At 63.0% G+C, this 115343-nt stretch carries 100 protein-coding genes and 1 tRNA gene (2 of these 101 cut by a window edge); 57 read left to right on the top strand and 44 right to left on the bottom strand.

Annotation, left to right across the window (positions count from 1 at the left end):
* Together aceB and ACNAOT_RS19110 are read right to left on the bottom strand one after the other, a co-directional pair.
* Positions 1-860, bottom strand: the 5' portion of a protein-coding gene (gene aceB / locus ACNAOT_RS19115; protein ID WP_420178988.1) for a malate synthase A. Its footprint begins 739 nt before the window's first position; only the first 860 of its 1599 coding nucleotides appear in the window; it begins with the start codon at positions 858-860; the stop codon falls past the left edge of the window.
* Between the two features lie 16 nt (positions 861-876).
* Complete coding sequence (locus ACNAOT_RS19110) at positions 877-2277, bottom strand: NAD-dependent malic enzyme (RefSeq protein WP_364305707.1); 1401 nt, start codon at positions 2275-2277, stop codon at positions 877-879.
* Positions 2278-2498: 221 nt separating this feature from the next.
* Here ACNAOT_RS19110 and ACNAOT_RS19105 point away from each other — a divergent pair, with 221 nt between their 5' ends.
* Positions 2499-3254 (top strand): IclR family transcriptional regulator, encoded by a 756-nt coding sequence (locus ACNAOT_RS19105; RefSeq protein ID WP_011776026.1) that lies wholly within the window; start codon positions 2499-2501, stop codon positions 3252-3254.
* Between the two features lie 60 nt (positions 3255-3314).
* Here the strand turns inward: ACNAOT_RS19105 and ACNAOT_RS19100 are convergent, their stop codons facing one another.
* From ACNAOT_RS19100 to pucL, 3 genes are all read right to left on the bottom strand, one after another.
* Positions 3315-3593, bottom strand: a complete 279-nt coding sequence (locus ACNAOT_RS19100; protein WP_420178987.1) for a hypothetical protein — start codon at positions 3591-3593, stop codon at positions 3315-3317.
* 137 nt (positions 3594-3730) lie between these two features.
* The gene (locus ACNAOT_RS19095; protein WP_420178986.1) at positions 3731-5239 is read right to left on the bottom strand and encodes a nucleobase:cation symporter-2 family protein; all 1509 of its coding nucleotides are present in this window, start codon (positions 5237-5239) and stop codon (positions 3731-3733) included.
* 173 nt (positions 5240-5412) lie between these two features.
* Entirely contained in the window at positions 5413-6327 is a 915-nt protein-coding gene (gene pucL / locus ACNAOT_RS19090; protein ID WP_420178985.1) for a factor-independent urate hydroxylase, read from the bottom strand.
* 370 nt (positions 6328-6697) lie between these two features.
* On the opposite strand from pucL, the gene ACNAOT_RS19085 reads away from it, so the two are divergent.
* Complete coding sequence (locus tag ACNAOT_RS19085; protein ID WP_420178984.1) at positions 6698-6874, top strand: hypothetical protein; 177 nt, start codon at positions 6698-6700, stop codon at positions 6872-6874.
* A gap of 251 nt (positions 6875-7125) precedes the next feature.
* On the opposite strand, the gene ACNAOT_RS19080 is transcribed toward ACNAOT_RS19085, so the two are convergent.
* A complete protein-coding gene (locus ACNAOT_RS19080) occupies positions 7126-8061 on the bottom strand; it encodes a hypothetical protein (RefSeq protein WP_420178983.1) in 936 nt (311 codons plus the stop codon).
* A 175-nt stretch (positions 8062-8236) separates the two neighbouring features.
* A complete protein-coding gene (locus tag ACNAOT_RS19075) occupies positions 8237-8875 on the bottom strand; it encodes a hypothetical protein (RefSeq protein ID WP_420178982.1) in 639 nt (212 codons plus the stop codon).
* 16 nt (positions 8876-8891) lie between these two features.
* Here ACNAOT_RS19075 and ACNAOT_RS19070 point away from each other — a divergent pair, with 16 nt between their 5' ends.
* On the top strand, positions 8892-10031 hold the full coding sequence (locus tag ACNAOT_RS19070; protein ID WP_420178981.1) for a hypothetical protein: 1140 nt from the start codon (positions 8892-8894) through the stop codon (positions 10029-10031).
* A gap of 100 nt (positions 10032-10131) precedes the next feature.
* On the opposite strand, the gene ACNAOT_RS19065 is transcribed toward ACNAOT_RS19070, so the two are convergent.
* Positions 10132-11475 carry an 8-oxoguanine deaminase gene (locus tag ACNAOT_RS19065; RefSeq protein WP_420178980.1) on the bottom strand — a complete coding sequence of 448 codons (1344 nt, stop codon included), beginning with the start codon at positions 11473-11475 and terminating at the stop codon, positions 10132-10134.
* Between the two features lie 448 nt (positions 11476-11923).
* Here ACNAOT_RS19065 and ACNAOT_RS19060 point away from each other — a divergent pair, with 448 nt between their 5' ends.
* The 5 genes from ACNAOT_RS19060 (at position 11924) to ACNAOT_RS19040 (ending at position 19321) form a co-directional block, all read left to right on the top strand.
* Entirely contained in the window at positions 11924-12418 is a 495-nt protein-coding gene (locus tag ACNAOT_RS19060) for a nucleoside deaminase (protein ID WP_420178979.1), read from the top strand.
* Positions 12419-12433: 15 nt separating this feature from the next.
* Complete coding sequence (locus ACNAOT_RS19055; RefSeq protein WP_218649238.1) at positions 12434-14008, top strand: NCS2 family permease; 1575 nt, start codon at positions 12434-12436, stop codon at positions 14006-14008.
* A gap of 330 nt (positions 14009-14338) precedes the next feature.
* Positions 14339-15583 (top strand): XdhC family protein, encoded by a 1245-nt coding sequence (locus tag ACNAOT_RS19050; RefSeq protein ID WP_420178978.1) that lies wholly within the window; start codon positions 14339-14341, stop codon positions 15581-15583.
* On the top strand, positions 15574-16512 hold the full coding sequence (locus ACNAOT_RS19045) for an FAD binding domain-containing protein (protein WP_420178977.1): 939 nt from the start codon (positions 15574-15576) through the stop codon (positions 16510-16512). The genes ACNAOT_RS19050 and ACNAOT_RS19045 overlap by 10 nt, the downstream gene beginning before the upstream one ends.
* Positions 16502-19321 (top strand): molybdopterin-dependent oxidoreductase, encoded by a 2820-nt coding sequence (locus tag ACNAOT_RS19040; protein WP_420178976.1) that lies wholly within the window; start codon positions 16502-16504, stop codon positions 19319-19321. Before ACNAOT_RS19045 ends, ACNAOT_RS19040 begins: the two co-directional genes overlap by 11 nt.
* Positions 19322-19408: 87 nt before the next feature.
* Here the strand turns inward: ACNAOT_RS19040 and ACNAOT_RS19035 are convergent, their stop codons facing one another.
* A complete protein-coding gene (locus tag ACNAOT_RS19035; RefSeq protein ID WP_420178975.1) occupies positions 19409-19876 on the bottom strand; it encodes a GNAT family N-acetyltransferase in 468 nt (155 codons plus the stop codon).
* A 39-nt stretch (positions 19877-19915) separates the two neighbouring features.
* A complete protein-coding gene (gene nboR, locus ACNAOT_RS19030; protein ID WP_420178974.1) occupies positions 19916-20554 on the bottom strand; it encodes a nicotine blue oxidoreductase in 639 nt (212 codons plus the stop codon).
* A gap of 162 nt (positions 20555-20716) precedes the next feature.
* Here nboR and ACNAOT_RS19025 point away from each other — a divergent pair, with 162 nt between their 5' ends.
* Positions 20717-20908 carry a YegP family protein gene (locus ACNAOT_RS19025; RefSeq protein WP_044569301.1) on the top strand — a complete coding sequence of 64 codons (192 nt, stop codon included), beginning with the start codon at positions 20717-20719 and terminating at the stop codon, positions 20906-20908.
* Between the two features lie 83 nt (positions 20909-20991).
* Here the strand turns inward: ACNAOT_RS19025 and aceE are convergent, their stop codons facing one another.
* A complete protein-coding gene (gene aceE / locus ACNAOT_RS19020; RefSeq protein ID WP_420178973.1) occupies positions 20992-23766 on the bottom strand; it encodes a pyruvate dehydrogenase (acetyl-transferring), homodimeric type in 2775 nt (924 codons plus the stop codon).
* Between the two features lie 290 nt (positions 23767-24056).
* On the opposite strand from aceE, the gene ACNAOT_RS19015 reads away from it, so the two are divergent.
* From ACNAOT_RS19015 to ACNAOT_RS19000, 4 genes are all read left to right on the top strand, one after another.
* The gene (locus ACNAOT_RS19015; protein WP_364306267.1) at positions 24057-25622 is read left to right on the top strand and encodes an NCS1 family nucleobase:cation symporter-1; all 1566 of its coding nucleotides are present in this window, start codon (positions 24057-24059) and stop codon (positions 25620-25622) included.
* Between the two features lie 14 nt (positions 25623-25636).
* Positions 25637-26383 carry an aspartate/glutamate racemase family protein gene (locus tag ACNAOT_RS19010; RefSeq protein WP_420178972.1) on the top strand — a complete coding sequence of 249 codons (747 nt, stop codon included), beginning with the start codon at positions 25637-25639 and terminating at the stop codon, positions 26381-26383.
* Positions 26384-26417: 34 nt separating this feature from the next.
* Entirely contained in the window at positions 26418-27185 is a 768-nt protein-coding gene (locus ACNAOT_RS19005; protein ID WP_420178971.1) for an SDR family oxidoreductase, read from the top strand.
* 267 nt (positions 27186-27452) lie between these two features.
* Complete coding sequence (locus ACNAOT_RS19000; protein ID WP_420178970.1) at positions 27453-28940, top strand: cation:dicarboxylate symporter family transporter; 1488 nt, start codon at positions 27453-27455, stop codon at positions 28938-28940.
* A 64-nt stretch (positions 28941-29004) separates the two neighbouring features.
* Here the strand turns inward: ACNAOT_RS19000 and ACNAOT_RS18995 are convergent, their stop codons facing one another.
* Both ACNAOT_RS18995 and ACNAOT_RS18990 read right to left on the bottom strand, forming a co-directional pair.
* Complete coding sequence (locus ACNAOT_RS18995) at positions 29005-29409, bottom strand: sterol carrier family protein (RefSeq protein ID WP_178995295.1); 405 nt, start codon at positions 29407-29409, stop codon at positions 29005-29007.
* Between the two features lie 21 nt (positions 29410-29430).
* Entirely contained in the window at positions 29431-30447 is a 1017-nt protein-coding gene (locus ACNAOT_RS18990) for an asparaginase (RefSeq protein WP_420178969.1), read from the bottom strand.
* 121 nt (positions 30448-30568) lie between these two features.
* On the opposite strand from ACNAOT_RS18990, the gene purD reads away from it, so the two are divergent.
* Entirely contained in the window at positions 30569-31927 is a 1359-nt protein-coding gene (gene purD / locus ACNAOT_RS18985; RefSeq protein WP_420178968.1) for a phosphoribosylamine--glycine ligase, read from the top strand.
* A 2-nt stretch (positions 31928-31929) separates the two neighbouring features.
* On the top strand, positions 31930-32868 hold the full coding sequence (locus ACNAOT_RS18980) for a phosphoribosylaminoimidazolesuccinocarboxamide synthase (RefSeq protein ID WP_420178967.1): 939 nt from the start codon (positions 31930-31932) through the stop codon (positions 32866-32868).
* A gap of 75 nt (positions 32869-32943) precedes the next feature.
* Here ACNAOT_RS18980 and ACNAOT_RS18975 read toward each other — a convergent pair whose 3' ends face one another.
* Positions 32944-34209 (bottom strand): helix-turn-helix domain-containing protein, encoded by a 1266-nt coding sequence (locus ACNAOT_RS18975; protein WP_011776003.1) that lies wholly within the window; start codon positions 34207-34209, stop codon positions 32944-32946.
* Between the two features lie 127 nt (positions 34210-34336).
* Between ACNAOT_RS18975 and ACNAOT_RS18970 the strand changes: the two genes are divergently transcribed.
* Positions 34337-34561 carry a hypothetical protein gene (locus ACNAOT_RS18970; RefSeq protein WP_091470382.1) on the top strand — a complete coding sequence of 75 codons (225 nt, stop codon included), beginning with the start codon at positions 34337-34339 and terminating at the stop codon, positions 34559-34561.
* 283 nt (positions 34562-34844) lie between these two features.
* Here the strand turns inward: ACNAOT_RS18970 and ACNAOT_RS18965 are convergent.
* From ACNAOT_RS18965 to ACNAOT_RS18945, 5 genes are all read right to left on the bottom strand, one after another.
* A tRNA-Pro gene (locus ACNAOT_RS18965) sits at positions 34845-34921 on the bottom strand.
* A 110-nt stretch (positions 34922-35031) separates the two neighbouring features.
* A complete protein-coding gene (locus ACNAOT_RS18960; RefSeq protein WP_420178966.1) occupies positions 35032-36864 on the bottom strand; it encodes an ABC transporter ATP-binding protein in 1833 nt (610 codons plus the stop codon).
* A complete protein-coding gene (locus tag ACNAOT_RS18955; RefSeq protein ID WP_420178965.1) occupies positions 36861-38660 on the bottom strand; it encodes an ABC transporter ATP-binding protein in 1800 nt (599 codons plus the stop codon). The genes ACNAOT_RS18960 and ACNAOT_RS18955 overlap by 4 nt, the downstream gene beginning before the upstream one ends.
* A 170-nt stretch (positions 38661-38830) precedes the next feature.
* Positions 38831-39778, bottom strand: a complete 948-nt coding sequence (locus ACNAOT_RS18950) for a metallophosphoesterase (protein ID WP_420178964.1) — start codon at positions 39776-39778, stop codon at positions 38831-38833.
* A 2-nt stretch (positions 39779-39780) separates the two neighbouring features.
* Positions 39781-42114, bottom strand: a complete 2334-nt coding sequence (locus ACNAOT_RS18945; protein WP_017199029.1) for a transglycosylase domain-containing protein — start codon at positions 42112-42114, stop codon at positions 39781-39783.
* Between ACNAOT_RS18945 and ACNAOT_RS18940 the strand changes: the two genes are divergently transcribed.
* From ACNAOT_RS18940 to ACNAOT_RS18930, 3 genes are read left to right on the top strand one after another with little or no spacing between them, the layout of a single operon-like run.
* Positions 42113-42268 (top strand): DUF4177 domain-containing protein, encoded by a 156-nt coding sequence (locus ACNAOT_RS18940; RefSeq protein ID WP_011775990.1) that lies wholly within the window; start codon positions 42113-42115, stop codon positions 42266-42268. The genes ACNAOT_RS18945 and ACNAOT_RS18940 overlap by 2 nt on opposite strands.
* 2 nt (positions 42269-42270) lie before the next feature.
* Positions 42271-42807, top strand: coding sequence for a RidA family protein (locus ACNAOT_RS18935; RefSeq protein ID WP_091470391.1), 537 nt, complete (start codon positions 42271-42273; stop codon positions 42805-42807).
* Positions 42808-42824: 17 nt separating this feature from the next.
* On the top strand, positions 42825-43736 hold the full coding sequence (locus tag ACNAOT_RS18930; protein WP_091470392.1) for an NUDIX hydrolase: 912 nt from the start codon (positions 42825-42827) through the stop codon (positions 43734-43736).
* A 162-nt stretch (positions 43737-43898) separates the two neighbouring features.
* Here the strand turns inward: ACNAOT_RS18930 and aroQ are convergent, their stop codons facing one another.
* Both aroQ and ACNAOT_RS18920 read right to left on the bottom strand, forming a co-directional pair.
* A complete protein-coding gene (aroQ, locus tag ACNAOT_RS18925; RefSeq protein ID WP_420178963.1) occupies positions 43899-44363 on the bottom strand; it encodes a type II 3-dehydroquinate dehydratase in 465 nt (154 codons plus the stop codon).
* 40 nt (positions 44364-44403) lie between these two features.
* Complete coding sequence (locus ACNAOT_RS18920) at positions 44404-45588, bottom strand: MarP family serine protease (RefSeq protein WP_420178962.1); 1185 nt, start codon at positions 45586-45588, stop codon at positions 44404-44406.
* A gap of 234 nt (positions 45589-45822) precedes the next feature.
* Between ACNAOT_RS18920 and ACNAOT_RS18915 the strand changes: the two genes are divergently transcribed.
* Positions 45823-46500, top strand: a complete 678-nt coding sequence (locus ACNAOT_RS18915; RefSeq protein ID WP_011775987.1) for a Crp/Fnr family transcriptional regulator — start codon at positions 45823-45825, stop codon at positions 46498-46500.
* 99 nt (positions 46501-46599) lie between these two features.
* Here the strand turns inward: ACNAOT_RS18915 and ACNAOT_RS18910 are convergent, their stop codons facing one another.
* From ACNAOT_RS18910 to ACNAOT_RS18895, 4 genes are all read right to left on the bottom strand, one after another.
* Positions 46600-48789: an alpha-galactosidase gene (locus tag ACNAOT_RS18910; protein ID WP_420181196.1), complete on the bottom strand. Its 2190-nt coding sequence runs from the start codon at positions 48787-48789 to the stop codon at positions 46600-46602.
* 125 nt (positions 48790-48914) lie between these two features.
* Positions 48915-50279 (bottom strand): ABC transporter substrate-binding protein, encoded by a 1365-nt coding sequence (locus ACNAOT_RS18905; protein ID WP_420178961.1) that lies wholly within the window; start codon positions 50277-50279, stop codon positions 48915-48917.
* Between the two features lie 73 nt (positions 50280-50352).
* Entirely contained in the window at positions 50353-51279 is a 927-nt protein-coding gene (locus ACNAOT_RS18900; RefSeq protein ID WP_091470403.1) for a carbohydrate ABC transporter permease, read from the bottom strand.
* Between the two features lie 11 nt (positions 51280-51290).
* Positions 51291-52250: a carbohydrate ABC transporter permease gene (locus tag ACNAOT_RS18895; protein ID WP_420178960.1), complete on the bottom strand. Its 960-nt coding sequence runs from the start codon at positions 52248-52250 to the stop codon at positions 51291-51293.
* A gap of 214 nt (positions 52251-52464) precedes the next feature.
* On the opposite strand from ACNAOT_RS18895, the gene ACNAOT_RS18890 reads away from it, so the two are divergent.
* Together ACNAOT_RS18890 and ACNAOT_RS18885 are read left to right on the top strand one after the other, a co-directional pair.
* Positions 52465-53664 (top strand): Gfo/Idh/MocA family protein, encoded by a 1200-nt coding sequence (locus tag ACNAOT_RS18890; protein ID WP_420178959.1) that lies wholly within the window; start codon positions 52465-52467, stop codon positions 53662-53664.
* A 14-nt stretch (positions 53665-53678) separates the two neighbouring features.
* Positions 53679-54698 carry a LacI family DNA-binding transcriptional regulator gene (locus tag ACNAOT_RS18885; RefSeq protein ID WP_091470407.1) on the top strand — a complete coding sequence of 340 codons (1020 nt, stop codon included), beginning with the start codon at positions 53679-53681 and terminating at the stop codon, positions 54696-54698.
* A gap of 91 nt (positions 54699-54789) precedes the next feature.
* Here ACNAOT_RS18885 and ACNAOT_RS18880 read toward each other — a convergent pair whose 3' ends face one another.
* The 4 genes from ACNAOT_RS18880 to acs all read right to left on the bottom strand — a co-directional run bounded on the left by ACNAOT_RS18880 (position 54790) and on the right by acs (position 60058).
* A complete protein-coding gene (locus tag ACNAOT_RS18880) occupies positions 54790-56145 on the bottom strand; it encodes an FtsX-like permease family protein (protein WP_420181195.1) in 1356 nt (451 codons plus the stop codon).
* A 7-nt stretch (positions 56146-56152) separates the two neighbouring features.
* Entirely contained in the window at positions 56153-56896 is a 744-nt protein-coding gene (locus tag ACNAOT_RS18875) for an ABC transporter ATP-binding protein (protein ID WP_420178958.1), read from the bottom strand.
* Between the two features lie 151 nt (positions 56897-57047).
* A complete protein-coding gene (locus ACNAOT_RS18870; protein ID WP_178995230.1) occupies positions 57048-57836 on the bottom strand; it encodes a DeoR/GlpR family DNA-binding transcription regulator in 789 nt (262 codons plus the stop codon).
* A 176-nt stretch (positions 57837-58012) separates the two neighbouring features.
* Positions 58013-60058, bottom strand: a complete 2046-nt coding sequence (gene acs, locus ACNAOT_RS18865; RefSeq protein WP_420181194.1) for an acetate--CoA ligase — start codon at positions 60056-60058, stop codon at positions 58013-58015.
* A gap of 470 nt (positions 60059-60528) precedes the next feature.
* Here acs and ACNAOT_RS18860 point away from each other — a divergent pair, with 470 nt between their 5' ends.
* Genes ACNAOT_RS18860 through ACNAOT_RS18850 form a run of 3 tightly spaced genes read left to right on the top strand, consistent with a single transcriptional unit; the run spans position 60529 to position 63423 of the window.
* Entirely contained in the window at positions 60529-61944 is a 1416-nt protein-coding gene (locus ACNAOT_RS18860; RefSeq protein WP_420178957.1) for a hypothetical protein, read from the top strand.
* A 10-nt stretch (positions 61945-61954) separates the two neighbouring features.
* Positions 61955-62749, top strand: coding sequence for an endonuclease III (gene nth, locus ACNAOT_RS18855; RefSeq protein WP_420178956.1), 795 nt, complete (start codon positions 61955-61957; stop codon positions 62747-62749).
* A complete protein-coding gene (locus ACNAOT_RS18850; protein WP_178995224.1) occupies positions 62746-63423 on the top strand; it encodes an NUDIX hydrolase in 678 nt (225 codons plus the stop codon). The genes nth and ACNAOT_RS18850 overlap by 4 nt, the downstream gene beginning before the upstream one ends.
* 39 nt (positions 63424-63462) lie before the next feature.
* On the opposite strand, the gene ACNAOT_RS18845 is transcribed toward ACNAOT_RS18850, so the two are convergent.
* Together ACNAOT_RS18845 and ACNAOT_RS18840 are read right to left on the bottom strand one after the other, a co-directional pair.
* Positions 63463-63663, bottom strand: coding sequence for a YegP family protein (locus ACNAOT_RS18845; RefSeq protein WP_054808913.1), 201 nt, complete (start codon positions 63661-63663; stop codon positions 63463-63465).
* Between the two features lie 188 nt (positions 63664-63851).
* Complete coding sequence (locus ACNAOT_RS18840) at positions 63852-65543, bottom strand: bifunctional 3'-5' exonuclease/DNA polymerase (RefSeq protein WP_420178955.1); 1692 nt, start codon at positions 65541-65543, stop codon at positions 63852-63854.
* Positions 65544-65697: 154 nt separating this feature from the next.
* On the opposite strand from ACNAOT_RS18840, the gene ssd reads away from it, so the two are divergent.
* The 7 genes from ssd to ACNAOT_RS18805 all read left to right on the top strand — a co-directional run bounded on the left by ssd (position 65698) and on the right by ACNAOT_RS18805 (position 70805).
* Entirely contained in the window at positions 65698-66852 is a 1155-nt protein-coding gene (gene ssd / locus ACNAOT_RS18835; RefSeq protein WP_420178954.1) for a septum site-determining protein Ssd, read from the top strand.
* Entirely contained in the window at positions 66849-68096 is a 1248-nt protein-coding gene (locus ACNAOT_RS18830) for a TadA family conjugal transfer-associated ATPase (RefSeq protein WP_420178953.1), read from the top strand. The genes ssd and ACNAOT_RS18830 overlap by 4 nt, the downstream gene beginning before the upstream one ends.
* A gap of 182 nt (positions 68097-68278) precedes the next feature.
* Positions 68279-68887 carry a type II secretion system F family protein gene (locus tag ACNAOT_RS18825; RefSeq protein WP_420181193.1) on the top strand — a complete coding sequence of 203 codons (609 nt, stop codon included), beginning with the start codon at positions 68279-68281 and terminating at the stop codon, positions 68885-68887.
* Positions 68887-69483 (top strand): type II secretion system F family protein, encoded by a 597-nt coding sequence (locus tag ACNAOT_RS18820; protein WP_420181192.1) that lies wholly within the window; start codon positions 68887-68889, stop codon positions 69481-69483. The genes ACNAOT_RS18825 and ACNAOT_RS18820 overlap by 1 nt, the downstream gene beginning before the upstream one ends.
* A 169-nt stretch (positions 69484-69652) precedes the next feature.
* The gene (locus ACNAOT_RS18815; protein WP_178995215.1) at positions 69653-70063 is read left to right on the top strand and encodes a DUF4244 domain-containing protein; all 411 of its coding nucleotides are present in this window, start codon (positions 69653-69655) and stop codon (positions 70061-70063) included.
* Positions 70060-70446: a TadE family type IV pilus minor pilin gene (locus tag ACNAOT_RS18810; protein WP_091470423.1), complete on the top strand. Its 387-nt coding sequence runs from the start codon at positions 70060-70062 to the stop codon at positions 70444-70446. Before ACNAOT_RS18815 ends, ACNAOT_RS18810 begins: the two co-directional genes overlap by 4 nt.
* 11 nt (positions 70447-70457) lie before the next feature.
* Positions 70458-70805: an Rv3654c family TadE-like protein gene (locus ACNAOT_RS18805; RefSeq protein WP_420178952.1), complete on the top strand. Its 348-nt coding sequence runs from the start codon at positions 70458-70460 to the stop codon at positions 70803-70805.
* Positions 70806-70809: 4 nt separating this feature from the next.
* On the opposite strand, the gene ACNAOT_RS18800 is transcribed toward ACNAOT_RS18805, so the two are convergent.
* Both ACNAOT_RS18800 and ACNAOT_RS18795 read right to left on the bottom strand, forming a co-directional pair.
* Positions 70810-73152, bottom strand: a complete 2343-nt coding sequence (locus ACNAOT_RS18800; RefSeq protein ID WP_420178951.1) for a DEAD/DEAH box helicase — start codon at positions 73150-73152, stop codon at positions 70810-70812.
* A gap of 84 nt (positions 73153-73236) precedes the next feature.
* Positions 73237-73929, bottom strand: a complete 693-nt coding sequence (locus tag ACNAOT_RS18795; RefSeq protein ID WP_420178950.1) for a GNAT family N-acetyltransferase — start codon at positions 73927-73929, stop codon at positions 73237-73239.
* Positions 73930-74066: 137 nt separating this feature from the next.
* Here ACNAOT_RS18795 and ACNAOT_RS18790 point away from each other — a divergent pair, with 137 nt between their 5' ends.
* The gene (locus ACNAOT_RS18790) at positions 74067-74963 is read left to right on the top strand and encodes a rhodanese-related sulfurtransferase (RefSeq protein WP_420178949.1); all 897 of its coding nucleotides are present in this window, start codon (positions 74067-74069) and stop codon (positions 74961-74963) included.
* 8 nt (positions 74964-74971) lie between these two features.
* Here ACNAOT_RS18790 and ACNAOT_RS18785 read toward each other — a convergent pair whose 3' ends face one another.
* Complete coding sequence (locus ACNAOT_RS18785; RefSeq protein ID WP_420178948.1) at positions 74972-75502, bottom strand: hypothetical protein; 531 nt, start codon at positions 75500-75502, stop codon at positions 74972-74974.
* Positions 75503-75566: 64 nt separating this feature from the next.
* Positions 75567-76010, bottom strand: coding sequence for a hypothetical protein (locus ACNAOT_RS18780; RefSeq protein ID WP_420178947.1), 444 nt, complete (start codon positions 76008-76010; stop codon positions 75567-75569).
* Positions 76011-76104: 94 nt separating this feature from the next.
* Here ACNAOT_RS18780 and ACNAOT_RS18775 point away from each other — a divergent pair, with 94 nt between their 5' ends.
* From ACNAOT_RS18775 to proC, 7 genes are all read left to right on the top strand, one after another.
* Positions 76105-77754, top strand: coding sequence for a DUF7059 domain-containing protein (locus tag ACNAOT_RS18775; protein ID WP_420178946.1), 1650 nt, complete (start codon positions 76105-76107; stop codon positions 77752-77754).
* Positions 77751-78461 (top strand): helix-turn-helix domain-containing protein, encoded by a 711-nt coding sequence (locus ACNAOT_RS18770; RefSeq protein WP_091470434.1) that lies wholly within the window; start codon positions 77751-77753, stop codon positions 78459-78461. Before ACNAOT_RS18775 ends, ACNAOT_RS18770 begins: the two co-directional genes overlap by 4 nt.
* A 124-nt stretch (positions 78462-78585) precedes the next feature.
* A complete protein-coding gene (gene topA, locus ACNAOT_RS18765) occupies positions 78586-81309 on the top strand; it encodes a type I DNA topoisomerase (RefSeq protein ID WP_091470435.1) in 2724 nt (907 codons plus the stop codon).
* 66 nt (positions 81310-81375) lie between these two features.
* Positions 81376-81810, top strand: coding sequence for an SseB family protein (locus ACNAOT_RS18760; protein WP_017199191.1), 435 nt, complete (start codon positions 81376-81378; stop codon positions 81808-81810).
* Between the two features lie 89 nt (positions 81811-81899).
* Positions 81900-83021, top strand: a complete 1122-nt coding sequence (locus ACNAOT_RS18755) for a Ppx/GppA phosphatase family protein (RefSeq protein ID WP_420178945.1) — start codon at positions 81900-81902, stop codon at positions 83019-83021.
* A gap of 1 nt (position 83022) precedes the next feature.
* Positions 83023-83856, top strand: coding sequence for a sugar phosphate isomerase/epimerase family protein (locus tag ACNAOT_RS18750; RefSeq protein WP_017199189.1), 834 nt, complete (start codon positions 83023-83025; stop codon positions 83854-83856).
* A gap of 330 nt (positions 83857-84186) precedes the next feature.
* Positions 84187-85017, top strand: coding sequence for a pyrroline-5-carboxylate reductase (proC, locus tag ACNAOT_RS18745; protein ID WP_179017058.1), 831 nt, complete (start codon positions 84187-84189; stop codon positions 85015-85017).
* Positions 85018-85051: 34 nt separating this feature from the next.
* Here the strand turns inward: proC and ACNAOT_RS18740 are convergent, their stop codons facing one another.
* From ACNAOT_RS18740 to ACNAOT_RS18730, 3 genes are read right to left on the bottom strand one after another with little or no spacing between them, the layout of a single operon-like run.
* The gene (locus ACNAOT_RS18740) at positions 85052-85690 is read right to left on the bottom strand and encodes a potassium channel family protein (protein WP_178995321.1); all 639 of its coding nucleotides are present in this window, start codon (positions 85688-85690) and stop codon (positions 85052-85054) included.
* A gap of 40 nt (positions 85691-85730) precedes the next feature.
* Complete coding sequence (locus ACNAOT_RS18735; RefSeq protein ID WP_420178944.1) at positions 85731-87164, bottom strand: TrkH family potassium uptake protein; 1434 nt, start codon at positions 87162-87164, stop codon at positions 85731-85733.
* Between the two features lie 44 nt (positions 87165-87208).
* Positions 87209-87346, bottom strand: a complete 138-nt coding sequence (locus ACNAOT_RS18730; RefSeq protein WP_420178943.1) for a hypothetical protein — start codon at positions 87344-87346, stop codon at positions 87209-87211.
* Between ACNAOT_RS18730 and ACNAOT_RS18725 the strand changes: the two genes are divergently transcribed.
* The 3 genes from ACNAOT_RS18725 to gdhA all read left to right on the top strand — a co-directional run bounded on the left by ACNAOT_RS18725 (position 87345) and on the right by gdhA (position 90649).
* Entirely contained in the window at positions 87345-88493 is a 1149-nt protein-coding gene (locus ACNAOT_RS18725) for an acetoin utilization protein AcuC (protein WP_420178942.1), read from the top strand. The two genes, ACNAOT_RS18730 and ACNAOT_RS18725, sit on opposite strands and share 2 nt — an antisense overlap.
* Positions 88494-88552: 59 nt before the next feature.
* The gene (locus ACNAOT_RS18720) at positions 88553-89104 is read left to right on the top strand and encodes an ArsR/SmtB family transcription factor (RefSeq protein ID WP_420178941.1); all 552 of its coding nucleotides are present in this window, start codon (positions 88553-88555) and stop codon (positions 89102-89104) included.
* A gap of 207 nt (positions 89105-89311) precedes the next feature.
* Positions 89312-90649: an NADP-specific glutamate dehydrogenase gene (gene gdhA / locus ACNAOT_RS18715; RefSeq protein ID WP_091470447.1), complete on the top strand. Its 1338-nt coding sequence runs from the start codon at positions 89312-89314 to the stop codon at positions 90647-90649.
* A 79-nt stretch (positions 90650-90728) separates the two neighbouring features.
* Here gdhA and ACNAOT_RS18710 read toward each other — a convergent pair whose 3' ends face one another.
* Entirely contained in the window at positions 90729-92075 is a 1347-nt protein-coding gene (locus ACNAOT_RS18710) for an alpha-hydroxy acid oxidase (RefSeq protein ID WP_420178940.1), read from the bottom strand.
* 76 nt (positions 92076-92151) lie between these two features.
* Between ACNAOT_RS18710 and ACNAOT_RS18705 the strand changes: the two genes are divergently transcribed.
* Positions 92152-92850: a FadR/GntR family transcriptional regulator gene (locus tag ACNAOT_RS18705; RefSeq protein WP_364306335.1), complete on the top strand. Its 699-nt coding sequence runs from the start codon at positions 92152-92154 to the stop codon at positions 92848-92850.
* 41 nt (positions 92851-92891) lie between these two features.
* On the opposite strand, the gene ACNAOT_RS18700 is transcribed toward ACNAOT_RS18705, so the two are convergent.
* A complete protein-coding gene (locus tag ACNAOT_RS18700) occupies positions 92892-93923 on the bottom strand; it encodes a LacI family DNA-binding transcriptional regulator (protein ID WP_420178939.1) in 1032 nt (343 codons plus the stop codon).
* A gap of 180 nt (positions 93924-94103) precedes the next feature.
* On the opposite strand from ACNAOT_RS18700, the gene ACNAOT_RS18695 reads away from it, so the two are divergent.
* The 5 genes from ACNAOT_RS18695 to ACNAOT_RS18675 are packed head-to-tail and all read left to right on the top strand — an operon-like array spanning position 94104 to position 100014.
* Positions 94104-95510, top strand: a complete 1407-nt coding sequence (locus tag ACNAOT_RS18695) for a Gfo/Idh/MocA family protein (RefSeq protein ID WP_420178938.1) — start codon at positions 94104-94106, stop codon at positions 95508-95510.
* Between the two features lie 29 nt (positions 95511-95539).
* Positions 95540-96538 carry an NAD-dependent epimerase/dehydratase family protein gene (locus ACNAOT_RS18690; protein ID WP_420178937.1) on the top strand — a complete coding sequence of 333 codons (999 nt, stop codon included), beginning with the start codon at positions 95540-95542 and terminating at the stop codon, positions 96536-96538.
* Positions 96535-97440, top strand: a complete 906-nt coding sequence (locus ACNAOT_RS18685) for a 5-dehydro-4-deoxyglucarate dehydratase (RefSeq protein WP_420178936.1) — start codon at positions 96535-96537, stop codon at positions 97438-97440. Before ACNAOT_RS18690 ends, ACNAOT_RS18685 begins: the two co-directional genes overlap by 4 nt.
* Positions 97440-98582, top strand: a complete 1143-nt coding sequence (locus tag ACNAOT_RS18680) for a mandelate racemase/muconate lactonizing enzyme family protein (RefSeq protein ID WP_420178935.1) — start codon at positions 97440-97442, stop codon at positions 98580-98582. Before ACNAOT_RS18685 ends, ACNAOT_RS18680 begins: the two co-directional genes overlap by 1 nt.
* Positions 98563-100014: an aldehyde dehydrogenase (NADP(+)) gene (locus ACNAOT_RS18675; RefSeq protein ID WP_420178934.1), complete on the top strand. Its 1452-nt coding sequence runs from the start codon at positions 98563-98565 to the stop codon at positions 100012-100014. The genes ACNAOT_RS18680 and ACNAOT_RS18675 overlap by 20 nt, the downstream gene beginning before the upstream one ends.
* Positions 100015-100163: 149 nt before the next feature.
* On the opposite strand, the gene ACNAOT_RS18670 is transcribed toward ACNAOT_RS18675, so the two are convergent.
* The 3 genes from ACNAOT_RS18670 to ACNAOT_RS18660 are packed head-to-tail and all read right to left on the bottom strand — an operon-like array spanning position 100164 to position 104595.
* Complete coding sequence (locus ACNAOT_RS18670; protein ID WP_420178933.1) at positions 100164-101273, bottom strand: M24 family metallopeptidase; 1110 nt, start codon at positions 101271-101273, stop codon at positions 100164-100166.
* The gene (locus tag ACNAOT_RS18665) at positions 101270-103318 is read right to left on the bottom strand and encodes a DUF6807 family protein (protein WP_420178932.1); all 2049 of its coding nucleotides are present in this window, start codon (positions 103316-103318) and stop codon (positions 101270-101272) included. Before ACNAOT_RS18665 ends, ACNAOT_RS18670 begins: the two co-directional genes overlap by 4 nt.
* Complete coding sequence (locus tag ACNAOT_RS18660; protein ID WP_420178931.1) at positions 103315-104595, bottom strand: acetylesterase; 1281 nt, start codon at positions 104593-104595, stop codon at positions 103315-103317. The genes ACNAOT_RS18665 and ACNAOT_RS18660 overlap by 4 nt, the downstream gene beginning before the upstream one ends.
* A gap of 373 nt (positions 104596-104968) precedes the next feature.
* Here ACNAOT_RS18660 and ACNAOT_RS18655 point away from each other — a divergent pair, with 373 nt between their 5' ends.
* The 3 genes from ACNAOT_RS18655 (at position 104969) to ACNAOT_RS18645 (ending at position 108322) form a co-directional block, all read left to right on the top strand.
* Entirely contained in the window at positions 104969-105913 is a 945-nt protein-coding gene (locus ACNAOT_RS18655) for a carbohydrate ABC transporter permease (RefSeq protein ID WP_091470463.1), read from the top strand.
* Positions 105906-106838 carry a carbohydrate ABC transporter permease gene (locus ACNAOT_RS18650; RefSeq protein WP_420178930.1) on the top strand — a complete coding sequence of 311 codons (933 nt, stop codon included), beginning with the start codon at positions 105906-105908 and terminating at the stop codon, positions 106836-106838. Before ACNAOT_RS18655 ends, ACNAOT_RS18650 begins: the two co-directional genes overlap by 8 nt.
* 113 nt (positions 106839-106951) lie before the next feature.
* Positions 106952-108322: an ABC transporter substrate-binding protein gene (locus ACNAOT_RS18645; protein ID WP_420178929.1), complete on the top strand. Its 1371-nt coding sequence runs from the start codon at positions 106952-106954 to the stop codon at positions 108320-108322.
* Between the two features lie 131 nt (positions 108323-108453).
* On the opposite strand, the gene ACNAOT_RS18640 is transcribed toward ACNAOT_RS18645, so the two are convergent.
* Complete coding sequence (locus ACNAOT_RS18640) at positions 108454-110499, bottom strand: beta-galactosidase (protein WP_420178928.1); 2046 nt, start codon at positions 110497-110499, stop codon at positions 108454-108456.
* Positions 110500-110705: 206 nt separating this feature from the next.
* Between ACNAOT_RS18640 and ACNAOT_RS18635 the strand changes: the two genes are divergently transcribed.
* The 5 genes in view from ACNAOT_RS18635 to ACNAOT_RS18615 are tightly spaced (at most 49 nt apart) and all read left to right on the top strand, a layout consistent with a single transcriptional unit that may run on beyond the window.
* Positions 110706-111992, top strand: coding sequence for an ABC transporter substrate-binding protein (locus ACNAOT_RS18635; protein WP_420178927.1), 1287 nt, complete (start codon positions 110706-110708; stop codon positions 111990-111992).
* 49 nt (positions 111993-112041) lie between these two features.
* The gene (locus tag ACNAOT_RS18630) at positions 112042-112995 is read left to right on the top strand and encodes a carbohydrate ABC transporter permease (RefSeq protein ID WP_091470469.1); all 954 of its coding nucleotides are present in this window, start codon (positions 112042-112044) and stop codon (positions 112993-112995) included.
* Positions 112992-113915, top strand: a complete 924-nt coding sequence (locus ACNAOT_RS18625) for a carbohydrate ABC transporter permease (RefSeq protein WP_091470471.1) — start codon at positions 112992-112994, stop codon at positions 113913-113915. The genes ACNAOT_RS18630 and ACNAOT_RS18625 overlap by 4 nt, the downstream gene beginning before the upstream one ends.
* 21 nt (positions 113916-113936) lie before the next feature.
* Positions 113937-114578, top strand: a complete 642-nt coding sequence (locus tag ACNAOT_RS18620; protein WP_420181191.1) for a Poxvirus protein I5 — start codon at positions 113937-113939, stop codon at positions 114576-114578.
* A gap of 37 nt (positions 114579-114615) precedes the next feature.
* Positions 114616-115343: the 5' portion of an MFS transporter gene (locus ACNAOT_RS18615; protein WP_420178926.1), read on the top strand. The gene runs 547 nt beyond the window's last position; only the first 728 of its 1275 coding nucleotides appear in the window; the start codon lies at positions 114616-114618; its stop codon lies beyond the right edge, outside the window.

The following is a 115343-nucleotide window of genomic DNA, read 5'->3' as shown; positions in this document are numbered from 1 at the left end:
CCGGCATCACGGAAGTACTTGATGATGCTGAAGAGGTAGTCCCAGCGGCCGGCGTTCAGGCCTGAGGCGTGGTCGCGGAGTTCGTAGAGGATCTCGTCCATTTCGAACGCTGCCGGGATGGTCTCGATGAGGACCGTGGCGCGGACGCTGCCCTGCGGAATGCCGAGGAAGTCCTGTGCGAACACGAAGACGTCGTTCCAGAGGCGGGCCTCAAGGTGGCTCTCCATCTTGGGCAGGTAGTAGTACGGGCCCTGGCCGTTGAGGAGCAGCTGCTTGGCGATGTGGAAGAAGTGCAGGCCGAAGTCCACCAGCGCACCCACGGCGGGTTCGCCGTCGATCAGCAGGTGGTTCTCTTCCATGTGCCAGCCGCGGGGACGGGCAACAACAACAGCCAGGGGCGCGTCGGTCCGCAGGCGGTATTCCTTGCCCTCGGGCGAGGTGTAGCTCAGGGTGCCCTGGGCGGCGTCGCGGAGGTTGAGGATCGCGTCGATGACGTTGGGCCATGTGGGAGTGCTGGCGTCCTCGAGATCCGCGAGCCATACCTTGGCGCCGGAGTTGAGGGCGTTGATGGCCATCTTTGCGGGTGTTGCCGGGCCGGTCATCTCGACCCGGCGGTCCTGCAAAGCTGCCGGTGCCTCGGCGACCTTCCAGTCGCCGTCGCGGATTTCCTGCGTCTCAGGGAGGAAGTCGAGGCGGCTGGTGTCAGCAACTTTCTGGCGCTTGACGCCGCGTGCTTCCAAGAGCTCATTGCGGGTGCCGGCGAAGCGCTTGTGCAGCTCCTCGATGAAGGCCAGTGCCTTGGGGGTGAGGATTTCCTCGGCGCGATCGATCGGCCGGGGATCAGTGACTGTGATAGCCATGTGGCGGTGTCCTTTTCTAGAGTGCGCTGGCGGCGTTGGCGTGCGCCGCATTGGCCACGGCGGTCGCTACATCGGCGGCAACATGGGGATCGAAGACGCTGGGGATAATGTAACTCGCGTTCAGCTCATCGTCAGCTACCCGGTTGGCAATTGCCTCAGCGGCGGCCACCAGCATGTTCGGCGTAATGTCCGAGGCTCCGGCGTCCAGCAGGCCCCGGAAGAAGCCGGGGAAGGCCAGCACGTTGTTGATTTGGTTCGGGAAGTCGCTGCGGCCGGTGGCAACCACGGCTGCGTGCTTGGACGCGACAACGGGATCGATTTCCGGCGTCGGGTTCGCCATGGCAAACACGATCGCGTCCTCGGCCATCGAAGCAACCTGCTCCTCGCCGATCACGTGCGGAGCGGAGACGCCGATGAAGACGTCCGCTCCCTTGAGGGCGTCGTGCAGGGTTCCGGAGAAACCTTCTTCGTTGGTGTTCGCGGCGATCCAGCTGCGGTGCTCGTCGTCGTACTTTTCACCCGAGTGGATGGCGCCGGAGCGGCCGGCGGCGATGATGTGCTGCGCGCCCTGGGCCTTGAGGAGCTGGATGATGGCCGAGCCGGCAGCGCCGACACCCGAAACCACGATCTTGACCTCGGAGAGCTTCTTGTCCACAACGCGGAGGGCGTTGACCAAAGCAGCGAGCGTGACGATCGCCGTACCGTGCTGGTCATCGTGGAAGACGGGAATGTCGAGTTCTTCGCGGAGACGGTTCTCGATCTCGAAGCAGCGCGGCGCGGCGATGTCTTCGAGGTTGATGCCGCCGTAGACGGGCGCCATGGCCTTGGCGATCATGATGATTTCTTCGGTGTCCTGAGTGTCCAGGCAGACCGGCCAGGCGTCAACGTTGGCGAACTGCTTGAACAGTGCGGCCTTGCCTTCCATGACGGGCAGGGCGGCGGCGGGGCCGATGTTGCCCAGGCCCAGAACGGCGGAACCGTCGGTGAGGACTGCGATGGTGTTGCGCTTGACCGTCAGGTTGCGGGCTGCGGCCGGGTCCTCTGCGATGGCCATGCAAACGCGGGCGACGCCGGGAGTGTAGGCACGCGAGAGATCGTCACGGTTGCGCAGGGCTACTTTGGGGACAACTTCGAGCTTGCCACCGAGGTGCATGAGGAAGGTGCGGTCCGAGACGTGCTGGACGGTGACGCCGTCGAGGGCGTTCAGGGCGTCCTTCACGCGGCCTGCGTGGTCGTCGTCGGTGGTGTTGCAGGTGACGTCAACAACGATCGTCTCGTGGTGGGATTCCGTGACGTCCAGTGCGGTGATTGCTGCACCGGCTGCGCCGACGGCTGCTGCCAGTTCGCTGGTAGCGGTGAAGCTCGACGGTGCGGCGACGCGCAGGGTGATCGAGTTTCCGGGGCTCGGATTCGCCATTGAAATTCCTCCTGTAAGGCCCGTTCCCGGGCCGCCGTTCCAAACTGAATGTTTTCGTATTATGGATATTATTATCTACAAAGTGGAAACACAACCCCTTGCTTGGTCATGTTCGGTGTCATCGCGCAGGTGGGCGCTGTGCTGTATGTTGGGTGTTCTAAGCAATTCTTTTCACGATGCGGATAAGAGTTGTCGGAATCTGAGTCATTGGAGACAAGGGAATGGCTGAAAAAGCCTCCGGAGGCGTGCAGTCCGTTGAGCGCGTCTTTGAACTGCTGGAACTGATCACGGACGCGGGCGGCGACGTCACCTTGAGCGAGCTTTCGTCGTCCACTGACCTCCCCCTGCCCACCATCCACCGCTTGCTGCGCACGCTGGTGTCACTCGGCTACATCCGCCAGCTGCCCAACCGCCGCTACGCCCTGGGGCCCCGGCTCATCCGGCTCGGTGAAGGTGCCAGCAAGCAACTCGGCGCCGTGGCCCGTCCGCAGCTGAAGACCCTTGTGGAACGCCTGGGCGAGACCTCCAACATGGCCGTGCTGGATTCCGACATGGTCATCTACGTTGCCCAGGTCCCCTCCATGCACTCCATGCGCATGTTTACCGAGGTCGGCCGCCGCGCCCACACGCACGACACCGGCGTGGGCAAAGCCATCCTCGCCCAGTTGGACGACGAGGTGGTCCGCGGCATCGTGGCCCGCACCGGCATGCCCACTCCCACGGCCAAGAGCATCGGCGACATCGACTCCTTGCTCGCGGACCTCAAGCTGATCCGCGAACGCGGCTACTCCATTGACGAGGAAGAGCAGGAGCTCGGCGTCCGCTGCTTCGCCATGGCCGTCCCCAACGCTCCCACTCCCACCGCGATCTCCGTGTCCGGCCCGATCACCCGCGTGGACCAGAGCTTCGCCGACCGCGCCGTGCCCATGCTGCGTGAAGCTGCGATGGCGATCTCCGCGGAGCTGAACCAGAACTGATTTTCTTTCGCCGAGTTGCCAGATAATGCCCATGTTTTCCAAAAACATGGGCATTATCTGTCATCTCGGCGAGGGTTTTGAGCGGGCGGACTGATCCGTCACTCTGAACGTGTCCCGTGGGGCCTTGGGAACGCCGATCAAAGGGACCAGGGCCTGTCGCAAACCCATAGCCGCAGCAACCCAGCGGGGCATGGACTCCAGGGGGAACAGCCGCTCCGCCCACTCCGCAGGTTCCGTGCTGGCTCCGTCCGGAAGGACGGCCAGGCAAACGTCCGCGTAGTCCGGGGTCGGGATCTCGCGGAAGGCCAATGAGCGGAAGCAGGGTACCTGTTCGGCCATGATCTTACGGTGCGAAGCGTGCAGGTGAGCTTCCCACGCGGGTGAGTGCCGCCGTCGTACGTTCTGTCCGAGATGACACTTGACGCCCATGTTTTCCGAAAACATGGGCGTCAAGTGTCATTTCGGCGGATCAGAAGTTAGTGCTCCGACGCGCTGGACGTCTTGAGCGGAACTTCCTTGCCGTCGGCGTCGATGAGCTTGCCGTTCTCGAAGCGGTCGCCTTCGCTGAGGCACTTGATGTCCTCTTCGCTGACAATCCGGTCTGTGCCCGCGACGAATACCGACTGGTTGTCCGAGTTGCCGGCTTTGAGGTGGTTGAAGAGGATGTTCAGCAGGATAGCCATGACGGCTGCCGAGCTGATGCCGGAGTGGAAGATCGTGGAGAACCAGGACGGGAACGCGTCGTAGAAGGACGGCGCGGCGATGGGGATCATGCCGAAGCCGATCGACGCCGCCACGATGATCAGGTTCATGTTGTTCTTGTACTCAACCTTGGCCAGGGTACGGATACCGCTGGCTGCCACCGTACCGAAGAGCACGACGCCGGCGCCGCCCAGGACGGGCGTCGGAACCGCTGCGACAACGCGGCCCAGGATCGGCAGGAGGCCCAGGATCACCAGGATGAGGCCGCCGGCGCTAACCACGAAGCGGCTCTTGATGCCCGTGATGGCGACGAGGCCGACGTTCTGGGCGAAGGCGCTCTGCGTGAAGGAGTTGAACAGCGGGGAGATGGCGCTGGAGAGCATGTCGGCGCGGAGGCCGTCGCCGATGCGGCGGGAGTCCACCTTGGTGTCCACGATCTCGCCCACTGCGATGATGTCTGCAGAGGTTTCGGTCAGGGTCACCAGGATGACGATAAGCATGGAGATGATGGCAGCGATTTCGAAGGTCGGAGCACCGAAAGCGAACGGTGTGGGGAATGCGACGATGTCACCCTGGCCAACCTTGGAGAAGTCGGCCATGCCTGCCACGAACGCGATGATGGTGCCGATGACCATGGCCAGCAGGATGGAGAGCCTGGAGATAGCGGCGTTGCCCACCTTGCTCAAGAGCAGTACGACGCCCATGGTTGCTGCTGCGAGGCCGATGTTGGCCATGCTGCCGTAATTGTCCGCCTTGGCGTTGCCGCCCATGGCCCAGTTTGCTGCCACTGGCATCAGTGTGAGGCCGATAGTGGTGATCACGGTTCCAGTAACCACCGGTGGGAAGAACTTGATGATCTTGGAGAACAGGGGAGTGATCGCCAGGCCAATCAGCGAGGCCACAATGACCGAGCCGAACACCGCCTGGATCCCGCCACCGCCTTGGACGATCGCCACCATGGTGGAAACACCGGCGAAGGAAACGCCCTGGACGAGCGGCAACTGCGAACCGAACCACGGAATGCCGACGGTCTGCAGGATGGTGGCCAGGCCGCCAACGAACAAGCAGGCGGCAATGAGGAGGCCGATGTCCTGCGAGGACATGCCGGCGGCCGCGCCGATGATCAACGGCGGGGCAATGATTCCGCCGTACATGGTGAGAACGTGCTGGAAGCCGTAAGCGAAGGTGCTTCCGATGGAGAGTCGCTTATCCTCGGGGCGTTCCGACTGATGCGTCTGCGAACGGGTGGTATTCGCAGGGCGGGATTTCTTCTTGATGTTCATGGCAGACTTTCTGGGTTCATGGCAGACGTCTTCGTCTGGCTAACTGTGTCTGGCTAACAAAATCTTGAGTTGTTGGGGTTGGGGTTGTGTGCAGGCCCGGCCGTAAGGGGCGCCGTGGGGGCCTGCACACAAACCCGTGGTTGGTGCTTTTTTAGTGCTGGTTTGGTGCGGGCTTAGCAGAAGCCGGCGATGCCGCTCCAGGCAACGGGTGCAGCTTCGATGTTCTCGCGCTGGACAGTTGCTTCGATAAGGCCGTACGGGCGATCCGCGGCGAAGAAGACCTCGTTGGGGTTGTCCAGGCCGAACGGGCTCAGGTCAACCAGGAAGTGGTGCTTGTTGGGCATGGAGAACTTGATCTCGTCCACTTCGCTGTGTGCTTCCAGGACCTTCTTGCCCATGTCGAACAGCGTCTGCTGCAGGGCGTGGGAGTAGTTTTCCGTGAAGCCTTCGAGCAGGAGGGCTTTGATGTCCTCGTAGCTCTTGTTGAAGTCCGTGCCGGCGAAGTCCAGATTGGTGTTGTAGCGCCAGCGGGCGGATACATCGGTGGCCAGGATGCGGTCGGTGGTTTCCGGAAGGGTGGTGTACTTATCCCGCGGGTAGCCGACAAAACCGGACTGCGTGGTCTTCAGGACGGTCAGGTCCTTGAGGCCGGAAATAAGGTGGGTGGTTGCCCCATCACGGACGACGACGGCGGTACGCACCTCTTGTCCGTTGCGGACAAAGCTGTGGTCGTGTCCCTCTCCGTGGGCCTGGATACGATCCCAGCTGTAGGCTTCGGCTTCCCAGCGGCCGCCGGTAACCCAGTCGAATCCGCCGGTGAAGTGGTCTGCGAGGCGTAGGAGGAAGGACTCGGGGGAGCCGATGCCTTCACGTGCGAACGCGTAGACCGTGTTCTTCTGGGTATCGGTGGCAACGACGTGGCCGTTGTCGCCTTGGAGGTGTGCGGCCTGGAAATCGCCGCGCAGTTGCGAAGTGACGTTCAGGTCTTCGATGTGGTGGCGGTCTGTATCCCGAGTGACCTTGACGACGCGGACTTCTGCCTTGCCGTACTGGTTTTCGCCGAGGACGATGTTGTTGCTCATGGTCATATCCCAACTTCTGTGAGGTGGAACCTACGTTCCATCAATGAAATTAAGCGCGTGTTTCCACTGCGTTTCTGGTGGAGCCGACCCAACAAAAAAGAGCCAGCATCCATGGATGCCAGCTCATTACGACCCTGCCTGCTGCTCTCAGGTTACGTGACCTACGCCACGAACTGATTCGAGAGTAGCGCACTATTTCGTCTTGTGTATACGGGTATCGAAGGATCGTTATGAACCATCCAAATGTGACCGGGGCAACTCACTTCGCCTCCCAAGGGGTCTTGACGACTGCTTTCTCCGCTGCCTACACTTTCCACATAACAATAAAAGTTTTCCGAAGAGCGGAAACTGTAGGCATGGGAAAGAGGAGGAACAGATGGACCCGAAGGATACGAACAACGTCGTGGAATTCCCGGCGCCGGGTCAGGAGCTGTACCTGCCCTTCGGTGCGACAGATCCCGACTTCTATATTCCGGCCGACTGTGACCGCAAAGCCGGCGGGTTCTCCCGTTGGCTGCGCGCGCTCCCGGTATTCGGCCGGCAGCGCCCCTAGATCCCCGGCGGCCCCCTTTCCTCGCAAGCTCGGACAGGGAACCCTGCCGCCGTGGGCCCTTATGGGGACGGACTCTGCGCAACAGAGCCAACGAGGCGGGCGATACCTGGGGAGGTATCGCCCGCTCTTCCGTTGCTGCCTGACCGTCGCGCCCGCTCGGTCCCCGCCCCTTGCCGCAGCCCGATTCGTGGGTTCCCTGCGCAACGTGCCGTGCGCACCATCGAATGCGCAGCTAATCCCCGAGATGGGCTCTAGCTTGCTCCCCGCAGTACCCTCAGCACTGTTGTTTTGAACTCCTGCTCCCGAAACAACTGCTGCCACTTGATCCGGATGAACTGCCAGCCGAGCTCGGTGAGGGCCTTTTCTCGCTGCCGTTCCTGGTAGATCACCTCGGCGGTGGGTGCGTAGTCGAAGTACTTCACCTTTCCATCGAACTCCAGGGCCACCTTCTTTTCCTTCCATGCAAAGTCCAACCGATGGTGGCCTTCGGCTGACGCCACCTTCACCTGTAGTTCGGGCGGCTCGATCCGCAACCGTTGCAGCAGCTCGCGGGTCAGGGTTTCGCCGGGTGACTCGGATCGGGCATCGGCATTCTCCAAAGCCCGGCGAAGAGTGAGAACTCCGTTGCGTCCGGCCAGCGATGCGCACATCTCTTGCAGTTTCGAGGCATCGGCACCTTTTCGGAGGGCGTGATCCATGAGCACCAGGGCTTGTTTGTAGTTGAGCATGCGGCAGCAGTCCACAACCGTCTGTTCCAACGTAGTGCAAGGCATTCCCTTGACGAAAACAGCCCCTATCTTTGCCAGCGGGCGGGTGTGCGGCACCACATCCTTGCCGTGGGAAGTGGTGGACGCTGTTGTTTGCGTCGTGATGTGGACTTTGTCTCCAACATCCCACAGGAATAAGCCGTGGAGACGCGCCGCTGAGGTGTGGCTGTAGACCAAGCCGCCGGACGACGTCGAAAGCGTCCCGTGTGCGTGTGCAGCAATCAATTGCAAGCTGCGAACCCAGGGCTTTTGGGCTGCCCACGTGCTGCCTCGGATATAGCAACCGCGACGTAGTCGTCTTAAGGCGCCGGAGCGAACCAGCGCGGCAATCCTCCGATGGTTGAAGCCTGCTTCGTGGAGCTCATCGGTCCGCCACAAATCCATCCCCGCGGGAAGCTCGTTGCTGTTGTTTGGTGTCATGAGTCAAGACTTCAATGAGCCGGCGTGCGAGGGCAGGGGTGCGTAGGCCTATGTGGACAAGCCCGCTTCGTGGGCTCGCTGCGGACTGTGCCGTGCGAACGGCATGTTGCGCAGGGAACCATCGAAAGGGCGGCATGGCGAATTTTGGCTTCCCGTATGCTGGGTCGACGACCACCTAAGGGTACCTCAAGGTCGTGGCGGCCCTGACCGGACACGGGCCGCAAAACGCTCGCTCGACGGGCCCGTCTACAGGCGGCGCACGGCACAGATCGAGAATCCGACGCGCATCGTCGCGCCGTGCCGGGCGATGTCCCGACTGAAACCCTGCCATGGCAGGTGGCGAAAGAGCCGGCTGGGGAGACGGCACCGAGGCAGCTTCATTCTGGCTGCTATCCAAAGGAATACAAGTAATGAAACTCAAGGTCTCAATGTTCGTGGCGGTGATGGCGTTGGCTCTTTCCGGATGCACAACGCCTGAACCCCAGCCAACACCGTCGGTGACCACCACCCCTACGCCTAGTGCTTCAACGGCAAGTCCGTCGGTGACACCGATTGTGACGCCTACGGTGACGCCGACGCCGACAGTGACTCCAACGGTGACGCCGACGCCCACTCCGACGGTCACTCCAACGGTGACGCCGACACCGACTCCGACGGTCACTCCAACGGCGACGCCGACGCCCACTCCGACGGTCACTCCGACAGTGACGCCCGCGCCCACTCCGACGGTCACTCCGACAGTGACACCCGCGCCCACTCCGACGGTCACTCCAACGGTGACGCCGACGCCCACGCCGACCTCACCTCCACCCACTGGCAGCCTCGCCAGTTTGTCCAGGGTTCCGTGGGACGGCGGGCCCGCCTACTGGGCCAAGTTCCCAGGCGCGGCGAGGCTCAATAATCCGAACCTTTTCCCCATCGGCGTGTGGTATGGGAAGCCTTCGCACGCGATAGCCCTCAAGGACATCGGCGTCAATGTGTTCCACAACGCCGAACGCGACGGTTCGCCCATGAGCATGGTCACCGACACGGGAATGCTGGTCATCCCCGGTGGAGAATGGAGCCAGTCCGAGGTGGGTACCAACCCTGGCGTCGTGGGTTGGGACACGGACGACGAATGCGAGATGGTGGGCCTCGGCTGCGGCAACGTTTCTGCCGCCCAGAACTTGGAGATCATGAAGAACCTGGTGGCCGAGATCCGGGCTAAGAATGACGGCAGGTTTGCGGCAGCGAACTATTCAAAGGGAATTTTTGGCACGTTCTGGGCGCCTGGACTAATGGATGATTTCATGGCCGCAGTCGATATGTCGTCTAATGACCAGTACTTTTACACGCGCGCGGATTTGCAGTTCGAGGCTGATCGGACTCCGTCGTGGCCTGAGGGTGCTTCGGTGAAGACTGCCGCGGCGTATGGGTGGGTCGCGGACCGCATGCGCTTCTACCAATCAAGCCCTGGGATCCAGCCGAACTGGGTGTTCGTTGAGTCGGCGCGTCCGTTCCTGGAAAACAGCGCTGACCGCACCATCACCCCCGAGCAGATGGAAGGTGCCATGTGGTCGGCCATCATCCACGAGGCGAGGGGCATCAATATTTTCCAGCACAACAACGATTCCCAGTTCGGGACGTACTCGCTGGTGGATATACCTGCTGACCGCAAGGCGAAGATCAAGGCCGCATTGGCAGGGATCCAGGCCCTGGCCCCGGTTCTGAATACGCAGAGCTATGTGTGGGATGCGGGGGCGGCAGGTGTGGACACCATGCTGAAAGCCAAGAACGGCAGTGCTTACCTCTTTGCGGGGATCGGGTTGAACGGGACCACCGGCTCCAAAACCTTCACGTTACCGGCCGGGATTACCGGTTCTCACGTGGAGGTCGTGGGAGAGAACCGGACCATCGCCGTGCAGGGCGGTAAGTTCACGGATTCGTTCGCGAACGAGTACACGCACCACGTTTATAAGCTCGCGATCTAAGGGGCACCAGCCCGATTCGGGGGCTCGCTGCGGACTGTGCCGTGCGAACGGCATGTTGCGCAGGGAACCCCCGAAACGGGCCCAGCCGGGCAACCGAAACCTACCCCGCAACCAGCTTCCGCGCCGCCGCCGAGTGCTCAGCGATCAGCCCGGCGACGTCCAGCCCTGGAATCGCACCGTCCACAACGCGCCAAGAACCCCCGACCATCACCCGGTCGGCACGGTCCGCCCCGCAGAGCAGCAATGCGGCGACGGGGTCGTGGCTGCCCGAGAAGCGCAGCTCGTCGGGCTTGAACAAGGCGAGGTCCGCTTGCAGTCCGGGTGCCAGTTGCCCAATGTCGGAGCGCCCCAAAACGGCAGCAGATCCACGAGTAGCCCATCCCAGTGCCCGCTCCACGGGAACTGAGGCGCCATAGCGGAGCCGCTGCAAGTACAGGGCCTGACGAGCCTCGAGGATCATGTTGGAGGCGTCGTTCGACGCCGATCCGTCCACTCCCAGCCCCACGGGAACGCCCGCAGCCTCAAGTTCCAGGACGCGGGCAGTCCCGGAGGCGAGGCGCATGTTGGAAGTGGGGCAATGGGCGACGGCGGTGCCCGCGGCTCCCAGCCTGGCGATCTCGTCGTCGTTGAAGTGGATGCCGTGCCCAAGCCAGGTGCGGGATCCCAACCAGCCCACAGATTCCAAGTAGTCCACGGTCCGCAGTCCGAACATGGAGCGGCAGAAGTCTTCCTCGTCAATGGTCTCGGCAAGGTGCGTGTGCAGCCGGACATCGAAGCGTTCGGCCATGGCTGCACTCTCGGCCATGATCTCCTTGGTCACCGAGAAGGGCGAGCACGGGGCAAGCGCGATCTGCACAACAGCCCCATCACCGGTCTCGTGGTACTGACGAATCAGCCGTTCGCTGTCCGCAAGGATCGCTTCAGGCGACTGGACCGTGGTCCTGGGCGGCAGCCCGCCGTCGTCCTCTCCCAGGGTCATGGACCCGCGGGTCAAGGTGGCGCGCATTCCCATGGCGCGCACCGTAGCCACTTCGATGTCGATTGCGTCTTCCATGCCGTCGGGGAAGAGGTAGTGGTGGTCGGCGGCAGTGGTGCAGCCGGAGAGCAGCAGCTCGGCCAGTGCCACCTGCACTGCGAGTTCCAGGCTGCGCGGCGTCAATCGTGCCCATACCGGGTACAAGTTTTGCAGCCAGGGGAACAGCGGCGCGTTGGCCACGGGGCCCCAAGCGCGGGTGAGGGTTTGGTAGAAGTGGTGGTGCGTGTTGATGAGCCCCGGGAGGACCACGTGGGCGGAGGCATCAAAGACGGTCGCGGGAGAAGAAGGCTGACCGCCCGTAGGCACCAGCTCCAGGATTTTTCCGTCGGAAACCACCAGGCCGCCGCCGGCGTCGAGGTCGTTTGCGGTGAAGATACCCAGCGGGTTCTTGATCCAAAGAGGGGTCATGACAGGTTCCTTGTCTGGTCGGCGTGTACGCGTTCCAGCTCAGTTAGGCCCTGTCTGCTGATCCAGGTGGCCGGTCCCGCCAGAGGGGTGGCCCGGTCTCCAAAGCGTAAAATGCCCGACGGCGGCAGTCAACGCCCGCGGGCTGCCTGCGGTCACATTCGGGCACCAGCGCCGGCACAAGCGCCGGCACCAGTCCGGCGCCTGCCCGCGGCACAGGTAATTTCGCATCACGAAATTAAGTTTTCAAAAAACTATGGCGCGGCTCACAAACCTGGTGCTACGCTCTAACTGCCAAAGGCGGGCACCCGGACCTCGGGAAGCTATCTACCAGGCGCAACTTAACCTTCATCGCACATGCTGAAGCCTGGTAACCAAGCTAACTGGAGCTCCTCTCTGTAGCGCCCCCAAACAGGTCACCTGGCTTCCTCAGCACTAAGGAAGTCGCAACATGAGTACAACCGTCACGGCCGAGCAATTCCTGGCCACATCCATTGAGCTGGCAACAGCCAATGTCCTTAACAGTGGGGGCCCCTTCGGCGCCGTCATTGTCACCGCGGACGGACGAGCCTTCGAAGGCGTCAACCGCGTCACCGCCACGAACGATCCCACCGCACACGCAGAAGTCACGGCCATCCGTAATGCCTGCCGCGAACTGGGAACCTTCGATCTCAGCGGAGCAACCCTCTACACCAGCTGCGAGCCATGCCCCATGTGCCTGGCCTCCGCACTCTGGGCACACGTTGACCGCGTGTTCTTTGCAGCAGACCGTCACGACGCCGCATCCGTCGGCTTTGACGACGCCGTCTTCTACGAATACTTCGAGAACGACAACCGGGACGCGCTGATGCCGGTAGCCAAGCTGGAACTGGGCGACCCCCAGGCTCCGGCGGCCCTCCAGCCGTTCAACACATGGAACACGCTTGATTCCAGGATTGACTACTAGGGCCCGGTGGCTGACATGACAATCCTGGACAATTCCGCTGAAAAGCAGACAGCAGCTGAAAAGCAGGCTGCGCTCTTTCCCCAAGGAGACGGCGCAGAGCCCACAGCGGCAAAGCACACGGCAACCGGCCTGGCAGATGGAAACAAGAAGCCCCCGGTGTCGAACTCCTTCCTGGATAAGTTCTTCCAGATCTCGAAGCGTGGCTCAACGTTGGCCCGCGAATTCCGCGGCGGCCTGGTCACCTTCTTCACCATGGCGTACATCGTCATCCTGAATCCGCTCATCCTGGGTGGCTTCTCGGCGGAAAACGCCCCTACCGACGTCGCTGGCGGCTGGCTTTCAGCTGCACAGGTTGGTGCCGTCACAGGCCTGACCGCCGGCGTCATGACCATCATCTTCGGTCTCGTCGCCAACCTGCCCTTCGGCCTCGCAGCCGGCTTGGGCATCAACTCCTTCCTCGCCGTCGCGGTCATCCAGGAAGTTACATGGCCAGAAGCCATGGGCCTGGTGGTCATCAACGGCATCCTGATTGTCATCTTCGGTGCTACCGGTGCACGGACGGCGATCTTCAAGGCAGTCCCGAAGGAACTCAAGGCCGCCATCACTGTTGGCATCGGCTTGTTCATCGCCTTCATCGGCTTTGTGGACTCCGGATTCGTTCGCGCAACAACGGGCGGCCCACCGGTCCAGCTCGGCGACAACGGCTCCATCACGTCCATCCCCACCCTTGTCTTCATCATCGGACTGCTGACCATGGGCATCCTCGTGGCACGCAAGATCCAAGGCGGCCTGCTGATCGGCATCGTCGCCACCACTGTCCTCGCCGCCGTTGCCGAGGCCGTGTTCCGCATCGGTCCAGGCAGCGCCGACAACCCCGGCGGCTGGCACCTCAACGTGCCCATCCTGTCGAGCCAACTGGTGTCCGTCCCGGACCTGAGCTTGGTAGGCCAGTTCGATCTCTTCGGCTCCTTCGCCAGGATCGGCGGATTGGCTGCGACGATGTTGGTCTTCACCTTGGTGTTCACCAACTTCTTCGACGCCATGGGCACCATGACGGGCCTGGCCAAGAGCGCAGGCGTGGCACACAAGGACGGCACGTTCCCCAAGCTGAAGTCAGCCTTCATTGTTGAAGGCATGGGTGCAGTGGTGGGCGGCGCAACGTCCGGTTCGTCCAACACCGTGTACATCGACTCGGCTGCGGGCATCGGCGAAGGCGCACGAACCGGCCTGGCCTCGGTGGTCACCGGCTTGCTGTTCCTGGGCTCCATGTTCTTCACGCCGCTCACCTCGGTGGTCCCGCTGGAAGTTGCGGCGTCAGCCTTGGTGGTGGTGGGTGCGATGATGATGGCGCAGATCCGCGAGATCAAGTTCACCAAGTTCTCCATCGCCCTCCCTGCATTCCTGACCATCGTGACCATGCCGCTGACGTACTCCATCGCCAACGGCATCGGCGTCGGCTTCATCTCCTTCGCGGTGATCAGTGCGGCGTCGGGCAAGGCCAGGAAGGTGCACCCGCTCATGTGGGTGGTCACGGCAGGCTTCATCATCTACTTTGCCCGCGGCCCGATCAACGCGCTGATGGGCGTCTAGCCCGGAGCCGCACCCGCGCCGGCGGGCATACATTTCCGGCACTTCGATCGGCGGTCCGCCGGTACCCACCGCACGAATAGGCGTCCGCCGTCGTCGTCCCTGAATAACAGGCACGACGGCGGGCGGCGGCCCTGGTGATTCAGGGACGGGCACCGACGCTCCGTCAGGGAACGGGGGCAGGGAGATGAAGCCCTTGCCCCCGTTCCTATGAACTCCACTTTTACTGAATAACCGCGACTACCTCCTCTGGAAATGAGAATATGAGGCAAGATCGCGCACTGCTCCGGCCGGGCCACCCGGCCGGGACACCTGGAATAAGGATGTGTTGCCATGCTGGATCTGATGCCTTCACTGGGCAGCTGGCGGCCTGCGGTCTCCGGCCAACTGTGTGCTGTGGCCACGATCGTGGGGACCGGAGGCTCCGTGCCGCGGCCCATGGGGACGTCCATGATGGTCTCCGAAAACGGCGAAATACTGGGCAGCTTGTCCGGAGGTTGCGTGGAAAGTGCCGTGGTGGAAGCGGCCTTGGAAGCAATACGCGACGGCGGCCCTCGCCTTGAGTCCTTTGGCTACAGTGCCGAGGACGCGTTCGCCGTCGGGCTCACCTGCGGAGGAGAACTGGAAGTCCACATCCAGCCGCTCCGGGCAGGATCGCCTGAACTGTCTGTTTTTGCTGAGACTCAGCGCCCTGCAGCCCTGATCCGCCGGCTCGATGGTCAAGGTGGAGTCATGGTGGTCAACGATCCTGTGAGGTTCCGGGCCATGGAATCCGAGGAACTGGCCAAATTGCTGGGCGACCACCCCTCCACACTTTTCGCCGCCGCCGCTCAGGTCGAGCCCCTGCTCCAAGGTGGCCGGGCCGGCTTGGTCCGGCTGGCCCCGCCCGAGGGGTGCATCGACGGGTGGGTCACTACCGAGCGGTTGGCCTTGCCCCCACAAGAGGAAACGCAGCCCGAGCCCATAACTTTGTTCGTGGAAAGCCGGTTGCCGGCAGCTCGGATGCTGGTCTTCGGTGCCAACGATTTCGGAGCGGCCCTGCTCCCGGCCGGGCAACTCCTCGGATACAACGTCACGCTGTGCGACGCGCGGCCTGCCTTCGCGACGCAAAGCCGCTTCGCAGGCGCAGACCAAGTGGTCACCGATTGGCCACACCGTTACTTGGAAACCGAGGCGGCCGCCGGGCGCATCGATTCCCGCACAGTGGTGTGCATCCTGACTCACGACCCCAAATTCGACATCCCGTTGCTTGAGGGTGCCCTCCGGTTGAACCTGGCGTACGTCGGTGCGATGGGTTCCCGTCGCAGTCACCGCCAACGGATCGAGGCCTTGCTCGAGGCAGGCACTCCGCCGGAGTCCTTGGAACGGTTGCATTCGCCCATCGGGCTGAACCTCGGCGCCGTGACTCCTGCCGAGGTAGCAGTTTCCATCACGGCAGAAATCATCGCTGAGCGTGGAGCTGGCCAGAAGACTTCCAAGGCACCCGGGTTCCCGTCGCTCAAGGACAGCACCGGCCCGATCCACTCAGCCCCGACTCACGAAGCCCAATACCTCACTCAGGAGGACCCATGGACATGAACACCATCGAGGCCGTGGTCCCCACCACGGACCCGGCACAATGGCGCGACGGCGATGCCTGGCTCGCCGGGGGCACTGTCCTTTTCTCCTACGGCAGCACGGTCCTCAAGCGGCTCCTTGACCTCGGCCAAGCGGAGTGGCCCGCCATCACCGTCACTGACCAAGGCATCGAGCTGGCCGCCACCTGTACCGTCGCCGAGCTCTACGCCCTGCCACAAACCGCGGAATCCGCCAGCCGCGAGTGGCCTGGCTTGGCGTTGATCCGCCCGTGCTGCGATTCGTTCGTGGCCTCGTTCAAGATCTGGAACATGTCCACGGTGGGCGGCAACATTTGCACCGGCCTGCCGGCAGGGCCCATGACATCACTCTGCGCAGGACTCGACGGCGTAGCCACCATCCTCAGCCCCGACGGCACCAGCCGCAGGGCTCCGGTGGCCGACGTCGTCACAGGCGATATGCAGACTGTGCTGGCACCGGGGGAGTTGCTCCGCAGCATCCATCTGCCCGCCGGTGCACTCTCCGCCAGGGTTGCCTTCCGGCGCTTGTCGCTCAGCAACCTGGGCCGCTCCGGCGTGCTGCTGATCGGGCGGCTCGACCCCGACGGCGGTTTGGTCATCACCGTGACTGCTTCCACCAAAAGGCCGGTACAACTGAGGTTCCCCGCCGGTCAGGTTCCCGACGCCGGGACCTTGGCTGACGCCGTCGGCGATTCCATTCCGTGGCCGCTGTACCACGACGATATTCATGGGCTGCCTGCATGGCGGCGCGACATGACGTTCAAGCTGGCCGAGGAAATCCGGGCGGAGCTGCTGGGCGAATCGATGACTGTTTCCGGCGATTTCTGGCCGCCGCACAACACCTCGCCCCAGCCGTCCACCCAACCAGCCGTACCAAGCACGCAGCAGAAGGAGGCCCGCAATGGCAATTGAGATCAACGGTTCTGCCTCGCAGGGCACACCCCGCCCCGGACAATGCCTCCGCACCTTCCTCCGCGAGGAGGGCAACTTCGGAGTCAAGAAGGGCTGCGACGGCGGCGACTGCGGTGCCTGCACCGTGCACGTCGACGGCACACCCGTCCACAGCTGCATCTACCCGGCAGTCCGCGCCGAAGGCAAAGCGGTCACCACCATCGAAGGCCTGTCCAAGGACGGCGAACTACACCCTGTGCAGGAACAGTTTCTGGAGGCCCAGGGCTTCCAATGCGGCTTCTGCACGGCGGGCATGATGATGACGGCCGCGACGTTCGACGACGAGCAACGCGCCAACCTGCCCCGGAACCTCAAGGGCAACCTGTGCCGCTGCACCGGTTACCGCTCCATCGCGGACGCGGTCTGCGGTCACGCCGGCGCCCACAGCGGCGATCACCAGCACGACACCGGAGCGGACGTTTCAGGGGCGCAGTCAGTTGCCGCAGTGCCAGCCACACCTGGCCAGCTCGGGGACAACGTTCCCGCCCCCGCCGGGCAGGCCGTGGTGACAGGAACCGCCCGCTACGCCCTCGATGTCCCGGCGGAACAACTCCCGGGCCTGCTGCACATGAAGCTCCTGCGTTCGCCGCATCCGCATGCCCGGATCGTGTCCATCGACAAAGCTCCCGCCTTGGCTGTTCCCGGCGTCGTGGCGGTCTTCACCCACGAAGACGCACCGCAGCTGCTGTTTTCCAGTGCCCAACACGAGAATTACACCGACGACCCGGACGATACGCGCGTGCTGGACAACGTGGTGCGGTTCATCGGGCAGAGGGTTGCCGCCGTCGTGGCTGAATCCGTGGGCGCAGCTGAGGCGGGTGCCCGGGCGTTGACCGTGCAGTACGAACTCCTGCAGCCCGTGTTCACTCCGCAGGAGGCCATCCTCCCCGGTGCCCCGGCAATTCATGGAGAAAAGGACGGCATCTTCTCCCGCATTTCCCGCCCGCTCCAGAACGTGGTGGCCGAGGTCCATGCCGAACTGGGCAGCGTGGCCGACGGCTTTGCGGCCGCAGACTTCATTCACGAGCACACGTACAAGACGCAGCGCGTGCAGCACGTGGCGATGGAAACCCACGCCTCCATTGCCTGGCTGGATGAAGACGGCCGCTTGATGATCCGTTCCTCCACGCAGGTACCTTTCCTGGTGAAGCGGACGCTGAGCCGGGTGTTCAACCTGCCGCCAGAGAGTATCCGCGTGGTGGCAGGCCGGGTTGGCGGCGGCTTCGGTGGCAAGCAGGAAGTCCTCACCGAGGACCTGGTGGCCCTCGCAGCCCTTGCACTCCGGAAGCCCGTGCAGCTGGAGTTCACCCGGACCGAGCAGTTCACGGCGACTACCACCCGGCACCCCTTCACCATTCACCTCAAGGCCGGGGCCAGCCGCGATGGTTCGCTCACTGCGCTGCAGTTGAACGTCCTCACCAACACCGGTGCCTACGGAAACCACGCACCCGGCGTCATGTTCCACGGGTGTGGAGAGTCCTTGGCCGTCTACAAGTGCGTGAACAAGAAAGTGGACGCACACGCCGTTTACACCAACACGGTCCCCGCGGGTGCTTTCCGTGGGTATGGTCTGAGCCAGATGATCTTCGCGATCGAGTCTGCCATTGACGAACTCGCCATCGGCATCGGGATGGATCCGCTTGAGTTCCGGCTCAAGAACATGGTCCGGCCCGGCGATCACATGCTCTCCACAACACCCGAACCCGAGGAAGACGTTCACTACGGAAGCTACGGCCTGGATCAGTGCGTTTCCTTGGTGCGGGACGCTCTGGACCGCGGCAAGGAACGCTACCGGGCCGCTGGGCTGGACGATCTCGGACCGGATTGGGTGGTAGGAGAGGGTTCGGCCCTGTCCATGATCGACACTGTCCCGCCCCGCGGCCACTTCGCCCACACCAGGGTGAGCCTGGAGGCGAACGGAAGGTTCGCCGTCGACGTCGGTACTGCGGAATTCGGGAACGGCACCACAACCGTCCATGCGCAATTGGCTGCCACAGCCTTGGCTACGACGGCGTCCAAAGTGACGGTGCGGCAGTCCGATACCGACCTCCTAGAGCATGACACCGGCGCGTTCGGTTCGGCCGGAACTGTGGTTGCAGGTAAGGCGACGTTGGGTGCGGCACTGGAACTCGCCACCCGGATCCAGACGGTCGCGGCTTCACTGACCGGAGCCGCCTTGACTGATTGCCGCTTGGTGGACGGCGCCGCCCAGTGCGGCGATCGCACGTTGCCGCTGACGGAAATCGTCGACGCCGCCCGGCTGCAAGGCGTTCGACTCGCCACGGACGGCAACTGGGGAGGGACTCCGCGGTCGGTCGCGTTCAACGTTCACGGCTTCCGGGTTGCTGTTAATACAGGAACCGGTGAGCTGCGGATCCTGCAGAGTGTCCAGGCCGCCGACGCCGGTGTGGTGGTGAATCCGCGGCAGTGTCGGGGGCAGATCGAGGGCGGCATTGCGCAGGCTCTGGGCGCGGTGCTTTACGAGGAAGTGAAAGTGGACGACGCCGGACGCGTCACCACGGACATCTTGCGGCAGTACCATATTCCGTCGTTCGCGGACGTTCCCCGCAGTGAGGTCTATTTTGCCACCACCAACGACTCCACGGGTCCCCTCGGTGCCAAGTCCATGAGCGAGAGCCCGTTCAACCCCGTGGCTCCCGCCCTGGCCAACGCGATCCGCAACGCCACCGGGATCCGCTTCGGCGAGCTGCCCATCGCGCGGGACAAGATTTACCTGGCCCTCCGCGACCGCACCACTGCACCCGTCTAACCCAACTAACCCACCCAACTAGGTCGCAGCAGAGCGCGTTTTGAGCCGTCAAAACGCGCTTAACTGCGACCTACTTGGGTGCGAAACCTACTTGGGGGAGACGGCGAGCTCCATGAACACACTGTTGGGGTCCAGGGTGTAATCCCCGAACGGCGGGCACTCCGTGAATCCGTGCCTGGCGTACAGTCGGCGGGCGGGGGCGAAGTAGTCCTCGGTTCCCGTTTCCAGGCTCACCCGCTCGTAACCCATCCGGGCGGCTTCGGCCACGATGTGTTCCAGCATTTGGGTGGCCACTCCACGTCCGCGGGCAATGGAAGTAGTGCGCATTGATTTGATCTCGGCGTGCCCGGAGGACAAGGCCTTCAAGGCTCCACAACCCAGCAGAACGCCGTCCTCCCGGGCTGTCCAGAACGTCATCGACTCATGCTTCAACGCCGAGTGGTCCAGGGCATGAACGCTTTCGGCCGGGGAAGTGGCGAACATATCGGCCAGGTGCTCGCTGAGGAGCTCGTGGACATCCGGGCGTGCGGGATCATCAGTTGCGATGCGGATCATGTCCCCAAATTTACCTGCCGCTACCCGTCGAACCTGCCGCTACCCGTCCAACAGATGCAGCTGGTCCTTCGTGTCCAGGTCCTCGCCGGAGCAGAGGTCGCTGCAGTCCACCAGATCCACGAGCCCCGGGTGCGCCTTGAGGAACGAACGCGCGCCCGTGTCGCCATTGGCGGCTGCAGCCGCTTCGGAGCGGAGTCCGACGTCGAAAATTACCGGGTGCCGACGCTTCAGGTGGCCGGACTCGTCCGGGTAGGCGGCTGCGGTGACCCGGCCGGGACGGTGGCTGCCCAGCAACCTGCTCACCGCCGTCGGGGTTAACCCGGGCTGGTCCACCAGCGCCACCATGATGCTGTTGCCTACCATGGCCGCATCAATGCCGGCGCGGAAGGAGCCGGCCATTCCCTTGGCCCAATTCTCGTTCTCGACCACCACATGCGTGCCCAAATCGGTGCTTTGGCGGACAAGGTTGGCCTCAGCGCCGAGCACCACAACAACCTCGCGGCATCCGCCGTCGAACAGCGTGTCGGCGAGTACTTCCACCAGGGTCCTGCCCCGGAAAGGGAGCAGCGCCTTGGGGCCGCGACCCAGCCGTGTTCCGGCGCCTGCAGCGAGGAGCACGCCCGTGGTGGGGGCCGTGCCGGTGTCAGTCATATCCTCACGATACGCGCGGGGCTCCATGCGGTCTCTAGCTCCTTGGGTTTCTTTCCAAGAGATCTACCAATATCGGTTGTAAATTACCGATCAGTAGGGCTTTTGGTGGTCTGAATTGGCCGATATGGTCGGTGAGGGAGTTATGAAGTCAGCTCGGATACGCAGTGTCGCGTGAAAGAACAGGGGAAAATGGCTGGCAGTTTTGAAATTCTCAAGGCAGGAACCAACTCATTCCGGTTCCGGCTGACCGCGGAGGATGGAACGGTTGTGGCAGTGTCGCCACAGTTCCCGAACCTGAAAGCGGTAGTGGCTGGTATCAACGCGGTTCGCGAGAATGCGGCAACCGGCTTCGTGGTCGATAGAAGGAACCTGGGCACCTAAGTCCGGTTCAACGAAACCCGCTCAATGACAATTGGCGGCAGCGTTCTTCACGAACGCTGCCGCCAATTTGTCATGCGGGCTGTTTAGGCGTCGCCGCCTGCTCCGCCGGTGGTGCCGGCGTTGACGTCCAGCAGCTTGTAGCGGTCAATGGCGTACGACGGCGCACCCTCCTCAACTTCGCCCCTCGCCGCCAGCAACTGGAGGGTTTTGGCGACGATGGAGTGGGTGTCGTTTTTGAAGTAGCGGCGTGCGGCTTGGCGGGTGTCGGAGAAGCCGAAGCCGTCTGCTCCGAGGGAGGCGAAGTCGTTGGGGATGAATTGGCGGATTTGGTCGGGGACGGCTTTCATGTAGTCGGACACGGCGATGACGGGTCCGGTGGTGCCGGCGAGTTGTTCGGTGATGAACGGGGTGCGGGCGGGTTGGCCGGGGTTGAGGAAGGCGTGTTCTTCGGCGGCGAGTCCGTCGCGTCGGAGTTCGTTCCAGGAGGTTACGGAGTAGATGTCGGCGGCGACGTTCCAGTCTTCGGCGAGGATCCGTTGGGCTTCGAGGGCCCAGGGTACGGACACGCCGGAGGCGAGGATGTTCGCGGTGGGCCGGTTCCCGGTGGTGCCGTCCGCTGCGGGGGCGGGGGCGAGGTGGTAGATGCCTTTGAGGAGCCCGTTGATGTCGAGGTTTTCGGGTTCGGCGGGTTGGGTGATGGGTTCGTTGTAGACGGTGAGGTAGTACATCACGTTACGGTCTTCACCGGTGCCGTCGGTGTTGTTCTCGCCGTACATTTCTTCGAGGCCGTGGCGGATGATGTGGCCGATTTCGTAGCCGTAGGCGGGGTCGTAGGTTTTCACGGCGGGGTTGGTGGAGGCCAGGATGGGGGAGTGTCCGTCGGCGTGTTGGAGTCCTTCGCCGGTGAGGGTGGTTCGTCCTGCGGTGGCGCCGATGATGAAGCCGCGGGTCATTTGGTCCGCGGCGGCCCAGAAGGAATCGCCGGTGCGTTGGAAGCCGAACATGGAGTAGAACACGTAGATCGGGACCAGGGGTTCGCCGTGGGTGGCGTACGCGGTGCCGGCGGCGGTGAACGCTGCGACGGCGCCGGCTTCGTTGATGCCGGGGTGGATCAGTTGGCCTGCGGGTGATTCTTTGTAGGCCAGGACGAGGTCGCGGTCCACGGAGAGGTAATTCTGGCCTTTGGGGTTGTAGATTTTCGCGGTCGGGAAGAACGCGTCCATGCCGAAGGTCCGGGATTCGTCGGGGACGACGGGCACGAACCGGGCACCGAAGTTCTTGTCCCGCATCAGGTCCTTCAACAAACGGACGAAGGCCATGGTGGTCGCGGCTTGTTGTTTCCCGGACCCGCGTTTGGCCACTTCGTAGGATTTGGCGTCCGGGAGGGTCACGGGGGTGTGGGTGCGGCGTCGTTCGGGCACGAACCCGCCGAGTTCGGCGCGGCGTTCCATCAGGTATTTGATTTCCGGGGCGTCCATGCCGGGGTGGTAGTACGGGGGCCGGTAAAGGTCAGCGTCGAGCTGGTCATCGCTGATGGGGATGCGGAGGTGGTCACGGAAGGCTTTGAGGTCGTCCATGGTCAGCTTCTTCATCTGGTGCGTGGCGTTACGGCCTTCGAAGTGCGGGCCCAGGCCGTAGCCCTTGACCGTTTTGGCCAGGATCACGGTGGGTTTGCCCTTGAACTCGGTCGCTGCCTTGTAGGCGGCGTAGACCTTGCGGTAGTCGTGGCCGCCGCGTTTGAGGCCCCAGATCTGCTCGTCGTCCAGGTCCGCGACCATGTCCTTGGTCTGCGGGGATTTGCCGAAGAAGTGTTCCCGAACGAACCCGCCGGACTCGGCCTTGTAGGTCTGGTAGTCACCATCGGGGGTTTCGTTCATGATCTTCACCAACGCCCCGTCCTTATCGGCTTCCAGGAGGGAGTCCCACTCCCGGCCCCAGACGACCTTGATCACGTTCCAGCCCGCACCGCGGAAGAACGCCTCCAATTCCTGCATGATCTTGCCGTTACCGCGGACCGGTCCGTCCAGGCGCTGGAGGTTGCAGTTGATCACGAAGTTCAGGTTGTCCAGGTTCTCGTTCGCGGCGAGCTGGAGCAGGCCACGGGACTCGGGCTCGTCCATTTCCCCGTCGCCCAGGAACGCCCAGACCTGCTGGTCGGAGGTGTCCTTGATGCCACGGTTCTGCAGGTACCGGTTGGACTGGGCCTGGTAGATCGCGTTCATCGGGCCGATACCCATCGACACGGTCGGGAACTCCCAGAAATCAGGCATCAGGCGCGGGTGCGGGTACGAGGACAGGGCATGACCGGCCTTGGACTTTTCCTGACGGAACCCGTCCAGATCCTCTTCCGTGAGACGGCCTTCCATGAACGCCCGGGCGTACATGCCCGGCGAGGCGTGGCCTTGGAAGAACACCTGATCCCCACCCGAGGGGTGGTCCTTGCCGCGGAAGAAGTGGTTGAAACCCACCTCATACAACGTCGCAGCACCGGCATACGTGGAGATATGCCCGCCGACACCAATATCCGAACGCTGCGCACGATGAACCATCACCGCGGCGTTCCACCGCATGTACGCCCGGTACCGGCGCTCGAACTCCTCGTTCCCCGGGAACGCCGCTTCCTGGTCCACCGGGATCGTGTTCACATAATCCGTGGTCGTCACCATCGGCACACCCACCGACCTGGCACCAGCACGCTGCAACAACGAACGCATAATGTACTGGGCACGCTCGGTACCCTGCTCCGCGATCAACGCATCAAGGGACTCAATCCACTCCGCGGTCTCTTCCGGATCACGATCAGGCAGCTGGGCAGTCAACCCGCTGAGGATGTGTGAGGTCTCTTCTCCTGCAGCCACGTCCAACCTCTCTTCATTGAATGTCTGGGCGCTTGCTCTGTGGGGGCGCTCAAGGAATTTCGTATTGTGAGAATAAAGTTCTGCAATTCGAGATTACGTCTGCTGGTTGGGCAGCGTCAACACGGATTGCGTAACCAAGACAGTCAACTGGGAAAGCTTCGACCAAGCAACCGAATGTGACCCTGCATACACGGAGAACCTTGACGTTACGTGACCTGAGTCATAGAGTGCTTTCACTATTCAATAACTAGATTCCGCATTGTGGAATCAGTACGAAGTGGAGATCCACGATGCAGACGACTTCATCAGTCGGCGTCACTGGGGCTCCGGGAGACGGAAACGCAGGTGGCCCCAACCATCCGGTCGTGGGAAACACCGACCTCTGCGCCATTGCTTCCGAAGCCTCAGGCCGTACCATCAGTCCCGGCCTTTACAACATCGACCTCGCACCCACTAAGGCCAAGGGCCGGAAGTGGACCAGCTACAGCATCTTTACCCTCTGGGCCAACGACGTCCACAGCCTGGGTAACTATGCCTTCGCCATCGGCCTGTTCTCCCTCGGTTTGGGTGGCTGGCAGATCCTGGTGGCCCTCGGTATCGGCGCCATTCTCCTGTTCGCGCTCCTGAACTTTTCCGGGTTCATGGGTGAGAAGACCGGTGTTCCCTTCCCTGTCATGAGCCGCATCAGCTTCGGCATCAGGGGAGCGCAGATCGCCAGCCTGGTCCGCGGCGCTGTTGCCGTTGCTTGGTTCGGCATCCAGACGTATCTGGCATCCGTGGTCCTCCGCGTCATGCTGGTGGCCATGGCGCCGGGTTTGAAAGACCTGGACAGCAACTCCATCCTTGGCCTTTCAACCCTGGGCTGGTTGTCGTTCGTGGCGCTCTGGATGGTTCAGTTGGTCATCGTCAGCTTTGGCATGGAGATGATCCGCAAGTACGAGGCTTTCGCCGGTCCCATCATCCTGGTGACCATGGCAGCGATCGCCGTGTGGGTCTTCATCGAAGCCGGCGGCGCCATCCAGTGGAGCGGCATCAAGGGCCTCGAGGGTACCGAAATGTGGCTCACCATCTTTGCCGGTGGTGCCCTGTGGGTTTCCATCTACGGAACGTTCGTCCTGAACTTCTGCGACTTCACCCGGTCCTCGGCTTCCAAGAAGTCGATCGTCAAGGGCAACTTCTGGGGCATCCCCATCAACATGCTCGTCTTTGGCGCCATCGTGGTGGTCATGGCCGGTGGGCAGTACAAGATCAACGGCACAGTGATCGAGAGCCCCTCAGACATTGTGGAGAGCATCCCCAATACGCTTCTGTTGGTCCTTGCTTGCCTGGCACTGTTGATCCTGACCATCGCCGTGAACCTGATGGCCAACTTCGTGGCTCCCGTCTACGCCCTGACCAACCTCTTCCCGCGGCACCTGAACTTCCGCAAGGCGGCCTGGGTCAGCGGCACCATCGGATTGATCATCCTGCCGTGGAACCTCTACAACAACCCGATCGTGATCGTGTACTTCCTGGGTGGCCTGGGTGCCTTGCTCGGGCCCCTGTTCGGTGTGGTCATGGCCGATTACTGGCTGGTCCGCCGCGGCAGGGTCAATGTCCCGGAGCTCTACACGGAGGATCCCAAGGGCGCCTACTTCTACAAGCGCGGCGTGAACCCGAAGGCCATCATCGCGATGCTCCCGGCCGCAGGCCTGGCCATTGCCATCGCTTTTATCCCAGCACTGGCCGCGGCTGCTCCGTTCGCTTGGTTCATCGGAGCCGGCGTCGCAGCGTTGACGTACTTCGCTGTCGCGGACAAGAAGCAGGTCCACCAGGACGTCTCCGGCGAGCCGATCGCCGTCGCCAGCACCCACTGACACTGAGGAAACCCATGCGCATCCTTGTCGCAAACGTCAACACCACCCAGTCCATGACGGACTCCATCGCAGCGCAGGCTCGTGCCGCAGCGGCTCCCGGCACCGAAATCATCGGCATCACGCCTCGCTTCGGCGCCGACTCCTGCGAAGGCAACTTCGAAAGCTACCTCGCCGCGATCGCCGTCATGGATGCAGTGGTGAACTATCCCGAACCGTTCGACGCCGTCATCCAGGCCGGCTACGGCGAGCACGGCCGCGAAGGCCTTCAGGAACTGCTCGACGTCCCCGTGGTTGATATTACCGAGGCAGCAGCCAGCACTGCGATGTTCCTGGGCCACAAGTATTCAGTGGTCACCACGCTGGACCGGGCCGTTCCGCTCATCGAGGACCGCCTCAAGCTCGCCGGCCTGGACGCACGTTGTGCTTCTGTCAGGGCCAGTGGCATGGCCGTGCTGGAGCTCGAGGAATACCCGGAGCGTGCTGTTGAAGCCATTGTGAGCCAGGCGGAACAAGCTGTTCACAACGACAAAGCGGAAGTTATTGTTCTCGGTTGCGGCGGCATGGCCGGTCTCGACGAACAAATCCGCCAGCGCACCGGAGTCCCCGTGGTGGACGGAGTGGCTGCGGCGGTGACCATCGCCGAGTCCCTGGTCCGCCTTGGGTTGTCTACGTCCAAGGTCAGGACCTACGCCACGCCGCGTCCGAAGACTGTCATAGGCTGGCCGATAACCGCAGCCCAGCCAGCCGAAGCCGCACGCTGACGCTGCCACAGGCAATTCCCCGAAAGGCAACCACATGACTGACTCCAGCCCTCCCGCAAACCCGAGGGTCGCCGTCGTGACCGGGGCCGGTTCCGGAATTGGGCGGGCCGTCGCCAAGCTCATGCTCGCCGAGGGTTACCGTGTTGCGCTTGCCGGCCGCCGGGAGGCGCAACTCCTGGAAACGGCCGGCGACCATCCGGACGCGCTGGCGGTTCCCTGCGATGTAACGGCGCCCGACGACGTCGCGCGCCTTTTCGCGGAGGTCCGCCAACGCTGGGGTCGGGTTGATGTGCTGTTCAACAATGCCGGCATCTTTGGGCCGGCGGGCGACGTGGGCGACATCAGTGTGGATGAGTGGGAAGCAACGCTTCGCGTGAACGTCACGGGCTCCATGTTGTGCGCCGCGGAGGCTGTGCGAACCATGAAATCCCAAGAGCCGCAAGGTGGCCGCATCATCAACAACGGCTCCATTTCGGCGCACTCGCCCAGGCCCAAATCCGTGGCCTATACAGTCACTAAGCACGCGATGACGGGCCTGACAAAGAGCATCGAGCTCGACGGCAGGGAGTTTGGTATTACGTGCGGGCAGATCGACATCGGCAACACCCGTACCGAAATCATGGACACCATTGGCGTGGGCTCCGGGGCGCTGCAGGCTGACGGCAGCCGCAAAGTGGAGCCCATGTTCCCCGTGGACGATGCAGCCCGTGCCGTGCTGATGATGGCCAACATGCCGGCGTCGGCCAGTGTCGGATCCTTGGTGGTGACCGCTGCCGGCATGCCCTTCGTGGGCCGCGGCTAGCCTCACAGCACCGCCCCAAACCGCGGGCCCGTGCCGCCACCACCCACTTTGCTTTTCGAATGCCCGTGACACGCCTGTAGAAGGGTGTGTCGCGGGCATTTCTGCGTCAAAGAAGGTGGTGGACGCACCAACATCCAAGCTCCAAACCGAATGTGACTTTCCACAATATGGAAATGTTATTTCCCCTTGCGGAATTGTGTGAGCAGGCTTACATTTGAAAAACCCCCTCAAAATGTGGGGCCGTTCCCAACTGATTGGTTCAGATCAATGAAGATCCCAGACTCCGCGGCGCTGAAGGCGAGTTCGGCCCCGCAGAAGAAAAAGCGGCTGTATCAGTCGCTCTTTTTTCAAATCCTGATCGCCGTCGTCGCAGGTGTACTCATCGGTCATTTTTGGCCGACAATCGGGTCCGCCCTCCGGCCACTGGGTGATGGATTCATTCAACTCATCAAGATGATCATCGCCCCGCTGATTTTCCTCGTGATCGTCACAGGCATCTCGGCAGTGGGCGACGTCAAAGCGGTCGGAAGGGTCGGGGTCAAAGCGCTCCTGTACTTCACCGGCGCCACTCTCTTCGCCCTGGTCTTCGGGCTCATCGTCGGAAATATCGTTCAGCCTGGTGCTGGCCTTAATATCGACCCCGCTACACTCTCCCAGGATGCGCTCAACGCCAAGACCGGCAATGCGCCTCCCAAGGACGCTGCAGCGTTCATCCTGGATGTCATTCCCGTCAGCGTGATCGGTGCTTTTGCCAACAACAGCCTGCTTCAGGTGCTGTTCTTCTCCGTGTTCTTCGGCGCAGCCATCGTGGTCATCGGCCGCGAACGTTGCCTTCCGGTCATCAGCCTCATGGAAACCGTCCTGGAGCTGATCTTCAAGATCATGTCCTGGATCATGAAAGTGGCTCCCATCGGTGCATTTGGTGCCATGGCCTTCATCATCGGCCAGTACGGACTTGGCACGCTCAGCACTTATGCGCTCCTGATTGCAGCCTGCTACGGAGCGGCGATCATCTTCATCGGCCTGCTGTTCCTGGTGGCTTGGGGGTTCGCCAGGGTTCCCTTGTGGGCGTTCCTGAAGTACACCCGTGAAGAATTCCTGCTGGCACTTGGCACCGCCTCCACTGAAGCAGTCATGCCGCGTATCATGACCAAGCTGACCAACGCCGGCTGCTCCCGTGCAACCACCGGCCTTGTGGTTCCCACGGGTTACTCCTTCAACCTGGACGGCGCCGCGATCTACCTGTCCATTTCACTGCTGTTCCTGGCGCAGGCCTTCGGCCACAACCTTGACCTTGGCCAGCAGTTGGCGGCGTTGGGCGTCCTGCTCCTGACCTCCAAGGGCATGGCCGGCGTGCCGGGTTCGTCCTTCCTGGCACTCTCCGCCACGGCTGCTGCGCTGGGCATCTTCCCGGTGGCCGGCGTCGCACTCCTCCTCGGAGCCGACCGCCTTATGGACTCCATGCGCGTCGTGGTGAACCTGCTGGGCAACTGCGTGGCAACGTTCGTGGTGGCCAAATGGGAAGGCCAATTCGACCGCAACGTCATGCTCCGCGCCTTCAACGGCGAGATCACCAACCACGATTCCGCCATCATGCTCGGCAAGGAAGAAGTCTTCGAGGAGCAGGAACTCGAACGCATCAGTGGCGGCCAGGAGCCTTCGCCCAAGTTCCGTGGCGGTCCCGCCGCGGAGGACATCCCGCAGTTCGAAATGAGCAAACGGGGCCAACCATCCGCCCCGGTCTGCCCGGACTAGTACAGCCCACAGCATGAGGCCCCTCAAGAGGATTCTTGAGGGGCCTCAGCTGTGCGAAAACCCATTAAAGGGGCAGCAACTCCGAGAGATCCGCACGCAAACCGGACGCAGTCACCCTATGGTCCGAGACTGCGTCTGCCCACGAAATCCGGCCCGTCACCAACGAAAGCCAGGTGGCGGCGTCGCACTCGATCACGTTCGGGGGAGTGCCGCGCGTGTGGCGGGGCCCCTCAACGCACTGCGTCACACCGAACGGCGGCACACGGACTTCCACCGAGTTGCCGGGCGCGCGGGCGGTGACTTCCTCCAGGGAGTATCGGACCGCCGTCGCAATCAAAGTGCGCGACGGCGGCGGGCCGGCAACGCTGCCTGGCTCACCTGTACTGCCGGAAGGCTCGACGGCGGCCTGCCAGGCTGCCAGCGCGGCGCGGCCTTCCTCGATGTTGACGCGGCGTCGTGCAACAGCCATTTGTTCCTCTCCTCAGAAGTACTAGTCCAGCAGGGCGGAGACAGCGTGTCCCAGCCGGATCTTGCCCACCTCGTGGCCGCCGCCGAGCACGGGCTCCACCACGCGCTCCAGAACGCTGGAAACTGCCGGGATGTCCACCGCACCGCTCACGGCCAGCAGAGTCAGTCCTACCAAGGATGTGGCGCGAAGGTTGCCGTCCAGCATCTTCACGGCCACGGTTGCGCCGGTGGGAGTCGCCAGGACCAGGACGCCCTCGGCACCGATCTTGGCCAGGACCTCCAGTTCCTCCATCACGATCGTGTTGGACTCACCCTTGCCCTGAACTGCCCAGGGGTAGTCCAGCATGGACGTGGCGATGGTGGCGGCACGTGCGTTGGACGACTTATCGCCCGGGGATTTGGCCAAGCGGGAGTAGGCGCGGGCCAGGCCGGTCAGCGAGATGGCGGCAACGGGTGCTCCGCAGCCGTCGATACCCAGGTGGGAGATCGTCTCGCCGCTGTATTCCTCGATCACCGAGCGAACGCGCTGCTGGAGCGGGTGGTTTGGTTCGAGGTAGCTGCGCAGGTCCCAGCCGTTTTCGGTGCACGCCCACAGGAATGCTGCGTGCTTCCCGGAGCAATTGAAGGCAAGTTTGGATTGTCCGCGTTCGGAGCGGACCAGCCAGTTGCGGGCCGTTTCGTCCTGGGGCCAGGCGGTGGGGCACTGGAGGTTTTCTTCTTTAACACCCGCTGCCTTGAGCATCCCTTCCACAACGTCCATATGATCAAGGGAACCGGTGTGGCTGCCACAAGCCACAGCAACCTGGGCGCCGCGGAGGGGCACGCCGGACTGCATGGACGCCAAGGCCTGGAAGGGTTTGAGGGTGGAGCGGGCGAGGATGGGGGCGTCGATGTCACCAAGACGGGTGACCACCGAGCCGTCACCGGCAAGAACCACGGCCGCGCCGATGTGCCGGGACTCAATAAAGCCACTTCGTTCGATCACTGCCAGTTCCACCGCGGACTCAACGTTGAACGTTTCATGCGAACTCATGGGCATGAATCAAGTCTAGGGCGCGGCGGGTCGGTTTCCCGGTCATCCGCGTGCCCGCGCGCGTGATCCGTGCACGCCGGGCCTCACGCCAGGCCCCACGCCGGGCCCGTGTCCACAGGTCCGGTGAATGACACAGCTTAGGCCCCGCGCCCTTCACAAAGTACCCTTGAGGACTGTGAAGGTACTCGTCATTGGCCCAGGCGGCCGCGAACACGCCATTGTCCGCTCTCTGCTTGAAGATCCCAACGTTTCCGAGGTCCACGCGGCCCCTGGCAACGCGGGCATCAGCAAACTCGTTCCCACCCATGCGATTGACGGGAACAACCCGGAAGCCGTGTCCGCCCTCGCCACCAAGCTGGGCGTGGACCTGGTTGTCGTAGGACCCGAGGCGCCTTTGGCTGCCGGTGTGTCCGACGCCGTCCGAGAAGCCGGCATCCCGGTGTTCGGTCCCAGCAAGGAAGCAGCCCAGCTGGAGGCTTCCAAGGCGTTCGCCAAGCAGATCATGGCTGAAGCCAACGTTCCCACGGCTATGGCTCGCGTTGCCACCAACGCTGACGAAGCTGCCGACGCCTTGGACACCTTTGGTGCCCCGTATGTAGTTAAAGACGACGGCCTGGCCGCTGGTAAGGGCGTGGTGGTCACCAAGGACCGCGCAGAGGCCCTGGCACATGCCCAGGCGTGCTTCGACGCCGGTGGAACAGTGGTCATCGAGGAATTCCTTGACGGCCCCGAGGTTTCCCTGTTCGTCCTCTGCGACGGCCGCAACACCATCCCGTTGTCCCCGGCGCAGGATTTCAAGCGCATCTTCGATAACGACGAAGGTCCCAACACCGGCGGCATGGGCGCGTACACCCCGCTTGAATGGGCTCCTGAGGGCCTGGTCCAGGAAGTCATCGACCGCGTAGCCCAGCCCACCGTGGACGAGATGGCCCGCCGCGGCACGCCCTTCGTTGGTGTGCTGTACTGCGGCCTCGCCCTGACTTCCCGCGGCATGCGCGTCATCGAGTTCAACGTTCGCTTCGGCGACCCCGAGACGCAGGCCGTCCTCGCTCGCCTCAAGACCCCTCTCGGTGCGCTGCTGCTGGCAGCTGCCAAGGGCGAACTGGACACGGCAGAAGAGCTGCGCTGGTCCAAGGACACGGCAGTCGCCGTCGTCGTTGCTGCCGAAAACTACCCGGACGCACCCCGCACGGGCGATCGCATCCGTGGACTGAAGAAGGTGGACGAACTGGACGGTGTCCACGTAGTACACGCCGGCACCAAGCTGGATGACGAAGGCAAAGTGGTCTCTGCCGGCGGCCGTGTCCTTGCTGTTGTCGCGCTCGGTTCGGATCTGGTTGAGGCCCGTGAAAAGGCGTACGACGGCGTTGAGCTGGTTCAGCTTGAAGGCTCACAGTTCCGTACGGATATCGGAGGCAAAGCCGCCCGCGGTGAAATCCGCGTTCCGTACACGGCTACAGGAACCATTCCGAAAGTGCAGGCCTGAGCATGACTGAAGGCATCCCTACGGGCGGCTTCGAAACCGAAACGCTGGAACTTCCGGGCTGGACGCACGTCTACTCCGGCAAGGTCCGCGATCTCTACGTCCCGGCCGACGAAGCCATCACGGAAAAGATCGGCCAGGAATGCGTGCTGGTTGTCGCCAGCGACCGCATCAGCGCCTACGATCACGTGCTGAGCAGCGAAATCCCGGACAAGGGCCGCGTCCTGACGCAGCTGAGCCTGTGGTGGTTCGATCAGTTGGATGTTGAGCACCACGTGTTGGCGTCCACGGTTGAGGGCGGTGTTCCTGCCGCCGTCGAGGGCCGCGCCATGATCTGCAAGAAGCTGGACATGTTCCCGGTGGAATGCATCGCGCGCGGCTACCTCACCGGCTCCGGCCTGGCTGAGTACAAGGAATCCCGCACGGTGTGCGACATTCCGCTGCCCGAGGGCCTGGTTGATGGTTCGCGCTTGGAGAAGGCCCTCTTTACGCCCTCTGCCAAGGCCGAAGTGGGCGAGCACGACGTCAACATCACCTATGACGACGTCGTAGCCATGGTGGGCGACGACATCGCTGCCCGCCTGAGTGAACTGACCCTGAAGATCTACACCCGCGCTGAGGAGATCGCCCGCGAACGCGGCATCATCCTGGCCGACACCAAGGTGGAGTTCGGGATTGACGCTGCCACCGGAGTGATCACCCTGGGTGACGAGGTCCTCACCCCGGACTCTTCACGGTTCTGGGATGCGTCCACGTACGCGCCGGGTCAGTCGCAGCCTTCGTACGACAAGCAGTACGTCCGCGACTGGCTGACCTCCGCCGAGTCCGGCTGGGACAAGTCCTCGGACGCTCCTCCGCCGGCACTGCCCGCCGAGGTGGTGGAGCGCACCCGTGCCCGCTACGTGGAGGCTTACGAGAAGCTCACGGGCCGCACCTTCGCCTAGAAGCACCCAACTGAGTCGCAGTTAAGCGCGTTTTGACCCCTCAAAACGCGCTTAACTGCGACTCAGTTGGGTTAATCAGGCTTCCGAGTGTTCTTTCGCGGCACGACGCTCGGCCAGCCGGATCTCCAGCACTGCGTCCATGGCCTGTTGAACCCGGTCCGACGCTCCTGCCGCACTGAAGTCGTGCTGCGCCTCTTCCAGGAACTGGAGCGCCTCCGCGGCTTCCCCGGCTGCTTTCAAGGACTTTCCCAGCAGCAGCGACACTTCGCCTGCGGTGTGCCGGGCCAGTACCTTACGGTCTGCGTAGATTTCGCGGAGCTTCTCGACGGCGGCAGGGATGTCCCCGGTCAGGTACAGCCAGCGGGCGCGGATGAAGGCGACTTCAAGCTGGTCTGTCTTGTTTCCGCCCACAATGGACAGCGCGAGTTCTGCACGCTCAATGGCGGACAACGTTTCCGGTTCCACAATTCCCGAGGACAGTCGAACCGCTGCGGACGCCTTGTTGAAACGGGCCCACAGCTCAATGTCGTTGGCGGGGGAGAGGAGTTTGGCTGCACGCTCGTGGTGCTTGATGCCCTCCACGTAGTCGTGGCGCATGAAGGCGACGTTGCCGACCACCCAAGCGACTTCGCCGGCCAGTTGCGACATGGAGTGCTCGTCCATGTGCTCGATCATCGCCAGGCAGTACTGCCAGGCTTCGTCCAGCTTGCCGCTCTCGGCCAGGGCACCGATCAGCGCGCGGTGCGCACCGATGATGAGCGTGGACCCCTTGGGCAGCTGCTCGCTGAGCTTTACGGCTTGCTTGGCATGCTCGACGGCGGTGGCCAGTTGACCTTGTCCGTGACACACCGCGGCAAGCATCTGCCAGGCGCGCACCCCGAGGCCAGCGGATTCAGTGGCCATGGGGTGTTCCAGGAGGTGCTCAACGATTTGCTGGCATTCCTTCAGCTGGCCTTGCTTCATCACACACTCGGCCTGCATGTACGTCATGTTCCACCAGGCGCTGTTGTTCTTGGCCTCGAGGGCAATCTGCGCAGCTGTGGCAGCGTGGCTGGCGGCGAGCTGGTAGTCGCGAAGATCCCAGGCCTGTCGGGCGTAAAGACCGGCGAGGACATACTCGGCATCACTAACGGAGACAGGCTGGCTCCACGCTTCCAAGGCCTTCGGTGCAAGTTCGAGCCTGCGGGCCAGCTCCTCGATGACTTCGGCCGTGGGCTCACGCCGGCCTGTCTCAAGCAGCGAAATGTAGCTCGGTGAATACAGGTTTTTGCCGAGCTCTGCCTGCGTTAACCCACGTTCGAGCCGTTCGGCACGTAGCTTCTCGCCGAATCCGTTTCCCACGGGTCCCTCCTACAGGTGTCTTTTGACCAAAACCTTGACAGTCTCTGTGGAAAACATTTTACAATGTATGTCAACAGGGACCGTGCAATTTCCGTAACGAATCCGACTCGCATTGGGGTACTACATCATGTTCAAGAAAATCATCGCTTCAGTGGCCGTGGCGGGCGCACTGACGTTCGCGGTTGCGGCTCCCGGGGTTGTCTCTGCTGCTCCTGCAGCAGGTACCAGCACAGTAAGCGCCATTGGTAACTGGCCGGACCCCATGCGGTCCACCACCACAACACCCAAGAAGGACAAGACCGAAACGACAGTCACCACGATGTCCATTGGTAACTGGCCCGACCCTATGTAAAACAATTGTAGTAAAGAAACCCCCGAGGCGTGACGAGCGATGCTTCGGGGGTTTCTTTTTTGCCTTTCGTGGCTGCATTGGCGACACCCAAATTCGCTGAGGAACCGGAAGTGGGGCAGCGACACTCGGATTTGCGTGTCGCACGCGGGGCAGCGTGGCGCCGTAGGTATGAGGAAGGGCTGGCTGACTCCCAACGGAGTCCACAGGCACAGTGCTGCCGACCATCTTCGATCGGGTTCCGCAAACAAAAATGGCGCCGATTTCTCGACGCCATTTTCGTGTTTGGTCGGGATGACAGGATTTGAACCTGCGACCTCTTCGTCCCGAACGAAGCGCGCTACCAAGCTGCGCTACATCCCGATCCGCTGCGAAAGCAACTGTTCAAGAATAGCCGAAACGTCCCGTGATGCGAAATCGGCGAGTGGGTGTCGCTTCTCACCCTCCAAGGCGTCGCGAGCAGGGACCTGAGCTTAGACCAGCGAGTCCCGCCAGGCCCCATGAAGCTGGGCAAACCGTCCGCCACCGCTGATCAACTCGGCCGGCGTCCCGTCCTCCACAATGCGGCCGTCGTGGACCACCAGAACCCTGTCAGCCGTCTCCACCGTTGAGAGGCGGTGGGCGATGATGATGGCCGTGCGGGCCCCCCTGCCACCAGCCACTCCCTCCAACAAGTTGGACAATCCCTGTTGGACCATACGCTCAGAAGGAATGTCCAAGGAGGACGTTGCCTCATCCAGGATCAGTACGGCCGGCGCGGCCAGGAATGCTCGGGCAAAGCCGATGAGCTGGCGTTGACCGGATGACACCCGCCCACCCCGCTTGTTGACGTCCGTGTCGTATCCGTCGGGGAGGCTCATGATGAACTCGTGAGCACCCACCGCTGCAGCTGCGGCCTCGATTTCAAGCCGAGAAGCTTCGGGACGACCAAGAGCTATGTTGTCCGCCACGGAGCCGCTGAACAGGAACGCTTCCTGGGTCACCATGACCACGGCGCGACGGAGGTCTGTGGTGGACAGGTCACGAAGATCTACGCCATCCAGCGTGATGGCCCCGGACGTGACGTCGTAGAAGCGTGCCACGAGCTTGGCCAACGTCGACTTTCCCGCACCCGTCTGGCCTACCAGGGCAATCGTCTGGCCGGCCGGGATGTGCAGGTCAAGCTTTGGAACCACAACTTTGCCGTCGCTGTAGCCGAACTCCACACCCTTGAAGTCGATCTCACCGCGTGAGCTCTTCAACGGTACCGGGTTCTTTGGTGGACGGACGGTGGGCACTTCTTCGAGGAGCCCGGACACCTTTTCCAAGGCAGCTTGAGCACTTTGGAACGAGTTGTAGAACATTGCCATCTGGTCCACCGGCTGGAAGAAGCGTTTAGTGGACAGGATCAGTGCCAGCAGGACGCCAACAGCCAGGTCACCACCCAGAACCCGGAAACCGCCAAACAGCAGGACCACGGCCACACAAACATTGCCGATCAGCACCAAACCAGGCTGGAAGATGCCGTTCAAGTTGATGGAGCGGACGGTGTTCTTGCGGTAGTCCTCGGCCAGTTCGCCGTACCGGGAGGCATTCTCGCGCTCCTTGCGGAACGCCTTCACGGCACGGATCCCGGTCATCGTTTCCACGAAGTGGACGATCAGCCGGGCAGACACCACGCGCGACTCACGGAACGCGATCTGTGAATGCTTCTGGTACCACCGGGCAAGGAAGAACATGGGCACGCCGGCCGCGAGGACGATCAATCCACTCTGCCAATCCAGGGCAAAAACAGTCACGGCAGTGAACACCATGAACAGCATGCCCGACGCCAAGGAGCTCACCCCGGAGTCCAGGAGTTCGCGCAGGGCTTCGAGGTCTGAGGTCTGCCGGGCGATGATGCGGCCGGAGGTGTATTTCTCGTGGAACTCAAGGCTCAACCGCTGGGTGTGCCGGAAGACCCGAAGGCGCAGATCCAACAGCATGGCCTGGCTCAACCGGGCAGTGGAGGTCACGTACAGCGCCGTCATTCCTGCCGTCGCAATCGCAGCCGCCAAGTACAGGGAACCAGCCAGTACCAAGGGCCCGTTGTCGCCCGACTGCAGTGCAGGAAGGGCGTTGTCGATACCGAACGCGATCAACGCCGGTCCCGCAACACGGGTGAGCTGCGAGACCACCACCATGGCAATCGTCAGCCAGAAACGCAAGCGCACAGGGCGGATGAGGGAGGCAAGCAAGGTGAGCGACCGGCGTCGTACGGCTTTGCTGTCTGCTTTAGTGAGGAGGGTGTTGTCCTCGTTGGCGGTTCCAAACGTTGCGGCAGTCACCGGCGGGCCTCCTCAGCTTCTTCGAGCTCGTCCAGTTCGGTGTCCAGGTCCTTCGGGCCGGCGTCCAGGCTGGCGATGACGTAGCGGTAGTGGTCATTCTCGGCAAGCAGTTCCGTATGGGTCCCGACGGCGGTGATGGTTCCGTTTTCGAGCAGGGCAACCCGGTCCGCCAAGGCCACGGTGGAGGGACGGTGCGCGACGATCAGCGTGGTGGTCTCGCGCAGGACCTCGCGCAAACGGGCCTCCACACGTTCCTCGGTATTCACGTCGAGTGCGGACAGGGGATCGTCCAAGACCAGCACCTTGGGTTTGGCGGCGATGGCACGGGCCAACGCAATGCGCTGCCGTTGGCCGCCGGATAGGCTCAGCCCTTCCTCGCCGATCAATGTGTCCACGCCGTCCGGCAACGAGTAGGCGAACTGGGCCTGTGCCACATCCAGGGCCTCGTCCAAGGCGGCGTCGCTGGGATCGGGGGCTCCGAGGAGCACGTTGTCCCGGACCGAACTGGAGAACAGAGTGGTGTCCTCGAACGCCACGGCAACGATCCTTCGGAGTTCGTTGATGTCGTAGTCGCGAACATCCACGCCGTCGATGGTCACGGCGCCCTCGGTGACGTCGTAGAGGCGGGGGACCAGCTGGAGCAGAGCGCTCTTGCCGCTGCCCGTGATGCCGACGAGGGCCATTGTTTCCCCGGGGCGTATATCCAGGGTGACGTCGTGCAGGAGGGTGCCGCCGTCGTCGAACCCGAAACCTGCGTGCTCAAAGCGCAGGGCGCCCTTCACGGATTCCGGAACCGTGGCCAGATCCGGCGAGGTGATGGTGTTGTCCGTATCCATCACCTCGAAGTGGCGATCCAACGCGGTCTTGGCAGTGAGCGCCATGGCCAGGAGCATGCCGGAAAATTCCACCGGAGTGGCCACCACGGCCGCTGTTGCGAAGAACGCCACCAACGCGCCGATGCTAAGTTCCCCACTCGCGGCGAGCATGATGCCCACCACCAGACCGACGCCCAGCGCCAACTCCGGCAGCAGCGTCACTACCAGCGTGAAGCCAGCCTGCTGTTTCGCCTTGGCGATCTCGGTCTGGCGCAGTTCTTCTGCCTGGCCGTTGAAGTTCTCCAGCGCTTCGCGGCTGCGCCCGAAGGCCTTCAGGACACGGATGCCGTGGACTGATTCCTCCACAGTTGTGGCGAGGTCGCCGGCTTGGTCCTGGCTGAGGCGGGTGACCAAGCTGAAGCGGCGGCGGAAGCGGAACGAATTGATCATGATCGGCACGGCCGCTGCGAGGAAGATCAGTGCCAGCTGCCAACTCATGGAAAACATGACGCCGACGCCGATGATCACAGTAAGCGTGGTGACCACCAGCATGATCGCGCCAAACGCCATCCAGCGACGCAGGAAACTCAGGTCCGTCATGGCGCGTGAGAGCAGCTGGCCCGAACCCCAGCGATCGTGGAAAGCGACGGTCAGCTGTTGCAGGTGGCCGTACAAGGTCACCCGCATCCGGGTCTCAACCGTGGTGGCCGGGTTGATGACGAACTGCCTGCGCAAGGCCACCAGCCCGGCTTCGGCGATGCCTAAAGCAAGAATCACGACGGCGGCAATCCAGACGGGGTCCGTGGAACCACCGGGCTGCAAAGAGTTGTTGACAAGAACCCGCAGGACTTGCGGGATGGTCAGCGCAACGATGCTGGCTAAGAGGGCGCAGATCAAGCCCATGAATAGTCGGGGGAGGATGGGCCGCACATGAGGGTACAGGCGGCCGACGGAGGTGAAGAATGACGTTTGCTTGGACATGCCCGCTTCTCAACAGCTGGATCTTCAGATGGTGCGGAGGTAGTTTCCCGTAGCAACTACCCTATGCCATGGCGTGATTCGTTTCACAGGACCACGCAATGAAGGTGAAATGTTTGACCCAGTTATTGAGGATCGTAATGCTCGCCCGGACTCTCGCTGGTGGACGGGGCTCAGCTGCGTGACGTGAGCGTCAGCAGCACTGCTTCCGGGCGGCACGCGATGCGGACCGGTGCGAAGCGCGAGGTGCCGATGCCGCCGGAGACGTTCACCGGCGTCGTGAAGCTGTCGCTTTCCCAGTCGTGGAGGCCCTTGGCGCGCCAATTGGGGAGATCGCAGTTGGCGACGAGTGCGCCGTAACCAGGGATGCAGATCTGGCCGCCGTGCGTGTGGCCGGCGAGGATCAGGTCCGCTCCGGCTTCGGTGAAGTGGTCCAGCACGCGCTGGTACGGAGCGTGGATGACCGCCACCTTCAGGTGCGGGCGGGCATCCTGGTTGACCGTCCCTCGAGGCCAACCGGCATAGCGTTCGCGGTTCAGGTGGGGGTCATCGACTCCGGAGAAGTCGAAGCGCAGCCCGTTCAGCACCACTGACTGGGCGCGGTTGGTGAGGTCGATCCAACCTCCCATGCCGAAGGCCGAACGAAGCTTCGGCCAGTCCAAGGCAATGGGGTCGGTCCGCATCCGGGAAGGACCACGGAAGTAGCCCACCGGGTTCTTGATCCGCGGGGCGTAGTAATCGTTGGAACCCGGAACGAAGACGCCCGGGAACTCCAGCAGCGGGCGCAGTGCCTGGATCAGGGGATCGACGGCCTTGGTGTGGCTGAGATTGTCGCCCGTGTTGACCACGAGGTCAGGCTTGAGGTCCGCCAGCGATTGCAGCCACTGCGTCTTCTTGTCCTGGCCCGGTACGAAATGGATGTCGCTTAGGTGCAGGACGCGGAGCGGGGCTGAACCGGCAGGGAGAATGGGCAAGGTTTCGTGGCGGACCTCGAACTGGTCCTTTTCCCACCACCCGTATGCGGCGGCCGCTGCGCCTGCTACTGCCCCGACGGCAGCAGTGACGGCGAAACCGCGCCCGATAGTGCGGACGCGGTTTGCCAATGAATCACTAAACGACATGATCAGTTCTTATTGCCGTTGCCGTTGTTACCGTTCCCGTTGTTGCCGTTCCCAGTGGACGGCGGGTTGGGCGCGGTGGACGGGGTGTTTTTGGACGGGGTGTTGTTACGCTGCGGAGCAGGAGCTCCCGTCAGGTTCGACGGCGGAGCCGGGAAGGGATTGGTCCCATAGGCCGGAGCCACAGCAAGCATGTAGTTGGTGAACTGCGGACCAGCAATCATGTAGCCGTCGATAGCATCGTAGGACTTGCCATTAATGGTCAGATTACGGCCGGGACGGGACTGGTCATCCAGAGGATCACCAAACCATGAGGCAGTCGCGAGGCCAGAGGTGTACCCGACTACCCACGTTGAGCCGTTGGTGTCGTTGGTTCCGGTCTTGGCGGCCACCGGGAAGTTCTTGGAGTTCAATGCCGGACGGATCAGGGATCCCGAGCCCTCGTCCAACACCTTGCCCATGGCATAAGCGACGCCGCGGGCTACTTCAGGCTTTACCGCATCCTTGCAACTGGAAGACTGGGCAGGCAAAGAGGCGCCGGACTGGTCTTTCACCGAAGTTATAGCAATTGGTTCGCAGTACTTGCCGTCAGCGGCGAAGGTTGCGAAAGACGATGCCATGGTCAGAGGTGCGGTCTGCGTCGCACCAATGAGGTTGGACAATCGAGTCATCTGAACCTTCGGGTTTGGATCCGTGACTTTACCCGTGTCGTCGCGTGTCGGAAGGCCGCCGTGGATGCCTGTGGCATCAACGATGCCCTGGATGCCGCAGAGGTCAACCTGAGCCGCCGAAGCGAACGTCGCTGTGTTGATGGAGTTCTTGAGGCCCCAGAGGACCGTCATGTTCCGGTAGTACTGTGGTTCGGCATTTTGGAGGTCGAAGCTCCCCTGCACGTTGCCATCATAGAAGCCATCGGTCGGTGTGGGGCACGTATTTTTCCAAGGGAAGTTCTGCGGATACTTGCGAACCGCCGCGTTGACGTTCGTTTCCATCGACTTGCCCTCGTTCAGCCACTGGGCGAACGTAAAGGGCTTCATCGTTGAACCGGGCTGGAATCCGCCGATGCCGTTGAGGTCGTTGCCGTTGGCGTCCAGGACATCCACGTTGAAGTTCTGCGTCTGATCGAACTTGCCCTCTTGAGGCAGCCAAACAGTGTTCTGGGCCATGCTCACGATCTGGCCGGTGCCCGGCTGGACGGAGACGATCGACGCGCCCCACTTGTCCGGGTTAGCGCCAGCCGTTGCGTCGACCTGCTGCTGTGCGACGTTCTGGGCGGTGGGATCGAGGGTGGTCTGGATAGTGAGGCCGCCACGCTGGATGCGCTTGACGCGCTCTTCCGTGGTGTCACCGTACGCCGGGTTGTTGAAGAGCAGGTGGAGCACGTAGTCACAGAAGTACGGAGCCATGGTGGCATACGCGCAGCCCTGGCGAGCCGGGGTGACCTGCGTGGTGACCGGAGTGGCGACAGCTTCTTCGTACTGTGCCTGAGTGATCTTCCCCTGGTTGACCATGGAGGCGAGCACCAGGTCACGGCGAACCTTGGAGCTGTCAGGGTTGGCGATGGGATCGAAGGCCGACGGGCTGTTCACCAGGCCGGCCAGGAGGGCAGCCTGCGGAAGCGTCAGGTCCTTGGCAGAGGTGCTGAAGAAGAACTTCGAGGCAGCCTCAATGCCGTAGGCGTCACGGTTGAAGAAGACGATGTTGAGGTAACCCTCAAGGATCTGCTCCTTGGAGAACTTCTTCTCCAGGGCGATCGCAAGCTTCATTTCGCGAAGCTTGTCGCCCACGCCCTTACCGCCACCGTTGAGCTTGACGTCTTCTTCGCGGTCGGACGCCACCAGGGACTCGTTGATGACGTTGTTCACGTACTGCTGCGTGATGGTGGACGCGCCCTGCTTGTTGCCGCGGGCGGTGCTGACGATGGCTCGCATAATGCCGGTGGTGTCAATGCCGCCGTGCTCATAAAAACGGCTGTCCTCGATAGCGATGACAGCGTCCTTGATGAACGGGCTCATTTGATCCAGCGGAACCTTGGTCCGGTTCTCTGCGTAGATCGAGGCGATCGGCGAACCGTCCTTCGCCAGGATCGTGGTGTTCTGGCTGGGCGGATCCACCTGGAGTTCCGCCGGCAGAGTGTCAAAGAACTGAATTGAACCACTTGCGGCACTGCCCGAAACGGCGGCTGCGGGGACCAAAAGGCCCGCCACCAGGACGCCACAAATCGCGCTCACACCAAGGAAGCCTAGAATCTTTCCGAGGGTGGTGGCAGTGTCGAATAGTGGGTTCTTGCGAGTCACCATGTTTTCCACTTTACCGGCAAGGGCTAGGCTTTCTGTCATGACCAAATGGGAGTACGCCACGATTCCGCTCATTATTCACGCTACGAAGCAGATCCTGGACCAGTGGGGCGAGGACGGCTGGGAGCTCGTCCAGGTCGTCGGTGGACCCGATGGCAAAGGCCTTGTTGCATACCTGAAGAGGGAGAAGCAGTAATCATGACCACCCCCGCAGAAACCACGTCTGCCGCGGAATCCGGCGCCCCCACGTCTGCTGTTGAGCAGCGTCTGGCCGAGCTCGGATTGACCCTCCCCGAGGTCGCCGCGCCCGTCGCCGATTACGTACCTGCCATCGTCTCCGGCAACTACGTTTACACCTCCGGACAGCTGCCGTTTATTAACGGCAAACTCGAAGCTACGGGCAAGGTTTCCCTCGGCGAGTTGGGCGCGTCCGACGAACCCACCGTTGATCCGGAAGACGCCAAGCGTTACGCAGCCCTGTGTGCCATCAACGCCCTCGCTGCAGTCAAGAGCGTCATCGGCGACCTCGACCGTGTTACCCGCATCGTCAAGGTAGTGGGTTTCGTATCCTCCGAACCCACCTTCACCGGTCAGCCCGGCGTGATCAACGGTGCGTCCGAACTCCTCGGACAGGTATTCGGCGACGCCGGCAAGCACGCACGCTCCGCCGTCGGCGTCTCTGTCTTGCCGCTCGACTCTCCCGTTGAAGTCGAGCTCATCGCTGAATTCAGCTAAGGAACCGGTTCACCCAATTGCCGCAGCTTGCCCGCCGTCTGTTCGTACTGCCCCCGGAACTTGAGGGGGCAGCACGAAACTGGCTTGAGCTTGGCGAACGGACCCCCAGGGCCGCCCGCTACGCCTCCTCAGTTGTGCTGTTGCGCGACTCGCCCACCGGTTTGGAAACCTGGCTTGGATACAGGCCAGGTTCCTCGCCGTTGGGCGTTGTCGCGTTCCCGGGCGGCTCCCTGGACCCGTCCGACGACGACCCCGTGGGTTGGTTGGGCCCCTCACCCCAGCATTGGGCTGAGCAGATGGGAACGGACGACGTCGGACTCGCCCGCCGTCACGTTGTGGGCGCCATCCGCGAACTCTTCGAAGAAACCGGTGTCCTGCTCGCAGGCCCTGATGCTTCCTCTACGGTCGAGGCGAACTCCACCGTCGACTGGATGCGCGCCCGCGAAGCCGTGGCCGCCCAAGAGAAGTCCTTCACGGAGATGCTCTCCAAACGCGGACTCTCCCTCCGCACCGACCTCCTGAAGCCACTGGTGAACTGGCTCAGCCCGGACTTCGCCCATGCGCGTTTTAACACCCGATACTTCGCCGCCACCGTCCCCGTGAACCAGCAACCCAGCATCCTGGGCAGTAAGGGGGTTTGGGGCCGCTGGGTCACCGCCGCCGAAGCCATTGCGCTGCGGGATACCTCAGCACTCGGTGACGAAGTCGGCCAGGAAAATACTGTCGGCCTCAAACTCGGTCAGCTCCTGGTGCCAGGCTCCGAGATCATGCTCGAGAAGATGGCCAACGCCAACGGCTGCATCGCCTACCTGAGCTACAAACGCAAGGCCCACGTGTACCAGGCGAAACTGGTGGACGAGGGCGGAATTCTGATGCTCGAGGTCGAAGCCGCCCGCACCGTGGCAGGCGAGCCCCAGCGCGAGCGCTAACCGCCATTTGACGCTCGCTCACGTCCCGCGGGTTTGGGGCTGTCGCTCTTTCACGTCCCGCGGGTTTGGGGCGGTCGCTCTTTCACGTCCCGCGGGTTTGGGGCGGTCGCTCTTTCACGTCCCGCGGGTTTGAGCCGGTCGCTCGCTCACGTCCCGCGTGCGTTAGACCGTGTCTGCCAGATACTCGATGGCCAGCTTGTAGCCCAGCACACCCGCTCCCACGATGACCGCGTTGCACACCCCCGACAGGTAGGAGTGGTGGCGGAACTCTTCACGTTGGTGCACGTTGGTGATGTGGACCTCGACGGCGGGCAGTTGCACAGCCGCCAGGGCGTCACGAAGGGCCACCGAGGTGTGCGTGTATGCGCCGGCGTTGATCACAATTCCGACGGCGGTGCCCCGGGCAGCGTGGATGGCGTCCAGGAGGTCGCCCTCATGGTTCGACTGAACGCAGTCAACGGTGAAGCCATGGGCAGCGGCCGCAGTCATGGCCAGTTGCTCCACATCGGCCAGGGTGGACGTGCCGTACTTCTCCGGTTCGCGGGTTCCCAGAAGGTTCAGGTTGGGGCCGTTGATCACAAGGATGGTGCCGCGACCGGTTTCGGTGGCAGGAGTGGCTTCAGTCATGGCTCCCAATCTATAGCGGTCCGGAGGAGTCCGGGAATCGTTACTTACGGGTGCACTGACCTGCCGAGACGGGGTCGCTGAGGCCGGGAGCCTGCGCGGCCACCGGTTCCAGGTCCTGCATGGTGAGGGCGAAGCCGAGGGCGGCGTCTGTAGTGGTCTTGGCGAAGATCAGCCCGGCCACCTGCCCCTGCATAGTCAGCAGCGGGCCGCCCGAGTTACCCGGCTGGACGTCGCCAGCCAGCCTGTAGACCAGCTCCGGCGAAGGATTGTTGCCGTAAATATCGGGAACCAGGATGGTTGAAATGCCTTGAATTGTGGCCGGCTTGGACTGGAACGGACCGCCGTGCGGGTACCCCGCAAAAGCGGCGGGGCTGCCCGCGGCCAAGTCGGCGCTCAGGGGAAGCGGATTGGACTGAAGACCATCCACGGCCAGGACGGCGATGTCCCGCTGGGAGTCGAAGTACACCACCCGACCCGGCAACGCACCGCCGTCGGGAACTTCCACAACCGGCTGCGACACGCCCGCCACAACATGCGCATTGGTGACGACGCGCCCGGGCGAGACAACGAATCCGGAACCGGTCTGGTTCTGCCCGCATTCGAATGCGGTGCCGGCGATCTTGAGGACGGAATCGGCGGCCTGGTTGAGGGCCGGAGTGTCGGTGGACTCGTTGGGAACGGGCACCGGCGTGACGGGGCCGACGCCCTCAATGAGCTTGGGAATTCCGTCGCCGATCACCGTGGAGCGCAGCTGTGCCATGGTGCTCTTGACGGGCGTGGGAGTCACACTGTCGATGTAACGAATGACGCGTGACTCGGCCAATTGCTGAGAAACGAACGGCACGCCGAGAGAACTGATGCTGAACGCCAGCATGGACATCACCAGCGCCGCCACCACCACGCTCACCACGCCACCGATCAGCCGGTCCACGGCATGCAACGGCTTGATCCGCACGGCGTGGCGGACTTTACGCCCGATCATGGTGCCCAGCCCGTGCCCCAAAGCGATAAGCACGACGGCGGCACCCACCGTGGCGGTCAGCCTCCAACCGCTGTCGGTCACCCAGCCGCTGACGAGTGGAACTGCCATGAAGGCCGCAATGGCGCCGACGACGAATCCTGCGATTCCACCCAGCGTGACCATAAAGCCGTTGCGCAGGCCATAGATCAGGTAGGACAGCAGCATCAAGATCAATGCCAAATCCAATATCGTCAAGCCAAACACCAATGCTCCTCATAGCCGGGGTAGCGCCAATTCTAGGTGGCCACCCTGACAACCAACCGTTAGTCCGGTCACGATATGGGCCGCTTCCACCGCCGTTAAGGGCGTCAGGAGGGGTTGGATGCCCTGAAACCCGCGCCATTTCAGCGTTTCACGTGCCAAGTACGTCACAGAAGCTTAAAAATTCTGAAACAATGGCCTGAGCGCCACGACCGAAACTTATATTCAGGAGATTTCATGGACATCGAGGTATTGCGCCGCGCACCCCTCTTCGCCACCCTTGACGACGACGCATTCCGCTTGCTGACGGACGAACTCACCGAGGTGGACCTTTCACGTGGAGCTTCGGTGTTCCGCGAAGGTGACCAGGGTGACCAGCTCTACTTCATCGTTTCCGGCAAGGTAAAGCTCGGCCGCACGTCCCCCGATGGCCGCGAGTCGCTCCTGGCCATCCTCGGCCCGGGTGAGCTCTTCGGCGAAATGGCGTTGTTCGACCCCAGCCCGCGTACCGCAACGGCCACTGCCGTCTCGGAAACTCGCCTGGCTGGCCTCAAGAATGAGAGCCTCAACGCCCTGCTCCGCACGCGCCCTGAGGTTTCCGCGCAGCTGCTGCAGGCCCTGGCCCGCCGTCTCCGCCGGACCAACGACTCCCTCTCAGACCTCGTCTTCTCCGACGTCCCGGGCCGTGTAGCCAAGGCACTCCTCGATCTGGCAGACCGCTTCGGCCGCCCCGCAACTGACGGCGTCCTGGTAGCGCACGAGCTCACCCAGGAAGAGCTTGCCCAGCTGGTGGGAGCTTCCCGCGAAACCGTGAATAAGGCACTTGCCGAGTTCGTTCAGCGCGGCTGGCTCCGCCTGGAAGCCCGCGCCGTGGTGATCCTGGACATGCAGCGCCTTCGCCAGCGTTCACGCTAGACAGCGACGAAAAAGCCGCCCTGGTTCTGAACCAGGGCGGCTTTTTAGTGTCAACCGTGAGCGAGCGTGCGGCTCAAGCCGGTGGGACGTGAGAGAGCGTCAGAGGGTCGTGAACCGCAGCAGGATGGCGTGCTCCGGATTCAGGACCGGCATGGGAAGGCCCACCTCGCCAAGGAACCGCCCCGAAGCGTCAGCCCCGGACGCCAGCCACGGTGCCGGCTTTGCCTCGGTGAACGTGTGCCCGTAGTCGGCATCCCCGGGTGCAGGGAAAATCGCCTCCACCCGGTAGGTCCGGGACGGTTCCAGCCCCGGGAAGGTCACTCGTCCGGGTAGTTCGCTAAAGCCTGTCCGGGTCTTCACCACGGCGAAAAGAGCAGCCGTGGCACCAACTGGCGTGCCGCCGTCGAGCCCTTCAGTGTCAGCCACCACGCCGTGCACCATCAGCGATTCGTCCGGCACATCGGCCCGCACCATTCGGCCACTGTGGATGAGGCCGCGGTGTTCCTTGTAGAGGCCGATGAAGCGCTTGAGTTCTGCGCGCTCTTCTCCGGCGATGGAGCGGACGTCCCACTCCATGCCGAAGTGTCCAAACAACGCCGTGATGGCACGGAATGAGAGGTCGTGCGTCCGCCCCGTTGTGTGCGACGTGGTGGGTCCAATGTGCCCGCCCACCAGTTCCGGCGGGACCACCATTCCGGTCCATCGTTGGATGGTTTGCCGTTCCAAGGCGTCGTTGCAGTCTGAAGCCCAGATCCGGTCGGTCCGTTCCAGGATCCCAAGGTCCACGCGGGCGCCACCCGAGGAACAGCTTTCGATTTCAACCCCGGGATGGGCCGCATGGAGCGCATCGAACAGCCGGTACGCGGCCAGAGTTTGCTCGTGCACCGAAGCCCGGCCAGCATGCCCGTGTTCCAGAAGATCGCGGTTCTGGTCCCACTTGAGGTAGCTGATGTTGTTCTCGCGCAGCAAGCTGTCCATGCGTTCGTAAATGTACTGCCACGCATCCGGGTTCACGAGGTCGATCACGTGCTGCTGCCGCCACCCAAGGGGGAGTCGGCCGCCGTCCTTATAGGAAACTGCTGAGGGGCCCACGACCCATTCCGGATGAGCCCTGGCGATGTCGGAGTCAAGGTTGACCATTTCCGGCTCAACCCACAGACCAAACTCCATGCCGCGGCTGGTCACGGCATCAATCAACGGCGTCAGGCCGTTGGGCCAGAGGGTCTCGTCGACGTACCAGTCGCCCAGCCCCGCGTGGTCGCCACGTCGCCCGCGGAACCAGCCGTCGTCGAGCACGAAACGCTCAACTCCAAGATCGGCAGCCGACTCCGCCAGTTCGATCAGGGCGTCCAGTTTGTGGTCGAAATACACCGCTTCCCACGTGTTGAGGACTACTGGGCGGGCTTTCCCGGAAGCTGCACCCACATGGTGCGGCCGCGAACGGAACCACGCGTAAAACGCCTCGGAGATCCCGTCCAGCCCACGGTCTGAGTAAGCCGCAAACAGGGCGGGAGTCGTGTAAATTTCGCCGGGCTGCAGGACCACTTCTGCGGGTCCTAACAGCTCGGAGCCGCCCACCATGGTGCGGCCATCGGCAACGCTGTCCGCAAACTGCTCGTGGTTTCCGCTCCATGCCAGGTGGGTGGCCCACACCTTGCCGTGCCGGTTCCCAAAGCCCGCAGTTCCGGCCGCCAGCAGAAGGGAGGAGTCATGCCCGGTGCGGCCATGGCGGCCGGTGCGGACCCAGGTTCCTTGTTGGATGGCCCTGCGCTGTGGGTGCCGCTCACGGCACCAGCGGCCAGTCAGGTCCAAAAGTTCGACGGCGTCAGGCGCCACCGGGAGCATCGTCGCCAACTCATCCACCTGGAAAGGCGACGTGCCGTCGTTCGTCACCGAGTGCCGCAGTTCGAGAAGCCCGCCCGGGTGCAAGGTGAGGTTACTGGTCACGGTGATGCCGGCGTCGGGGTCTGTTTGAACAATCACCGCGGAGTTGCCATCTGCAGTCGCGCTCACCAGCCGAAGGCGGACGGAGAAATCGAAGCCAGGTATGCCGTCTATGATGCGGTGTCCGCGAAGTCCCGGCCGTCCTTGCCACGACGACGACGCCTGGGGGAGGAGCCCCGCTGGGACGTTGGCATCGATGGACGAGGGCGGGATGGGCTCGCTGAGGATGGACAGGTCCGGCAAGGTATCGCCCAGGTCGGCTCCCCAGTGGATGATCTCAGCCTCTCCACGGTGGGTGGCGATCACCAGGCTGGTACCTGCGGAACGGAGATGGAGCGGGTGCATGTGTTGAGTCACTTTCACATCGGGTCGTGTGTGGGGGGTGTTGTGAGGCCCGCTCTGCACGCTATTTCGATACGAAAACGCGCAGAGCGGGCCCCACAACGGGTGGGGGTGCTACGGGTGGGTTGTTACTTCGCGAAGAGGGCGTTGACTTGTTCGTTGGCGGCCGTCAGTGAACTGGCGGGGGACTTGCCCGCGATCACCGCGTCCATTGCCGGCTTCATGATTCCAGAAACCTTGGAAGCGTTGTCAGTGATCGGGAGCATGAAGGTGGTCTTGTCCTTCACGTGCTGGGTGAAGGCAGTGACGTCCACGTTCTTGGCCTTGAAGGCGTCTGCGGCTTTCTCGGAGGAGGTGGTGATGGCCGGGAACACGACGGCCTTGGAAGCCACGACATCCTGGCAGGCGGCGGAGCCGAGGTACTCGACCCACTTAATGGCGGCGTCCTTCTTCTTGGTGCCCGCCCAAACGGAATCGGCCAAGCCATTGAACATGGAGGCGCGCTTGCCTTCGGGGCCCTGAGGTGTGGGGGCGATGCCGACGTCGATGCCCTTGTAGCCGGTGTACTGGCCGATCATCCAGGAACCATTGCTGTTAATGGCGGCCTTGCCTGCGCCGAAGCTGTCGGCAGCGTTGGCGCCAACCGTGGTTTCAAGTTTGGGCATGTAGCCTTTCACTGCGAGCGAGGCCCACCAGTCGATTGTGTCCTGGAGCTTTTTGTCGTCGTAGTTGAAGTGGGTGCCCCAGGGGTTCTTGTCTGTGGTGGTCCAGCCAGTGGTGGCGGACAGGTAGCTCCACTGTGTCTGGCCGGCGTTCTCCGCATCGGAGCCCGGCAGGCCCAATCCGTAGACGGCAACATTGTTCTTGTCGAAGCCTGCCTCGTCGCCGCGTTTGCCGTTCTTGTCCACAGTGAGTCGGGCGATTGCCTTCTCGTAGGTTCCGCCGTCCTCCGGGTTCCAGGTCAGGGAGCCCATTTGTTCAGGGGTGATGCCGGCGTCGGTGGCCATCTTCTGGTTGTAGAACAGTGCGACGGTGTCCCAGTCTTTGGGCAGGCCGTAGCGCTTGCCATCCTGACCCACCCAGAGGTCCGCGAGGCCTTCGTTGTACTGGGAAAGGTCTATCTTGTCCTGCGTGATGCTGTCGTCAAGGGCCACCAACTGCTTGGTCTTGAGGAAGTCGGGGTACTTGGACAGGTGGTCCGTAAAGACGTCCGGTGCGGTGCCGGAGGCCATGCCATTGGTGAGCTTGGACCAGTAGTCGTCCCAACCGGTCTGGGTGATCTTGACGGTGATGTCCGGGTTGGCCTTGGTGAAGTCAGTGGCGCACTGCTGGTAGGCCGGGAGTTGATTGGCGTCCCAGAGCCAGTAGCTGATCTCGCCCTGGGCGGCGTCTCCTCCGGAACTCCCTCCGGAGCTGCCGCCCGAGCAGGCCGACAGTGCGAGGACAGCGGCTGCTGCGACGGCGACGGTGCCTAATGCCTTCTTGTTCATCATGGTTGGTCCTTTCAGGACGGGATGGGGTGCGTTCCGGCACATGCCGGTTTCCGCGTGCGGGAGGTAGAGAAAGCTATTTGGTGCCGTTGAAGCCGATGGAGTTGACGATTCGTTTGCCGAAGATGGCGAAGAGGATCAGCACGGGCGTCGCGGACACGAGCGTTGCGGCCATGAGCCCGGACCAGTCCGGCGCCCCTTGCGGGGACTGGGATTTGAAGACTCCCAGTCCCACGGTGAGCACCCTGGATTCCTCGGAGGTGCCTACGAGCAGGGGCCAGAAGTATTCGTTCCATTGACCCATGAAGGTCAGCAGGGCCAGGGTCGCGATCGGGGCAGCGGCGTTGGGCATGATGATTTGGAAGAAGATCCGCCAGTGCTTGGCGCCGTCGAGCATTGCAGCCTCTTCAACTTCCCTGGACATGTTGAGGAAGAACTGGCGCATGAAGAAGATCGCGAACGGAGTCATGAACAGGTAAGGCAGCACGAGTCCGAGCATGGAATTCAGCAGGCCCAGGTTCTTGATGAGCAGGAAATTGGGCAGGGCGGTGAAGATCGGCGGAACCAGCATGGTGGCAAGGAACAGGGAGAAGACCGCGTCGCGGCCTTTCCACCGCAACCGGGAGAAAGCGTAGGCGGCCATTGAGCTGAAGAACACAGCGCAGGCGGTCGTGATGCCGGAGAAGAGCAGTGAGTTCCAAAGGTATTGCCAGAAGTTGATCGAAGCGCCCGAACCGCCTTCTGCGATGGCTTCGGAGGCACTCTGGAGGCCGAAGACACGCTTGAATGCGCCCAGGTTGAAGTCGGCCGGCAGCAGGTTGGCAGAGTTTGCGGCGAGGGAGCCGTTGGAGGACAGGGCTGTGCGCAGCACCCAGTAGAAGGGCAGGATACTCACGGCGACGGCCAGGGCAAGGAGGGTCAGGGCGATGGCTCGGCGCCAGTTGAAGGGACGGCTGAGCGGGCGACGGCGGCCGCCGTTCTTGGGCGATGCAAGAGTGGTCATGGCGTGTGTCCTTAGTCCAGGTCCGACTGGTTGCCGCGGAGGAATTTCATCTGGATGAAAGCGACGATGGCGAGGATGAGGAAGAGGATGACAGCCAGGGCGGATCCATAGCCGAAATCCTGTTCATTGAAGGCGCGCTGGTAGATGTAGAACTGCAGCACGCGGGTCGCGTTGACGGGCCCACCGGCCGTGGTAACGGCAACGGTGTCAAAGACCTGGAAGGAACCGATCACGGTCACTACGAGGACGAGTACCAGGACTGGTCGCAGCAGCGGCAGGGTGATCCGCCAGAAAGTGCTCACGGCCTTGGAACCGTCGATGCTGGCGGCCTCGTAGACGCTGTTCGGGATGGCTTGGAGCCCGGCGAAGATCAGGAGCGCTGTGTAGCCCATGTGCCGCCAAGTGTTGATGAGCGCCTGGGTGGGGATGGCCCATTGCTCGCTGCCGAAGAAGGCCACCCTGGGCAGTCCGGTCCATTCGATGATCTGGTTGATGACGCCGATCTGGTAGTCAAGCATCCAGAACCACAGCAGGGCCGCAATGACGTTCGCCATCAGATAGGGCATCAGGAGCGCACCGCGGATGAGGGTCGACTTTGCCACCCGGTGCATCAGGATTGCAAGGCCCAGGGCCAACGCCGTCTGAAGGACAATGTTGATCACCACGTATTCCGACGTGACGCCCAAGGCGTTCCAGAACAGCGGATCCTTGGCTATGCGTTCGTAGTTCCGTGCACCAATCCATTCCGGGTCGCCCAGAATGCTGTACTCGGTAAAGCTGAGGTAAATGCCCCGGATGGTCGGGACGAGGTAGAAGAGGATCAATCCGACCATCGCCGGAGCGATGAAGAAGAGTGCGACCTTCAGGTCCCCGATGCCGCGGAACCCGTCGGATGGCTTTCCCCGCTTCCGTGACTTCCGCGGCACTCTGACGGAGAGCCCTGGATCTGGTTGCTTGGTTAGCGTGGTCATCGTCGACCCTTTCCTAACTGTGATGTGAGTAACAACTGGATGAGAATCTACACGAGTAGATTCCGGTCGCGCAAGAGCATCCGCAACATTTTGGTGGGAAATGTGCAAATATGTTGCTTCTGTTGACTCGAGTAGATGGCAGTGCAAGACTCGACGGGAAATCACATGAAGGACGTAGCGGAGGCTGCTTCGGCAGCCCCAGGGAAGGTAAACAATGACGTTTTCGATTGGTGTTGTGGGTGCCGGGCAGTTCGGCAGCCAATTCGCCCACTTGTTCAAGCTCCACCCCGGCGTCAGTGCGGTCTACGCCATCGATGAACTTCCCGAGCGGGCTACTGCTGCGCAGGAACGCTGGGGGCTGGACGGCGTGATGGGCGGCTTCGAGGAGCTGTTGGAGTCCGACGTCGATGCTGTCGCCATCTTCACGCAGCGGTGGACGCACGGGCCACTCGTCGAGCGTGCCCTGCGGGGCGGAAAGCACGTCTATTCAGCGGTACCCATGGCCATCTCCGAAGAGGAAATCGAACGGATCATCGAGGCCGTGCGTGAGACCGGGTTGGTCTATGCGATGGGCGAGACCAGCTACTACAACCCCGCCACCGTCTTCGCCCGGCAGCAACATGCGGCCGGCAAGTTTGGCCGGATTTTCTACACCGAAGGCGACTACGTCCACGACATGGATCTCGGTTTCTATGAGGCATACCAGTACAGCGGCGGAGAGCGTTGGAAGGAAACCGCCAGCTACCCGCCCATGCTCTACCCCACTCACGCAATCGGCGGCGTCCTCGGAGCCGTCCCCGGACATGCGGTCAGCGTCAGCTGCATCGGCGTGAAGGACCAGCGTGGCGATGGGGTCTTCGACAAGGACGTCAGCATGTTCGCCAACGACTTCTCGAACGCCACGGCGCTGTTTGAAATGAACGACGGCGGCGCGATGCGCACCAACGAGATGCGCCGCGTAGGGTACCCGTCGCATATCCGCGAGTCCCGCTTCCGTTTCTTTGGCACCGATGCCAGCTTTGAGCAACTTGCCACCACCACCGTGTGGCAGGACAAGTCCACCGTGGAAGACGTGTCCCAGCAGGTGGAAACCAAGCCAACCATGTCCTTGGATGACCCCTCGCTGGCAGACGTGGCCCCTGAGCTGCGGGACGCCTTCATCTCGGGGCTGGCTCCAGTACATGACCAGTCCAGGCTTCCCCAGGAGTTCCTGGGAGCGCCCAACGGGCACGAAGGAAGCCATCAGTTCCTAGTGGACGACTTCGTCACGGCCGTGAATAACCGCAGTCTTCCTCCGGTAAACGCCTGGGTGGCGGCCCGGTTTACGTTGCCGGGAATCGTAGCCCACGAGTCTGCGCTTCGTGGCGGGGAGCGCCTTCCCATCCGCGACTTCGGTGATGCTCCCGTGGAGTAGCTAGCATTTACCTCATGACAACTTCGGCGGTACAAACCTCGCGCGGCCCGGTTACACGCAAAGACGTGGCCCGGTACGCCGGGGTGAGTACCGCCGTCGTGAGTTATGTGGTGAACGGTGGACCCAAGAACGTTGCCCCGGCGACGGAAGCCAAGGTCCGCGATGCCATCCGCGTTCTGGGTTACCGGCCCAACGCCGCCGCCCGGGCCCTGAAGCTGGGATCCAGCGAGACCATTGGCGTGGTGGTTCCGGATAACACCAACCCGTTTTTCACGCAGCTTGCTCACGCTGTGGAAGACGCCGCAGCGGAACTTGGCTTCGGCATGGTGCTCACCAACTCGGACGGAAGCCTGACGCGCGAACGCAAGAACATCCGCACGTTGGCCGCCCGCCAGGTGGACGGCGTATTTTTGGCCAGCTGTGTGTTCGACCCCGATGTCACCGAACTGGAGGCTTCGGAGATTCCGTCCGTGCTCCTGAACAATGCAGGTTCGCCCCCGGGACTTAGCAGCGTGGGTGTCGATCTCCAAGCAGGAGCGCGTGCTGCCGTGGAACATCTCATTGGTCACGGGCACACGAATATTGGCCTGGCAATCGGAACCAACACCGGCAACCAACTGGATGGGCGCGAGGTGGGCTGGCTGGCCACCTTGCGCGACGCCGGGCTGCCGGACGGGCCTATGCTGCACGGTCCCTTTAGCCGTCCGGGCGGCTACGAGGTAGGCAAACGCTTCCTCGCCATGGCCAATCGCCCTACCGCGATCTTCGCGAGCAACGACATGCAAGCCATCGGCATCCTTCGGGCGCTGCATGAGGCAGGCGTTCGTGTGCCCGAGGACCTTGCGCTGGTGTCCTTCGACGGCTCGCTGGATGCCGAATACTGCTGGCCCGCGCTGACTACTGTTGCGCAGCCCGTCAAAGCGATGGCCGAAGCCGCAGTGCAGGCATTGGTGGGCAAGGGCCGCGGCGATGAACTGCAGCACCAGATCCTGCCCACCGAGTTGATCATCCGACAGTCCTGCGGCTGCAAATAGCCCGCCGAGATGGCATTTAATGCCAATGTTTGTGGGAAACACCGTCATTAACTGCCAACTCGCGGGGGGATTACGACGGCGGCTGGCCGGGTTACGAGTCCATGCTGGCGTAACGCTCGGGGCGGGCCAGCACCTGGTTGATCTGCGCCGTGCCCGCGGCCACGGCCAGCCGGACCAGAAGGAAGCCGGCGGCAAACACCCCGCCGATGGTGAGGATCACCACGGGCTGGGTCAGCAGCGCAGCACCCGTGAGCGGCAGGACCAGGACGGCAGCCGCGGCAGCTGAAATGCCCGCCACCAGGAACAGCGGCGACATCACGGCTTTGACCCGCGCCGCCACCATGAGCTTCCGTGGCATCCCAACCCGGTCCAGTGCCACCAAGGTGGAAGCCCGGTCCAGCACGGCGGCGGCCTGGTTCACACCCGCGGAACACGCAACCATCAGGAACGAGCCCAGCAGGGTGATCATCACCCCGGTGTTGATGTCCCGGACCAGCAGCGTTGCTTCAGCGTCAGCGCCGGCGCCCATGGTGTCGGCCACAGCCATGCCGACACCCACGAATACCCCCACAAAACTGGTCATCGCGACGCCCCCGACTTGTCGCCACGATTCCTTGGGGCTCTCCAACACAGTCCGCGCGGCCAGCAGTTGCTCGGGTCGTTTGGCCCGCTTGAGCTGGGACGACGCCCTCAATCGCAGGATCCACGGTCCCATGAGGTTCAATGCCAGCAGCGCCAGCCCGAAGCAACCGCCCATCACGGCAATGATCACTATGAACGCACCGAAGCTGCTGAGCATCCCCATCGCCATCACTCCAACAACCACCACCACAGCCGCGATGAGTCCGCGAACCCAGTGCGCGCCGTCGGCCGTTTGCCGGGTCCGGACACCCAGCGGTGTCACCACAACTTTCCGGAGCCCCAATGCGGCGCTCGCCGCGGCAAGGACACAGACGGCCAGAACGCAGCCGAGGATGGACGGCACTGACAGCCACGCGTGGCTCCCGATTGCCTGGCCCCGGAACTGGATCAGCCCCAGGAACGGCGCCATGCAGGCATATAGCCCAGCACCTGCCAACGCTCCCACGGCGGCGAGGACGGTGGACTCAATGACTGTCATCCAGACCACCGTCGCGCTGTTGGCGCCAAGTAACCGCAGGGAAGCCAAGCGGTCATCACGACGACGGGCGGCGAGTCGGGCCGCCGAGGCACCGAGCGTCAACAACGGGATGATGAGCAAGACCATGGCGACGACGGCCAATGCCTGGTAGGTGCCTGCGATGTCGTCGGACCAGGACCAGAAGACCTGTGAACCTCCGGCCACGGTGAGCAGCAGGGCTGTGACCGTCCCAAAGGCCAAGATCGGGAGCCCGGCATCGCGGAGACCGGTTTCCCGGAAGCTGCTCCCGTTGCTCCGGGCGAGATATGGCGTGAGGCGCAGGGCCATGGAGAGACTAGACATTGAAGGCACCCTTGAAGTTGGCGGTGGCGGCCTGCGTCGGAGCCGGAACGGGGCTGCCGCTATCTGCCACGATCCTGCCGTCGCGCAACTCCACAACGCGCTGGCAACGGGAAGCAACGTTGGGATCGTGGGTGACCACCAGGAGCGTCCGGCCGTTGGCAGCTACGGAGTGAAGGAGTACGTCCAGGACTTCCTTGGAGGTCGCCGAGTCCAAAGCGCCGGTGGGCTCGTCCGCGAAGACAACCCGGGCGCCCGTGACTTGGGCACGGGCGATAGCTACACGCTGCACCTGTCCACCGGAAAGCTCGCCCAATCGGCGTTGTTCCATCCCGGCCAGCCCCAACGCGCCAAGCCATTCGGCGGCCCTCGCCTCTGAAGTATTGCGGTCCGTGCCGTTGAGCATGAGCGCCAGCGCCACGTTTTCCAAGGCAGTGAGCTCCGGAAGCAGCATGCCTTGTTGGAAGACGAAGCCGAACTCCTCGCGCCTCAGGCGGGACAGCGCTGCATCTCCCAACGTGTCCAGCCGCAAAGGTGAGGACGGTGTGTTCAAGGTGATGGCACCGGCGTCGGGCCTCAAAATCCCGGCGAGGCAGTGCAAAAGGGTGGTCTTACCGGAACCTGAGGGTCCAATAATCGCAATGGACTCGCCGGAGTTTGCTGTGAAGTCGACGTGGTCCAAAGCGATGCTGCCGGGGTAGTGCTTGGTGAGCTGCTGGGCGTGGAGGATGGCGTTCATATATCCAGCATCCCTGCAGCCCCTATCCTGGGGCGTCAGTCCCGCGGCTGAACTCTGCGGGCAGGCCTCCACCCGGGGTATGAGACCCAACTAAGTCGCAGCACAGCGCGTTTTGAGCTCTCAGAACGCGCTCAACTGCGACCTACTTGGGTTAGGCCTCGGCGATCCGAAGTTTTGCAACGTTCTCGGCCAGTACGCGCCGGGCGTCTTCACCCAGCAGTGAGTCCGTGATCAGTTCGTCAGCCTCTTCCAGTTGGGCGATCGAGGCTATGCCCACCACGCCCCATTTACTGTGGTCGGCCAGGACAACGGTGCTCCGGGCAGATGCCATGAAGGCGCGGTTGGTTTCCGCTTCCAGGAGGTTGGGGGTTGTGAAACCTGCGTGGCCATCCATGCCGTGGACACCCAGGAACAGGACGTCCAGGTGGAGCTGCTTAAGCGAGGATGTGGCTATCGGGCCCACCAGGGCGTCGGACGGTGTTCGCTCGCCGCCGATGAGGATCACTGTGGATCCGAAGCGTGCGGGGCCGGATGAGGAGCCGTGGTGGAAGAGGTCGGCGATGCGCACCGAGTTGGTGACCACGGTGATGCGGGGCCCGTTGACGAGTTCCTTCGCCAAGGCCCATGTGGTGGTGCCGGCGCCGAGGCCGATTGCCATGCCTTCCTGGACAAGGGACGCAGCCTCAACGGCGATTGCGTGTTTCTCCGCGGTCAGCTGCGTGGACTTGAGCTCGAATCCGGGTTCGTGGGTGCTTGCATCACCGGGGAGCTTGGCTCCGCCGTGGATGCGCTCAACGCGGCCGGCTTCCTCAAGGGCTTCGATGTCGCGGCGCACGGTCATGGGGGACACGCCCAGTAATTGCGCGAGGTCCGAGACCCGCACCACGCGTTCCCGCTGGACGGCGTCGATGATGGCGGAGTGGCGTGCTGCCTGAAGCATCAGGGCCTTTCTGGGAACCTCGTCAAACATGGGGCGGAATCTGGCTCCAGTCTAGGGCGGGAGGCTTCCGGAGCCCGGCATGCCCAGCGCGGCGACGTCACGCCTGCGTCACGCAAGGCATTAACGCACGACGGCGCCGCTCGCCTCAAGAGGTGAGCGGCGCCGTCGTGAACTACTTACTTGCGGAGGGACTCCGCGATCTGGGTCATGATGCCGGGGTCTGCCAAGGTGGTGGCGTCGCCGGTGTCGCGGCCTTCTGCGATGTCCTTGAGGAGTCGGCGGACGATCTTGCCGGAGCGTGTCTTGGGCAGTTCCGGAACGATGAGCAGCTGCTTGGGCTTGGCGATCGGGCCGATTTCCTTGCCCACATGGTTGCGCAGTTCCAGGACGGTTTCGTCGCCGTTGTTCACGGCGTCACCGCGGAGGATGACGAACGCGACCACTGCCTGGCCGGTGGTCTCGTCTGCGGCGCCAACCACGGCTGCTTCGGCGACGGACGGGTGGCTGACGAGGGCGGACTCGATCTCCGTGGTGGAGAGGCGGTGGCCGGAGACGTTCATGACGTCGTCCACGCGGCCCAGGAGCCACACATCGCCGTCTTCGTCCTTCTTGGCGCCGTCTCCGGCAAAGTACATCGCCTCGAACCGGGACCAGTAAGTGTCCTTGAAACGCTCGGGGTCGCCCCAGATACCACGGAGCATGGAGGGCCACGGTTCGCGGACCACCAGGTAGCCTCCCTCACCGTTCGCCACGGATTGACCGTTTTCGTCCACGACGTCCACGGCGATGCCGGGCAGCGGAACCTGTGCGGAGCCGGGCTTGGTGGCGGTTACGCCGGGCAACGGCGCGATCATCTGCGCACCGGTTTCGGTCTGCCACCAGGTGTCCACGATCGGGGCGGGGTGTTCCTTCTTTTCGCCGTTCTTGCCGGCGTTGGCACCGATGACGTCGCGGTACCACATCCACGCTTCGGGGTTGATGGATTCGCCCACGGATCCCAGGACGCGGATGGAGGAGAGGTCGTACTTGTCCGGGATGTCCCGGCCCCACTTCATGAACGTCCGGATGGCAGTCGGCGCGGTGTAGAGGATGGAGACCTTGTACTTCTCCACGATTTCCCACCAGCGGCCCTGGTGGGGGGAGTCCGGGGTGCCTTCGTACATGACCTGCGTGGCGCCGTTGATCAGCGGAGCGTAGGTGACGTATGAGTGGCCGGTGACCCATCCGACGTCGGCGGTGCACCAGTACACGTCCGTTTCCGGGTGGAGGTCGAACACTGCCTTGTGCGTGTACGCGGCCTGCGTAAGGTAGCCGCCGGTGGTGTGCAGGATGCCCTTGGGCTTGCCCGTGGTGCCGGAGGTGTAGAGGATGAACAGCGGGTGTTCGGAGTCATGCCCGACGGCGGTGTGCTCCTTCTCTGCGAGGTCTACCGTCTCGCTCCACCAGAGGTCGCGTCCTTCTACCCAGCTGACGTCCTCGCCGTTGCGCTTGACCACAACCACGTTCTGGACGGTGTGGCCCTCTTTGCTCAGGGCTTCGTCCACTGCGGGCTTCAGGGCACTGGGCTTGCCGCGGCGGTAGGTGCCATCGGCGGTGACAACGAGCTTGGCTTCGGCGTCCTCGATCCGGGAGCGCAGGGCGTCAGCGGAGAAACCGCCAAAGACCACCGAGTGCACCGCCCCGATCCTGGCGCAGGCAAGCAGCGTAATGACGGCCTCGGGAATCATGGGCAAGTACACAGCCACGCGGTCACCCTTGGCGACGCCGAGGGACTCGAAGGCGTTGGCAGCCTTCTTCACCTCTTCGGTCAGTTCCGCATACGTGTAGGTGCGGGTGTCGCCGGGCTCGCCTTCGAAGTAGATGGCAACGCGGTCACCCAAGCCGTTCTCCACATGGCGATCCAACGCGTTGTACGCGGCGTTGACTTCGCCGCCGACGAACCACTTGGCAAACGGCGGGTTGGACCAGTCCAGCGCCTCGGTGAAGTCCTTGTCCCAGCTCAACAGCTCACGGGCCTGCTTGGCCCAAAAGGCGGGACGGTCCGCCTCTGCCTCTTTGTAGGCGTCAGCACTTGTGACGGCGTTTGCGGCGAACTCTGCCGACGGCGCGAACTTGCGGTTCTCGTGGAGGAGGTTTTCAAGTGCCTCAACGTGTGCGGCGGGACCGTTCTGAGCCGTTGAAGCTGCAGCGGTGGCCGTGGATCCGGTGGTGTCCTGGGACATGGTGAACCTCATCATTCATCGATCTTTGCTGCGCGGATCCTGCCGTGAGGTCCCCGCCCGGGCCGTCGTCGGCGTCGAGCGCGTCCCTCAAGGGTCCGCAGAGTGCTGTCCGGCATCAACACTATCGCTTAGCGAAGTGCTACGTGTGCGTCGTCACAAATGCGGCCGTGAGCGGCGCGGATTTAGCGACGAATGGCGGCTTCGGCGGTGGGGAACCGTTTACATGACGCACGACGGCGGACCCGGGCCGCCGCTGGCGGCGGGGGATCGGTGGGCTGCAATCCGTAAGGAACCTTGGAGTTTGCTGTGGGCGAAGCTGTATGGCCGTTTTCAGCTAGAACCCCGTCAGTGGGGTGACATAGGCTGAAGAAGTCTTGGGACGCACTTCTGGCGTGTCCGGTTCTCGGCGGAATCCCGCGGAGGTCGCCGGGCCGGACTGTCCAAGACGCCGCCGTACGAAGGAGAAATAGATGAACCAGCTGAGCCCAGGCCCGCACGACTCACAGCCGACGGGACCGGACACCACGGCTGGAACGGCCACCTCTGCAGGTGGCAACGCTGCTGCTAAAAACGACGCTGCCGGCAAGAGCGACGCTGCCAAGTATGACGCCGTCGCCGGGCCATTCACCATCCGCGATCTTACTGTTTTCGGCTCCACGCTCCTGATGTTCGTCGCGTCGCTCCTGCCGATGTTCGGAGACCTTTACAACCTCTGGAACCTCGGAAACCTGTTCTTCCTGCTGCTGGGCATCATCCTGCCGCTGGTTGTGGTGGCGCTCTTCGTGGCCCGCAGGCTGCAGCCGGGAACAGTCGTCCGTGTTGGCTCGCTGTCCGTCGATCAGTTCGCGTCCGTGGTTGCCTCGTTCGCGTTCCCCTTGTTCTTCCTCACTATTGCCAACTCGTTCAATGGCAGCGTCCTGCTTGGTTTGGTCGGTTCTGTAGGCCTGCTGGCTGCAACGGTTCTGGCTCCTCACCTTCCGTGGCTTTCCGCTGATTTCAAGGGCCGTGCTGAGACGCCGGCTCACGTTATTGCCCGCGAGGCAGCTGTGCCCAGCCGCAAACCGGCTGCCCCCAAAGCACCGAAGGCCCCTAAAGCGGCCAAGCCTGCCGCCACAACCGGTTCAACTCCGGGATTCCAGGGATCGACGCCCGGATACGAAGCACCCGTCGCCCATGTTTCAGGTGCAGCGGCAGCCGCAGCTTCCACCGGCGCTCCCGGCGCGGGCGCTCCTGGCGCAGGTGCCGCCACAGGCTCCAGCCCCTTCGCTCCGCCGGCCAGCTACGGAACTACGCCGTCGCCGGCTACCGAAGCCTCCGCCGTCGTGCATTCAGCCGACGATAAGCCGGCGGACGGTACCGGCTTCGGAGCATCCGGACCGGCAACCGCTGGCTCCGCATCTCTTCCCGCGCCGTCCGGCGCAGGCGCTTCTCCCGCCGTTCCTTCGCCGGAGCGCACGGAGTCCGGAAAAGAGTCTGGTGCAAAGGACGCCGAGGTAAAGGCCTCCGGTACAGCGTCAGAGCCAGCCACCACCCAGCATGCGGCTCAGCCCGCTACCACTCAGCCAGCGCCTCAGCAGCCTTGGGCTGCAACCATGGCCACGCCCATAGTCTCCGGTGACACACGCAGGGTCAGTGACTCGATTGGCGCCACCGTGGATCCGGCCAGCCGTCCGGAAGAATCAGATTCACCACAGTACGAGGCATTCTGGTTCGCCGTCGCCCAGCCCCGGACCGCGTACGACGAACACTCCGGCGCTCCCGCTTTCACCATCGAACCCGGCGGATGGGTCCTGGCGTTGGAGGACCGTGGTCATGAATTCCTGGTCCAGGACACCGACGGCAAAGTTGGGGTTCTCCGGGAGCTCAGCAACATCGAACGCGGCTAAGCAGGACCCCGTGGCCATCGCTGAAGCTGGTTCGCTGCTCGCACTCAAACGCCGGGCACGCAAGATCAACAGGGTTCTCGCTGACAAGTATCCCTACGCGCATGCGGAGTTGGATTTCAGGAACCCCTTTGAGCTGGTGGTGGCCACGGTCCTCTCTGCCCAAACCACTGATGTGCTGGTCAACCAGGTCACCAAGATCCTGTTTGCCCGCTACCCGGATGCCCGCGCCATGGCTGAGGCGGATCCCCTGGAGCTGGAGTCCATACTTCAGCCGACGGGCTTCTTCAGGGCCAAAGCGAGGAACGTCCTGGCACTCAGTACACGGCTTGTGGATGAGTACGACGGCGTGGTGCCGGGACGTCTTGAAGATTTGGTGACGCTCCCGGGCGTCGGGCGCAAGACCGCGAACGTGGTTTTGGGTAATGCGTTCGGCGTTCCCGGGATCACGGTGGATACGCACTTTGGTCGGCTGGCCCGCCGGTTCGGGTGGACGGCCTCGGACGATCCTGTGAAGATCGAGTTCGACGTCGCCGACTTGTTTGAACCCCGGGACTGGACCATGCTCTCGCATCGAGTGGTGTTCCACGGTCGCAGGGTCTGCCATTCCAGGAAGCCGGCCTGTGGTGCCTGCCCGGTCGCGAGCCTCTGTCCGAGCTATGGCGAGGGCGAAACGGACCCCGTCAAGGCAGCCAAGCTGCTGAAGTATGAGCTTGCGCCTGGAAACGAAGAGTTGCTGGAAAAGCTCCTGGCCGAGACGCACAGGGCTGCGGAGATCCGCATGGAATCGCAAAGGAGGCCCGAGTGACCGCGCTTGAGGAACTTTCAGCGCTAGTCGCCCGCTTTGAAGACGGCCAGCAACAGCACACGGCCCTCTGGGAGAAGCTTCCCGTCACCCCCGAAACCAACCGGGCCGCGGCAGTCTTGATGCTTTTCGGCGTACTGGACAACATTCCTGCCGAATCGGGGCGGCCTATCGCGCCGGCCGACCTCGATGTCCTCTTGCTGGAACGGGCGCACACCCTTGACGACCATCCGGGCCAAGTGGCGTTCCCGGGCGGCAGCGTGGATCCGGAAGATGAGTCGGTAGTGGCCGCCGCCCTTCGTGAAGCTGTGGAAGAAACGGGCCTGGATGCGGGTGGCGTCCGGGTTCTCGGAGTCATCCCGGAACTTGGCCTCATTCGCAGCAACTTCCGGGTGACGCCGGTGCTGGCGTGGTGGGATGCACCATCGCCCATTCGGGTAGTGGACTACGCCGAGTCTGCGCAGGTCTTCAGGGTGCCCGTGCGTGACCTCCTGGACCCGGTTAACCGCGTCACGGCCACCATCTCCCGGTTCGGCCGCACGTACACCAGCCCTGGTTTCACCGTAAATGGCGTGCTGGTATGGGGCTTCACGGGACTGGTCCTCAGCGGACTCTTCGACGAACTGGGCTGGACCGTTCCCTGGGACAAGGACAAGCTGCGGGATATCGACCTCTGACGAGTCCTTACCAGACTGGCCCTGCGCGCTGGTGACTGTTTAGGCAGCCTTGCGGGCCGTCGTCGAACGGTCCACGATCAGTCCGGTCGCGGCGTTTTCCCGCACGGCGTTGATGCCGGCGACCACACCTTCCAGGTGCGTGAAAGTTGGTGATACGGCCACGACGGTTCCGTCAGCCGCAGTAAGGCGGAACCGGTAACCTTCGTCGTTGTCCTTGAGAATTTCAAACCTGCCAGCCATCGAAATGCTTCCCCCTTTTGATGCTTCCTTGCACACAGATGTGGACCAGCAAAACTATCCACATAGTGAGACTAGCCAGAACCAAGGGCGAACTAAAGTTACTTGGCAGTACCCGTACCCGGCGGGTCATCCCGCCTCATACGGGGAGATATGACTGGATAGTCCGGCGGCTTCGGGCTATGGTCCGGCTACTTCGCTTTGTCGTATGAATCGACGACGGCGACACTCACCGGAAATTCCACAGGGATCCGCCCGAACATCAGTTCTTTCGCCGCTGTTGCCGCTTCTTCGATGGCCCTGATACAGGCGTCTACCGCGTGGTCGGGTGCGTGAACCATCACTTCGTCGTGCAGGAAGAAGACAAGTTCCCCGATAGGTGAGCCTTCGGCGCGCGAAGCCCTCAACCGCCGTCGTAATTCCGCCAGCCAGCACGCCGCCCATTCAGCAGCCGAGCCCTGGACTACGAAGTTGCGGGTGAAACGGCCCCTGGACCGGGCCAGGTTGTCAGCGCGGCGCTGTTCCTCGGCAGTGGTGGACTGCTGGCTCCGCAACCAACCAGCCGACGGTGGCGGGCTGCTCCTGCCCAGCCGGGTGGTGACTGTCCGGCCTGCTTCGCCCTCACGAGCAGCCTGCTCTACGAACCCGACGGCGCGTGGATAGGTACGCGTGAGCTGCGGCATGAGCCTGCCCGACTCACCCGTGGTAGCGCCGTAGATGGCTCCCAACAGTGCAATCTTTGCTTTGGCACGGTCACCGCCAAAACCTTGGGCCGCGATGCCGGCATAGAGGTCCTTGTCGCGAGCCGCCTCCGCCATTTTCGTGTCTTGCGCCAGTGCCACGAGGACCCTCGGCTCCAATTGCGAGGCATCGGCGACGATGAGTTTGTGACCCGGGTCCGCATGGACCGCGGCCCGGATGTTACGCGGGATCTGGAGCGCACCACCACCGCGTGATGCCCAGCGGCCGGACACTACCCCACCCACCACGTACTCCGGGTGGAACCGCCCGTCACGTACCCACGCGTCCAACCAGGACCAGCCGTTGGCGGTGTGCAGGCGGGAAAGTTTCTTGTAGGCGAGCAGGGGCTGGATGGCAGGGTGCTTCGATTCCTGGAGCTCCCATTGACGGGTGCTTTTCACCTCGATGCCGTTCCGGTGCAAGGCACGCATGAGGTCCTGCGGGGAGTCCGGATTCAGGCTGGGGGAGTTAAGGATGCTCCGAAGCTCGGCGCAGAGAGCCTCAAGTGCCGGCGGCCGGTGCCCGAGCGGCGGCCTGGGACCCAGGACATCGGCGAGGATCTGCTGATGCAGCTCTTCGCGCCAAGGGACGCCGGCGTGCTGCATCTCGATGGCGATGATGGCGCACGCCGACTCCGCGGCAAGGAGTAGCTGTAGGCGTTGTTTCTGCTGGTGAGCCTCGGAGACCTGGGCGATGGCGTGCTGCTGGGCAGCGAATTCTTCCCTGAGTTCGGCCAGCCCCGCTTTGGAGCTGGACGGTGCAATGTCCTCGAAGAGCGCGCCTTGGTCCACGGGCGGTGGCGGCGGCTGAAGAGCCCGTGGCGGTGTCGAGTCGTCGTCCTGCGTGAGCTTGACCGCATGCCTGGCGTAGTCCGTATGCGCAGTGAATTCAGAGTGGGCCAGAATGGCTCCGCAGAGCGCCAGATCGTGGCAGCGCTCCAGTTCCATGCCATGGGTCAGCAGTTCCGGATACCAATCCTGGGCGCGATGCCACACCCAGCGGGGCCGTTGCGCTTCGAATTCACGCACGACGCCGGGCAGCTCGCCACGGGTGACGACGCGCGCGTCAGCAGTGGCCTTTCCGGTGGGGGAGATCCTTTGTATGGCTGCGCCTTCCTGGTGGGCGGCGAGCAGCAAATACATGGTTCCATTCTGCCCTGTGCGGAGGGGTGCTTTGGTGTTCCTGGTCCCGGTGCGGGGCGCGACTGTTCCTCCACAGCTGCAGCCGTCCCGGGTTGTGCACATAAGGGCATGCAGACCTTATGTAGTCCCGGCCGCGTCAATCAATGTGAATGCCATGAGCATGCGAAATCGTCGGCAAGGGCAAACCAGCAAGCACCACGGGCAAAGCAGCCGCACACCGCAGGGGGACGCGGACGGATCCTGGGTGCCCCGCGACGCCGTCGGGATACTGCTTGTTTCCGGCGACCCCTATCTTCAGGAAGAAGCCAAACGGATAATCGCAGCGGCAGGCGGAAGCCTCAGAACGGCCATTGACGTGGCGGAGGCCGTCCATGGTTGGGATAACGCCGACGTCGTTTTAGTGGGCAGTGATATCCGCGAACTGCCCCCGCGGCGAAGGGCTCCCACGGTTTTGCTCGGCAAAGCCTCTGAAGGTGACGGGCTATGGCGTTTGGCTGCTGCGCTTGGAGCTGAACGGGTAGCCGTCCTTCCCGAGGCCGCCGCCTGGCTGGCTGAACACCTCAGCATGTCCGGATCTCCAGACCCCGGGGGCACGGTCATCGGAGTCATCGGCGGCAGTGGTGGGGCGGGAGCTACAACCACCGCGATTTGGCTGGCCCAGGCTGCGGCAGGGCATGGCGTCAGCACCGTGCTCATCGATGGTGACCGTTGGGGCGGAGGACTTGAACTGGCGGTGACGGCCGACGAGATTCCGGGCCTACGTTGGCCGGATTTCGCCGAAACCCGCGGCAGCATTGATCCCTCGCAGTTCCGGGACTCCCTGCCCGTGGCAGGCGGGTTCGCCTTCCTGTCATGGCCCGGGACCAGGGAACCGGCCCATATCCCCGCGGCCGGTTCTGTAGCTGCTGTGGTTGACGCCGCACGCCGAAGCTTCGAACTAGTCCTGGTGGATATCGGGCGCAGCGCGGAAGGACTGGGGACGCTCGCGTGGGACTGCGACAGGATCTTGCTGCTGAGCAAGGCCCACCTCAAATGCGCGGTGGCGGCCGCGCGCGTCCTCAACGAGCTCCCACCCGTCGACGTCGGACTTCTGGTCCGCGGAACCGGCGCTACGTCCGTGGACGCTCCGCTGATCTCCGAGTCTTTGGGATTGCCCTTGTTGGGCGTCCTTCCCGAGATGCGTGGCGTGGCGTCAGGCACCGAACGTGGACGGTTGCTGGAACTCGGACGTCGAAAACCGATCAGCCGCTTAGCCGGTTCTGTGCTGGAGTTGAACTCTGTGCTGGAGTTGAACGGCGCCATCCAATGAGCCGCTTCGCCGAGGGAACCCGCCGTCGGCAGGGCCGCAGGCTGGACACCGTCCTTCTTGAGACGGTGCGGGAGTCAGTGCTCGCAGGGAACGGACCCGTAACGCCGTCTACGGTCGCAGCAGCTGTGCAGGCCAGCGGCAGGCTACTGGGTACTGCCGGGGCGTTGGAAGCGGCGGAATCCATCAATGCCGAACTGAACGGGCTGGGACCCCTCCAACACCTTGCCCAGGATCCTTCGGTCACTGACATCTTCGTCAACGGTCCCGATTCAGTCTGGTTGGACCGCGGTAAGGGCTTGGAACGTTCAGCGGTTCACTTCGATACTGAACAACAGATCAGGTCGCTGGCCACCCGCTTGGTTTCAGCCGGGGGCAGGAGACTGGACGACGGCTCCCCCTGCGTGGACGTCCGGCTCGAGGGAGGCTACCGGGTCCATGCAGTCCTCGCACCGATATCAACGGCAGGCACCCTGTTGTCCATCCGCATCCGCCGGGAAGAGGTGTTCACCCTAGCCGAGTTGAGGGAACGCGGGATGTTTTCTGAGCAAGTCGAGTCGGTTCTGCGTGCCATCATGGCGCACAAACTGAGCTTCCTTATTAGCGGTGCCACAGGCTCAGGAAAGACAACCCTGCTCTCCACCATGCTCGGGTTGAGCCATCCGGCGGAGCGATTGGTGCTCATCGAGGACGCCGCCGAGCTCAACCCCGTCCACCCGCACGTAGTGACGCTGGAATCGCGCCACGGAAACCTTGAGGGAGGAGGGGCTTTGGACCTTGGAGACCTGGTCCGCCAAGCCCTACGCATGCGGCCGGACAGGCTGATTGTAGGCGAGTGCCGAGGCGCCGAAGTCCGTGAATTGCTGACCGCACTCAACACCGGTCACACCGGTGGCGGTGGGACTATTCACGCCAACACCGCCGAGGCTGTGCCAGCACGATTGGTGGCCCTCGGCGCCCTGGCTGGCTTGAATGCCGAAGCCGTCCGGTTGCAAGTCTCCAGTGCCTTGGACGTGGTGATTCACGTAGACCGATCCTCGTCGGGGCGGAAAGTGGCATCCATTGGCGTAGTCGTCGATACACGGGCGGGCCAGAAAGTAGTGCCGGCCCTCAGCTGGAGCCGGTCAGGAATGACATACGGCCCAGCATGGCCCGGACTCGCCGCCCGGCTCTCCCTGGCGCCGCTTGAAGTGGATGACTATCCGCAACACGATGATTTGTTGCCACAAGCCGGGGACGGCCCATGATCGGGGCGATTGTCCTCATGGCCGCACTGGCGGCGTGGCTGCAGTTCAGGAGCCATGGTGCCGGGAGGCGACGAGTTCGGACGAGCCTGGGGGAGCCGAGAGGCCGGAGTGGTAGCACCAAGGCTCGTGTGGGGGTGTGGCACGGCCGCTCCCGACGAAAGCGGACTGAGCCTTTGTCACTTGTGGTGCTGGTGCAACAGCTCGCAGCCCTCCTGCGCGGCGGGCGGGGAACCACCAGGCTGTGGGAAGAACTATGGATTGTCCATGGTTCACGGCAAATCACGGACGGTGGCCCGGCCGTAGTAGCGCAGAAGGGGAATGCCGGGCTGTCGCACGAGTCGCTAAAGGTACTTGCAGCAGCACGGGCAGCGTCAACCGTTGGAAATTCTTCTGCCGAAGCCATCCGTAGAAGGGCAGCAACGGTGTTTCCGCGGCGTGGAAGTTCCGAACGACGTGTGTGGATGGAACTGGCAGCATGCCTGGACATCGCCGAAACCAGCGGCTGTCCTTTAGCTGACCTCCTCACCCGGTTCGCAGCTCAACTGGAAGTCGAAGAGGACTCCGAAGCAGCACGCCAGACGGCGCTCGCAGGGCCCAAGGCTACCGTTCGCCTGTTGTCGTGGCTCCCGGTGTTCGGGCTTGGCCTGGGGATGGCATTGGGCGTGGATCCGTTGGGGATCTTGCTGGACAACTTCCTGGGTGTTGCCACATTCGCGGCTGGGCTCTTCCTGACGGTGGCAGGCCGGGTTTGGTCCTCACGGCTGGTCGCCTCTGCGGCTGGCGCATGCTGATGCCCGGCGCTCCGGTGTTGTTGATGATCGCAGTCATGGCACTCGCCGCCTTCATCAGCTTCGCGGCACCCACGCGGGTGAGGGCGCGGCTGCGTCTTCGTGACTGGGATTCTGAAGCGCCGCAGAAGTCATTGATGGCAGCCCGCGTTGACCCGGCTGCGGACGGGCTCCGCGATACTGCAATGATGCTGGAGCTGGTGGCCTCGATGCTCGACGCGGGCGCTGGAATACGGCGGGCACTGGAACTTATCGCACAGTGTGCGTCACCACCAATCAGGCAATCACTCCGGCCGGTTGTTGCCGCAATTGCCCTCGGCGCCGACTGGGAGACTGCCTGGCTGACTCCTATCAGGCATCCGGCTGAAGTAGTCCGGCTCAAGGACGCACTGGCTTTTGCAGCCCTGACCGGTGCGCCGTCTGCTTCCATCCTCTATGCACAGGCCGCGAGGGAACGGCGCGAGCAGTTCCGGGCCGCGGAGAAGCGGGCAGCTGCCTTGGGGGTAAAGCTGGTGGTTCCTTTGGGTCTCTGCTCGTTGCCGGCCTTTATCTGCCTTGGAATCGTCCCCGTCCTGATCGCCATGCTTCCCTCTGGCTGAGATGCAGGGGCAAAGCCTGCTCGATGAGGAACTCCGACCTTTCCTCCACATCCAGCCAGTCAGGAGTGGTTATCCACTTGCAGGAATCGACTTCTTTCGGGTTGCTCCCCGCCACGGAAGAGTCGATTCTGTCGGCAGACCCGCTGGCACTTCTTGAAAGGAACCCACCGTGAAAACTACCCTTCCTGACATTCTCCGTGATCTGCCCCGGGATCGACCGGCGCCTGTTGAAGACCCGAAGGTTTCTTCCGGAGAACCGGCGACAACCCAGCAGTACGAGCTCTCCGAGTACGAGCTTGAACATAACGACCTCGAGCGATTCGATCTCGAGGACGAACTCGGGCAGTTCGAACTGGGATTCGACGATCTTGAGGAGTTCGGGGACAGGCAACTTGCTGACGATGGCTTCTGGGCAAGGACAAGGCTGATGGGTTCGGAAGTGGGCATGGCCACCGCCGAGTACGCCATAGCTACCCTCGCTGCTGTTGGGCTCGCGGGCCTCCTTGTAGTCATCCTTCGGAGCGAGGAGGTCCGCGGCTTCCTACTCAACCTGATCCGTACGGCATTGTCCTTGCCATGACGGATGTGCTGCCTGCCCGCGGGAGAGTGTTCCGGGGAGAGACGGAACGGGGCGCTGTCACTGCGGAGTTTGCCGTCGCCTTGCCGGCCGTTGTGTTGCTCCTGGCATTCCTGCTGGCAGGCGGCGCAGCGGGTATCACCCAACTCCGGCTGGAGGAAGCGGTGAGGGCGGGAGCGCGCGCCTCCGCCCGGGGCGAGACGACCGGGTCGGTGGAAGGGATCGTCAAGCGACTTGCAGGGGACGGCGTCAGCGCGACGCTTACCGACGACGGCGAGTGGCTGACCGTGACAGCTTCGTCGCCAGTAGGCGGAGCATTAGGACCGCTTGTCCCGTGGACGTTGAAGGCCTCTGCGTCAGCACGGGCAGAAGCGGGCACCCCGTGAAGAGGGTGTTGGTGAATATCCAGCCTGAGCGCGGGGCCGGAACCGTGCTCGCCCTGGGACTTGGGGCGGTGGTCATGGCGATGCTTCTTGGACTGCTTTTCCTCGCGCAGGCAGGGGTAATGGCTTCCCGGGCCGCATCGGCAGCCGATCTGGCGGCTCTCGCAGCAGCAGATGCTGCCAGGGGTCTTGCTTCCGGGGAACCTTGTGCCGTCGCAGCAGACGTGGCCGAAAAGCACGATACGCAGCTCACGTCCTGCACGGTAGCCGGCGGGAACGTGGTGGAGGTCGCCACTGAGGTGGCAAACGCCTTCCGGTGGGGCGTTGCCACTGGCCGCGCACGGGCCGGACCTCCTCCGTAGGCACCTAGCTGGCGTCCTTCAACAACACGTCCAGGAGTGTGATGGCGGCTGCCTTGTCCAACGGGTTGTTCTTGTTTCCGCATTTAGGAGACTGAACACATGAAGGACAGCCGGCATCACACTCGCAGGCCTTGATTGCCTCCCTGGTTGCCGTCAACCAAATCTTGGCCTTTTCAAAGCCCCGCTCAGCGAATCCAGCACCGCCGGGGTGACCGTCGTACACGAAGATCGTTGGCACGCCGGTGTCGGCATGCAGGGCGGTGGAGACGCCGCCGATGTCCCAGCGGTCACTGGATGCCACCAAGGGGAGGAGCCCAATGGCGGCATGTTCAGCCGCATGCAGCGCGCCGGGGAACTCCGCTTCCACTAGACCGGCGCCGTGCAGCGAACGGTTGTCCACCACGAACCAGACAGCTTTGGTAAACAGGTCGCGGGCTCCCAGATCGAGCGGTTCTTCACCGAGGATCTCGTTCGAAATCAAGGCCTTGCGCTGAAAGGAGACCACTTGTGTGGTTACTTTGACGTCGCCAAAGTGCACGGTGATGTCACCCCACTGGACCGATCGCGAGGTTTCAAGGACTTCGATCTGGGTTACATCCCGAGCCGTAGTGTAGAAGTCCGGATTTACCCGGCGGACCATCACGCAGTGATCGGTCTCGTTGAGGTCCTCCACCAGGTAGCTGTCACCTTGGTGGACATAGATGGCACCCGTGTGGGCCTGATAGTGGGTCTGTGGCGAGTCCATGGTTCCCAGGAGGGACCCGGTCTCGGCGTCGACGATACTGACAGGGCCGCCGCCGTCGGCCCGGAGATTTACCATCCCGGCAGCGCTCTCGGGGTGGGTCCAGAACCAACCCGCGGGACGCTTGCGAAGGTAGCCCTGCACCACCAAGCGATCAAGGAGACTCTCGGCAGTGGGACCGAAGAGATCCAGCTCCGCCGGGCCGATAGGCAACTCGGCCGCCGCAGCGCACAGGTGTGGGCCAAGGACGTAGGGATTGCCGGGATCGAAGACTGTAGCCTCCACGGAGACATCAAAGATCGCTTCCGGGTGGTTCACCAAATAGGTATCCAGGGGATCATCGCTGGCCACAAAAGCCGCAATAGCGTCCTGCCCCGCGCGACCTGCACGGCCGATCTGCTGAAAGAGCGAGGCCCTGGTGCCCGGCCAGCCGGCCACCAGTACGGCATCAAGTCCCGAGATGTCGATGCCAAGTTCCAAGGCGGACGTGCTGGAGACACCCAGCAACTGGCCGGACCTCAAAGCCTGCTCCAAAGCCCGCCGCTCCTCGGGCAAGTACCCGGACCGGTAGGCCGCCACCCGCCCGGGGAGACTGGGATCCACCTCATCCAGCAGTCTCTTGGTAATGGACGCAATCGACTCAGCGCCGCGACGCGACTTGATGAACGCGATGGTCCTGACGCGCGACGAGACGAGGTTGGCCAGGATATCCGCGGTCTCAGCAACGGCTGTCCTCCGCTGCTTTGCACCGTTCTCGCCTTTGACGTCGGTCAGGGCCGGCTCCCAGAAGGCCACCGTAGTAGAACCGTGCGGAGAGCAGTCTTCGGAAACTTCACGGACGGGAGCGCCTATGAGCCGTCCAAAGGACACCCCGGGATCGGAGGCGGTGGCGGAAGCCGCTATGAAGACAGGCTCAGGGAAGGAAGTCCCCGCACCGTAATAAGCGCAGATCCGGCGCAGGCGACGCATCAAATTGGCCACGTGCGAGCCGAACACGCCTCGGTAACTATGCGCTTCATCCACGATGACGTAGCGCAAGCGTCTGAAGAACCGGGCCCACCATGTGTGGTTGGGAAGGATGCCGAAGTGCAGCATGTCAGGGTTGGCAAGGATGAAATTGGCGTGGTCACGGATCCAGCGCCGGGACGAGACATCGGTGTCGCCGTCGTAAGTTTCTGCCCGAACCGTTGGCAGCTTCAGCGAGCGGATCGCTGAGAGCTGGTCTGCTGCCAGCGCCTTGGTGGGGGACAGGTAGAGCGTGACCGCGCCGTCGTCGTGGATCTTTCCGGGATCCGACAGGACTCGCAGCTCTGAACGGTGTATCGCGTCCAACGCGGGCAGCTGATAGGCAAGCGACTTTCCGGAGGCAGTTCCTGTGGCAATGACGACGTGCTGCCCGGAATGGGCGAGATCTGCCGCCTGGATCTGGTGCCGGTACGGTTCGTGGATGCCAAGGGTGCCGTAGGCTGCCACCACATCCGGGTGGACCCAGCCGGGCCAGGGCTCGTTTACAGCTTTTCGGGCAGGGATGGTGTGGACATGGCGCAGCTGCTCGGGGTCCGCCGTTCGGCCCAATAAGGAGATCAGTGAATTTGATGCAGCCACCGAATCATTCTGTCACTGTGCGGGCACGCCAACGGCGGCACCTTCGCGGCGCCGCCGTCGGGCCTGGTTGTTAAACGGGAGTTTCTACGCTCCTGACAGGTCCGAGCCTTCGTTACCACTGGACATCATCAGGACGTGGCACACCACGTCCCAACCCAGATGGGAGTAGAGCTTCTGGCCGTCCAGGGATGCCAACAAAAGGCCGTTCTCAACGTCATGCGAGAACGCTTGGGCGGCGAGGGCCTTCATGATGAAGGTGCCCAGACCACGGCGCTGAAAGTCAGGTTCTGTGACGATCTTGTCGAAAACGGCTGTGCCGTTGACCACGTAGACCCGGCCGCTGGCAGCCACCTGTTCGCCGGAGTGGACCACCGCGTGGTGGACGCCGTTCGATTCGGAAGTAACGAGTTCCAAATCGTCGTCAGGGAGCCACGGATCCTCGGAATCCTGGGTTTCCATGTCCACGATCATCATGGTCTGGGATGCGGACGTCACGGTGAGTCCGCGCTGTTCAGCGAGGTATTTGTACCGTTGGACGTCGTTGGTGAGTACCGTCAGGATCCGGTTTGGGGATTCTGCGGTCTTATCCGCAAGGGCGGCGAACTCTTCGTCTGACGGATCATGGGCAAAATACTCCCAATCACCGGTTTTGTCGGCGCGAAGTGCGGCAGGGAAGCGGCCCTCTTGGCGTAACTCATAGCCGCGGCAGCCGGACCAGCCGGCTACCCAGACTTCCAAGAGGTGCGCAATGTCTTCAACCAAGGCGTCTGGACTCATGTAGAGAGAGTATGCCAGCGCACCATGAAGCAACAGAGCCACGTCAGCCCGGTGATGGTTGCTTATGGAATTGTGACTTCCGGCCGCGGGCACCACACGAAACGAACGGATTTTACTGCACCAAGTACCCTTTAATAGTGGCTTTGAACCGAATTGTGCTCTTCTATGGCTTTACCCCGATCGCCGACCCTGACGCCGTGCGTTTGTGGCAGCGTGCCCTGTGCGAAAAACTGGGCCTCACCGGCAGGATCCTCATATCCAAGGACGGCATCAACGCCACGGTGGGCGGCGAGCTCAACAACATGAAGCAGTACGTGAAAACCACTCGTGAGTACAAGGGTTTTCACGACATCGACTTCAAATGGTCGGAGGGTAGCGCCGCAGACTTTCCGCGCCTCAGCGTCAAGGTACGCGATGAGATCGTGTCGTTCGGCGCGCCGGGTGAACTGAAGGTGGACGCCAACGGCGTGGTGGGCGGCGGGAAGCACCTCCAACCCGAGGAACTTCACGCGCTGGTGGATGCCAGGAAGTCCAGGGGCGAAGAAGTAGTGTTCTTCGATGGCCGGAACGCGTTCGAAGCGCAGATCGGCAAGTTTAAGGACGCAATCGTTCCGGACGTGGACACCACCCACGACTTCATCAAGGAACTCGACTCGGGCAAGTACGACGACCTTAAGGACAAGCCGGTTGTCACCTATTGCACCGGGGGCATCCGCTGCGAGGTACTCTCCAGCCTGATGGTCAACAGGGGCTTCAAAGAGGTCTACCAGTTGGATGGCGGGATCGTCCGCTACGGCGAGACGTTCAAGGACAAAGGCCTCTGGGAGGGCTCGCTGTACGTCTTCGACAAGCGCATGCACGTCGAGTTCAGCGAGGAAGCCAAGACCATCGGCGAGTGCGTCCGCTGCTCAGCTCCCACCAACAAGTTCGAGAACTGCTCCAACCTCAGTTGCCGTACTTTGACCCTGTACTGCGAGGAATGTGCCTCCAGCCCGGAAACGCTCCGCTGCCCCGGGGGCTGCGAAGCGGCCTGACCGCTGAATCAGAGCCGGCTCACCCGATAGGTGAAGTTGGCATCGGATCTGGTCCCCACCGTGATGGACAGTATGGCGTCCTTTTCCAGTTGGACCACGCTCACGCGTGCATTGGCGCATCCCAGCGTCAGGTTCACCAGTTCCACTTCGCTCACCTTGACGGAGAAAGTCACCCTGCGAGTGCCACGGCAGGCCAGCGTCACCGCGTACGTCCCTCCAGGCAGTTGAACTGTTTGCTCTGACTTGGACTCGCCGGCATTGAGGTAGCCACTGCTTGAGTAGAACGACTGCCCTTGGGACTCAGGCAGGGCCAACTTTGCCCACTCTTCGAGCGCCTCACCGGTGACGGTTTCCTCCAAGGCCGGATCGGGCGGAAGAACTACATTGCCGGCTGGGGAGGTAGGGCTGGGATCCGGCCGTCCGCCCTCGTCATAGGTGTATTCGCAGGCCGTCAGGCTGCCGCCCAGCACAACAAGGATGACGACGGCGGCCCTCGCCAGCCGCTGTGGCATCACCGAGCGAGCTGCCTTGCTGCCCATGAACTGACTTTACGCCCGTAAAGCCACCGGCCAAAGGCCTATCGGAGCAGGTGCGCCGCCGGCCCTAGGCGGCCGCAGGGACAACGTGGTAGGCGAAGATCAGCGGAGCATCAACGCTGCTCGTCGAGATGCTGAGGGGGCCAGTGCCGGGAACCTTGATCTTCACCACATCAAGGCTGCCATTGCATGCTGCGGCCGCGTCCGCGATCTTGGTGCCGCTGGAGGAAACAGCGAAGTACGCCTTGCCGCCCCCATCGCATGCCATGGTGAGCGTGTAGCTCCCGCCCGGAACGTTGGGGGACTCCTTGACCAGCGGGTCCCGGTTGAGGATCTTGCCGGAGTCCTCCAACACCACACCGCTCGCCGCAGGCAGGCTCTTTTCCTTCCAAGCAGGAACGTCGGCATCTTCGATGTTGGCCGGCGCCTGGCAGCCGCAGACCCCCAGCAAGGCCGCAGCGGTGATGGCAACAAGGCCCGCATGGCGCCTTGTGGAAGAGATGGTGAGCATGAATCCAACGCTACCGGGTTCCAGCGGGGGCCTTTGTCCACATAGCGAAGGTTCACGATCCAAAGGCAGGGTGCGTCGCCCCTACACTTGCAAGGTGACTGACACAGCTTCCACCTTTACTGCCGGCAATGTTGACGATGCTCCCCGCAGTGACCGCCCCGAACTGCTTTCGGCGCTCGCCGCAGACCTTCGTGCCCTCAACTACACAGTGGACGGCGTGGCTGAACTCCTGGGAACAACCGCCTCAGAAGCGCTCGGCAGGGACCAGCTCATTCCCGCGCTCCTTGCCAGTGAGAGACTCATGGACTCCAAGGACCCAGCCCTCAGATCACAGGCAGTAATTGTTCGTCTCTGGCTGCTGGCCGTTCCGCAGTCCGTCGAGGACATCGATTCCGCCCTCCCCGGTATCCGTGCGAAAGGCCTTGAGGAACTGGGTCTGATCACCGTGGATTCAGGAATGGCTCATGCCAAGGCGGACCTGCGCCCCTACGGCTGGGACGCCAACACGGATGGCAGTGGAGGCGCAGAACTCTGGGTTGCCAGCGACCTTGCTGCCCACCAGCAGCCCGGAGTCCTGAGGCACGACCACGTCCTGGGAATCGGGCGTGCCTCCACAACGCTGGTCCAGACCACATTCAGGAAACACAGCAAACGAGCGCTGGACGTTGGCACCGGCTGCGGTATCCAGACCTTCCACCTGCTCCATCACTGCGAGCACGTCACGGCCACGGACATCTCGGAGAGGGCACTCGCGTTCACCCGCTTCAACCTTCTGCTGAACGCCGCAGAACTGGAGCTGGACCCGGACAACCTGGAGCGTCGGGTCAGCCTGCGGCTCGGATCGCTCCTGGAACCGGTAGCGGGGGAGCGGTTCGGCTTGGTGGTATCAAACCCACCGTTCGTCATCACTCCGAGAACGGGCGGCGAATCGTCGTCGGACCAGTTCACGTACCGCGATGGCGGGCTTCCCGGAGACGATATCGTAGCGTCCTTGGTACAGTCCTTGGCCGAGGTCCTCGAGCCCGGCGGGACAGCGCAAATGCTCGGCAACTGGGAAGTTACTTCCGGTACGGACTGGAAGGACCGGCCCAAGGCATGGCTCCAGGACTCCGGTCTGGACGTCTGGTTCATCCAACGGGAGCAGGTGGGCCCCGAGCAGTACGCGGAGACTTGGCTCCAGGACGCATCGCAGAACCGCGAGGGCCAGCAATACCAGGAAGCGTACGCCGCCTATCTGGACGACTTTGCTTCCAGGAACGTCCAAGGTATTGGCTTCGGCATGATTTGGCTGCGCCGCCCGGAGACACCCCTCGAGGTCACCATCAGCCGCTTCGAGGAAATCACATATCCAATAGAGCAGCCGATCGGGCCGCATCTGGGTGCTGCCGTGGAACGGGCTGACTGGGTGGCCTCACATTCGGTCCCGGAGGCGCACTTGGTAGTTGCAGAGGACGTCACCGAGGAACGGCACCAGCGTCCCGGAGCCGTTCATCCCGGAGTCATCCTCCTGAGGCAAGGGGCAGGACTTCGCCGGACCAATCTGCTCAGTACTGAACTGGCCGGTTTCGTTTCCGCCTGCGACGGGCAATTGTCGGTCCGGCAGATCGTCTCGGCCCTGGTATCGCTCCTGGGCGGGGGAGAGGACTTCGACGAAGAGACCTTCCGCGAAGGGCTTTTCCGCGAGGTCACCAACCTGGTTTTGGACGGGTTCCTCCTTCCGGACCCGGCGCAGGTCAACGAATGATCCGGGGTGCGGCGCCGCGCTCATCAAACACCGGGCCTCCAGGAAGTGACCCTGACTACACTGATGAAGTGAGTGCGAACAACGAATCATCCCAAGCGTCAGGCGATATTCCGCGGCGGAAGCGTGCCGAAAAGACGGTTGAGATCACTGATCCCAAGGCTATCCGTGCATTGGCGCACGCCGCCCGGATCGAGGTTATCTCTGAGCTCTACGCCACACAGGTCAGCCACACAGCTACGGAACTCGCTGCCAGGACCGGGCTGACGCCCAGTGCAATGAGCTACCACCTCCGGGCCCTCCAGAAATGGGGAATCGTGGCACCTGCGGAAAACGCCGGTGATGCCCGCGAACGTCGCTGGAAAGCGGCCGGAACGGACTTCACTATCTCGGGAGGCAGTGTTGCCAGCCCTGAGATTGCCGTGGTTGACCTGGAGCTTGATGCTTTCCGACGCCGGGCTTCGGCCTTCGCCAAGGCTCGCGGGGAACGCCGGCAACGGGGGGAAACAGGAGAAGAGCCGGCAGCAGTAGTCCTTTCCAGCAACCTGCTGTACTTGACCAACCCACAGCGCAGGGAACTTTTGGACAGAATCCGCGCTGTTCTGCGGGAGTACGAACTCGAGGATCCCAACCGGATACCGGAAGGTGCTGAACGTGTGGCAACCTTGTGGTCAATGATCCCGGATGACCGGGTAGCACCCGGTCAGTAAGAGCCCCGCCGGGTCTTTGACTGTCCGCCCTGGTTCCGCACCAAAACGCAGGATTCTGCAAACTATGGTGAACTAGGCCAATATGGGCACCAGCCCAATTACACATTTTTTCTGTAGGAGCACCGTGCCCAGCAAGGCAAAAACCGGCAAGAAACTCGTGATCGTGGAGTCTCCCGCCAAGAGCAAGACCATCGCCAAGTATCTTGGCGAGGGCTTCATCGTCGAGGCTTCGATCGGCCATATCCGGGACCTCCCGCAGCCGTCGGACCTCCCTGCCGAGCTGAAGAAGACCTCGTTGGGCAAGTTCGCCGTCGACATCGAAAACGACTTCAAGCCGTACTACGTTGTTTCTCCGGACAAGAAGAAGAAGGTCGCCGAGCTCAAGGCCCAGCTGAAAGACGCTGACGCCCTCTACCTCGCAACTGATGGGGACCGCGAAGGCGAAGCCATCGCGTGGCACCTCCTGGAGGTCCTGAAGCCCAAGGTTCCCGTCTACCGCATGACGTTCGGTGAAATCACCAAGGAAGCCATCCACCGCGCCATGGACAACCTCCGGGATGTCGATACCGCTTTGGTGGATGCCCAGGAAACACGTCGTATTCTTGACCGCCTCTATGGCTACGAGATTTCCCCCGTGTTGTGGCGCAAGGTTGCCCGCGGACTGTCCGCTGGCCGTGTCCAGTCCGTGGTGACCCGCATGGTGGTTGACCGGGAACGTGAACGCATGGCCTTCCGGGCCGCGTCCTACTGGGACCTCACGGGCCAGTTCGGTTCGGATTCAGGCTCTTTCAAGGCCAAGCTTGCCGCCGTGGACGGTTCCAAGGTAGCCAGTGGCCGGGACTTCAACGACAACGGGCAGCTCACCTCCTCAAACGTGGTCCACCTCAATGAGGAACTCGCCACGTCCTTGGCCTCCGGTCTGGAGAACGCTGATTTCCGGGTCCGCTCTGTAGACACCAAGCCGTATACCCGCCGCCCTGCAGCACCGTTCACCACCTCCACGCTGCAGCAGGAAGCCGGCCGTAAGCTCCGCTTCTCGTCGAAGAGCACCATGCAGGTTGCCCAGCGCCTGTATGAAAACGGCTACATCACCTATATGCGTACGGACTCATCAGCTTTGAGCGATGAAGCACTCACAGCTGCCCGCCGTCAGGCTTCGGAGCTTTATGGTCCCGAGTACGTGCCCCAGAGCCCCCGTGTCTACGCCAATAAGGCTGCCAACGCCCAGGAAGCTCACGAGGCCATCCGTCCCGCGGGAGACTCCTTCCGTACTCCCGCGCAGGTTGCCAAGCAGCTGAGCGGTGATGAGTTCCGCCTCTACGAGCTCATCTGGAAGCGCACGGTGGCCTCACAGATGGCCGACGCCAAGGGTTCTACGGCCACCATCCGCCTCGGCGCAGTGGCTGCTGACGGTCGCGACGCCGAATTCTCCGCTTCCGGTACGGTCATTACCTTCCCCGGTTTCCTCGCAGCCTATGAAGAGGGCAAGGACGAGAGCCGCGGTGATGAAGAATCCGATGAAGCCCGTCGCCTGCCGAACGTTGCCAAGGATGATTCCCTCACGGCTTCGGACATCGTTGCTGTCGGGCACGAAACGTCACCGCCGCCGCGTTACACGGAAGCATCGCTGACCGCTGAGCTGGAAAAGCGGGGCATTGGCCGCCCGTCCACCTACGCGTCCACGATCTCCACCATCCAAGACCGTGGCTACGTTCGTAAGCAGGGTTCTGCCCTGGTTCCCAGCTGGATCGCATTCTCCGTGATCCGCTTGCTGGAACAGCACTTCACTGATTACGTGGACTACGAGTTCACGGCAGACATGGAAGGCGACCTGGACAAGATCGCCAACGGCCAAGCCGTGGGTGCTGCCTGGCTCAAGCACTTCTACTACGGTGAAGACGCAGACCCCGGCCTGCTGAGCATCGTGAACAACCTCGGCGAAATCGATGCGCGGGAGATCAATTCCGTGCCCATCGCCGACGGCATCACGCTGCGTGTGGGCAAATTCGGCCCGTACCTGGAAAGCTCCATCCCCACTTTGGATGCGAAAACCGGCGAAGTGGTTGAGTCCGCACGGGCCAACGTCCCCGAGGAACTCGCTCCGGACGAACTCACGGCAGACAAAGCCAAAGAGCTCATGGAGACCGCAGCCCCCGAGGAACGGGTCCTGGGAACCGACCCGCACACGGGCCATACCATCGTTGCCAAGAATGGCCGGTACGGCGCTTACGTCACCGAGATCATCCCCGAGATGACCGAGGAACAGCTGGCCAACCAGCCGGTGGAGTACTACAAGAACGGCAAGCCCAAGCCTCCCAAGAAGCCTGTGAAGGCCAAGCCGCGCACCGGTTCTCTCTTCAAGTCCATGACCGTGGATACGGTCACCTTGGATGAAGCCCTCGCGCTCATGAGCCTGCCCCGGGTCCTCGGCGAGGACGCGGATGGCAACCCCATCACGGTACAAAACGGCCGGTTCGGACCGTACCTGAAGAAGGGCACTGACTCCCGCTCCATCGGTTCGGAAGAGGAAATCTTCACGATCACCCTGGAACAGGCTCTGGAGATCTACTCGCAGCCCAAGCAACGTGGCGCCCGTGCCTCCGTACCGCCCCTTGCCGAGTTCGGTCCGGACCCCGTCTCCGAGAAGAACATTGTGGTGAAGGAAGGCCGCTTCGGCCCCTACATCACTGACGGCGTTACCAACATCACCGTCCCGCGCACAACCTCTCTTGAGGAGCTGACCCGGGAACGCGCCGTCGAGCTTTTGGCGGAAAAGCGGGCCAAGGGGCCGGTCAAGCGGACCACCACCCGCAAGGCACCGGCCAAGAAGGCCACAGCCAAAAAGTAGTCACCATGACGGCCGGGGCAGCATTCGCGAATTGCGTCCCGGCCGGCATCGTGGTCGAGTAGAACCATGACTGAACAGACGGTGTCACCGGACAACGAACCCTTGAACGACCTCGAGGCGAAGCTCGCCTCGGCCGAACAACCGGACGCGAACCCGGTGGACGTCATCCTCGCTTTCCTGAACAACGAGGTCTACCTCGTCAGCTCGGAAGCCGTGGACGGCCCCGACTCCTCCGTGGAGCCTTTGGTGCTCTCCAACGCCGACGGCCAGCCCGTCCTGGCCGTCTTTAGCCACCCGAGCCGCGTGGATGAGCGCTTCCTTGAAGCAGCCCCGCACGTCCTGGGCACCATGGGCTCGGCGATCCTGGGAAACATCGGAGACGAACTCGGCATGGTCATCAACCCGGGAAGCGAATTCGGCTTCGAAATCGACCCCGAGGGAATTGCGAACATCCGCCGCGACTTCAAGCGTGCCGACGAAGCCGGGGAGTCCGCCGAATAGCGGTCGACCAAGCTGCCGGTAACCATCCGGTCAGCGAAACGTCGTCGCCAAGTTGCTTCACGGGCTTCGAATCGGTGAATAATGGCAGAATGCGTCTTGGCGTTCTCGACATCGGGTCCAACACCGTCCACCTACTGCTGGTGGACGCTCACCCCGGCGCGCGTCCGGTAGCTTTCGCTTCCCACAAGCGCCCGCTTTCTCTGGTGCAGTACCTCGACGGCGATGGCAACATCAACGACGCCGGGCAGCACGAGCTCATCGAATTCGTCCTGGAAGCCTGGGAGTTCGCGGCCAGCCACAGGGCGGAGGATCTCCTGGCGTTCTGTACCTCGGCCATCCGGGAGGCAACCAACGGACCCGAGGTCCTGGCCCGCGTCAAACACGAGACCACGGTGACCCTCCAGGAACTTACCGGCAGCGAAGAAGCCTCCATGACTTTCTTCGCAGTACGCCGCTGGTACGGATGGGGCGCAGGCAACATCCTTGACCTGGATATCGGCGGCGGCTCCTTTGAAATGGCGTATGGGACGGATGAACTCCCCGAGTACGCGACCTCTGTTCCCCTGGGTGCCAGCCGTTTGACGCGGGACTGGCTCCACGATGATCCGCCCAGCGCGAAGAGCGTGAAGGAACTGCGGCGCTACATCCGGTCCACGCTGAAACCGGTGGTCCGGGACTTCCACGAGTTGGGTCGGGCCAATCTGGTGGCCGGCACCTCCAAAACGTTCCGCTCCTTGGCGCGCATCGCCGGTGCAGCTCCCAGCGCTGCAGGGCCGTACGTGAAGCGTGAGCTCCACGCAGCAGACCTGGGGCTGTGGGCACAGCGGATTTCTGCCATGACCGTGGAAGACAGGTTGTACCTCCCTGGCGTCTCCGATGCGCGCGCCCGACAGTTGTTGGCGGGTGCCCTCGTTGCTGAAGCGGCCCTTGAGCTCTTTGAATTTCCCAAGATGGAGATTTGTCCCTGGGCCCTTCGTGAGGGCCTGATCCTGCGACGCCTGGACCAGCTGGTCTTCGAGGAAGCCTTGGATCCGGCGCCGCACGTGGGCAAGCGCAAGAAGGACAAATCCAAGAAAAAGGCAGCCAAGGAAGCCGCCAAGGCTCCCGATATAGAAGAGCCCCATCCGGGGTTCAAAGAATTCCCGGTCCCTGTAAACACACCGTCCCCATCACCCATCCCGGCCCCCGTGGCAGGCGGGCTGGCCTCCTGAGATGAGCAACGACGTCGAACCTGAAGTGAATGACCGCCAAATTCCCGTGGCGCTGTCCAGTGCATCCGTGTACCCCCTGAGCGTCCACGACGCTTTCGCGGTGGCGCAGGACCTGGGGTACGAAGGCGTGGAGGTGATGGTTACCAACAACGCGGTGAGCCAGAACCCGGATGCCTTGATCCAGCTAAGCCATCGGTACCACCAGGAGATCGTCTCCATACATGCCCCCACCTTGCTGTTGACGCAACAGGTTTGGGGTACGGCGTGGAACAAAATTGAGAAATCCTGCCAAATGGCCGCGGACGTCGGATGCGACACCGTGGTGGTCCACCCGCCGTTCCGCTGGCAGTCAAACTACGCGGAGAACTTCGTGGAAGGCGTGCGTGAAATCGCGGCGCGGTACCGGGTGCGTATAGCCGTGGAGAACATGTACCCATGGCGCGTTCGCGGACGTGAAGCGGTGGCCTACCTGCCGCACTGGGATCCTTTGGGCCAGGATTACGACGACGTCACGTGGGACTTCTCCCATGCCGCCACTGCCGGGGCCAACAGCCTGGAAGCCATCAAAGCGCTCGGAAACAAGCTCCGGCATGTCCATCTCACCGACGGTTCGGGTTCCGGCAAGGACGAGCACCTGGTGCCGGGCACCGGAACGCAGCAGTGCGCCGATGCTTTGCAGCATTTGGCAGCCACGGGTTTCGACGGCGTCGTAGTGGCGGAGATTTCAACCCGCAAGGCGAAGGTAGCGGGGGAGCGCGAGGAAATGCTGGCAGAAACCCTGCGTTTTGCCCGGCAGCACCTCAGCGTCCCGTTGTTGCGCAGCGTAGACAACTAACCGGCGTCGAGCGCCGTACACCAGCGCCTCACCTTGTTCGCCTGACCCACCCTTCAAGGGTGCGTCAGGCGGATAAGCGTGGGCCTTCGCGCGGTCCACGGTCCTTAACAGCGAAAGCACCGGCGGCCGAATCGGGAAATGGGGGAAAACCCGCCCGGCCACCGGTGCTGCTGGCGGACATCCCCATGCCCGCCTCATCACTCGCACCCTCAATGAGGTAACTACTAAGTTACGGACCAAGAATGAGTGCTGCCTGCAATAACCTTGGGAGCTAGCTGGGAATCTGGAACTCGTTAGACCCCGTCCAAGGCCAACTGCAATGATGGAGCCATGAGCAACCGAATCGCATTCCTTGGCTGTGGATCCATGAACGAGGCAATCCTGGGAGGCCTGCTTGCCGCCGGGACGGACCCGTCCGATATCGTCGCCACCGTCCGCCGTGCCGAGCGGGCGGACGAACTCGCCCAGCGCCATGGGGTCATGGCCATCGCAGGCGAGGAGGAGCCGGACAACAACAGGTTGGCCACCAAAGGCTCCAGCATGGTCATTCTGGGCGTCAAGCCGGTAGGCATCCTGGACCTGGCCCGGGAGATCAGCCCCGCCCTGGGGAAGGACACGATCGTTGTCAGTGTCGCAGCGGCAGTCTCCCTCGCCCAGCTCGAAGCGGCGCTGCCGGACGGACAGCCGGTGATCCGCACCATGCCCAACACGCCCTCAAGATTGGGCCGCGGTGTCATATCTGTCTCCCCGGGAACTCATTGCACGCCTGAGCAGCTGGAGAAGGCGAAGAAGGCGCTGGCCGGCGCCGGCACAGTGGTCCAGATTCCCGAAGAACAGGTGGATGCGCTGTCCGCTATCAGCGGTTCCGGCCCGGCCTACGCGTTCTACCTCGCCGAAGCCATGGCTGCGGCCGGCGTGGAGCTTGGTTTGGACGAGGAACTGTCCGTGATGCTTGCCCGCGAAACCGTGGCAGGTGCCGGCTTCATGTTGGCCGAACCGGGAGCAAACCCCTCAGCCCTCCGCATCGCCGTCACCAGCCCCAACGGCACGACCGAGCGGGCCATCGCGGCCTTCGACGACGGCGGGATCCCCAAGATCATCGCCGACGGCGCCCGCGCGGCAGCCGCCCGGGCAGCAGAGATCACCAAGCAGCTCGGCTAGCCGCTACGGTCGCGCCGCCGCTGCGGTCGCGCCACTACGGTCGCGCTGCGAAGCGCTCCAGCAGGTCCACGTGTCCGGACACGATCAACATGTCGTGGCCGGACACTTTGGTTTCCGGCCGGGCGTACGTGAAGTCTTCGCCCGGGGTTTTCACGCCGACAATGGTCACGCCATACTTCGAACGGACCTTGGATTCCTCCAAAGTGAAGCCCACGGTTTCCTTGGGCGGGTACATCTTGACGATCGCGTAGTCGTCGTCGAACTCGATGAAGTCCAGCATTCGCCCGGATACCAGGTGGGCTGCGCGGACACCGGCGTCGGCCTCCGGATAGATCACGTGGTTGGCGCCGATCCGTGTCAGGATCTTGCCGTGCGAGGGCGTGATGGCCTTGACCCAGAGATGTTGGATGCCCATATCCACCAGGTTCACAGTGATGAGCACGGAGGACTCGATGGAGGTACCAACGCCCACCACCGCCGAGCTGAATTCCTGGGCACCGAGCTGGCGCAGGGCATCAATGTTGGTGGCGTCCGCTTCCACGACGTGCGTGAGCACAGGCGCCCACTTCTGGACGAGGGTGCGGTCACGTTCGATAGCCAGGACTTCACGGCCTTGCTTGACCAGTTGCTCAGCCGTCGCGGAACCGAACCGGCCAAGGCCAATCACCAGCACTGGTGCGTTGTGGGCGGGGCGGTTGGCTGCCCCTGTGCTACTAGCCAATGATTGGCCTCTCTTCCGGGTAGTGGTACAGCTGGCTGCGTTGGCGCAGGGCCAACCCGGCCGCGAGGGTTACGGTGCCGACACGGCCGGCGAACATCAGCGCGGTCAAGACGTAAACGCCCGACGGCGGCAGCTCGGCACTGAGGTTTGTGCTCAGTCCCACGGTGGCGAAGGCGGAGATGGATTCAAAGAGCACCCTGTCCAGGGAAGCTCCGCTGATGGACAGGAGCAGGAAGGCTGCCACCGACACCAGGGTGGCTCCGGCCACGATCACGGAGATGGCCACCCGCATGGTGCCCTGCGGAATGGTGCGGCCGTAAACCTTCACGTCAGCGTCGCCGCGGGCTTCAGCCATGATGGCCAGGAACATGACCGCGATGGTGGTCACCTTGATGCCGCCCGCCGTAGACGCAGAACCGCCACCGGCGAACATCAGGGCGTCGGTGAGGAGCATGGTGGTGGATTCCATATGGTTTTGGTCCACCAGGTTGAAGCCGCCGGAACGGGTCATAACGGAGGCGAATAGTGAATGGATCACCTTGTCGCCCATGTCCATGTGGCCGATGGTGCGCATGTTGTCCCACTCCATCAAAGCCCACAGGACAGTGCCTGCCGCGAGCAGGATGAATGAGACCTGGATGGTGAGCTTGGTGTGGAGGTTCCACTTTTTCCAGTTGAGCCCGTTCTGCTGCAGCACCATCACCACGGGGAAGCCGAGGCTGCCGAGGAAGACGCCCAGCATGAGCGGAATGAGGATCCAGAGGTCGGTTTCGTAGGGGACAATGCCGTCCGAGTGTGGCGTGAATCCGGCATTGTTGAAGGCGGAGATCGAGTAGAAGACACCATGCCAGACGGCCTGCCAGAAGGGTTCGCCCAGCACCATGAACCGGGGAATCAGGATTATTGCGAGAGCCGCTTCGATCGCGACGGATGTGACGATGACAATGCGCAGCAGCGTACCGACCTCGCCGAGCCTGCCCGCGTTGTTCATGGCTTCCTGGGCTATGAGCTTGCCGCGCACCCCCAGCCGCTTGCTGACCATGAGGGCCAGCAGCGAGGCGAGGGTGAGTGTGCCGAGACCTCCAACGAAGATGCCCACCAAAATAACCAGCTGACCAAAGAAGGTCCAGTGCGTGGCGGTGGAAACCACTGTCAATCCGGTAACGCAAACAGCGGAAACTGCCGTGAACATGGACTGGTGCAGGGGTGTGACAGTGCCGGCCGTGGAAGCAGCGGGAAGGGACAGCAAGCCGGTAAAAACCAGGATCACCACGGCAAAGACGGTCAATGCCAAGCGGGCTGGGGAGGTGTTGGCAATGTTGTCAACGAAGTCGCGCACGCGCGTGAAGATCCAGAGACCTTCCCGCTCCTGCTGGTTGGGTTGCCAGTTGGTCGGGCTCGTGGACCGCGACTGGCTTTGAGACATGGCGCTCTTCCTCGGTTGAACAAGCTTTCCTGAGTAGTAAACCACTATTCCTGCGGCGTAACCGGGCGGTAGGCTACTCCGGGCTCAGGTAGCCTGTTCTGGATGAACTCACGGCTTGGAACAACAGCTTCCAGCATTACGCGGTCCGCACTGCCAACGACGGTGGTGTGGGATCCAGCCATGACTGCCTACAACTTTGGCCCGGGTCACCCCATGGCGCCGCAGCGGCTGGAACTTACAGCGCGGCTGGCCGAATCCCTCGGCCTGTTTGACCACCAGCATGTGGCCGTCGAAGCGCCTACGGTGGCCACCGACGTCGAACTTTTTACTGTGCACAGCCGCGAATACGTGGAGGCCGTGCGCCGCGTCAGTGTCGATCCCTCGGCTCCCGAGGAGGACCGTGGCCTGGGAACTGAGGACGATCCCGCGTTCGCCGGGATGCACGAGGCCAGCGCCCGGCTCGCCGGCGGTTCGCTGCTGGCGGCGGAGACCATCCTGTCGGGCCAAGCCGTTCGTGCTGTGAACTTCAGTGGCGGGATGCATCATGCCGCGAGGGAGCGGGCCAGCGGCTTTTGCGTTTACAACGACGTTGCGATGGCTATCCAAAGGCTGCTCGACGGCGGGGTGCAGCGGGTGGTGAGCATCGACGTCGACGCCCACCATGGCGACGGTACGCAGAGTATTTTCTGGAACGACCCCCGTGTCATGACCATCAGCCTGCACGAATCGGGCCTCACGCTTTTCCCCGGCACGGGCTTTGCCAACGAAACCGGCGGACCAAACGCCCCGGGGACCGTGGTTAACGTCGCGCTTCCTGCGTTCACCGGCGACGCGGCCTGGCTGCGGGCTTTCCATGCGGTGGTCCCGCAGCTTGTCGGCGCGTTCCAGCCCGAAGTCATTGTCAGCCAGCACGGCTGCGACTCCCACCGGGACGACCCCCTGACGCACCTCAACCTCAGCATTGACGGTCAGCGTGAGGCGGCTTCCGCCGTCGCCGGCCTCGCCGCCCGCTACTGCGATAACCGCTGGATCGCGACTGGGGGAGGCGGCTACGACGTCACTGGCGTTGTGCCGCGTGCCTGGAGCCACCTGATCGGGATGGTGACGCAGCGTCCGGTGCCGCTCAGCACGCCCGTGCCTGAAGCGTGGCGGACGTACGTGAAGGAAACGTACGGCGTGTCGGCCCCGGAGTCGATGAGCGACGACGTTGACGTCTGGTGGCGCTCATGGGAGGTCGGTTACGATCCCGCGGACGAAGTTGACCGAACCGTTATTGCCACGCGCAAAGAGATCTTCCCCCTGTATGGCCTGGATCCCTGGTTCGACTGACGCTGTAGCGCCACGAAACAGGGATGCCAATCGGCGTATATGTCGCTAGGGTGGGAGGCATGGTGACTGACGACGTATTTGCCGTCATAGCTGAGGCAACCAGGCGCGACATCCTGGTCTCCCTCCGCTCTGGGGATAAAGCTGTAGGCGAACTGGTGGAAGAACTGGCTGCGAGCCAGCCCACCATCTCCAAGCATTTGAAAGTGCTCCGCGAGGCGGACTTGGTCAGCATGCGCGCCCAGGGCCAGAAGCGCTTCTACGCGTTGAATACCAAGCCGCTCGCCGGCGTCGCCAGCTGGCTGGAGACGTTCGACGTCGGCACGCCGGCGCCCGCCGTCGTCGCTCCTTCCGAGCCGGCACCCGCCGCCGGGCCCCCTGCCGCGGCTGTTGTTGTCTCTTCGCCGGAGCTTCCGGCCACCCGCACTGACGCCGTCAGCCAGGCTGTGAAGGTTCATGCGAGCGGAATCCCGGTCACTTTGGATCCTGCCTCGGACGACACCGTGCCCCAGCAGATCGGCCGTACTGTCGGCCGGGCCGCCACTAAGGCCGCTGATCTTTTGGCGAACCTACCGAACCTGCCCAACCTTCCCAAGTTCGGGCGAAAGCGATAGCCAACCTCGACTTAACGTGATCCTTATCACATTGTGAGTTTTCGTTAACCTCTCATTTCCTTGAGATTTCAACGATTCTCTACACTTGTGTTAACTCCTTGGCCCGGGTCACATTGCCTCCGGATGGAGATCCTATATCCCTCGGTGCAACCATGGGCGGGACTGATCGTCTCGCCGCTGGCCGGCGCACTGAGGATAGGAAGACGCATGGATTCAAGGCTCGAAACAGTCCGCGACACTGTGTTGGCGCGGAACCCGGGAGAGAAGGAATTCCACCAGGCCGTCACCGAGGTCTTCGAAAGCCTTGGCCCTGTCCATGATCGTCATCCTGAATTCCTTGAGGGCGCTGTTCTTGAACGTCTGTGCGAGCCCGAGCGACAAATCATCTTCCGCGTCCCCTGGACTGACGACGCCGGCCGCGTCCACGTAAACCGCGGCTTCCGTGTGGAGTTCAACTCCGCCCTCGGCCCGTACAAGGGCGGACTTCGATTCCACCCCTCGGTGTATCTGGGAATCGTGAAGTTCCTTGGCTTCGAACAGATCTTCAAGAATGCGCTCACCGGCATGCCCATTGGCGGCGGCAAGGGAGGCTCGGACTTCGATCCCCGCGGACGTTCCGACGCCGAAATCATGCGCTTCTGCCAGTCCTTCATGACTGAGCTGTACCGCCACATTGGCGAGTACACCGACGTCCCGGCCGGTGACATCGGCGTGGGCGGCCGCGAAATCGGTTACCTCTTCGGCCAGTACAAGCGCATCACCAACCGCTATGAATCCGGTGTCCTCACGGGCAAGGGCATCTCGTGGGGCGGCTCCCTGGTTCGTCCCGAGGCTACCGGTTACGGCACGGTGATCTTCGCCCAGGAGATGCTCAAGACCCGTGGGCAGTCCTTCGATGGGCAGCGTGTTGTGGTCTCCGGTTCGGGCAATGTGGCGATCCATGCGATCGCCAAGGCCCAGGCCCTCGGTGCCACCGTGGTGGCTTGTTCCGACTCCGCCGGTTACATCGTGGATGAGGCGGGGATCGACGTCGCGCTTTTGAGCCGGATCAAGGAAGTGGAGCGGGGGCGCCTGACGGAGTACGCCGCACGGCGGCCGGGAGTGAACCACGTTTCCGACGGTTCGGTGTGGGATGTCAACGGCACCGTGGCCTTGCCCTGCGCCACGCAGAACGAACTCGACGGCGAGGCTGCCGCCAAGCTGGTCAGCAATGGCCTGATCGCCGTGGCCGAAGGTGCCAACATGCCCTCCACCCGTTCAGCCGTGTCAGTCTTCCAGGAAGCCGGGATCCTGTTCGGGCCGGGCAAGGCCGCCAATGCCGGTGGTGTTGCTACGTCCGCGCTGGAAATGCAACAGAACGCCAGCCGCGACTCCTGGTCCTTCGAGCACACGGAACAGCGCCTCACCGAGATCATGGTGGGCATCCACGATCGCTGCGCCGCGACTGCCGACGAATACGGCGCGCCCGGAAACTATGTGGTGGGCGCCAACATTGGTGGCTTCGTCAAGGTAGCCGACGCGATGCTGGCGCAGGGCCTGATCTAGCACCACTCACCCAACTGGGTAGCAGTAGAGGCCGTTTTGAGCTCTCAAAACGGCCTCTGCTGTTACCTACATGGGTGCTTTAGCGCTGGAGCAGCCGCACGTGGTCCGGGTTCAGGTCGGAGACCTTGCTGACGCCGAGCAGTGCCATGGTGCGGGTCATGTCCTTTTCCAGGATCTGGATGGTCCGATCCACGCCTTCACGTCCACCGGCCATCAGGCCGTAGAGGTACGCGCGGCCGATCAGCGCAAAGTCCGCGCCCAAGGCCAGGGCTGCCACGATGTCCGCGCCGCTCGTGATGCCCGTGTCCAGCATGACGGCAGCCTTGCTGTTGTCCGCCTTCAAGGCCGTGGTGACCTCCGGCAGCAGGTGGAACGGGATGGGTGCACGGTCCAGTTGACGGCCGCCGTGGTTGGACAGGATGATGCCATCGGCCCCGTGGTCCACTACCTTGCGGGCGTCTTCCACGGTCTGGATGCCCTTGACCACCAGCTTGCCCTTCCAGGTTTCGCGGAGCCAGTCGAGGTCCTCGTAGGTCAGGGTGGGGTCGAACATGGAGTTGATGAGGTCAGCCACGGTGCCGGTGTAGCGCGAGAGTGAGGCAAACGTCAGGGGTTCGTGAGTGAGGAAATTGAACCACCAGGCCGGGCGGTAAGAGGCGTCCAGGACTGTCTTGATGGTCAGCGCCGGCGGGATGGTCATGCCGTTGCGGACATCGCGGAGCCGGGCGCCGGCGACCGCGGTGTCAACGGTGACCATGAGGGTGTCGTTGCCGGCTTTGGCGGCGCGTTCGATCAGTTCGAGGGAGCGGTCGCGGTCCGTCCATAGGTATAGCTGGAACCAGTTGCGGCCGTTCGGGGCGGCGGTGGCAACGTCCTCGATGGATGCGGTGCCCATGGTGGACAGGGTGTAGGGAATGCCTGCCGCTTCAGCTGCCTGCGAGCCTGCATATTCGCCCTCCGACTGCATCATGCGCGTGAAACCCGTGGGGGCGATACCGAACGGGAGGCGTGATTCCTTGCCCAGGATGTCCGTGCGGAGATCGATCCTCGAAACGTCACGCAGGATGCCCGGGCGGAACTCGATGTCTTGGAATGCCTGGCGTGCCCGACGGAGGGTGATCTCTTCCTCGGCGGCGCCGTCCGTGTAATCGAAGGGTGCCTGCGGAGTGCGGCGCTTAGCCATGTCGCGCAGTTCCCAGATGGTGCTGGCGCGCTTGAGCCGGGCGGTCTTGCTGAATTCGGGCTTCTTGAAATGCATCAGCGGCGCCAAGTCGGAAACCTTGGGCACGCGGCGCTTCAGTGCAGGTGGCTGAGGCGTAGATGACTGCACGACGGCGGACTGCGGCTGAGCTGTGCGTGTCACGTTGTGATCGTTGCCGGCATTGGCTGGCGCGGCGGTGATTTTGGGGTCGAGGGTGTCGGTCATGCGGTTCTCCCTTGAATTCTGTGGTCTAACCACACTGTAATCCATGTGGTTGGACCACATCAACTAGTATTCCGTTATGCGTACCCACGAGTTGGTCCTGCAATGGATCGAGAAGCAGCTGTCTGACGGAGATCTCACTTTGGGTGGACGGCTCCCGGGGGAACGTGCCATGGCCGAGCAACTGCAGGTCTCCCGGACCTCGGTGCGCGAGGCTGTCAGGATCCTCGAAGCCATGGGTGTGGTCCGGGCCGGCGTGGGGTCGGGCAAGGACGCCGGTACTGTGGTGATCGCCGAGCCCGGTTCTGCGCTCGGCTCTACGCTTCGGCTGCATGTAGCCACCCGCCATCTTCCCGTGGCAGACATCGTTGAGACCCGAGTGCTGCTCGAATCGTGGGCTGCGGAACGGGCCCACGTGGGCGTACCGGCGCTGGAGGAAGCCTCGGAGCTGCTGGATCAGATGGATGCCGCCCCGGACATTGATTCATTCCTGGCCCTTGACGCGCGTTTTCACGTGGCGCTGGCCCAAGCGGCGGGCAACTCAGTGGTCAGTGCCATGATGGCGTCGCTCCGGGGCGCAATCGAGAACTATGCCGGTGAACTCACCGGAAACCTGCCCGATTGGAATGCGACGTGCAGCAGGCTTCGGGCCGAGCACCGTGCCATCCTCGCCGCTGTGAACAATAACGACGGCGGCAAAGCAGCTGAGCTTGTTGCCGCGCACATTCAAGGCTTCTACAAGGAGGCCGGCGTGGGCTCAAACCCTCCGCCCAAGTGACACTTAATGCCAATGTTCGGCTCGAACATTGGCATTAAGTGTCAACTCGCGGGCTTGAGGGCTGGCGCCGCGGTGCTCTTGCGGATCTCCACCCTGGGTGAGAACTCGTCCTGGGCCTGGGTGGTGGCTTCGCCGGCTTGCTGGATCTGTTCCCGCATCCTTCGCCAAGCCAGGCTTCCGAGCTCGTTGATGGGCACAGCCGCGGTGGTCAGCGGGGGAGTGGTGTATTTGGCGAACGGGATGTCATCGAATCCGGTTACTGAGATGTCTTCCGGGACGCGCACTCCGCGTTCGTGCAGCCCGCTGAGCAGCCCCATGGCTACGAGGTCGTTGAAGGCCAGGATGCCCGTGGCACCGCTGGCGATGATGGCCTCGGTGGACTCATGGCCCGAGTCGAAGTTGGAACCGCCGTGGAGCATCTGCAACTCGATGTCGGGGTGATCCGTGCGGAATTGGTCCAAGCCCACCAGGCGTTGGCGATTGGATGCACTGTGCTCCGGGCCGGAGAGGAACACCAGGCGGCGGTGGCCCAAAGTCACCAGGTGCTGTGCCAGTTCCTGGATGCCTTGCCCGTAGTCCACGCTCAGGCTCGGAGTATTGGTGGCGATGGTGGTGCGGTTGATCAGCACCAGCGGATGCAAGGTGGGGGCCAACTCCTCCAGCTCGGCATCGCTCATGCGGGGAGCGCAAAGCACCACGCCATCGCAGCGGCGGCGGGCCTCACCGGCGAGGATGGCTTCCTCGCTGGTAACTTCCGAGGAATCGGCAATGAGCACGCGGTACCCGTCCTGGGCAGCTGCGATGCTGAGTCCGCGAAGGATTGCCTGGAAGGTGGGGTTAGCCAGGTCCGGAACCACGATTCCGATGGTGTCTGTCTTGCCGAGCGCCAGGCTGCGCCCCACTGGATTGGGCTGGTATTTCAATTCAACAGCGGCAGCCCGGACCCGGGCGGCAATACCGGGATCAACTGCGGCATTTCCGTTCATGACACGTGAAACGGTGGCGTGCGAGACGCCGGCCTTTTCTGCGACATCGGCGATGCCGACGCGCCTGTTGGTGTTCCTGCGTGCCATGTGGCCCCTTCCCATTGGTCGCCTCCCGCATGCTCCGTCGTTGGAGCAGTGGTTGACGTGACCACCAGAGTCTTGATACAAAGCTTATAACGCTCTGAGAAAACGCTTTCTCATGATTCTTCCCATACGAAGCCGGGCCGTCAAGCGGTTCACTCCTGCCTTCCTGAAAGGGGCACCCACATGGTCAACGTCGACTCAGCCGAAACCAAGACCGAATCTGCCGAAACGACCACCAAGACCCCCAAGCGGACCCGTATAGCGCTGATTGGAACCGGTGGCCGCTCTGAGATGTATATCCGGGCGATCTACGGGCAACACGCGGATGTCGCAGAACTTAGTGCGCTCTCGGACGTCAACCAGGGTCGCGTGGACTTCTACCAGGACCTGATCAAGGAGCTTGGCGGGACTGAGCCGGTGGATTCCTTCGCCCCTGGCGAGCTAACCAGCTTCATCCAGTCCAATTTCATCGAGCGCGTCATCGTCACGACGCCCGACTACACCCACGCGGACTACATCGTTGAAGCGCTTGAGGCGGGTGCCGACGTCGTGGTTGAAAAGCCGCTGACGATTGACGTTGACGGCTGCCGCCGCATCACCGAGGCCGTGGCGAAGACCGGCAAAAACGTGGTGGTGACCTTCAACTACCGCTACTCGCCGCGCAACACCGCTCTCAAGGAAGTCATCCAGAACGGCGTGATCGGCAAGGTCACGTCCATCGACTTCAGCTGGGTCCTGGATACCGTGCACGGCGCTGACTACTTCCGCCGCTGGCACCGCGAAAAGAAGAACTCCGGCGGCCTGCTCATCCACAAGGCATCGCACCACTTCGACCTGGTCAACTGGTGGATCAACGATGTTCCGGAGCGCGTGTTTGCCTCCGGTGGCCTGCGCTTCTACGGCGAAAAGAACGCTGCCGAGCGAGGCTTGGGAGACCGTCCGGAGCGCGGCACCGTTGATGGCCTGGGGCACGATCCGTTCCGCTTGGACATGCGCGAGGATGAGCGCCTGAAGGCCCTGTATTACGACAACGAAAAGTTTGACGGCTACCTCCGTGACCAGGATGTTTTCACCGAGGGCATCACCATCGAGGACAACCTCGCCCTCGTGGTGGACTACCAGGGAGGCCCCACGCTGAGCTACTCCCTGAACGCCCACAGCCCGTGGGAAGGCTACCGTGTCACCGTCAACGGCACCGAAGGCCGGGCCGAACTCGAAGTGGTGGAACGCGCCGCCGTCGAATCCAGCACCGACAAGAAGACCGTAGTGGACCCGAGCGCCACGCCCATCGAGGAAGATGACGCAGTGCGCCGGAACGGCGAGCGCCTGGTGGTTCAACGCCACTGGGAAGCAGCCTACGAAGTTCCGATCGTCAACGGCGAAGGTGGTCACGGCGGCGGCGACAACCTGCTCCTTTCGGACCTCTTCAATGGCCCGGGCGTTGACCCCTTGGGCCGCCCCTCCGGCTACATCGATGGACTTCGTTCCGTGTCGGTGGGTATTGCCGGTAACAAGTCTCTGGACTCTGACCTTCCCGTCCGCATCAGTGAGCTTGGCCTCGGCGTCGATCTCAGCCGCGGCCAGGCCTGACCGTTCACTACCCCAGCAAGGAAAAGACCATGAGCAGGATTTTCGTCACCGGCGGTTCCGGCAGGCTTGGCCGCAGTGTTGTGGCTGGCCTCGCGGAGGCGGGACACAAGGTGATTTCTGTAGACCGGGACGCTATCCCGGCGGAACAACTGCCGGCCGGAGCCGAGCAATACGCGGCAGATCTCTTGGCGCCCGGGGAGGCGGAGCGGCTGATTCGGGAAACAGCGCCCGACGCCGTCATCCACCTCGCTGCTATTGCCGTGCCTTTCAGTGCGCCTGAGGACGTTATTTTCAGCACGAACACCCAGCTCGCCTATGCAGTGGTCAGTGCGGCCACGGACGCCGGTGTCCCCAGGATTGTGACGGCAAGCAGCCCCACCGCCCTGGGCTATGGTTCACCGGCGGGTTGGCTGCCGCCGTCGTTCCCCTTGAACGAGCAGACACCGCCCAAGCCGTGGAATGCGTACGCGCTGTCCAAGCTGATCGCCGAGCAGACCGTGCAGATGTTCGCTGCCGCTCAGGGCAACAAGATCAGATATGCGGCATTCCGCCCGTGCTACGTCATTTCCCCCGAGGAGTGGGAAGGAGCGCTGACACAGCAAGGGCACACGGTCCGTGAGCGGCTGCAGGATCCGGCGCTTTCCGCCCCGGCGTTGTTCAACTACGTGGACGCGCGGGATGTTGCTGATTTCCTGGACGTGCTGCTGGACAAGATGGATGCCATCCCCAACGGCCAGGTCTTCTTTGTTGGCGCCAAGGATGCCTTGGCTACAGCGCCCCTTGCGGAATTGTTCCCGCGGTTCCTTCCGGGCAGCGGTCCCTTGACCGGGCACCTGACCGGCACCAGCCCGGCGTTCTCCATCGATAAGGCCCGGGAACTCCTCGGCTGGGAGCCGAAGAGAACCTGGCGCACCGAACTTACGCCGCCATTCGAGGGCGAAGACACAGCAGCAAGCGAACAAGCAGCACTCAATGACGAGATACCCGCCGGCTTGGTTCCGGCGGGAGCAACCAAGGAGACACCATGAACTTCGACGGCGTACTGTTCTTCCCCGTCACTCCCTTCGCCGAAGACGGCACCGTGGACGTGGCGCTACTCAAGGAGCACATCACCTCCCGGCTTCCGTTCGGCCCGGGCGGTGTGTTCCCCGCGTGCGGCACAGGCGAATTCCATGCGCTCTCACTGGAGGAAGTCCGTACTGTGGTGACTGCCGCCGTCGAGGCCGTTGCGGGAGCCGTGCCAGTAGTCTCCGGTGCCGGTGGACCCTTGGGTCATGCAATTGCCGCCGCTAAGGTGGCCGAGGAAGCCGGCGCGGATGCGTTGCTGGTGCTCCCGCCGTACTTGGTGACCGGTCCCACCGACGGCGTTGTGGCCTACGTAGAAGCCATTGCCACCGCGAGCAGCCTGCCGGTGATTGTGTACCACCGTGGCACGGCCAGGTTCACCGCAGAAGCCATCACCAGACTCACAGCCAACCCGAAGGTGGTTGGCTTCAAGGACGGAATCGGCGACGTCGGCCTGGCCCAGGAAATTGTTTCCGCGATCAACGCCAGCGGCCGCACCGACTTTGCCCTGTTCAATGGCCTGCTGACGGCGGAACTGACCCAAGGCGCTTACCGTGGCCTCGGCATTCCCCTGTACTCCTCGGCCGCATTCGCCATGGCTCCGGAAATTGCCAAGGCATACTACGACGCCTATGTGTCCGGTGACGAGGAGCGCCGCCACGCGCTGCTCGAAGGTTTCTACGCGCCGCTCGTCCGCCTGCGCGACCAGACTCCGGGCTTTGGCGTCTCCCTGATCAAGGCCGGCCTGCGCCTCGCCGGGCTTCCCGTCGGCCCCGTTCGTCCGCCGCTGGTGGACCCCTCCGAGGAACAACTGCTGGAGCTCAAGTCCATCCTGGCCAAGGGCCACGAGCTGGCGGGCAGCTGATGCCGGCCCGCATTACGGGCCTCACCACCCGGCTGATCACGGTCCCGCTGCTGCGCAGCTGGGGTGCCGAGGCGCCCGAGAACCATGTGATCGTCACCGAACTGACCACGGACGACGGCGGCACGGGCCACGGCTTCTCGTGGACACCCACCATTGGTCCACAGGCGGTCAAAGCCCTTTTGGATTACGACATCGCACCGTTCATCCTGGGTTTGGAAGCCAACCCGGAAATCGTGTGGGACCAGCTCTGGAAGCGGCTGCATGAGGCCGGCGGGGGTGGCCTCACCACCATTGCCATGGCTGGCGTTGACCTGGCACTTTGGGACGTGAAAGCGCGACAGGCAGGCACGTCCGTCACGGGACTTCTTGGTCAACGCCAGGAGTCCGTGGAAGTGTACGGCTCCGGCGTCAATCTCCATTACACGCTGGATCAGCTCGTCGAGCAGGCCCGGCGATGGGTGGCCGCCGGGCATAACGCCGTGAAGATCAAAGTGGGCAAGCCCGAGCTCCGGGAGGACGCCGAGCGTGTAGCCGCTGTCAGGCAGGTCATCGGAACGGACCGGCTTCTCATGATCGACGCCAACCAGCGATGGGATCTGGCCCATACGTTCCGTGCCTTGGAGGTTTTGGGGGAGTACGGACTGGAATGGCTGGAAGAACCCATCCGCGCTGACGACCTCTGGGCCTACCGGCGTTTGCGCAAGCAGTCGCCCGTGCCCATCGCACTGGGGGAGAACGTCCACACCATCTACCGTTTCCGTGACTTCATCGAAGCTGAAGCAGTGGACATCATCCAGCCCAACATCGTCCGCGTAGGAGGCATTACGCCGTTCCGCCGGATTGTTGAGCTGGCCCGAACCAACAGCATCAGGGTGGCGCCGCACCTGCTCCCGGAACTCTCCGGGCAGCTGGCGCTCACTCTGGCCGAAGCCGTCAGCGTGGAAGACGTGGAAGACGCCTCCTTCGGGCAGCTGGGCATCCTGAACGGGCCGTCCCCGGTACGCATCCGCAATAGCCGGCTCACGTCCTCAGGCCGTCCCGGGCTTGGCTTCGAATTCAGCAGCCAGCCGGCACCGCTGCCCGGCCCTGACAGCTCCGTCCCTGACAGTAAAGGAAACCGCATTGAGTACAGCAACTCTTGACCTGACAGCCATCACGTCAGCAGCCACCGAGGCTGCAAAGGTGACCGCAGCAGCTTCCGACGCCGAACGCGCCGCCTGGCTGACCGCCGTCGCCGACGCCCTGGACGCCAACGTCACTGAACTGGTGGCGATCGCCGATTCCGAGACGAGCCTGGGCACTGTCCGGCTCACGGGCGAGGTAGCGCGGACCAGTGGCCAGTTGAGGCTTTTCGCCAACGTGATCACCGAGGGCTCGTACCTTGAGGCGGTCATTGACCACGCTGACCCAGCCTCCACCCCGCCCAAGCCTGACTTGCGCCGCATCCTGCGTCCGATCGGCCCCGTAGCCGTGTTCTCGGCGTCGAACTTCCCGTTCGCCTTCTCCGTGGCCGGTGGCGACACCGCATCCGCGCTGGCAGTGGGCTGCCCGGTGATCGTGAAAGCGCACTCGGGACACCTCCGCCTCTCCGAGCGCACCGCTGAGATTGTCGGCGAAGCACTGGCCAAGGCCGGAGCGCCGGAAGGGATCTTCGCCCTGGTCAGCGGCCGCGAGGCAGGCACAGCCCTGGTTCAGGATCCCGCCATCAAAGCTGTCGGGTTCACCGGCTCCATCCCTGGCGGACGCGCATTGTTCGATCTCGCCGCGTCAAGGCCGGAGCCGATCCCGTTCTATGGCGAGCTCGGCAGCCTCAACCCCGTGGTCATCACGGCGGACGCACTCGCGGAACGCGGACAGCAGCTCGCCGCGGGATTGGCTGGCTCGTTCACCATGGGTGCCGGCCAGTTCTGCACCAAGCCGGGGCTCGTGTTCATCCCGGCTGGTACGGACTTCGCCTCGCACCTGGCAGAGGCCAGCAAGGACAAGCCCACCGCTGCCATGCTCACGGAGCGCATCGCCGAGGCCTACCCGGATGGGCTGCGGAGCGTCGCTGACCAGCCCGGTGTCGCCGTCGTCAGTGGAACGGTGCAGCAGGACAGCCTGGCCGACGGTGCCGCGCCAGTCGTGTTCTCCACCAGTGCCGCGAACGTCCTGGAACGCCCCGAGGAGTTGTTGGAGGAGTGCTTCGGCCCCACCACGCTGCTCATCGAGTACGCCAACCAGGACGAACTGTCCGCTGCCTTGGCGAAGGTCCCGGGCAGCCTGACGGGCACGGTGCACGCACAGCCGGGCGAGGACGTTTCCGCGCTTGTGGAGCAACTCAGCGGTCTCGCCGGCAGGGTCCTCTTCGACGGCTGGCCCACGGGTGTTGCCGTGAATTGGGCGCAGCAGCATGGTGGCCCATACCCGGCCACGACGTCCTTGTTCACCTCGGTGGGCGCCACTGCGGTGCGCCGCTTCCAGCGTCCGGTGGCCTATCAGGATGCTCCTGAGTCTGTCCTGCACCCGGCCTTGCACGACGCCAACCCGTTGGGAATCCCCCGGCGCGTGGACGGCGTGCTAAAGCTCAGCTAACGCCCCCAAAGCGCACCCAACTGAGTCGCAGTTAAGCGCGTTTTGAGCACTCAAAACGGCATTAACTGCGACCTACTTGGGTAAGCACGCACAAAAGGGGCGGGGTCACCATCGCGGTCACCCCGCCCCTTTCGTGTTGGGTGCAGGTGTTAGGGGCGCAGCGTCAGCGGACGACGGCGGCCGTCAACTTCGGTGGTCGGCCAACGGTGGTCAGTGGTCAGGACACGCAGGCCGGAATCCGTGAGCAGCACCGTGTCCTCGATCTTCACGCCGGGCCCCGACGGGTTCCACGTGAAGGGCTGGTTGAGCACCACCGTGTCCGTGACGTCAGCGGTGACCCTGGGATCGCGGCCCGCGTAACCGGCCGGCCCGCCCTGGTGGTGAAGCGTCCACTGGTCATCGCCGAAACCGTGCCGCGCATAGGACTGCTTAATCTCGGCGAAGATCTCGTTGAGGCGGGCCCCGGGCACCGTGGCCCGGAAGATGTCGGCCTCAACAGCGGCGATGCGTGCCTCGGCGTCGAGCTCCCGGGGAGTGCCGGCGTCGAACGCTACCCAACGGGTGACGTTGGCAACCAAGCCGTTCCGGCGCGCGCACACCACGGCCATGGCGCGGCGTCCGAGGGGGGAATGCGTGGCGAGCGGGTGCCGGAAGTCGCTACGGGAAGCACCATTGCAAAGTAGGACAAGCGGCTCGGCGCCCACCGCCACAATCCGCGCTGCCAGGTCCGAGATGAGCTGGAATTCCGTGGTTTCCGGGGTCGCAGCCGTGAGGACGTCCGTCATGGCTGCGGCTGCGACGGCGGAAAGTGAGGCGTACCGGGCTGCCTCGGCAGGCAGTAGTTGCTGGCGAGCCGCCCGCAGCTCCGTGGCGACGGCTGCTTCCGCCAGCGGGTTGCCATCAACGGCCAGGCCCGCCGCGGCCGCATGCAATTGGCCGTGCCATGGAACCGTGTCCAGGCTGACCCCGTCCGGCAATTCCTCAGCAGCGATCCGTCCGGCCTCATTGTTGAAAGTGACCAAGTGGTCGCCGGAGCGGTCTACCAAGAGGGCCGCGATGGGGTCGCCGGCCAGGCTGATATGGACCCGGCTGCCGTCCAGATACCAGGTAAGGGCCGTATTGGTTGTGAGCAATAGCGAGTCGCGGCCCGCAGCGTCCAGAATGTCCAGCACCCGCTGGCGCTTTACCGCGCGGTCGGCAACGTTGCCGGGCGCAGTGGCCGCAGTCAGGGCCGGCGTGAATTGAGTAGGCGTGGTCATGCCGATTCCCCCAAAGTGGTGATGAGTTGTTCAATGTCTTGTGTTGCCAAAAAGCCGTCCGCGATGAGCACGGTGACAGTTCGTTTGACCGGGCGGCCGGGTTCGGTTGCCACCGGCGCATCCCACGCCAAGGACAGGCCGACGCCGGGGTAGCCCGAGTGCCGCACGAACCAAGGGTCAGGCGCTTGGGGCGCTGCAAGAAACACGAGCGTGGCCGGATGACCCAGCCCGGGATCGCCGGCGACGTGCGAGGCCCCGGCGGGTCCGGCGTCGAACGTTCCGGACCAAGCCAGCCATGGCGCTACGCTGCCGTGCACGGCGTCCTCGCCCCTCGAGCCGGGAGTCCAGATGGTGGCGTCGCCGACCTTCGGCAGCCGCCAGAAGAAGCCACCGTAACCGCCCTGCGGCCGCCCGTTGGAGCCGGGGCTGCCCAGTAGCACTGGACGCCCCGTGGCGGATTCCAGGGTGAAATCCAACGTGAGTTTCCACGCTGAATTTCCGACGGCGGCCCAGCGCCACTCCCGTTGTTCGCGGAGTACCGGTGATCCGTCGGGGCCGAGCCAGCTCAACTGTTCGCGCCGCTCTCCGTCAGCGTGGTCCGCGGCTTCAACCACAATCTGTCCGTGGTCTGTCCGCCAGACGTATGCCCCGGCGTCGCGGGTGTAAGTGCGGCCGCCCCAGAAGTTGATGCCGTCAACGTCCTGGAGGGCAACTCCTGCTCCGAGATGCCACACGTGATCCTCCGGGACGTGATCGGTAACCACGGTGCCGGCGAGCGTCCGCACGGGGTGGAGGTAGGGCCGCGGCGACGACGTAGGCCGGATGCGGGATCCGTCCTGCAAAGTTGCGACGGGCGTGCCGTCAATATCCAGGGTGGGTCCGCCGGATAAAGTCCAAGGGGCGCCGAGCTCAGCAAACGTGGCCTGCCCCAAGGTTGCCCGGCGGATTAGCGACTCGATGCCATGCACCACGGCGTGGGCGTCGTCGCCGGTGCCCTCCCAAGTGATGAAGTCCGAAGGTATCTCCCGGGGTGCATCGGCCGTTCGGATGGCCTCCAGGACCGACACATACGCGCCGGCCCCGGAGAGCGGGCTGAGGAGGTCCTGCTCGCTGGTGGCCGCCAGCAGGTTCTCCAGCAAGTCGATCCGTCCGTAGGTCTCAGTCCGGACACCCTGTGGAGAGGTGATCTCCAGGCGGTCCTCCGTATAGAAGAGCGTGAGCTGCCCCAGCGTCCCGTAAATGGCGACCGACGGCGCGGACTGTACGGGAGCGCAGAGCGTCAACGCGCAGGTCAGGACAGTACCGCCTGCCATCCGGACCCTCACCACGGAGGTGTCGTCACTTTCGGTGTCGTTTGCCCTGTAGAGGTCGGTATCCACGGATTCAACGTCCGCCACTGTTCGGGCACCAGCGAGCCGTAGCCCGGTAGCCACAGCGTGGGCCAAAGCGTTGGTGGCCACTCCGTCCACAACGTCGGTCCCGTTGATGCTGCGTTTCCCGGCCCATCGGGACCGCTTAAAGTACGCCTTGCTCCGCAGCCACTGCCCCGTGGCGCTGATGCCGCGGACTTCGCCGATTTCGCCGGATTCCACCAGGGTTTCGATCGCGGGCAGGGCCTCTGAACCCAAGCTCTGGAAACCCACCTGCACCAAGCGGCCCGCGCTCGCGGCCGCTGCCATGACCTCCTGGTACTGCGCCATGGACGCCACCGGTGGCTTCTCCAGGTAGACGTTGGCCCCGGCCTTGAGGGCAGCGAGGGCAAGCGGCGCGTGCGTCTGGATAGGCGTGGAGACAATGACGACGTCAGGGGCGGTTCCTGCAGCCAGGAGCTCGTCAAGGGAAGCAAAGACCGCAACGTCGGGGCCGAGCGTTCCCTCTTCCGGGGGGTGCGGATCGGCCACAGCAACCAGCTCGAGGGTACAGTCAGCACCCAGGCGAGCAAGGTTTTCGAGGTGACGTTCGCCGAAGCCGTGCACGCCCACGAGTGCGATGCGAGGGAGCCGGGCATTGCCTCCCGCTGTGGTGACGGTGAGGGGTTGTGTCATTGGTATGTCCTAGTGGAATCAGGTGTGGGCGTGCTGGTGAGTTGGCGGGGCTGCAAGGTTGCGGTGAGGAAAGACGCGGCTTCGTCCTGCATGGCCGGGGTGAAAACGTGGGGTTCCTGCCAAAAGCTCCCCGTGTAGCGGGCCGGCATATTCTCCATGAGATGGTGATGGGCATCGCGCATTCCCTGTTCCGGGAAAAGCTGATCAGCCAGCCCGTATTGGACCAGGACCGTGGCACTGGAGCGGACTGACAGATCCGGCCAATCCCCGAGCTTGGCCAGCCCGGGAGTGTGCAGCAACCAAGAGTGTGCGTCCAGGTAGGAGGGCAGGAGCGAGCCGAACGTTGTCATCATGCACGTCACCACGTAACTCCGGATCAGCGGGCTCAGGGCACCGAGCACCATCGCCCGCCCACCACCGCCGGAAAAGCCAACGCAGCCAAGCCGATCCATGTCCACGCCCGGAAGCGATGCAAGGACACCCAATGCCGCGAGGTCGTCGTGCGCAACGGTCCCGGTAACACTGGTGCCGATCAGCGTTGCGGCCTTCGCCACCGTTTCCTCGTGGGCGGCAGCCGCTGCGTTGAACCGTTCCGCTGCGGAAAATTCGACGCCGGCCTCCCGCCAGAGTGCCTCCTGGCCGCTGACCGCCTTGGCAGTTCGCCAAGGAAGAGGATCGAGTCCGAAGCGGCGGCTGCCCCACATGAAGGTGTCGTGGGCAAGGACGGCGAAGCCCTGTTGAGCCAACCATGTGGCCAGTGCCCGGCCGCCATAGAGCTTGGCCCTGACATCGAGGGGCGGCAACCCAAGCGACACCGAACCGTTGGCGTTGCCGGGCCTCTCGCCCAAGGGGGCGCCGCCGTCGGGATTGTCCCCGCCGTCGGGATTTTCCCCACTGTCGGGTCTGTCCACGCCGTCGGGCAGGGACACAAGCCGCTTAGCACCGTAGGCCTTGATCCCACCGTGGCAGTGCAGGGCGAGCAACCCGGGCAGCGGCCCCGCGGCGCCGGCCGGCCGTACGAACCACGCGGACGTCCTTGGCCCGAAACCCAACTGCCACTGCAGGCGCGAGGTGATGACGCCGTCGTGCTCTGATTCGGACTGCACTGCGTACTCGAGATCCGGTGTTACGGCGGGCACGCCGAGTGTGTCAGCGAGTTGCCGGGCATCCTCGGAGTGGGCGGTGAGCCGATTCCGGGCGACGTAGGCTGGCCAATCCTCGTAGCCAGCCAGTGCGCTGGGGCGGGTGGGGGATGCTGCCATGTCAACGGCGGTCATGGCAGGCGGAGTCGGTGGGAAACAATAGTGTCCTGCCTTATCGGTGCGGAAGGGTGTGCGGTAGCGCACGCCGGGTTTCTTCAGCGTGGAAAACACGTTCAAGCAACACTGCAAGAAAACGCTTTCTCAAAAATTAGCAAAAGGCTGTACATGGGTCAAGAAAACGTTTACTTTGGTACGGAGCCGCTGAACACCGGGACCTGAGCCTGGCGCTTCCGAGGGGTAGCGCCGCACTAATGGCGGCGTCTTGGGCGGCAAGCACCAACCACACTTGTATTCCGTGGATGGCCACGATGACCAAAGGAGACCACATGGCCGCTGTACTACGCACGGGGACGCCGCAAGGCGTTCGCGCTCCGGCAAGGGGGAAGCAATGAGCGCTATAGGCGAACTCTCGACGATGACCCGGCGCAAGGGTCCCATGTCCAAAGAAGAGAAGAAGGCGAACGGCCGCGACAACAAAGCCGCCTATATTTTCCTCCTTCCGTGGCTGATTGGCCTGGTCGCCATCACCGTGGGCCCCATGCTGATGTCGTTGTACTTGTCCTTCACGGACTACAACCTCCTGCAGCCGCCGGAATGGGTGGGGTTGGATAACTTCGTCCGCATGTTCGGTGATGCCCGCCTCCACAACTCGCTCCGCGTCACGTTCACGTACGTGCTGGTGGGTGTGCCGCTACAGTTGGGCGTGGCCCTGCTGATTGCCCTTGTCCTGGACAAGGGGTTGCGCGGGCTGCCGTTCTACCGCTCCATTTTCTACTTGCCGTCCCTGCTGGGCGGATCGGTGGCAGTTGCCATCCTCTGGAAGCAGATTTTCGGCACCACCGGCCTGGTGAACCAGGTCCTGGCGATGATTGGCATTGAGGGACCCGGTTGGATCTCTGACCCCAATACCGCTCTGGGTTCCATCATTCTGCTGCACGTGTGGACCTTTGGCAGCCCCATGATCATCTTCCTGGCCGGCCTTCGGCAGATACCCGTGATGTATTACGAAGCAGCCAAGGTTGACGGTGCCACCACGCTGCAGCAGTTCTGGCGGATCACCCTCCCGATGCTGAGCCCCATCATCTTCTTCAACCTGGTGCTTCAGATCATCGGATCGTTCCAGTCGTTCACGCAGGCGTTCATCGTCTCCGGCGGCAACGGCGGCCCGTCCGACTCCACCATGTTCTTCACCCTGTACCTGTACCAAAAGGGCTTCGGTCAGTTTGATATGGGCTACGCCTCAGCGATGGCCTGGTTCCTGCTGGTCATCATCGGTGTCTTCACCGCCATCAACTTCATCGCTTCAAAGTATTGGGTGTTCTACGATGACTAAACTCCAGACCCTCCCCGCCGCCTCCGATTCCTCCTCAGGGAAGGACGGCAAGAGCCCGCGACGCCGCGAATCTCCAGGCAGCCTGGCCTTCAGCCGCAGCGCCCGAATCAAGGGCCTGGTCAAGCACGCCATCCTGATCATCGTGGGCGGGGTGATGATCTACCCGCTGCTGTGGATGGTAGTTTCCTCCCTGCGACAAAACGACCTCATCTTCCGCGAACCCGGCCTGTGGCTCGAGAGCCTGGAGATGAGCAACTACACCGATGGCTGGTCCGCCCTGACGCACCCGTTCGGGCACTACATGGTCAACTCGGCGATCGTGGTCCTCGGCTCGATCCTTGGCAACCTGATCTCCTGCTCCATGGCTGCCTACGCATTCGCCCGCCTGCAGTTCAGCGGCAAGAAGATTTTTTTCGGCGTCATGCTGCTGACCATCATGCTTCCGTTCCACGTGGTGATCGTCCCTCAGTACATCCTGTTCTCGCAGATCGGCTGGGTGAATACCTTCTGGCCGCTCATTGTGCCCAAACTCCTTGCGACGGACGCGTTCTTCGTGTTCCTGATGGTCCAGTTCATTCGAGGTATCCCGAAGGACCTTGATGAGGCAGCCCGCATTGACGGTGCCGGCCACCCCAGGATCTTCCTCCGCGTCATCCTGCCCCTGATGGTTCCGGCCCTGGCCACCACAACCATCTTCACGTTCATCTGGACCTGGAACGACTTCTTCGGCGCCCTGATCTACCTCACGGACCCGGACATGTTCACAGTTCCTGTTGCTCTTCGGGCGTTCGTCGACTCACAGTCGGCAACCAGCTGGGGATCGCTCTTCGCGATGTCCATTGTGTCCCTGCTCCCCGTGTTCCTGGTCTTCCTCTTCGGCCAGCGGTTCCTCATCAAGGGCATCGCCACCACGGGCATCAAATAAAACAACTAGAACAAGTCGGTGTCTTGTAATACAAGATTGTGACTTGTATCATAATCGTAACGAGAAAACGCTTTCTCAGTTCGCATCGAGATCAAAGAAGATCGGAGACAACAGTGCCGGTGAATCCAAAGGGTGAAGCAGTCGCCCCCGCAACTGCCTCAAAAGCCCGCGCGTCAGCGCCGAAGGGAGAGCGCAGGCGCCGTGCCTCCGCCCTCGTTGCGGCCACAGCTGCAACAGTTCTTGCCCTCACCGCCTGCGGTGGCGGCGGAGGGCCGGAGGCAAAGAGTGCCGACGGCAAGGTGGAGCTCCGCTTTTCATGGTGGGGCGGGGACAAGCGTGCACAGCTGACGCAGGAAGCAATTGCCGCCTTCGAAGCCGAAAACCCCAACATCAAGATCAAGCCCGAGTACGGCGATTGGAGTGGCTACTGGGACAAGCTGGCCACCCAGGTTGCAGCCAACGACGCTCCGGACATCATTCAGATGGACGAAAAGTACATCACGGAATACTCCACCCGCGGCGCACTACTGGACCTCTCCAAGTACGACGTCGATACGTCCAAGCTGGATGAGGCCGCGTTGAACGCAGGCAAGGGCGAGGACGGGCTGACCGGCATAGCCGCGGGCATCAATGCCGCCACCATCCTCGCCAACCCGGCAGTCTTCCAGGCCGCGGGCGTCCCGCTTCCTGACGACAAGACATGGACCTGGGAGGACTTCGAACGCGTTGCGGCCGAGGTCACGGCCAAGTCCCCGAAGGGAACGTACGGTGCGGCTGCCTACGGAACGGATGAAGCCTCCCTTGGCGTGTGGCTGCGGCAGAACGGCAAGTCGCTTTACACCTCGGATGGCAAGCTTGGCTTCGAGCCCTCGGACATCAAGGGCTACTGGGAATTTCTGAAGCAGATGAGCGAAAACAAGGCGGTACCCACCGCCTCGGAAATCGTTGAAGCTGAGGCTGCGCCGTTGGATCAGAGCGGACTCGCCACGGGTAAGAACGGCATGGCGTTCTGGTGGTCAAACCAGCTTCCGGCGCTCGAGAAGGCTGCCGGCGGCGAGTTGCAGATCCTCCGGTTCCCCTCCAAGACGGGCAAGGCCGAAGATGCCGGGCTCTGGTACAAAGCCTCGCAGTTCTGGTCTGCATCTTCGCGGACCAAGCACCCGGAAGAGACTGCAAAGTTCATCGATTTCCTGACCAACAACGTCAAGGCCGGCGAGATCCTCCTTGCTGACCGCGGCGTGTATCCGAACTCCGAGGTCCGCGAGGCAATTGCTCCGAAGCTGGCCAAGGCAGACGTGAAGGTGGTCGACTTCATCGGCGCCATCAAGGAAGAACTCGGGGAGGCTCCGGCAGCCCCGCCGAAGGGCGCAGGCGCCATCCAGGAAATCATCAAGCGGTACACCTCCGAGGTCATGTTCAACAGGCTCTCGCCGGAAGAAGCAGGCAAGAAGGCCGTGGACGAAATGAAGTCCGCCATCAGCTAGCCCCTTCTAAACGGAAACCGCGCCCCGGGCGAATCATTCGTGATCCGCTCGGGGCGCGGTTTTTCGTGTTTCCACCCAACTGGGTAGCAGATGATGTCGTTATGACGCGTCATAACGGCATCATCTGCTACTTACTTGGGTCGGTCTTCCGCGATGACGGCCACGGCTCCGGCGGGGACAACGCCGGTGAAGCGTGCGCCGCTGAGCAGTTCGCCGCCGTCGGCCTTCACGGTAACGTCTTCCTGGCCGTGGTTGATGGCGAACAGGAAGCTGTGGCCGTCGGCGGCGCGCCGCCGGACAAGTTCGACGCCGGAAGACACCTCGGTCGCGGCCGTCACCCCTGCTTCCTCCACGAGCCGGGCGGTCAGCGAGTCGAGACCATCGGCGTCGGGAAGCGTGGCGAGGTACCAGGCCGAACCTGATCCGACGGTTCGCCGGGTCAGGGCCGGGACGCCGTGGAGCGGGTAGTCGGTGAAAGTTGCCAGAACCTCCGTGCCCGGGGAGGCGTGTACGTGCTCGCTCCACACGGTTCCGGCTGTTCCGGGTTCAAATACTGTTCCGTCGCTCAACGTGACCGACGTGCCGGGGAAGAGCGGGTGGAATTCCTCGCTCCGCACCCCCAATAGTTCGCGGAAGGCGCCCGGGTAGCCGCCAAGCCGCACGTGGTCCCGCTCGTCGACGATGCCACTGAAGTAGCTGATGAGCACCGTGGCACCGGCCTCAGCCGCGGCAGCAATCGAGGTAGCCGCGGTGTCCGTCACGGAGTACAAGGTGCACACCAAAATGAGGTCATAGCCGGACAGATCCGACGACGGGTGCACGAAGTCCGCAGTGATCCCGCGCAGGTACAAGGAGCGGTGGAAGGCGCGCATGGTATCGAGGTATTTCAGCGAGTTGTTCGGGTGCGAATCCAACTCCGAGGCCCACCAGGCTTCGTAATCGAACACGATCGCAACCCGGGATTCCACGCGGGAGCCCTTGACTGGTTCCAGTTTGGACAACGCATCACCGAGATCCACCACGTTCCGCCACACCTGCGTGTCACGGCCGCCGTGGGGCACCATGGCCGAGTGGAACTTCTCCGAGCCGGCCTTGCTTTGCCGCCACTGGAAGAACATGACGGCGTCGGCGCCGCGGGCTACGTGCGTCAGCGAGTTGCGGAGCATTTCGCCGGGCATCTTGGGCTGGTTGTGCGGCTGCCAGTTCACCGCCGACGTCGAATGCTCCATGAGGATCCATGGCGCACCGCCCGCCACCCCGCGGGTGAGGTCGGCGCTGAAAGCGAGCTCGATTTCGCGCTCCGGGTCCGCAGCCACGAGGTAGTGGTCGTTGGCGATCACGTCCATATCCTTGGACCAATCGAAGTAGTCCAAGGCTTTGGTGGCGCTGGAGACCATGAAGTTGGTGGTTGCCGGGATGTTGGGGGTGACCTCGCGAATGACGGCCAGCAGCTCGCGGTAGTAGTCGATGAAGGCCCAGGAGTTGAAGCGTGCGAAGTCCAGCTGCTGCCCGGGATTGAGGGTGGTGGGCGCGGCCCCCGGTGGGATGATTTCGTCGAAGGAAGCGTAGTGCTGCGACCAAAACGCCGTACCCCAGGCCTCGTTGAGGGCTTCGACGGAGCCGTATCGTCGTTCCAGCCACGACCGGAAAGCGGCTGCGTCCTCCTGGCCGTGGAACTCGCCAACGTGGCAGCCAAGTTCGTTGTCCACGTGCCAGAGCGCCAGGGCCGGGTGATTTTTGTATCGTTCGGCGAGCACGCGGGTCATGGCGGTGGAGTACCTGCGGTACACAGCCGACGACGGCGTGTAGTGGCGTCGTGAGCCCCGCTCCAGCCTGATTCCTTCCGCGGTGATGGGGAGAATCTCAGGGTATTTGCGGGCCAGCCAAGCAGGGGGAGAAGCAGTGGCTGTTGCTAGGGCCACTTTGATGCCGGCCCCGTGAAGGTTGTCCATGACCTCGTCCAACCAGCCGAAATCGTAGTGTCCTTCAGTGGGCTCCAGGAGGCCCCACGAGAAAATGCCGACGCTGAGAAAGTTGACGCCGGCCTCTTTCATGAGCTCGATGTCCTCGTGCCGGATGTCTTCCGGCCACTGCTCCGGGTTGTAGTCGCCGCCGTAAGCGATGCCGTCGAGACTGTTCCAGAAGGACGGACTGCGGGGGATTTCGGGGGAGGTCAAGGAGACTCCTTCGTCAGGTTGGCAGTGCTGGTACTGATGCTACTGAAGGTATGAGTGCAGCGCATCGGTGAAAATGCGATCTTTGGAAAACGCTTGCCCAGATTCGCGATTAGGGATATTGTATCGATTCAGAACGAGTGTAAGCGAGATCACTGCCACGTTGTAGAGAACTTGGATGCTTGCACCAACTGAGCAAGGAGGCTCTCATGATCGATAGAAGGAAATTCCTCACCACGGTGGCTCTCGGCACTGCATCTGCCGCGTTCCTCTCTGCTTGTGGCCCGTCCTCATCCGCGGGACAGACGGGCTCCGCGGAGAACCCCGTCACCATCAACTACACCTGGTGGGGCAACGACGACCGGGCGGAGCGTACCCGCAAGGCGATTGCCTTGTTCGAGTCCAAGAACCCGGATATCAAGGTGAATGGAAACTTCACAGACTTCGCTGGATATTGGCAAAAGCGCGCTACCGAAGCTGCCGGCGGCGGCCTGCCGGACGTCATGCAGTGGGACCTTTCCTACCTGCGCGACTACGGCCAGCGGAACCAGCTTCTTGATCTGGGCACCGTGAAAATCAACACGGAAGCCTTCGATAAGTCTCTGCTCCCCTCGGGGCAGATCCGGGGCAAGACCTACGGCATCCCCACCAGCACGAACGCCTTCGCGGTTTACTACGATCCCGCCAAGCTCCAGAGCCTGGGCATCGCCGAGCCGGATGGACAGTGGACCTACAAAGAGTTCAACGAATTCATGCTCGAGGTAGGACAGAAGGGCAACGGAGCGTTCTACGGCGGCACTGACTACACCGGGGTGTGGTGGATGTTCAACATCTGGCTGCGCCAGAACAACATCCAGGCATTCACGGACGATGGCAAGCTGGGCTTCACCAAGGACGACCTCAAGAAGTGGTGGAACACTACCGCCGAGCTTCGCGGCACCCCCGCACTCGTTCCTGAAGAGCGGGTCACCCAGCTCGCCCCCAAGTCCGCCATGGGTTCCAACGTCACTGCCAGTGAAGTCACGTGGGACAACTTCATGGCCGGCTACCTGGGCGACAGCGGTGCCAAGGAACTCAAGCTGGTGCCGGTCCCGTCTGACGATCCGGACAATCTGGGCCTGTTCCTCAAGCCCTCCATGCTCATGGTTGCCAGCGCCAAGACCAAGTACAAGGATGCTGCTGCCCGTTTCATCGACTTCATGGTCAACGATCCCGAGGTTGGCCAGATCTTCAAGACCTCCCGCGGTGTACCGGCGTCGAAGACCCAGCGCGACGGCACCACCTTCGAGGGCACGGACAAGCTGGTGGTGGACTACGAGAAGTCCATCGAGAAGTACCTCAAGGACGCCCCCGAGCCCCCCATCGTCGGTTTCGGCACGCTTGAAGCCTCCTTCAAGCGGGTCAGTTCCGAACTGAACTACGGCAAGCTGACCCTGGACGGTGCAGCCGATGCCTGGTTCAAGGAAGCCGAAGACCTCATCAAGCAGAACGCCTGATCAGACCCATGCGTCTGATCCAGGCTTTCCCGACTGACGGACTGATCTCGTGACTCAAAGCCCAACCCTGAGCAGGCGCTCGTCGTCGTCCGCCTCCCCGCAGCCGCGCAAGTCGCGGCGGCGGGGCGCGGATGCCCGCGCCGGCTACACCTTCCTGTTGCCCTGGCTGCTCGGATTCATCGCCCTGACCGTAGGCCCGATGATTTCCTCGCTGTACCTCTCCTTCACCAACTACAACCTCTTCGAAGCTCCCAAGTGGATCGGCCTGGACAACTACACCACCCTCTTCCAGGACGAGCGTTTCCTGCAGTCGGTGGGCGTGACCCTGAACTACGTCATCTTCGGTACCCCGCTGAAACTCGCCGCCGCTTTGGCGATTGCCATGTTGCTCAACAGCAAGCGCAAGGGCCAGGGCTTCTACCGGTCCGCGTTCTACGCACCGTCCTTGATCGGCGCGTCCGTGTCCATCGCCATTGTCTGGAAGGCGATGTTCGGTGACGCCGGCCCCGTGGACCAGGGCTTGTCGTTCTTCGGGATCAACCTCGGTGGTTGGGTGGGCAACCCTTCCATGACCATGCCCATGATGATCCTGCTGACCGTTTGGCAGTTCGGTGCCCCCATGGTGATCTTCCTAGCTGGCCTCAAGCAGATTCCGGCGGACCTCTATGAAGCAGCCTCGATGGACGGTGCCGGTCCAGTGCGGAAGTTCATGAACATCACCTGGCCCATGCTTTCCCCGGTGATCTTCTTCAACCTGCTGATGGAAACCATCCACGCATTCCAGATCTTCGCCTCGGCCTACATCATCTCCAACGGTGAAGGCGGCCCGGCAGGTTCCACCCTCTTCTACACCCTCTACCTGTACTTGCGCGGTTTCAGCGACTTCCGGATGGGCTACGCCTCGGCAATGGCCTGGCTCCTGGTGATCGTGGTCGGCGTCATCACGCTGATCTTCTTCAAGACCTCCAAGTCCTGGGTCCACTACAGCGGTGATTCGAAATGACAACCATGGCAACACCCACCCAGCCCGCTCCCACGAAACCATCAGCGGCACCGGTGTACAACCCGAAGTCCGAGTCCACCACGGCCAAGCGCATCAAGAGCACAATCTTCCACATTGTTGCCTTGGGACTGGTGGCGATGGTCCTCTACCCGGCCATCTGGATGATCTCCGCGTCCTTCAAACCGAACTCCGAGATTGGCGGCGCCAACAACGCGTTGTGGTCGAACAACTTCAGCTTCGACAACTTCGTTACGGCCATGGAAGGAATCGGCGGCGTCTCCACGCTGACGTTCTTTACCAACTCGCTGATCCTGGCCGTCGGCGCCGTGGTGGGAACCGTCCTCTCGGCGTCCATTTCCGCCTACGCCTTCGCCCGGATCAACTTCCCCGGCAGAGGCCTGTTCTTCGGCATGATGATCGCCACCTTGCTCCTGCCGTTCCACGTGGTGATCATTCCGCAGTACATCGTGTTCCAGCAGCTTGGCCTGGTGGATACCTACGTGCCGCTGCTGATCGGCAAGTTCCTTGCCGCGGATGCGTTCTTCGTCTTCCTCATGGTCCAGTTCATGCGCGGCCTCCCGGCCGAACTCGACGAAGCAGCCCGCATCGACGGCGCCGGACACGTGCGGATCTTCGGATCCATCATGCTCCCACTGATGAAGCCGGCCCTGATTTCCACCTCCATTTTCTCCTTCATCTGGAGCTGGAACGACTTCCTCGGCCCGCTGCTCTACCTCAACACCCCCGAAAAATACCCGCTCCCGCTCGCGCTGCGGCTCTTCGTAGACCAGACGCAGTCTTCGGACTACGGTGCCATGATCGCCATGTCCGTCCTGGCGCTCCTGCCTGTGCTGGTCTTTTTCCTGGTGTTCCAGCGCTACATCGTCGAAGGCGTTTCGACGCAGGGCCTCAAGGGCTAAGGACAACAGAGAATGAGCACCATGAACGCGACAGGCAAAGCTTCGGGAAACCCCGGGATTCCGGTAAACCGCTTTGCCCTCTTCGCCGAGACCATCCTGGCGGGAGTCATCGTGCTCCTCCTCTCCGTCCCCTTGGTGACGGCGCCGGCTGCCTATGCGGCCGGCGTCGCGCACCTGGAAAGGCACCTCAGCGGAAGGGACGATTCCCTCCGGAGCCTGTGGGGGAATTTCCGCCGCGCGCTTCCCGGCAGCTGGAAGATGGGAATCACGACGGCGGTAGCCGCCGTCGTTATCGTCCTTAACCTGTTGCTCGCCCTGGTGGGTCAACTGCCCGGCCGGGCGGTGATCCTGCCCGCTACGCTGATTTTGGCTGCAGCAGGCGCAGTGCTCTTCCTGCGGATCGCTGCCAATTGGAGCGGTGGCGTCAACTGGAGTGGCGATGCTGACCAGCAACCCGCCGACGTTCCCGGCCCGGAGCGATGGGCGCTTGCCCACTCGCAGGCCAAGGCTGATGGATTGCGGGACTGGACAGGTTCGCTGCTATTGCTTGCTGCAGTTTTCATGACTGTCGTCTTCGTTTGGATGCTGCAGGCTCTGTTCGTCATCGTTCCCGGGACACTGGTCCTTGCCGCAGCTGCGATCAAAATCCGCTCCCATCGTTGAGATCCGACCCAACCCGCTGAATCGAGCAGAACCCTCCGTGTCGCCGCGCCCGTTCCCACCGCGCCCCAAATCCACTGCACCGCGAGCCCGTTCCACGGAAAGCTGGCATTACCCGCTGAGGCACCACAACTACCGGATCTTCGTCACCCTCTCCCTTGTGGGGAGTGGCGGCGTCTGGATGCAGCGTCTTGCTCAGGACTGGCTGGTGCTACAGCTAACGGGCAGTCCGGCCGCAGTAGGCCTCGCCGTTGCACTGCAGTTCCTGCCCATGCTGGTGGTGGGACCCATCAGCGGCGTGCTGGTGGACCTCTTCCCCAAGCGGCGCATCCTCCTGGTCTGCCAGTCCGTTGCCGCGCTGCTGGCTGCCGGCCTTGCCGTGTGGAATGCGATGGGTGGCACGGATGTCTGGGTGGTCTATGCGTCCTGTATTGCCTTGGGCATCACCAGCGCCATCGATGGACCGGCGCGGCAAGTTTTCGTCAACGAAGTGGTGGGCGACCAAGGATTGCCCGCCGCCATCGGGCTGAACAGTGCAATAGGCCAGCTGGGAGCCATGGCTGGCCCTGCGCTGGCAGGCGTGGTCATTGCCCAAGCGGGTCCGGCGGCGGCCTTCGCTGCCAACGCTTTGATAGGCGTATCTGTCTTGGTCATGATCGCGTCCATCAGGCCGGGGGAGCTGCACCATTCTTTGGAAGCGCCTGGTCCCACTGCCCGGAAAGGCCAGATCCTCGCGGGTTTTCGCTTCGTTCGAGCGCGCCCACCCCT

The sequence above is a fragment of the Paenarthrobacter sp. TA1.8 genome, from assembly GCF_048595705.1.
In the GTDB taxonomy this organism is placed as follows: Bacteria; Actinomycetota; Actinomycetes; order Actinomycetales; family Micrococcaceae; genus Arthrobacter; species Arthrobacter nitroguajacolicus.
The sequence above is the reverse complement of the archived record's forward strand: the minus strand, read 5'-3'. Positions and strand labels throughout refer to the sequence as shown.

Coding starts and splice junctions, on each gene's coding strand:
- ACNAOT_RS19110 (WP_364305707.1), bottom strand. CDS start 2,277: ATGGCGAATCCGAGCCCCGGAAACTCGATCACCCTGCGCGTCGCCGCA.
- ACNAOT_RS19105 (WP_011776026.1), top strand. CDS start 2,499: ATGGCTGAAAAAGCCTCCGGAGGCGTGCAGTCCGTTGAGCGCGTCTTT.
- ACNAOT_RS19100 (WP_420178987.1), bottom strand. CDS start 3,593: ATGGCCGAACAGGTACCCTGCTTCCGCTCATTGGCCTTCCGCGAGATC.
- ACNAOT_RS19095 (WP_420178986.1), bottom strand. CDS start 5,239: ATGAACATCAAGAAGAAATCCCGCCCTGCGAATACCACCCGTTCGCAG.
- pucL (WP_420178985.1), bottom strand. CDS start 6,327: ATGACCATGAGCAACAACATCGTCCTCGGCGAAAACCAGTACGGCAAG.
- ACNAOT_RS19085 (WP_420178984.1), top strand. CDS start 6,698: ATGGACCCGAAGGATACGAACAACGTCGTGGAATTCCCGGCGCCGGGT.
- ACNAOT_RS19080 (WP_420178983.1), bottom strand. CDS start 8,061: ATGACACCAAACAACAGCAACGAGCTTCCCGCGGGGATGGATTTGTGG.
- ACNAOT_RS19065 (WP_420178980.1), bottom strand. CDS start 11,475: ATGACCCCTCTTTGGATCAAGAACCCGCTGGGTATCTTCACCGCAAAC.
- ACNAOT_RS19060 (WP_420178979.1), top strand. CDS start 11,924: ATGAGTACAACCGTCACGGCCGAGCAATTCCTGGCCACATCCATTGAG.
- ACNAOT_RS19055 (WP_218649238.1), top strand. CDS start 12,434: ATGACAATCCTGGACAATTCCGCTGAAAAGCAGACAGCAGCTGAAAAG.
- ACNAOT_RS19050 (WP_420178978.1), top strand. CDS start 14,339: ATGCTGGATCTGATGCCTTCACTGGGCAGCTGGCGGCCTGCGGTCTCC.
- ACNAOT_RS19045 (WP_420178977.1), top strand. CDS start 15,574: ATGGACATGAACACCATCGAGGCCGTGGTCCCCACCACGGACCCGGCA.
- ACNAOT_RS19040 (WP_420178976.1), top strand. CDS start 16,502: ATGGCAATTGAGATCAACGGTTCTGCCTCGCAGGGCACACCCCGCCCC.
- ACNAOT_RS19035 (WP_420178975.1), bottom strand. CDS start 19,876: ATGATCCGCATCGCAACTGATGATCCCGCACGCCCGGATGTCCACGAG.
- nboR (WP_420178974.1), bottom strand. CDS start 20,554: ATGGAGCCCCGCGCGTATCGTGAGGATATGACTGACACCGGCACGGCC.
- ACNAOT_RS19025 (WP_044569301.1), top strand. CDS start 20,717: ATGGCTGGCAGTTTTGAAATTCTCAAGGCAGGAACCAACTCATTCCGG.
- ACNAOT_RS19015 (WP_364306267.1), top strand. CDS start 24,057: ATGCAGACGACTTCATCAGTCGGCGTCACTGGGGCTCCGGGAGACGGA.
- ACNAOT_RS19010 (WP_420178972.1), top strand. CDS start 25,637: ATGCGCATCCTTGTCGCAAACGTCAACACCACCCAGTCCATGACGGAC.
- ACNAOT_RS19005 (WP_420178971.1), top strand. CDS start 26,418: ATGACTGACTCCAGCCCTCCCGCAAACCCGAGGGTCGCCGTCGTGACC.
- ACNAOT_RS19000 (WP_420178970.1), top strand. CDS start 27,453: ATGAAGATCCCAGACTCCGCGGCGCTGAAGGCGAGTTCGGCCCCGCAG.
- ACNAOT_RS18995 (WP_178995295.1), bottom strand. CDS start 29,409: ATGGCTGTTGCACGACGCCGCGTCAACATCGAGGAAGGCCGCGCCGCG.
- ACNAOT_RS18990 (WP_420178969.1), bottom strand. CDS start 30,447: ATGCCCATGAGTTCGCATGAAACGTTCAACGTTGAGTCCGCGGTGGAA.
- purD (WP_420178968.1), top strand. CDS start 30,569: ATGACACAGCTTAGGCCCCGCGCCCTTCACAAAGTACCCTTGAGGACT.
- ACNAOT_RS18980 (WP_420178967.1), top strand. CDS start 31,930: ATGACTGAAGGCATCCCTACGGGCGGCTTCGAAACCGAAACGCTGGAA.
- ACNAOT_RS18970 (WP_091470382.1), top strand. CDS start 34,337: ATGTTCAAGAAAATCATCGCTTCAGTGGCCGTGGCGGGCGCACTGACG.
- ACNAOT_RS18955 (WP_420178965.1), bottom strand. CDS start 38,660: ATGTCCAAGCAAACGTCATTCTTCACCTCCGTCGGCCGCCTGTACCCT.
- ACNAOT_RS18950 (WP_420178964.1), bottom strand. CDS start 39,778: ATGTCGTTTAGTGATTCATTGGCAAACCGCGTCCGCACTATCGGGCGC.
- ACNAOT_RS18940 (WP_011775990.1), top strand. CDS start 42,113: ATGACCAAATGGGAGTACGCCACGATTCCGCTCATTATTCACGCTACG.
- ACNAOT_RS18945 (WP_017199029.1), bottom strand. CDS start 42,114: ATGACAGAAAGCCTAGCCCTTGCCGGTAAAGTGGAAAACATGGTGACT.
- ACNAOT_RS18935 (WP_091470391.1), top strand. CDS start 42,271: ATGACCACCCCCGCAGAAACCACGTCTGCCGCGGAATCCGGCGCCCCC.
- aroQ (WP_420178963.1), bottom strand. CDS start 44,363: ATGACTGAAGCCACTCCTGCCACCGAAACCGGTCGCGGCACCATCCTT.
- ACNAOT_RS18915 (WP_011775987.1), top strand. CDS start 45,823: ATGGACATCGAGGTATTGCGCCGCGCACCCCTCTTCGCCACCCTTGAC.
- ACNAOT_RS18910 (WP_420181196.1), bottom strand. CDS start 48,789: ATGCACCCGCTCCATCTCCGTTCCGCAGGTACCAGCCTGGTGATCGCC.
- ACNAOT_RS18905 (WP_420178961.1), bottom strand. CDS start 50,279: ATGATGAACAAGAAGGCATTAGGCACCGTCGCCGTCGCAGCAGCCGCT.
- ACNAOT_RS18900 (WP_091470403.1), bottom strand. CDS start 51,279: ATGACCACTCTTGCATCGCCCAAGAACGGCGGCCGCCGTCGCCCGCTC.
- ACNAOT_RS18895 (WP_420178960.1), bottom strand. CDS start 52,250: ATGACCACGCTAACCAAGCAACCAGATCCAGGGCTCTCCGTCAGAGTG.
- ACNAOT_RS18890 (WP_420178959.1), top strand. CDS start 52,465: ATGACGTTTTCGATTGGTGTTGTGGGTGCCGGGCAGTTCGGCAGCCAA.
- ACNAOT_RS18885 (WP_091470407.1), top strand. CDS start 53,679: ATGACAACTTCGGCGGTACAAACCTCGCGCGGCCCGGTTACACGCAAA.
- ACNAOT_RS18880 (WP_420181195.1), bottom strand. CDS start 56,145: ATGGCCCTGCGCCTCACGCCATATCTCGCCCGGAGCAACGGGAGCAGC.
- ACNAOT_RS18875 (WP_420178958.1), bottom strand. CDS start 56,896: ATGAACGCCATCCTCCACGCCCAGCAGCTCACCAAGCACTACCCCGGC.
- ACNAOT_RS18870 (WP_178995230.1), bottom strand. CDS start 57,836: ATGCTTCAGGCAGCACGCCACTCCGCCATCATCGACGCCGTCCAGCGG.
- acs (WP_420181194.1), bottom strand. CDS start 60,058: ATGTCCCAGGACACCACCGGATCCACGGCCACCGCTGCAGCTTCAACG.
- ACNAOT_RS18860 (WP_420178957.1), top strand. CDS start 60,529: ATGAACCAGCTGAGCCCAGGCCCGCACGACTCACAGCCGACGGGACCG.
- ACNAOT_RS18845 (WP_054808913.1), bottom strand. CDS start 63,663: ATGGCTGGCAGGTTTGAAATTCTCAAGGACAACGACGAAGGTTACCGG.
- ACNAOT_RS18840 (WP_420178955.1), bottom strand. CDS start 65,543: ATGTATTTGCTGCTCGCCGCCCACCAGGAAGGCGCAGCCATACAAAGG.
- ssd (WP_420178954.1), top strand. CDS start 65,698: ATGAGCATGCGAAATCGTCGGCAAGGGCAAACCAGCAAGCACCACGGG.
- ACNAOT_RS18830 (WP_420178953.1), top strand. CDS start 66,849: ATGAGCCGCTTCGCCGAGGGAACCCGCCGTCGGCAGGGCCGCAGGCTG.
- ACNAOT_RS18820 (WP_420181192.1), top strand. CDS start 68,887: ATGCCCGGCGCTCCGGTGTTGTTGATGATCGCAGTCATGGCACTCGCC.
- ACNAOT_RS18810 (WP_091470423.1), top strand. CDS start 70,060: ATGACGGATGTGCTGCCTGCCCGCGGGAGAGTGTTCCGGGGAGAGACG.
- ACNAOT_RS18795 (WP_420178950.1), bottom strand. CDS start 73,929: ATGAGTCCAGACGCCTTGGTTGAAGACATTGCGCACCTCTTGGAAGTC.
- ACNAOT_RS18785 (WP_420178948.1), bottom strand. CDS start 75,502: ATGGGCAGCAAGGCAGCTCGCTCGGTGATGCCACAGCGGCTGGCGAGG.
- ACNAOT_RS18780 (WP_420178947.1), bottom strand. CDS start 76,010: ATGCTCACCATCTCTTCCACAAGGCGCCATGCGGGCCTTGTTGCCATC.
- ACNAOT_RS18770 (WP_091470434.1), top strand. CDS start 77,751: ATGATCCGGGGTGCGGCGCCGCGCTCATCAAACACCGGGCCTCCAGGA.
- ACNAOT_RS18760 (WP_017199191.1), top strand. CDS start 81,376: ATGACTGAACAGACGGTGTCACCGGACAACGAACCCTTGAACGACCTC.
- ACNAOT_RS18755 (WP_420178945.1), top strand. CDS start 81,900: ATGCGTCTTGGCGTTCTCGACATCGGGTCCAACACCGTCCACCTACTG.
- ACNAOT_RS18750 (WP_017199189.1), top strand. CDS start 83,023: ATGAGCAACGACGTCGAACCTGAAGTGAATGACCGCCAAATTCCCGTG.
- proC (WP_179017058.1), top strand. CDS start 84,187: ATGAGCAACCGAATCGCATTCCTTGGCTGTGGATCCATGAACGAGGCA.
- ACNAOT_RS18735 (WP_420178944.1), bottom strand. CDS start 87,164: ATGTCTCAAAGCCAGTCGCGGTCCACGAGCCCGACCAACTGGCAACCC.
- ACNAOT_RS18725 (WP_420178942.1), top strand. CDS start 87,345: ATGACTGCCTACAACTTTGGCCCGGGTCACCCCATGGCGCCGCAGCGG.
- ACNAOT_RS18730 (WP_420178943.1), bottom strand. CDS start 87,346: ATGGCTGGATCCCACACCACCGTCGTTGGCAGTGCGGACCGCGTAATG.
- ACNAOT_RS18720 (WP_420178941.1), top strand. CDS start 88,553: ATGGTGACTGACGACGTATTTGCCGTCATAGCTGAGGCAACCAGGCGC.
- gdhA (WP_091470447.1), top strand. CDS start 89,312: ATGGATTCAAGGCTCGAAACAGTCCGCGACACTGTGTTGGCGCGGAAC.
- ACNAOT_RS18710 (WP_420178940.1), bottom strand. CDS start 92,075: ATGACCGACACCCTCGACCCCAAAATCACCGCCGCGCCAGCCAATGCC.
- ACNAOT_RS18705 (WP_364306335.1), top strand. CDS start 92,152: ATGCGTACCCACGAGTTGGTCCTGCAATGGATCGAGAAGCAGCTGTCT.
- ACNAOT_RS18700 (WP_420178939.1), bottom strand. CDS start 93,923: ATGGCACGCAGGAACACCAACAGGCGCGTCGGCATCGCCGATGTCGCA.
- ACNAOT_RS18695 (WP_420178938.1), top strand. CDS start 94,104: ATGGTCAACGTCGACTCAGCCGAAACCAAGACCGAATCTGCCGAAACG.
- ACNAOT_RS18690 (WP_420178937.1), top strand. CDS start 95,540: ATGAGCAGGATTTTCGTCACCGGCGGTTCCGGCAGGCTTGGCCGCAGT.
- ACNAOT_RS18685 (WP_420178936.1), top strand. CDS start 96,535: ATGAACTTCGACGGCGTACTGTTCTTCCCCGTCACTCCCTTCGCCGAA.
- ACNAOT_RS18680 (WP_420178935.1), top strand. CDS start 97,440: ATGCCGGCCCGCATTACGGGCCTCACCACCCGGCTGATCACGGTCCCG.
- ACNAOT_RS18670 (WP_420178933.1), bottom strand. CDS start 101,273: ATGACCACGCCTACTCAATTCACGCCGGCCCTGACTGCGGCCACTGCG.
- ACNAOT_RS18665 (WP_420178932.1), bottom strand. CDS start 103,318: ATGACACAACCCCTCACCGTCACCACAGCGGGAGGCAATGCCCGGCTC.
- ACNAOT_RS18660 (WP_420178931.1), bottom strand. CDS start 104,595: ATGACCGCCGTTGACATGGCAGCATCCCCCACCCGCCCCAGCGCACTG.
- ACNAOT_RS18655 (WP_091470463.1), top strand. CDS start 104,969: ATGAGCGCTATAGGCGAACTCTCGACGATGACCCGGCGCAAGGGTCCC.
- ACNAOT_RS18650 (WP_420178930.1), top strand. CDS start 105,906: ATGACTAAACTCCAGACCCTCCCCGCCGCCTCCGATTCCTCCTCAGGG.
- ACNAOT_RS18635 (WP_420178927.1), top strand. CDS start 110,706: ATGATCGATAGAAGGAAATTCCTCACCACGGTGGCTCTCGGCACTGCA.
- ACNAOT_RS18625 (WP_091470471.1), top strand. CDS start 112,992: ATGACAACCATGGCAACACCCACCCAGCCCGCTCCCACGAAACCATCA.
- ACNAOT_RS18620 (WP_420181191.1), top strand. CDS start 113,937: ATGAACGCGACAGGCAAAGCTTCGGGAAACCCCGGGATTCCGGTAAAC.